The organism is Streptomyces sp. MMG1533 (assembly GCF_001279775.1).
GTDB lineage: Bacteria > Actinomycetota > Actinomycetes > Streptomycetales > Streptomycetaceae > Streptomyces.
Genome location: NZ_LGDG01000041.1, coordinates 57,672 through 171,330 on the forward strand (window position 1 = coordinate 57,672; position 113,659 = coordinate 171,330).

Annotated in this window: 104 protein-coding genes, 4 pseudogenes and 1 riboswitch (2 of these 109 only partly in view); of the genes and pseudogenes, 36 read left to right on the forward strand and 72 right to left on the reverse strand. The window is 70.7% G+C overall.

Annotated elements, in window-relative coordinates; genetic code table 11:
* Together ADK57_RS07310 and ADK57_RS07315 are read right to left on the reverse strand one after the other, a co-directional pair.
* Positions 1-745, reverse strand: partial view of a hypothetical protein gene (locus ADK57_RS07310; protein WP_053748532.1) — the 5' portion only. 674 nt of this gene lie to the left of the window's left edge; 745 of the gene's 1,419 nt are visible here — the first part of the coding sequence; its start codon is at positions 743-745; its stop codon lies beyond the left edge, outside the window.
* A 300-nt stretch (positions 746-1,045) separates the two neighbouring features.
* On the reverse strand, positions 1,046-1,438 hold the full coding sequence (locus tag ADK57_RS07315) for an ankyrin repeat domain-containing protein (RefSeq protein ID WP_053748533.1): 393 nt from the start codon (positions 1,436-1,438) through the stop codon (positions 1,046-1,048).
* A gap of 261 nt (positions 1,439-1,699) precedes the next feature.
* Here ADK57_RS07315 and ADK57_RS07320 point away from each other — a divergent pair, with 261 nt between their 5' ends.
* Entirely contained in the window at positions 1,700-1,894 is a 195-nt protein-coding gene (locus tag ADK57_RS07320) for a hypothetical protein (protein WP_053748534.1), read from the forward strand.
* A 37-nt stretch (positions 1,895-1,931) separates the two neighbouring features.
* Entirely contained in the window at positions 1,932-3,578 is a 1,647-nt protein-coding gene (locus tag ADK57_RS07325; RefSeq protein ID WP_053748535.1) for a hypothetical protein, read from the forward strand.
* A gap of 108 nt (positions 3,579-3,686) precedes the next feature.
* Here the strand turns inward: ADK57_RS07325 and ADK57_RS07330 are convergent, their stop codons facing one another.
* Positions 3,687-5,192, reverse strand: a complete 1,506-nt coding sequence (locus ADK57_RS07330; protein ID WP_053748536.1) for a PLP-dependent aminotransferase family protein — start codon at positions 5,190-5,192, stop codon at positions 3,687-3,689.
* A gap of 64 nt (positions 5,193-5,256) precedes the next feature.
* Between ADK57_RS07330 and ADK57_RS07335 the strand changes: the two genes are divergently transcribed.
* The 4 genes from ADK57_RS07335 (at position 5,257) to ADK57_RS07350 (ending at position 8,769) form a co-directional block, all read left to right on the forward strand.
* Positions 5,257-5,952, forward strand: a complete 696-nt coding sequence (locus ADK57_RS07335; protein ID WP_199830498.1) for a YczE/YyaS/YitT family protein — start codon at positions 5,257-5,259, stop codon at positions 5,950-5,952.
* Positions 5,949-6,716, forward strand: a complete 768-nt coding sequence (locus ADK57_RS07340) for a glycerophosphodiester phosphodiesterase (RefSeq protein ID WP_053748538.1) — start codon at positions 5,949-5,951, stop codon at positions 6,714-6,716. The genes ADK57_RS07335 and ADK57_RS07340 overlap by 4 nt, the downstream gene beginning before the upstream one ends.
* Before the next feature lie 55 nt (positions 6,717-6,771).
* A complete protein-coding gene (locus ADK57_RS07345) occupies positions 6,772-8,127 on the forward strand; it encodes an MFS transporter (protein WP_053748539.1) in 1,356 nt (451 codons plus the stop codon).
* 267 nt (positions 8,128-8,394) lie between these two features.
* Positions 8,395-8,769 (forward strand): RNA polymerase-binding protein RbpA, encoded by a 375-nt coding sequence (locus ADK57_RS07350; protein ID WP_003977404.1) that lies wholly within the window; start codon positions 8,395-8,397, stop codon positions 8,767-8,769.
* Between the two features lie 113 nt (positions 8,770-8,882).
* Here the strand turns inward: ADK57_RS07350 and fxsA are convergent, their stop codons facing one another.
* From fxsA to ADK57_RS07370, 4 genes are all read right to left on the reverse strand, one after another.
* Entirely contained in the window at positions 8,883-9,446 is a 564-nt protein-coding gene (fxsA, locus tag ADK57_RS07355; RefSeq protein WP_053748540.1) for an FxsA family membrane protein, read from the reverse strand.
* Between the two features lie 72 nt (positions 9,447-9,518).
* Positions 9,519-10,322 (reverse strand): polyprenol monophosphomannose synthase, encoded by an 804-nt coding sequence (locus tag ADK57_RS07360; protein ID WP_053748541.1) that lies wholly within the window; start codon positions 10,320-10,322, stop codon positions 9,519-9,521.
* A gap of 557 nt (positions 10,323-10,879) precedes the next feature.
* Positions 10,880-12,481: an amidohydrolase gene (locus tag ADK57_RS07365; RefSeq protein ID WP_053748542.1), complete on the reverse strand. Its 1,602-nt coding sequence runs from the start codon at positions 12,479-12,481 to the stop codon at positions 10,880-10,882.
* 47 nt (positions 12,482-12,528) lie between these two features.
* A complete protein-coding gene (locus ADK57_RS07370) occupies positions 12,529-12,969 on the reverse strand; it encodes an Lrp/AsnC family transcriptional regulator (RefSeq protein ID WP_053748543.1) in 441 nt (146 codons plus the stop codon).
* Positions 12,970-13,237: 268 nt separating this feature from the next.
* On the opposite strand from ADK57_RS07370, the gene ADK57_RS07375 reads away from it, so the two are divergent.
* Both ADK57_RS07375 and ADK57_RS50950 read left to right on the forward strand, forming a co-directional pair.
* Positions 13,238-13,672: a hypothetical protein gene (locus ADK57_RS07375; protein ID WP_053748544.1), complete on the forward strand. Its 435-nt coding sequence runs from the start codon at positions 13,238-13,240 to the stop codon at positions 13,670-13,672.
* A 183-nt stretch (positions 13,673-13,855) separates the two neighbouring features.
* The gene (locus ADK57_RS50950) at positions 13,856-14,116 is read left to right on the forward strand and encodes a hypothetical protein (RefSeq protein WP_078973003.1); all 261 of its coding nucleotides are present in this window, start codon (positions 13,856-13,858) and stop codon (positions 14,114-14,116) included.
* Here ADK57_RS50950 and ADK57_RS07380 read toward each other — a convergent pair.
* Positions 14,079-15,251, reverse strand: a complete 1,173-nt coding sequence (locus tag ADK57_RS07380) for an acyl-CoA dehydrogenase family protein (protein ID WP_053748545.1) — start codon at positions 15,249-15,251, stop codon at positions 14,079-14,081. The two genes, ADK57_RS50950 and ADK57_RS07380, sit on opposite strands and share 38 nt — an antisense overlap.
* A gap of 336 nt (positions 15,252-15,587) precedes the next feature.
* Between ADK57_RS07380 and ADK57_RS07385 the strand changes: the two genes are divergently transcribed.
* A complete protein-coding gene (locus ADK57_RS07385) occupies positions 15,588-16,838 on the forward strand; it encodes a glycoside hydrolase family 18 protein (protein WP_053748546.1) in 1,251 nt (416 codons plus the stop codon).
* 60 nt (positions 16,839-16,898) lie between these two features.
* On the opposite strand, the gene ADK57_RS07390 is transcribed toward ADK57_RS07385, so the two are convergent.
* From ADK57_RS07390 to ADK57_RS07395, 3 genes are all read right to left on the reverse strand, one after another.
* On the reverse strand, positions 16,899-17,561 hold the full coding sequence (locus ADK57_RS07390; RefSeq protein ID WP_053748547.1) for a TetR/AcrR family transcriptional regulator: 663 nt from the start codon (positions 17,559-17,561) through the stop codon (positions 16,899-16,901).
* 64 nt (positions 17,562-17,625) lie between these two features.
* Positions 17,626-17,766: an SCO1431 family membrane protein gene (locus tag ADK57_RS48850; RefSeq protein ID WP_107091496.1), complete on the reverse strand. Its 141-nt coding sequence runs from the start codon at positions 17,764-17,766 to the stop codon at positions 17,626-17,628.
* A 140-nt stretch (positions 17,767-17,906) separates the two neighbouring features.
* Complete coding sequence (locus ADK57_RS07395) at positions 17,907-19,274, reverse strand: peptidase C39 family protein (protein ID WP_053748548.1); 1,368 nt, start codon at positions 19,272-19,274, stop codon at positions 17,907-17,909.
* A 177-nt stretch (positions 19,275-19,451) separates the two neighbouring features.
* On the opposite strand from ADK57_RS07395, the gene ADK57_RS07400 reads away from it, so the two are divergent.
* Together ADK57_RS07400 and ADK57_RS07405 are read left to right on the forward strand one after the other, a co-directional pair.
* The gene (locus tag ADK57_RS07400) at positions 19,452-20,066 is read left to right on the forward strand and encodes a uridine kinase family protein (protein WP_420711847.1); all 615 of its coding nucleotides are present in this window, start codon (positions 19,452-19,454) and stop codon (positions 20,064-20,066) included.
* A 460-nt stretch (positions 20,067-20,526) separates the two neighbouring features.
* Positions 20,527-22,389 (forward strand): AAA family ATPase, encoded by a 1,863-nt coding sequence (locus tag ADK57_RS07405; RefSeq protein WP_053748549.1) that lies wholly within the window; start codon positions 20,527-20,529, stop codon positions 22,387-22,389.
* A 277-nt stretch (positions 22,390-22,666) separates the two neighbouring features.
* Here ADK57_RS07405 and ADK57_RS07410 read toward each other — a convergent pair whose 3' ends face one another.
* The 9 genes from ADK57_RS07410 to ADK57_RS07450 all read right to left on the reverse strand — a co-directional run bounded on the left by ADK57_RS07410 (position 22,667) and on the right by ADK57_RS07450 (position 30,023).
* Entirely contained in the window at positions 22,667-23,752 is a 1,086-nt protein-coding gene (locus ADK57_RS07410) for a hemolysin family protein (protein ID WP_053748550.1), read from the reverse strand.
* On the reverse strand, positions 23,749-25,077 hold the full coding sequence (locus ADK57_RS07415; RefSeq protein WP_053748551.1) for a hemolysin family protein: 1,329 nt from the start codon (positions 25,075-25,077) through the stop codon (positions 23,749-23,751). Before ADK57_RS07415 ends, ADK57_RS07410 begins: the two co-directional genes overlap by 4 nt.
* Before the next feature lie 225 nt (positions 25,078-25,302).
* Entirely contained in the window at positions 25,303-25,758 is a 456-nt protein-coding gene (locus ADK57_RS07420; protein WP_053748552.1) for a PH domain-containing protein, read from the reverse strand.
* A gap of 14 nt (positions 25,759-25,772) precedes the next feature.
* Positions 25,773-26,621, reverse strand: coding sequence for an ATP phosphoribosyltransferase (gene hisG, locus ADK57_RS07425; RefSeq protein ID WP_053748553.1), 849 nt, complete (start codon positions 26,619-26,621; stop codon positions 25,773-25,775).
* A gap of 53 nt (positions 26,622-26,674) precedes the next feature.
* Entirely contained in the window at positions 26,675-26,947 is a 273-nt protein-coding gene (locus ADK57_RS07430) for a phosphoribosyl-ATP diphosphatase (protein WP_020117406.1), read from the reverse strand.
* 33 nt (positions 26,948-26,980) lie between these two features.
* Positions 26,981-27,466: a 6,7-dimethyl-8-ribityllumazine synthase gene (gene ribH, locus ADK57_RS07435; protein ID WP_053748554.1), complete on the reverse strand. Its 486-nt coding sequence runs from the start codon at positions 27,464-27,466 to the stop codon at positions 26,981-26,983.
* Positions 27,467-27,487: 21 nt separating this feature from the next.
* The gene (locus ADK57_RS07440) at positions 27,488-28,777 is read right to left on the reverse strand and encodes a bifunctional 3,4-dihydroxy-2-butanone-4-phosphate synthase/GTP cyclohydrolase II (protein ID WP_053748555.1); all 1,290 of its coding nucleotides are present in this window, start codon (positions 28,775-28,777) and stop codon (positions 27,488-27,490) included.
* Entirely contained in the window at positions 28,774-29,424 is a 651-nt protein-coding gene (locus ADK57_RS07445; RefSeq protein ID WP_053748556.1) for a nicotinamide mononucleotide transporter family protein, read from the reverse strand. The genes ADK57_RS07440 and ADK57_RS07445 overlap by 4 nt, the downstream gene beginning before the upstream one ends.
* Entirely contained in the window at positions 29,421-30,023 is a 603-nt protein-coding gene (locus ADK57_RS07450) for a riboflavin synthase (RefSeq protein ID WP_053748557.1), read from the reverse strand. Before ADK57_RS07450 ends, ADK57_RS07445 begins: the two co-directional genes overlap by 4 nt.
* Positions 30,024-30,168: 145 nt before the next feature.
* Positions 30,169-30,299: riboswitch (FMN riboswitch) on the reverse strand.
* 292 nt (positions 30,300-30,591) lie between these two features.
* Here ADK57_RS07450 and ADK57_RS07455 point away from each other — a divergent pair.
* Both ADK57_RS07455 and ADK57_RS07460 read left to right on the forward strand, forming a co-directional pair.
* Positions 30,592-31,479, forward strand: a complete 888-nt coding sequence (locus tag ADK57_RS07455; RefSeq protein WP_053748558.1) for an RNA polymerase sigma-70 factor — start codon at positions 30,592-30,594, stop codon at positions 31,477-31,479.
* A 90-nt stretch (positions 31,480-31,569) separates the two neighbouring features.
* Positions 31,570-32,307, forward strand: a complete 738-nt coding sequence (locus tag ADK57_RS07460) for an SDR family oxidoreductase (RefSeq protein WP_053748559.1) — start codon at positions 31,570-31,572, stop codon at positions 32,305-32,307.
* Here ADK57_RS07460 and ADK57_RS07465 read toward each other — a convergent pair.
* Positions 32,304-33,521, reverse strand: a complete 1,218-nt coding sequence (locus ADK57_RS07465; RefSeq protein WP_053748560.1) for an ROK family transcriptional regulator — start codon at positions 33,519-33,521, stop codon at positions 32,304-32,306. The two genes, ADK57_RS07460 and ADK57_RS07465, sit on opposite strands and share 4 nt — an antisense overlap.
* Before the next feature lie 126 nt (positions 33,522-33,647).
* Between ADK57_RS07465 and ADK57_RS07470 the strand changes: the two genes are divergently transcribed.
* Positions 33,648-34,859, forward strand: coding sequence for an MFS transporter (locus ADK57_RS07470; RefSeq protein WP_053748561.1), 1,212 nt, complete (start codon positions 33,648-33,650; stop codon positions 34,857-34,859).
* Here the strand turns inward: ADK57_RS07470 and ADK57_RS07475 are convergent.
* Positions 34,819-35,294 (reverse strand): annotated as a pseudogene (locus tag ADK57_RS07475) (acyl-CoA thioesterase). The gene ADK57_RS07470 and the pseudogene ADK57_RS07475 sit on opposite strands and share 41 nt — an antisense overlap.
* Positions 35,295-35,346: 52 nt before the next feature.
* Here ADK57_RS07475 and ADK57_RS07480 point away from each other — a divergent pair.
* Together ADK57_RS07480 and ADK57_RS07485 are read left to right on the forward strand one after the other, a co-directional pair.
* A complete protein-coding gene (locus ADK57_RS07480) occupies positions 35,347-36,732 on the forward strand; it encodes a uracil-xanthine permease family protein (protein WP_053748562.1) in 1,386 nt (461 codons plus the stop codon).
* Positions 36,729-37,607, forward strand: a complete 879-nt coding sequence (locus tag ADK57_RS07485; RefSeq protein ID WP_053748563.1) for a phosphotransferase — start codon at positions 36,729-36,731, stop codon at positions 37,605-37,607. Before ADK57_RS07480 ends, ADK57_RS07485 begins: the two co-directional genes overlap by 4 nt.
* Before the next feature lie 18 nt (positions 37,608-37,625).
* On the opposite strand, the gene ADK57_RS07490 is transcribed toward ADK57_RS07485, so the two are convergent.
* Entirely contained in the window at positions 37,626-38,741 is a 1,116-nt protein-coding gene (locus ADK57_RS07490; RefSeq protein WP_053748564.1) for a glycoside hydrolase family 6 protein, read from the reverse strand.
* A gap of 182 nt (positions 38,742-38,923) precedes the next feature.
* Between ADK57_RS07490 and ADK57_RS07495 the strand changes: the two genes are divergently transcribed.
* The gene (locus ADK57_RS07495; protein ID WP_053748565.1) at positions 38,924-39,652 is read left to right on the forward strand and encodes a DUF5995 family protein; all 729 of its coding nucleotides are present in this window, start codon (positions 38,924-38,926) and stop codon (positions 39,650-39,652) included.
* A 14-nt stretch (positions 39,653-39,666) separates the two neighbouring features.
* On the opposite strand, the gene ADK57_RS07500 is transcribed toward ADK57_RS07495, so the two are convergent.
* From ADK57_RS07500 to ADK57_RS07515, 4 genes are all read right to left on the reverse strand, one after another.
* Complete coding sequence (locus ADK57_RS07500; protein WP_053748566.1) at positions 39,667-41,364, reverse strand: flavin monoamine oxidase family protein; 1,698 nt, start codon at positions 41,362-41,364, stop codon at positions 39,667-39,669.
* A gap of 50 nt (positions 41,365-41,414) precedes the next feature.
* The gene (locus ADK57_RS07505; RefSeq protein ID WP_053748567.1) at positions 41,415-42,203 is read right to left on the reverse strand and encodes a carbon-nitrogen hydrolase family protein; all 789 of its coding nucleotides are present in this window, start codon (positions 42,201-42,203) and stop codon (positions 41,415-41,417) included.
* Positions 42,204-42,382: 179 nt separating this feature from the next.
* Positions 42,383-43,579 (reverse strand): MFS transporter, encoded by a 1,197-nt coding sequence (locus ADK57_RS07510; protein ID WP_053748568.1) that lies wholly within the window; start codon positions 43,577-43,579, stop codon positions 42,383-42,385.
* Between the two features lie 146 nt (positions 43,580-43,725).
* A complete protein-coding gene (locus ADK57_RS07515; RefSeq protein WP_078973010.1) occupies positions 43,726-44,262 on the reverse strand; it encodes an ATP-binding cassette domain-containing protein in 537 nt (178 codons plus the stop codon).
* Here ADK57_RS07515 and ADK57_RS07520 point away from each other — a divergent pair.
* Positions 44,174-44,939 (forward strand): annotated as a pseudogene (locus ADK57_RS07520) (GntR family transcriptional regulator). The gene ADK57_RS07515 and the pseudogene ADK57_RS07520 sit on opposite strands and share 89 nt — an antisense overlap.
* 11 nt (positions 44,940-44,950) lie before the next feature.
* Positions 44,951-45,391 (forward strand): hypothetical protein, encoded by a 441-nt coding sequence (locus ADK57_RS07525; RefSeq protein WP_053748570.1) that lies wholly within the window; start codon positions 44,951-44,953, stop codon positions 45,389-45,391.
* 1 nt (position 45,392) lies between these two features.
* Here the strand turns inward: ADK57_RS07525 and ADK57_RS07530 are convergent, their stop codons facing one another.
* From ADK57_RS07530 to rpe, 7 genes are all read right to left on the reverse strand, one after another.
* The gene (locus ADK57_RS07530; protein ID WP_053748571.1) at positions 45,393-45,845 is read right to left on the reverse strand and encodes an Lrp/AsnC family transcriptional regulator; all 453 of its coding nucleotides are present in this window, start codon (positions 45,843-45,845) and stop codon (positions 45,393-45,395) included.
* A 10-nt stretch (positions 45,846-45,855) separates the two neighbouring features.
* Complete coding sequence (locus ADK57_RS07535; protein WP_053748572.1) at positions 45,856-47,325, reverse strand: amino acid permease; 1,470 nt, start codon at positions 47,323-47,325, stop codon at positions 45,856-45,858.
* A 236-nt stretch (positions 47,326-47,561) separates the two neighbouring features.
* Positions 47,562-48,059 carry a GNAT family N-acetyltransferase gene (locus tag ADK57_RS07540; protein WP_053748573.1) on the reverse strand — a complete coding sequence of 166 codons (498 nt, stop codon included), beginning with the start codon at positions 48,057-48,059 and terminating at the stop codon, positions 47,562-47,564.
* 86 nt (positions 48,060-48,145) lie between these two features.
* Complete coding sequence (locus tag ADK57_RS07545) at positions 48,146-49,588, reverse strand: GuaB1 family IMP dehydrogenase-related protein (protein WP_053748574.1); 1,443 nt, start codon at positions 49,586-49,588, stop codon at positions 48,146-48,148.
* Between the two features lie 131 nt (positions 49,589-49,719).
* Positions 49,720-50,034: a barstar family protein gene (locus tag ADK57_RS07550; protein WP_053748575.1), complete on the reverse strand. Its 315-nt coding sequence runs from the start codon at positions 50,032-50,034 to the stop codon at positions 49,720-49,722.
* A 105-nt stretch (positions 50,035-50,139) separates the two neighbouring features.
* Positions 50,140-51,183, reverse strand: coding sequence for a sugar-binding transcriptional regulator (locus ADK57_RS07555; protein WP_053748576.1), 1,044 nt, complete (start codon positions 51,181-51,183; stop codon positions 50,140-50,142).
* A gap of 78 nt (positions 51,184-51,261) precedes the next feature.
* Positions 51,262-51,948 (reverse strand): ribulose-phosphate 3-epimerase, encoded by a 687-nt coding sequence (gene rpe / locus ADK57_RS07560; RefSeq protein WP_053748577.1) that lies wholly within the window; start codon positions 51,946-51,948, stop codon positions 51,262-51,264.
* A 134-nt stretch (positions 51,949-52,082) separates the two neighbouring features.
* Between rpe and ADK57_RS07565 the strand changes: the two genes are divergently transcribed.
* A complete protein-coding gene (locus tag ADK57_RS07565; protein ID WP_053748578.1) occupies positions 52,083-54,254 on the forward strand; it encodes an MMPL family transporter in 2,172 nt (723 codons plus the stop codon).
* Between the two features lie 49 nt (positions 54,255-54,303).
* A complete protein-coding gene (gene argG / locus ADK57_RS07570; protein ID WP_053748579.1) occupies positions 54,304-55,749 on the forward strand; it encodes an argininosuccinate synthase in 1,446 nt (481 codons plus the stop codon).
* 62 nt (positions 55,750-55,811) lie between these two features.
* Here argG and ADK57_RS07575 read toward each other — a convergent pair whose 3' ends face one another.
* Positions 55,812-57,230 (reverse strand): RsmB/NOP family class I SAM-dependent RNA methyltransferase, encoded by a 1,419-nt coding sequence (locus ADK57_RS07575; RefSeq protein WP_053748580.1) that lies wholly within the window; start codon positions 57,228-57,230, stop codon positions 55,812-55,814.
* 62 nt (positions 57,231-57,292) lie between these two features.
* The gene (gene fmt, locus ADK57_RS07580) at positions 57,293-58,225 is read right to left on the reverse strand and encodes a methionyl-tRNA formyltransferase (protein ID WP_053748581.1); all 933 of its coding nucleotides are present in this window, start codon (positions 58,223-58,225) and stop codon (positions 57,293-57,295) included.
* 328 nt (positions 58,226-58,553) lie between these two features.
* Between fmt and ADK57_RS07585 the strand changes: the two genes are divergently transcribed.
* Positions 58,554-59,096, forward strand: a complete 543-nt coding sequence (locus tag ADK57_RS07585) for a hypothetical protein (RefSeq protein ID WP_053748582.1) — start codon at positions 58,554-58,556, stop codon at positions 59,094-59,096.
* A 156-nt stretch (positions 59,097-59,252) separates the two neighbouring features.
* On the opposite strand, the gene ADK57_RS07590 is transcribed toward ADK57_RS07585, so the two are convergent.
* The gene (locus ADK57_RS07590) at positions 59,253-61,406 is read right to left on the reverse strand and encodes a primosomal protein N' (protein ID WP_053748583.1); all 2,154 of its coding nucleotides are present in this window, start codon (positions 61,404-61,406) and stop codon (positions 59,253-59,255) included.
* A gap of 526 nt (positions 61,407-61,932) precedes the next feature.
* Here ADK57_RS07590 and ADK57_RS50955 point away from each other — a divergent pair.
* The 5 genes and pseudogenes from ADK57_RS50955 to ADK57_RS07610 form a co-directional block, all read left to right on the forward strand.
* A pseudogene (locus ADK57_RS50955) lies at positions 61,933-62,073 on the forward strand (helix-turn-helix domain-containing protein); the annotation flags it as partial.
* Between the two features lie 186 nt (positions 62,074-62,259).
* Positions 62,260-63,252: a DNA-binding protein gene (locus ADK57_RS07595; protein ID WP_234390027.1), complete on the forward strand. Its 993-nt coding sequence runs from the start codon at positions 62,260-62,262 to the stop codon at positions 63,250-63,252.
* A gap of 66 nt (positions 63,253-63,318) precedes the next feature.
* Positions 63,319-63,999: a toll/interleukin-1 receptor domain-containing protein gene (locus tag ADK57_RS07600; protein ID WP_053748584.1), complete on the forward strand. Its 681-nt coding sequence runs from the start codon at positions 63,319-63,321 to the stop codon at positions 63,997-63,999.
* Positions 63,996-65,927, forward strand: a complete 1,932-nt coding sequence (locus ADK57_RS07605) for a hypothetical protein (RefSeq protein ID WP_053748585.1) — start codon at positions 63,996-63,998, stop codon at positions 65,925-65,927. The genes ADK57_RS07600 and ADK57_RS07605 overlap by 4 nt, the downstream gene beginning before the upstream one ends.
* Before the next feature lie 21 nt (positions 65,928-65,948).
* A complete protein-coding gene (locus ADK57_RS07610) occupies positions 65,949-67,067 on the forward strand; it encodes a hypothetical protein (RefSeq protein ID WP_053748586.1) in 1,119 nt (372 codons plus the stop codon).
* 69 nt (positions 67,068-67,136) lie between these two features.
* Here ADK57_RS07610 and metK read toward each other — a convergent pair whose 3' ends face one another.
* The 13 genes from metK to pyrR form a co-directional block, all read right to left on the reverse strand.
* Positions 67,137-68,345, reverse strand: a complete 1,209-nt coding sequence (gene metK / locus ADK57_RS07615) for a methionine adenosyltransferase (protein WP_053748587.1) — start codon at positions 68,343-68,345, stop codon at positions 67,137-67,139.
* Positions 68,346-68,585: 240 nt separating this feature from the next.
* Positions 68,586-69,788 (reverse strand): bifunctional phosphopantothenoylcysteine decarboxylase/phosphopantothenate--cysteine ligase CoaBC, encoded by a 1,203-nt coding sequence (coaBC, locus tag ADK57_RS07620; RefSeq protein WP_053748588.1) that lies wholly within the window; start codon positions 69,786-69,788, stop codon positions 68,586-68,588.
* Between the two features lie 122 nt (positions 69,789-69,910).
* Positions 69,911-70,183 carry a DNA-directed RNA polymerase subunit omega gene (gene rpoZ, locus ADK57_RS07625; protein WP_003988945.1) on the reverse strand — a complete coding sequence of 91 codons (273 nt, stop codon included), beginning with the start codon at positions 70,181-70,183 and terminating at the stop codon, positions 69,911-69,913.
* 83 nt (positions 70,184-70,266) lie between these two features.
* Positions 70,267-70,824, reverse strand: coding sequence for a guanylate kinase (gmk, locus tag ADK57_RS07630; protein WP_053748589.1), 558 nt, complete (start codon positions 70,822-70,824; stop codon positions 70,267-70,269).
* Positions 70,825-70,883: 59 nt separating this feature from the next.
* On the reverse strand, positions 70,884-71,207 hold the full coding sequence (locus tag ADK57_RS07635) for an integration host factor (protein WP_003977346.1): 324 nt from the start codon (positions 71,205-71,207) through the stop codon (positions 70,884-70,886).
* A gap of 277 nt (positions 71,208-71,484) precedes the next feature.
* On the reverse strand, positions 71,485-72,327 hold the full coding sequence (pyrF, locus tag ADK57_RS07640; RefSeq protein ID WP_053748590.1) for an orotidine-5'-phosphate decarboxylase: 843 nt from the start codon (positions 72,325-72,327) through the stop codon (positions 71,485-71,487).
* On the reverse strand, positions 72,324-73,430 hold the full coding sequence (locus ADK57_RS07645) for a quinone-dependent dihydroorotate dehydrogenase (protein WP_053748591.1): 1,107 nt from the start codon (positions 73,428-73,430) through the stop codon (positions 72,324-72,326). Before ADK57_RS07645 ends, pyrF begins: the two co-directional genes overlap by 4 nt.
* A gap of 65 nt (positions 73,431-73,495) precedes the next feature.
* Positions 73,496-76,804: a carbamoyl-phosphate synthase large subunit gene (gene carB / locus ADK57_RS07650; RefSeq protein WP_053748592.1), complete on the reverse strand. Its 3,309-nt coding sequence runs from the start codon at positions 76,802-76,804 to the stop codon at positions 73,496-73,498.
* On the reverse strand, positions 76,797-77,939 hold the full coding sequence (gene carA, locus ADK57_RS07655) for a glutamine-hydrolyzing carbamoyl-phosphate synthase small subunit (protein ID WP_053748593.1): 1,143 nt from the start codon (positions 77,937-77,939) through the stop codon (positions 76,797-76,799). Before carA ends, carB begins: the two co-directional genes overlap by 8 nt.
* Positions 77,936-78,502 (reverse strand): hypothetical protein, encoded by a 567-nt coding sequence (locus ADK57_RS07660; RefSeq protein ID WP_053748594.1) that lies wholly within the window; start codon positions 78,500-78,502, stop codon positions 77,936-77,938. The genes carA and ADK57_RS07660 overlap by 4 nt, the downstream gene beginning before the upstream one ends.
* Positions 78,499-79,785 carry a dihydroorotase gene (locus ADK57_RS07665; protein WP_053748595.1) on the reverse strand — a complete coding sequence of 429 codons (1,287 nt, stop codon included), beginning with the start codon at positions 79,783-79,785 and terminating at the stop codon, positions 78,499-78,501. Before ADK57_RS07665 ends, ADK57_RS07660 begins: the two co-directional genes overlap by 4 nt.
* 5 nt (positions 79,786-79,790) lie before the next feature.
* Positions 79,791-80,768 (reverse strand): aspartate carbamoyltransferase catalytic subunit, encoded by a 978-nt coding sequence (locus ADK57_RS07670; protein WP_053748596.1) that lies wholly within the window; start codon positions 80,766-80,768, stop codon positions 79,791-79,793.
* A gap of 89 nt (positions 80,769-80,857) precedes the next feature.
* On the reverse strand, positions 80,858-81,433 hold the full coding sequence (gene pyrR / locus ADK57_RS07675) for a bifunctional pyr operon transcriptional regulator/uracil phosphoribosyltransferase PyrR (protein ID WP_053748597.1): 576 nt from the start codon (positions 81,431-81,433) through the stop codon (positions 80,858-80,860).
* 254 nt (positions 81,434-81,687) lie between these two features.
* Here pyrR and bldD point away from each other — a divergent pair, with 254 nt between their 5' ends.
* Entirely contained in the window at positions 81,688-82,191 is a 504-nt protein-coding gene (bldD, locus tag ADK57_RS07680; RefSeq protein ID WP_030038549.1) for a transcriptional regulator BldD, read from the forward strand.
* 116 nt (positions 82,192-82,307) lie between these two features.
* Here the strand turns inward: bldD and nusB are convergent, their stop codons facing one another.
* From nusB to ADK57_RS07745, 13 genes are all read right to left on the reverse strand, one after another.
* Positions 82,308-82,742, reverse strand: coding sequence for a transcription antitermination factor NusB (nusB, locus tag ADK57_RS07685; protein WP_053748598.1), 435 nt, complete (start codon positions 82,740-82,742; stop codon positions 82,308-82,310).
* Positions 82,743-82,744: 2 nt separating this feature from the next.
* Positions 82,745-83,311 carry an elongation factor P gene (efp, locus tag ADK57_RS07690; RefSeq protein ID WP_030038547.1) on the reverse strand — a complete coding sequence of 189 codons (567 nt, stop codon included), beginning with the start codon at positions 83,309-83,311 and terminating at the stop codon, positions 82,745-82,747.
* 51 nt (positions 83,312-83,362) lie between these two features.
* Positions 83,363-84,469 carry an aminopeptidase P family protein gene (locus ADK57_RS07695; RefSeq protein WP_053748599.1) on the reverse strand — a complete coding sequence of 369 codons (1,107 nt, stop codon included), beginning with the start codon at positions 84,467-84,469 and terminating at the stop codon, positions 83,363-83,365.
* A 101-nt stretch (positions 84,470-84,570) separates the two neighbouring features.
* Positions 84,571-85,422, reverse strand: coding sequence for a Pro-rich N-terminal domain-containing protein (locus ADK57_RS07700; protein WP_078973005.1), 852 nt, complete (start codon positions 85,420-85,422; stop codon positions 84,571-84,573).
* Positions 85,423-85,620: 198 nt separating this feature from the next.
* Entirely contained in the window at positions 85,621-86,712 is a 1,092-nt protein-coding gene (gene aroB, locus ADK57_RS07705) for a 3-dehydroquinate synthase (RefSeq protein WP_053748601.1), read from the reverse strand.
* Positions 86,709-87,227: a shikimate kinase gene (locus ADK57_RS07710; RefSeq protein ID WP_053748602.1), complete on the reverse strand. Its 519-nt coding sequence runs from the start codon at positions 87,225-87,227 to the stop codon at positions 86,709-86,711. Before ADK57_RS07710 ends, aroB begins: the two co-directional genes overlap by 4 nt.
* On the reverse strand, positions 87,224-88,408 hold the full coding sequence (gene aroC / locus ADK57_RS07715; protein WP_053748603.1) for a chorismate synthase: 1,185 nt from the start codon (positions 88,406-88,408) through the stop codon (positions 87,224-87,226). The genes ADK57_RS07710 and aroC overlap by 4 nt, the downstream gene beginning before the upstream one ends.
* Positions 88,409-88,781: 373 nt before the next feature.
* Positions 88,782-89,621: a shikimate dehydrogenase gene (locus tag ADK57_RS07720; RefSeq protein ID WP_053748604.1), complete on the reverse strand. Its 840-nt coding sequence runs from the start codon at positions 89,619-89,621 to the stop codon at positions 88,782-88,784.
* Complete coding sequence (gene mltG / locus ADK57_RS07725; protein ID WP_053748605.1) at positions 89,602-91,323, reverse strand: endolytic transglycosylase MltG; 1,722 nt, start codon at positions 91,321-91,323, stop codon at positions 89,602-89,604. The genes ADK57_RS07720 and mltG overlap by 20 nt, the downstream gene beginning before the upstream one ends.
* A gap of 120 nt (positions 91,324-91,443) precedes the next feature.
* Positions 91,444-91,908: a Holliday junction resolvase RuvX gene (gene ruvX / locus ADK57_RS07730; protein WP_053748606.1), complete on the reverse strand. Its 465-nt coding sequence runs from the start codon at positions 91,906-91,908 to the stop codon at positions 91,444-91,446.
* A 35-nt stretch (positions 91,909-91,943) separates the two neighbouring features.
* The gene (gene alaS, locus ADK57_RS07735; RefSeq protein WP_053748607.1) at positions 91,944-94,616 is read right to left on the reverse strand and encodes an alanine--tRNA ligase; all 2,673 of its coding nucleotides are present in this window, start codon (positions 94,614-94,616) and stop codon (positions 91,944-91,946) included.
* Positions 94,616-94,972, reverse strand: coding sequence for a hypothetical protein (locus ADK57_RS07740; RefSeq protein WP_053748608.1), 357 nt, complete (start codon positions 94,970-94,972; stop codon positions 94,616-94,618). Before ADK57_RS07740 ends, alaS begins: the two co-directional genes overlap by 1 nt.
* A gap of 9 nt (positions 94,973-94,981) precedes the next feature.
* Positions 94,982-95,422: a DUF948 domain-containing protein gene (locus ADK57_RS07745; protein WP_078973006.1), complete on the reverse strand. Its 441-nt coding sequence runs from the start codon at positions 95,420-95,422 to the stop codon at positions 94,982-94,984.
* A gap of 165 nt (positions 95,423-95,587) precedes the next feature.
* Between ADK57_RS07745 and ADK57_RS52390 the strand changes: the two are divergent.
* Positions 95,588-95,857, forward strand: a pseudogene (locus ADK57_RS52390) (regulator); the annotation flags it as partial.
* Between the two features lie 41 nt (positions 95,858-95,898).
* The gene (locus ADK57_RS50395) at positions 95,899-96,282 is read left to right on the forward strand and encodes a hypothetical protein (protein ID WP_053748611.1); all 384 of its coding nucleotides are present in this window, start codon (positions 95,899-95,901) and stop codon (positions 96,280-96,282) included.
* A gap of 25 nt (positions 96,283-96,307) precedes the next feature.
* Here the strand turns inward: ADK57_RS50395 and rpsD are convergent, their stop codons facing one another.
* From rpsD to ADK57_RS07770, 3 genes are all read right to left on the reverse strand, one after another.
* Positions 96,308-96,922 carry a 30S ribosomal protein S4 gene (gene rpsD, locus ADK57_RS07760; protein WP_053748612.1) on the reverse strand — a complete coding sequence of 205 codons (615 nt, stop codon included), beginning with the start codon at positions 96,920-96,922 and terminating at the stop codon, positions 96,308-96,310.
* A gap of 324 nt (positions 96,923-97,246) precedes the next feature.
* Positions 97,247-98,602, reverse strand: a complete 1,356-nt coding sequence (locus ADK57_RS07765; protein ID WP_053748613.1) for a replication-associated recombination protein A — start codon at positions 98,600-98,602, stop codon at positions 97,247-97,249.
* A 68-nt stretch (positions 98,603-98,670) separates the two neighbouring features.
* Positions 98,671-99,327 carry a vitamin K epoxide reductase family protein gene (locus tag ADK57_RS07770; protein ID WP_053748614.1) on the reverse strand — a complete coding sequence of 219 codons (657 nt, stop codon included), beginning with the start codon at positions 99,325-99,327 and terminating at the stop codon, positions 98,671-98,673.
* A 145-nt stretch (positions 99,328-99,472) separates the two neighbouring features.
* Here ADK57_RS07770 and ADK57_RS07775 point away from each other — a divergent pair, with 145 nt between their 5' ends.
* From ADK57_RS07775 to ADK57_RS07790, 4 genes are read left to right on the forward strand one after another with little or no spacing between them, the layout of a single operon-like run.
* Positions 99,473-100,339 (forward strand): ABC transporter ATP-binding protein, encoded by an 867-nt coding sequence (locus ADK57_RS07775; protein WP_053748615.1) that lies wholly within the window; start codon positions 99,473-99,475, stop codon positions 100,337-100,339.
* Positions 100,336-101,181 carry an ABC transporter permease gene (locus tag ADK57_RS07780; protein ID WP_053748616.1) on the forward strand — a complete coding sequence of 282 codons (846 nt, stop codon included), beginning with the start codon at positions 100,336-100,338 and terminating at the stop codon, positions 101,179-101,181. The genes ADK57_RS07775 and ADK57_RS07780 overlap by 4 nt, the downstream gene beginning before the upstream one ends.
* Positions 101,139-102,386, forward strand: coding sequence for a sensor histidine kinase (locus tag ADK57_RS07785; protein WP_107091498.1), 1,248 nt, complete (start codon positions 101,139-101,141; stop codon positions 102,384-102,386). The genes ADK57_RS07780 and ADK57_RS07785 overlap by 43 nt, the downstream gene beginning before the upstream one ends.
* Entirely contained in the window at positions 102,383-103,006 is a 624-nt protein-coding gene (locus ADK57_RS07790; RefSeq protein ID WP_053748618.1) for a response regulator, read from the forward strand. The genes ADK57_RS07785 and ADK57_RS07790 overlap by 4 nt, the downstream gene beginning before the upstream one ends.
* 150 nt (positions 103,007-103,156) lie before the next feature.
* Here the strand turns inward: ADK57_RS07790 and hisS are convergent, their stop codons facing one another.
* A complete protein-coding gene (gene hisS / locus ADK57_RS07795; RefSeq protein WP_053748619.1) occupies positions 103,157-104,419 on the reverse strand; it encodes a histidine--tRNA ligase in 1,263 nt (420 codons plus the stop codon).
* Positions 104,420-104,432: 13 nt separating this feature from the next.
* On the reverse strand, positions 104,433-105,146 hold the full coding sequence (locus tag ADK57_RS07800) for an MBL fold metallo-hydrolase (RefSeq protein ID WP_053748620.1): 714 nt from the start codon (positions 105,144-105,146) through the stop codon (positions 104,433-104,435).
* 180 nt (positions 105,147-105,326) lie between these two features.
* On the opposite strand from ADK57_RS07800, the gene ADK57_RS07805 reads away from it, so the two are divergent.
* A complete protein-coding gene (locus ADK57_RS07805; RefSeq protein ID WP_053748621.1) occupies positions 105,327-106,145 on the forward strand; it encodes a peptidylprolyl isomerase in 819 nt (272 codons plus the stop codon).
* 134 nt (positions 106,146-106,279) lie between these two features.
* Positions 106,280-107,509, forward strand: coding sequence for a DUF349 domain-containing protein (locus tag ADK57_RS07810; RefSeq protein WP_053748622.1), 1,230 nt, complete (start codon positions 106,280-106,282; stop codon positions 107,507-107,509).
* A gap of 69 nt (positions 107,510-107,578) precedes the next feature.
* On the opposite strand, the gene ADK57_RS07815 is transcribed toward ADK57_RS07810, so the two are convergent.
* The 4 genes from ADK57_RS07815 to secD form a co-directional block, all read right to left on the reverse strand.
* A complete protein-coding gene (locus ADK57_RS07815; RefSeq protein WP_053748623.1) occupies positions 107,579-110,158 on the reverse strand; it encodes a RelA/SpoT family protein in 2,580 nt (859 codons plus the stop codon).
* Between the two features lie 205 nt (positions 110,159-110,363).
* Positions 110,364-110,903: an adenine phosphoribosyltransferase gene (locus ADK57_RS07820; protein ID WP_053748624.1), complete on the reverse strand. Its 540-nt coding sequence runs from the start codon at positions 110,901-110,903 to the stop codon at positions 110,364-110,366.
* Entirely contained in the window at positions 110,900-112,024 is a 1,125-nt protein-coding gene (gene secF / locus ADK57_RS07825; RefSeq protein WP_053748625.1) for a protein translocase subunit SecF, read from the reverse strand. Before secF ends, ADK57_RS07820 begins: the two co-directional genes overlap by 4 nt.
* A gap of 1 nt (position 112,025) precedes the next feature.
* A protein-coding gene (secD, locus tag ADK57_RS07830) for a protein translocase subunit SecD (protein ID WP_053748626.1) crosses the window boundary here: on the reverse strand, positions 112,026-113,659 show its 3' portion. It continues 133 nt past the right edge of the window; the window shows 1,634 of its 1,767 coding nt (coding positions 134-1,767); its start codon lies off the right edge, out of view — the gene reads right to left on this strand; the stop codon is at positions 112,026-112,028.

The following is a 113,659-nucleotide window of genomic DNA, read 5'->3' on the forward strand; positions in this document are numbered from 1 at the left end:
CCTCGGGGCCGGCGACGGCCGTGAGGCAGCGGGCGGCGGGGACATGGAGCGCGGCGCCGCGCTCGATGCCTTGCTGGGCCCACTCGAAGACCGCCTGGACGCTCCACCCCGGACGGGGCCCGGTTGGTCGCATCTGCCGTTGCCAGCGGTCGAAACAGCCGGTCTCCTGAGCGGCACGCACGCGCGTGGCGATGGATTCGCGCGGATCGTCGGCCCACAGCCGCCAGGGCCGGGGCTCGAAGGCGTCGCGCACCGCGGCGGCCAGTTCGGCCTCGCCCTCGGCGTCGGTCGCGAAGCGCGCCAGGACGGGTGCCGCGAGGGCGCGCAGTCCGGCGTCGTCGTCGCGCAGCGCCAGTTCGTCCAGGGCCCAGGCCCAGTTGGCGCCCGAGGCGGCGTACCTGCGCAGGAGTTCGAGCGCGTCCCGCCTGCCGTACGAGGCGAGGTGGCCCAGGACGGCGAGGGCGAGCCCGGTGCGGGACTCCTCGGTGTCTAGGACGTCCTCGACGTCGAAGAGGTGCGCCTCGATCTCGTCGAGCTCGCCGTTCAGGTCGAGGTAGAGACGGGCGTAGTACAGGGAGCGGTTCTCCACCTGCCAGTCGTGGCGGGGATCGCGCAGCACACAGTGGTTCAGGGCCGCGAGCGCTTCGGCTCGCGGTGCGGTGAGCGCGTGCAGTGTGCCGTCGCCGCGGCCCCGCTGGAGCAGGCCGAGCAGCGTGCCGCTGGGCGCTATGACCGGATCGAACATGGGAAACAGCCTCACATCAAGCGTCGACGCAACCGGGATCGTGCATTACCTGGCCGCGTGACAACACGTCGGGGCGCCCGCCGTTTCCTGCTTGCTGTAAGCCATTTTCCTCTGCCTCTCGTAGGTGGCCCATGCGGACCGCATCACGGTCCGCGCGGTGCGGCATCACCTGCCCAGCCATCGCGTCCGTGAATCACGACGTCATGATGACTCGGCAGTTCCATCTACCGCGACCGAAATTTCGGCGGCCCGTTACCGCCTCCCCCGTTTTCCGTGTCCGCCCTGGTCAGGGCGGACGGATCAATGTGCGGCGAACAGTTCGAGCAGTTGTGTCTTGCCGAACATCCGGGCGGTGTCGACGGCCGACGGAGTACCCGCGGCGGGATCGGCACCCCCCTCCAGAAGAGCCCTGATGACTTCTTCCTCGCCCTTGAAGACGGCCCCGGCGAGCGGGGTCTGGCCTCGGTCGTTGACCCGGTTGCCCTCGGCGCCCCGGGCGAGGAGGGCGCGCACGGCGTCGGCATGGCCGTGATAGGCGGCAAGCATCACCAGGGAGTCTCCGCGGTCATTGGTGAGGTTGGCCGGAACGCCCGCGTCGACGTACGCCACGAGCGCCTCGGTCTGCCCCTGCCGGGCCAGATCGAAGATCTTGGTCGCCAGCTCCACGACCTCGGGGTCGGGGGCTTCAGTCATCGGCCGGTCCGCCTCTCAGTACAACCGTTCAGGTGAATCGCCAGGGTACTGGCTCGCGCGGCACATGACCCGATGTGCCGGAGGTAAAGATCACCGCAGACCCGGTCGGGCGCAAGAGCCCGGCCCAACCGGACGAAGACGACTCCGCCGCCTGGGGGAAATCGATAGAAATTCACCCAGTTGCACCTTTTATCGTATGGATACATCCTGTGATCCTGGAAGTACTCATGGTGACTGTCCCCACGAACCAGGAGAGCTCAAATGATCCTGTCCATCTCAGGCGTGGTCCTGCTCGGAATCATCGTCTTCCTCTTCTTCCGCAAGGACGGCCTCAAGGCCTCCCACGCCCTGGTCTCGGCCTTGTTCGGCTTCTATCTCGCGAGCACGGCCCTCGCTCCGAGCATCAAGGCCGGCGGCGAGAGCCTCGCGAGCCTCCTCGGCGGAATCAAGTTCTGACGCCCCTCACGTCCGTACGCACCTCCAGGAGACAGCTGTGGTCCGGCGCCCCCTCCCCCGCATCCTGAGCACAGGCAGCGCGCAGATCGCCCGGAGCCGGGAGCTGGCCCGGACGGCGGCCGACAGCGCCACCGACGTCCTCCACCCACTGATCACGATCACCCGCGGTCTGCGCCGGCTGGCCTCGGCCGGGCGGCGCAAGTGGGCCGACACCCCCAAGGACAAGCGCGGGCCGCTGCTTTTCCTGGTGGCGTCGGTGGTCCTGGTCGTGGCACTCGCGCCGTACGGCCCGCTGCTCGCCGTCATCACGCTGATGGCGGCGGCAGCCTGGCAGGGCCGCGACCGCAAGGAGTCGGAGCCCGACGGACCCGACGAGTCCCAGACCCAGCGCCTCCAGTCGCTGTACGAGGCCCTGGTGCCGTACTTCTCGACCGCCGAGGACCCGGCCCCGCTCTACGCCCACGGCGGCGAGTGGGACAAGGCCTTCCCCGCGTACGACTTCGACGGCACCGGCCGCATCACGCACCTGCTGATCCGCTACCCGGCGTACTTCACCGACGGCGAGGCCGAGTCCCGTACCCGGATCGAGCAACTGCTGCACGCCAAGTCGGGCCGGGACCGGGAGTACCACTTCGCCTGGGACGAGGAGGGCAACCAGCTCACGGTCACCGTCCTCACGCCCCTGCCCATCGACATCGCCGCTCAGCGTTTCGTCACGTCCCCCGGCGAGACGGTCCTCGGCTTCACCGACCCCACCCAGGTCCAGCGCACGCTCCCCCTCGACTACGGCGAGGAACAGCGCGACGTACCGCCGGTCGTCTGGCGCACGGGCATCCGCTCCACCGAGCCGCACCTGCTGGTCATGGGCCAGCCGGGCAGCGGCACCTCCACCCTGCTGCGGTCCATCGCCCTGCAGGCCCTCCAGTACGGCGACCTCGTGATCGTCGAGGGCGGCGGTACCGGCGAGTACGCCTGCCTGACCGGCCGGGACGGCGTCCTCGCGGTCGAGTGCGGGCTGGCCGGAGCCCTGGCGAGCCTGGAGTGGGCGGCCACGGAGACGGAGCGTCGCCTGATCGCGGTCAACCGTGCCCGCCAGGCCGGAAACCCGCCGCCCGACGACACCAAACGCCCTCTGTGGATCCTGCTGGACCGCCCGAGCGCCTTCGCCCACGTGGCAGCCGCGGACGGCCGCAAGGACCCGCAGTCCCTGCTCCAGGTCCCGCTCCGGCACGGCCGCGCGGCGAACGTGACGGTGGTCGTGGCCGACCAGTTCGACAGTGCGGACGCCCTGAGTGACGCCGTACGCCAGCACACGCGCGCGCGGGTCGTGCTCGGCCCCGCCACGTCCGACCAACTGGAAGCGGTCCTGGGCGCGCCCCCGTGCACGACCCCGGTCGCCCAGGTCCCGCCCGGCCGCGGCTACGCCCGCCTCGGCACGGGCCCGGTCCACCGACTCCAGGTCCCTTCCACCCCGGACCCGTACGACGAAGCGACGAGCGAGGCGGACCGCCAGGCGGTACTGGCCCTGCTGCCGCCGCGGACGACACCGGCGGACGGCGAGCACGTACCGGAGGCGGTGCCGACGGACACGGTGCCGGCGGATACGGTGCCGACGGAGGCCGTACAGACAAAGGCCGCGGCGGAACCCGTACAGACGGAGGCCGTGGCAGCGGAAGCTCCGTAGCTGCCGTCGGGCTGCGGTCAGTCGCGCCTCCGGATCGGCTCCCGGCCCACGGAGGGCTGCACCGCGCAGCGGCGGGTGGCGCACCCACCCCGCCCGCACCAGCCCCGTTCACGCCACAAACGTACGAGGCGCCTCCCCACCCCCGGAGCCGCCGCTCTCCACCAACCGTGCCGCCGCCGCCAACCGCACCGCCGCTTCCTCGGCCACCGCACCCCCCACGGTGAACGGCAACCGCACATACCCCTCGAAGGCCCCGTCGACCCCGAACCGCGGTCCGGACGGCACCCGCACGCCCACCCGCTCCCCCGCCTCCGCGAGCCGCGACCCGGACAGCCCGCCCGTCCGCACCCACAGCGTGAGCCCGCCCTTGGGCACCTCGAACTCCCACTCCGGCAACTCCCGCCGCACGGCGGTCACCAGCGCGTCCCGGTTGTCCCGTGCCTGATCGCGCCGCACTTCCACGGCCTTGGCCCAACCCCCCGTACTGAACAGCCAGTTCACCGCCAGCTGCTCCAGCACCGGCGTGCCCAGATCGGCGTAGGCCCGCGCGGCGACCAGGCTGCGGATCACGTCGGGAGCGGCGCGCACCCACCCGATGCGCATCCCCGCCCAGAACGCCTTGCTGGCCGATCCGACCGTGACGACCGTCGACCCGGCCGGGTCGAAGGCGCACACGGGCCTCGGCATCGCGCCCTCGACGTCCGCGTCCAGCCACAGCTCGCTCATCGTCTCGTCGGCGACCAGCACCGTCCCGGCCGACCGCGCCGCCTCCACCAGCCGTCGCCGCTGGTCCTCGTCGGCGAGCGCGCCGGTCGGGTTGTGGAAGTCGGCGACCACGTACGCGATCCGCGGCGCGGCGTCCCGCAGGACCTGCCGCCAGCGGTCCATGTCCCAGCCGGCGAGGCCCTCGGCCATCGCGACGGGCACCAGGCGGGCGCCCGCCGCCCGCATCAGCTGGAGGATGTTGGCGTACGACGGCGATTCCACGGCGATGCGCTCACCGCGTCCCGCGAACAGATGACAGATCGCGTCGATCGCGCCCATCGCGCCGGTCGTCACCATGATCTGCTCGGGCATCGTCGGGATCCCGCGCGAGGTGTACCGCTCGGCGATCATCGCGCGCAGTGCGGGCAGCCCGGCCGGATAGTCGCCGTGAGTGTGGGCGTACGGCGGCAGCTCTTCCAGGGCGCCCTGCACGGCCCGGGTCAGCCACGGTTCGGGGGCGGGGAGCGCCGCGCAGCCGAGGTCGATGATCGAGCCGAGGGCCTCGGGGGGCAGGGGTTCGAGACCGCGCGCGGGCAGCGGGTTCCCGGCCGGTACCGCCGTCCAACTGCCCGCCCCGCGCCGGGACTCCAGGAACCCCTCGGCGCGCAGAGCCTCGTACGCCGCCGCGACCGTCGTACGGCTCACGGACAGGGACAGCGCGAGCTCCCGCTCGGCGGGCAGCCTGGCGGCGACCGGCACCCGTCCCTCGAGGACCAGCAGCCGGATCCCGTCGGCGAGCGCACGGTAGGCGGGCGGGCGGCGTGTCCCCGGGCCGGCCGGGCGGTCCTGCTGGGAGTTGAGCAGCCGGGCGAGCTGCGCGGCACCCATTGCCGAGGTCCACTGCGCCATGGAAATCAGTCCACCTTCCCCGAATTGGCCATGGATGATGTTTCCACCCAAGCCACAGGGTGTCATGCGTCAGGCCACTACCACCACACAGGGGGACCTCTTGTCCACGAAGAGCCCGAGCCGTCTCGGGCGCCGCTTGATCCAGCTGTACGTCGGTCTCGCGCTGTACGGGGCGAGTTCGGCGCTCCTCGTCGAGGCGGGTCTGGGTCTGGAGCCCTGGAACGTGCTCCATCAGGGCCTGGCCGAACTCACCGGCCTGACGATCGGCGTCGTGTCGATCTTCGTCGGTGCGGCAGTGCTGCTCCTGTGGATCCCACTGCGCCAGCGCCCGGGCCTCGGCACGGTCTCCAACGTCTTCGTGGTCGGCATCGCCATGGACGGCACGCTCGCCGCCGTTCCCGCGGCACACACCCTCGCCGTACGCATTCCCCTTCTCCTGGTCGGCATCCTGCTCAACGGCGTGGCCACCGGCCTCTACATCGCCGCCCGCCTCGGACCGGGCCCGCGGGACGGGCTGATGACCGGCCTGCACCGGCGCACGGGCCGCTCGATCCGTCTGATGCGGACGGCCGTCGAGGTGGCGGTCGTCGTGACGGGCTTCGCCCTGGGCGGCACCATCGGCATCGGCACCGTGCTGTACGCGGTGTCGATCGGCCCGCTCGCCCAGTTCTTCCTGCGCATGTTCGCCGTCCCGTCGGCATCCGACGGCAGCGCGGTCGTTGCCACCGGGCAACCCCGGCAGGCGATACTTCGACCGTGACACCGCGGATACGCCATCCCTACCTCGACCACCCCGGCCCGATCGCCTTCGCCCACCGCGGCGGGGCGGCGGACGGCCTGGAGAACACCGCGCTGCAGTTCCGGCGCGCGGTCGAGGCGGGCTACCGCTACCTGGAGACCGACGTCCACGCCAGCGCGGACGGCAGGCTCGTCGCCTTCCACGACGCGACCCTGGACCGGGTGACCGACGGGGCGGGCCGGATCGCGGACCTGCCCTGGAAGGACGTACGGCACGCGCGCGTGGCGGGCAAGGAACCGGTACCCCTCTTCGAAGAGCTCCTGGAGACCTTCCCCGACGTGCGCTGGAACGTGGACGTCAAGGCGGAGCCGGCGCTGTCGCCCCTCCTGGAGCTGATCGAGCGCACGAACTCCTGGGACCGGATCTGCGTCGGCTCGTTCGCCGAGGCGCGTGTGGTCCGTGCCCAGCGGCTGGCCGGACCGCGCCTGGCGACGTCGTACGGCACCCGTGGCGTCCTCAACCTGCGGCTGCGCTCCTGGGGGCTCCCGGCAGCGGTGCGCCGCTCCGCGGTCGCCGCGCAGGTGCCCGAGATCCAGTCGGGCATCCAGGTCGTCGACCACCGTTTCCTGCGCACCGCCCATGCGCTCGGGCTGCAGGTCCACGTGTGGACGGTGAACGAGCCGGAACGGATGCACCGGCTCCTGGACCTGGGCGTCGATGGCATCATGACCGATCACATCGACACACTGCGCAAGGTCATGGAGGACCGGGGCACCTGGGTCTGACCCTTCCCGTTTCCCGGCCCGCGCACGGCACCTTCACGGGGAAGCGAGGGCACGGGTGGGCACCGACACCGTGCGGGCGGGCTCGGCGGACGAGGCCGCCGAACGGCGGCGCGAGCAGCGCGGCTGGTACTTCTACGACTGGGCCTGCTCCGTCTACTCGACGAGCGTGCTCACCGTGTTCCTGGGCCCCTATCTGACCTCGGTCGCCAAGTCGGCGGCGGACGCGGACGGCTTCGTGCATCCGCTGGGGATCCCGGTGCGCGCCGGCTCCTTCTTCGCCTACTCGGTGTCCCTGTCGGTGGTGGTGGCCGTGCTGGTGATGCCCCTGGTGGGCGCCGCCGCCGACCGTACCGGCCGCAAGAAGCCCCTTCTGGCTGCCGCTGCCTACACCGGGGCCGCGGCCACGACGGGCATGTTCTTCCTCGGCGGCGACCGCTATCTGCTCGGCGGCTTTCTGCTGGTCGTCGCCAACGCCGCGCAGTCCGTGGCGATGATGCTCTACAACTCCTACCTGCCCCAGATCGCCCCGCCCGAGGAGCGCGACGCCGTCTCCTCCCGGGGCTGGGCCTTCGGGTACGCGGCGGGCGCGCTCGTCCTGGTCGCGAACCTCGTCCTCTACACCGGCCACGAGTCCTTCGGGCTCTCGGAGGGCGCCGCGGTCCGCATCTGTCTCGCGTCCGCCGGTCTGTGGTGGGGCGCCTTCGCCCTCATCCCCCTGCGGCGGCTGCGCGACCGCCGCTCCGGCCCCAAGACCACGCGGGAGGCCACGGCTCCCGGCTTCCGCCAGCTCGCCGCCACGGTCCGCGACATGCGCCGCCACCCACTGACCCTGGCCTTCCTGCTGGCGTACCTCATCTACAACGACGGCATCCAGACCGTGATCTCCCAGGCGTCGGTCTACGGCTCCGAGGAGCTCGGGCTCGGGCAGTCGACGCTCATCGGCGCCGTGCTGCTGGTCCAGGTGCTCGCGGTGGCGGGGGCGCTGACGATGGGGCTGCTCGCCCGGATCTACGGCGCCAAACGCACGATCCTGGGCTCGCTGGTCGCCTGGACGCTGACTCTGGGCGCCGGGTACTTCCTGCCGGCCGGGGCACCCGTGTGGTTCTTCGTGCTGGCCGCCGGGATCGGCCTCGTCCTCGGCGGCAGCCAGGCGCTGTCCCGGTCGCTGTTCTCCCATCTCGTGCCGCCCGGCAAGGAGGCCGAATACTTTTCGGCGTACGAGATGAGCGACCGGGGCATGAGCTGGCTGGGCCCGCTGCTGTTCGGGATCACCTACCAGGTAACCGGAAGTTATCGGGACGCGATCATCTCGCTGGTGGCCTTCTTCGTCATCGGGTTCGTGCTGCTCGCGAGGGTTCCGGTGCGGCGGGCGATCGGCGACGCGGGCAATCCGATTCCCGAGAGGATTTAGCGTTCAACACCAAAGCGCTGTAGTGTACGCGTTTGGCCTGCCAGGCGTACCGTTACTGCGCGTCAAAGATGCCGAAACGCTGGGTGACATCTGCTAGCAGATGTGACAAACCGGGCGCTGGTGGGTACAACAAGGGGCGGCTACGACGGCGACGCATTGCCCGGGACGGGACCCGGAACGGGAATCTTTACCGCCGACCGGACGTTGACCGGATGACGACGACAGCGACACCTGTCCTGTGGGCGACAAGCCCGGGAGGCACGATTCATGAGTGAGCGAGCTCTTCGCGGCACGCGCCTCGTGGTGACCAGCTACGAGACGGACCGCGGCATCGACCTGGCCCCGCGCCAGGCCGTGGAGTACGCATGCGAGAAGGGACATCGCTTCGAGATGCCCTTCTCGGTCGAGGCGGAGATCCCGCCGGAGTGGGAGTGCAAGGTCTGCGGGGCCCAAGCACTCCTCGTGGACGGCGACGGCCCTGAGGAAAAGAAGGCCAAGCCCGCGCGTACACACTGGGACATGCTGATGGAGAGGCGCACCCGCGAGGAACTCGAAGAGGTCCTCGAGGAGCGCCTGGCTGTTCTGCGCTCCGGCGCAATGAACATCGCGGTCCATCCGCGAGACAGCCGGAAGTCGGCGTAGTCCCTTAAGGGTCTGGGCGGACATACAACAAGCACACAGCAACCGCGGGCGCCGTACGTGATCTCACGTACGGCGCCCGCGGTTTCGTGCGTGCTGCGGTGCGGCCGGACAACTCAGCGCGTCAGCGGCGGGCGCGGATCCTCGGACGCGTCCCCCGGCTCGTCCCTGACGACCTCGCCCTGGACCACCTTGCCGTCGGGGCGGTGCATGCGAGCCTGCTGGAAGGCGTCGCCCAGGCTGCCCTGGGCGGCCTCGCGGAGCTTGCGGTCGACGGTGCGCTCCGCGTAGCGGCCGAGGGCCTTCTGGACCGGCGGAATCAGCAGGAGCAGCCCCACCGCGTCGGAGATCAGGCCGGGGATCATCAGGAGCAGGCCGCCCAGCATCATCAGGCCGTTGCCGCCGCCGTTGGACGAGCCGGACGGGGCTCCGCCCCTCTGCAGCGCCTCGTTCAGATTCTGGAAGGCGCGCCGGCCCGCCCGCTTGATGACCACGGAACCGAGCACGAAGCCGCCGAGCAGCAACAGGAACACGGTGATTCCGCTCGTCGCGCCGGCGACCACGGTCAGCAGCCAGATCTCCAGCACCAGCCAGGCGGCGACACCCAGCGGCAGGAAGGTGCGCAGCCGGGAGCGCCGGGGCCGGGCGGGATACGTGGGAGTCGGAGCGCCAGTCGTCATGCATCCAGTGTGCCTGGGCCCGGCTCAGCACGGGATAAGAGGACGATCAACCAGGGCTGTGAAGTCGTACGGCTACGGCCGGGAGGGCTTGCCCCGGCCGCCGACGAACTTGCCGACCCGCTCCCCCACACCCCACGTCGTGACCCGCCACAGGGCCTCCACGAGGATGTCGCGGCTCATCTTGGAGTCGCCGTGCTCGCGCTCCACGAAGGTGATGGGCACCTCGACGACGTGATAGCCCGCCTTGACCGCGCGGCGGGCGAGGTCGACCTGGAAGCAGTAGCCCTGGGAGGCGACCTCCTCGAGGCCGAGGCCCTCGAGGGTCTCGCGGCGGAAGGCGCGGTATCCGCCGGTGATGTCACGCAGCGGCAGGTCCAGGGCCAGGCGGGAGTAGAGGCTGCCGCCGCGGGAGATGTACTCGCGGGACTTGGGCCAGTTCACCACCCGGCCACCGGGCACCCAGCGGGAACCGAGGACCAGGTCGGCACCCTTGAGGGCGGTCAGCAGGCGGGGCAGTTCCTCGGGCTGGTGGGAGCCGTCGGCGTCCATCTCGATCAGGACGCCGTAGCCCTTCTCCATGCCCCAGCGGAAGCCCGCGAGATAGGCGGCGCCGAGGCCTTCCTTGCCCTTGCGGTGCAGCACCTGGACGTGGTCGTCGTCGACGGTCAGTTCGTCGGCGAGCTTGCCCGTGCCGTCCGGGCTGTTGTCGTCGGCCACCAGCACGTGCGCCTCGGGAACGGCCTTGCGCACCCGGCCGACGATCGCCTTGATGTTCTCCGCCTCGTTGTAGGTCGGAATGATCACCAACGCCGTGCCGAGCGGACCGAACTTTCTCCCCCGGTCCTGTGCCGCGAGGGTCCCGTCGCCGTCGTTCACTGCTGCCCCTTCAAGTCCGTACGCAGAGGTCCACCATAGTGGCCGCGGCCTGCGATGACGGGACGGGCCGTAAGTATGGTGGTGTCGTTTCCACAAAAGCGGGGTAAGAGCACGCTCTTCGGGACTGTGCGTACGGGAGCGGGGGCACTGCGTGCTGCGGATGGGGGCCCGGCGCCCTTCGGGCCGACCTGGGACCCGCTGGCTGCGGGTCGACCGAAAGCCGTTGTCTACTGAGCTCCCGGGCCCCACCCGGGTCACACCTCCCCGACCGGCCGGAACCTTCCCTCGCCGTGGCGCGGACGCTGAGCCTGGCTGCCAGTGGCGGTGCCCCGGTGCGGCACACCGTCCCTGACCCAGCGGCGCGGCGGCGAGTGCGCGGACGTTCCCCGGTCGGGCGTCCGGTGGTGGACTCGGCCGAACCTACCGGCCCGCTGCCGTCGGCTGTCAACAGCCGTTCGACCTGCGGATCTTCCGTCAAAGCCCTGGTCAGCGCGGAGGATGCGCAGGTCGCGCGACGCCGTGACGACGACCGACCGGGGGTGCGCCACCCCGGTAGATCACTCGCCCGGCCGTACGAACACGGTCCGGCCGCCGACCACGGTACGCAGGCAGACGGGCAGGTCGTGGCCCGGGGTCAGGTCGGGCAGACCGGGGGTGCCGGAGCGGGGGTCGGTCGACCAGCGGGCCACTCGGTCGTCCGGGGCCTGGACGACCAGTTCGTCCGTGCGCCACACGGCGTAGTCCGCGGGTGCGCCGGGCACCAGGACACCCGCGTCGTCCCGTCCGGTCGCCCGCCAGCCTCCCCGCGTATGCGCGGTGAACGCGGCGCGTACGGAGACGCGGTGTTCGGGAGTGCGGTGGAAGGCGGCCGCGCGGACCGTGCCCCACGGGTCGAGGGGCGTGACCGGGCTGTCGGAGCCGAAGGCGAGCGGGACGCCGGCCCGGAGCAGGGCCGCGAAGGGGTTCAGGGTGCGGGCCCGGTCGGCGCCCAGCCGCTGGGCGTACATGCCGTCCTCGCCGCCCCACAGCGCGTCGAAGGCGGGCTGGACGGACGCGGTCAGGCCGAGCTCGGCGAAGGCCGCGATCGTCTCGGGGGAGAGCATCTCGGCGTGTTCGACGCGGTGGCGGGCGGCCCGGACGCGGGCGAGGCCGAGCTTCTCGGCGGCGGCGCGCACGCCCTCGACGACGGTGGCCACGGCGGCGTCGCCGATCGCGTGGAAGCCCGCCTGGAGGCCCGCCTCGGTGCACGCGGTGACGTGCGCGGCGACGGCGGCGGCGTCCAGGTAGGCGGTGCCGGCGTGCTCGGCGTCGGTGTACGGCTCGTGCAGGCAGGCGGTGTGTGAGCCGAGGGCGCCGTCCACGAACAGGTCGCCGGCCGCGCCGATCGCGCCCAGCTCGCGTGCCTTCTCGACGTTCTGCTCGGCCCAGTAGCCGACGACACGGGTGCCCGCCTGCTCGGAAGCGAGCTTCAGCAGAGCCGTGAAGTCGTCCTCGGAGGAGATCTCCGGGCCCGCGCACTCGTGGACGGTCCCGATGCCGAGGGCGGCGGCGTGGGCGAGTGCGGTGCGCTGAGCCTCGGTGCGCTGCCGCGGTGTGAGGGCGCCGAGGGCGGCGGAGCGTACGGCGTGGTGGGCGTCGGCGGTCAGCGGGGCGTCCGGAGCGTCGAGACCGGGGGCCAGGTCCACCAGGGCCGTCGTGACGACCGCGGAGTGGACGTCGATCCGGCTGAGGTACAGGGGGCGGCCGCCGGTGGCCGCGTCGAGTTCGGCGCGGGTCGGGGGGCGGCCGCCGGGCCAGCGGGCGGCGTCCCAGCCGTGGCCGAGCAGGACGCGGTCGTCCGGGCGGGTGAGGGCGAAGTCCCGTACGAGGGCGAGGGCCGCGTCCAGGGAGGGAGCGTCGGACAGGTCGAGGCCGGTCAGGGCGAGGCCCGTGGACGTGGTGTGCACGTGCGCGTCCGTGAACGCGGGGGTGACCAGGGCGCCGTCCAGGTCGATCACCTCGTCGACACCGTCCGCGAAGGCGTCGGCCGCGCCCTCCGAGCCGACCCAGGCGACTTGGCCGCGCTCCACGACCATCGCCGTCGCGAACGGGTCGGCCGGGCTGTGCACCTCGCCGCGGCGGAGGAGGACGGTGGTCGGTTCGGCGGTGCGTTCACTCATGAGGGACAGTTTCGCGCCTCGCTCGGGCCGTCCGGCACGCAGGTCGGTCAGATGCGGGGCGGCCGTGCCTCGTACGGCGTGGACAGCACCACCGTCGTCCGCGTCGACACGCCTGCCAGCGACCTGAGGCGGGCCAGCAGCTCCTCCAGTTCATGCGGGGTGGAGACCCGCACCTTGAGGATGTAGTTCTCGTCGCCGGCGACGCTGTGGCAGGCCTCGATCTCGGGGACGTCGGCGAGGCGGTCAGCGATGTCGTCGGGGGCGCTGGGGTCGAACGGCTTCACCGAGATGAACGCGGTCAGGGGCAGCCCGACGGCTTCCGGGTCGACCACCGCCGCGTAGCCGCGGATGACGCCCCGCTGTTCGAGCCGGCGCACCCGCTGGTGCACGGCCGACGTGGACAGGCCGGTGGCCTTGCCCAGGTCTGTGTAGCTCATCCGCCCGTCCTTGACGAGCAGCTGCACGATTTGTCGGTCGAGCTCCTCCATGGCGCAAGAACCTACAGTGCGGTTGATCTCATCCGATACCTGAGCGGCCCAGGTCATGTCCGGTTCGTGATGTGGCCGAGCGCGGCCTGTGAGCCGTCCGGGGGACAAAGGGGCCGCGCCGGGCACCTGCGCATGGCATGTGACGAAGACCACACCCCCCGGACAGGCTCCGTGATGGTGTCGTGATTACCGCCGAGACGGGGCGGGAAGTGCTTGCTGTGGTCGAGGCCGCAGTGCCTTCACGGCCCAGCCCGAGGGGGAGAACCAAATGCAGAGTCTTAAGCGCCCTGGTCGTACCGCACCCAAGCGGCCGCAGCTGGTCGTCGAGCCCGAGCCGGAGGGCGTCGAACCCGACGCCCTCGACGACGAACTCGACGCCTACGACACCTTCGAGATGTACCGGGTCGTCTGCCCGGACTGCGCGCAGCCAATCGCCCTGCTGGCGGACGAGGAGGTCCTGCCGGAGCACGCGCTGTGCGCCTCGCCGTGGAACCCGTTCGGCCTCACGGTCTGCGCCGGCACCGGCCGCATGGCGTCCGACGCCCGGTCGGCGGACGAGTCGGCCGAACCGCAGGAGCAGGACACGGCCCTCCTGTTGACGCTCCCTCAGGGGCTCGACTGGCGGACGCAGCCCTTCTCGCACGTCGGCGGCCCGGGCTCCCGCCCCATCCGGGTGCCCGTCATGCGCCGCCAGGCCGCCTGAGCGGCCTCGCACCGACCCCGTGACCGATCCGCACCACGGCTCGCAGGCCGCCGTGGTGCGGTTCAGTGCGCCCAGAGCCGGGAGTGGCGGTACGTCAGACAGTCACACCGCCCGGACGTCCGTGAACTCACGCCCGATTCCCGGGACCGGTGACCTGTCCGCCGGCCTTCGCGTTGGCCCGGTATGACCCCCACCTATTGGACGACCGGGCGTCAGCGTCGTGTGTTCGTTCCCGCACCGGTCCCCGCATCGGCAGAATCGGTTCCGCTCGCGCCGCCGCAGATCCAGGACCCGCCCATCTACCGCGATCTGATGCGTACTTGGGCGGACGGCGGCCGCACCTTGCCGGGGCGCCACGACCCGGAGTGGGTCAGGCTGGCGGCGCCCCAGGTGACGTCGGGTCAGTTCAGCGGGTCTCGGGACCCGCGAGATGACGGGCGATGACCATCCGCTGGATCTGGTTGGTGCCCTCGACGATCTGCAGGACCTTGGCCTCGCGCATGTACCGCTCGGCCGGGAAGTCGGCGGTGTAGCCGTACCCGCCGAGGACCTGGACGGCGTCCGTGGTCGCCTTCATCGCGGTGTCGGTGCAGTGCAGCTTGGCCATGGCCGCCTGCTTGGCGAACGGCCGGCCCGCGTCGCGCAGTCGCGCCGCCGCCAGGTAGAGCGCCCGGCCGGCCTCGATCTGGGTCGCCATGTCGGCGAGCATGAAGCGCAGGCCCTGGAAGTCGGCGATGGGCCGGCCGAACTGCTGCCGCCCGGTCGCGTACGCCACCGCCTCGTCGAGCGCCGCCTGGGCCAGGCCGATGGCGCAGGCGGCGATCCCGAGCCGCCCCGAGTCGAGCGCGGCCAGGGCGATCGCGAAGCCCTGGCCCTCGTCGCCGATGCGCCGCTCGTCGGGGACGCGGACCCCGTCGAAGTGGACCTGGGCGGTCGGCGAGCCCTTCATGCCCATCTTCTTCTCCGGCGCCGCGCCGCTCAGGCCCACCGCGTCACCGGGCACCAGGAAGGCCGTGATCCCGCGCGGGCCCTCCTCGCCCGTACGTGCCATGACCGTATAGAAGTCGGCGATTCCGCCGTGCGTGATCCACGCCTTGGTTCCGGTGATCACCCAGTCCTCGCCGTCGCGCACCGCCTTCGTGCGCAGTGAGGCCGCGTCCGAGCCGGAGGCCGGTTCCGACAGGCAGTACGCGCCGAGCAGACCGCCGCCGAGCATCGCGGGCAGGTGCTCGACCTGCTGCTCCTTGGTGCCGTAGGCGGCGAGCGCGTAGGAGGCCAGGGTGTGCACGCTGACGCCGAGGCCGACGGTGAGACGGGCCGCGGCGAGCTCCTCGAGGACCTGGAGGTAGACCTCGTAGGGCTGGTCGCCGCCGCCGTGCTCGGACTCGTACGGCAGGCCGAGCAGTCCGGACTCGGAGAGCAGGGTGAAGACCTCGCGCGGGAAGCGTCCGGCGTCCTCCTCCTCGGCCGCCTTCGGGGCGATCTCGCGCTGCGCGATGTCGCGGACGAGCGAGATCAGATCCCGTGCCTCGTCCGTGGGCAGTTGCCGGTCCACCGGCTGCGGGGCGCGGTCGGGCATGGCGACGCTCTCCTCCCTGTCGGGCGCTGGCGGACAAGCCCGTTGTGGGGGCCGCTCCGCCGGGTCTCACTGGGTGCCTGCCGATGCTCGCACTCCCGGGTCGCGGAAGCTGCTGACCAGCGGCTGTGCGCTGTGAGTATGCCCGATCGGAGGCACTCCGTCACCAGTTAACGACCGCTTACTTCAAGAAGTTCCCGGCCCATCCGCCACGCCGGGACATTGGTACGAACCATTGACTCAGTGGTCTAGTCCTCTTACCGTTTCGGTCCAACGCTTCCCCGCGTTCATGCCAATCGGCGTGCGATCCCCTCCCTGTCCCCTGCGAGGAGACACCCGATGCACACCCCGCTCCACCCCCGCGCCCGCTTCCGGGCCCTTCTGTCCGCCTCGTGCTGCGCCGCCCTCGGCGCCGCACTGCTCGCCGGTGCGGGCTCCGCCACCGCCACCGAGCCCGGCCCCGTCGAGGCCACCGCGTCCGGCACGGCCGGCTCAAAGGTTGTCGGCTACTTCACCGACTGGGGCATCTACGGCCGCCAGTACTACGTGAAGAACATCGAGACCTCCGGCTCCGCGGACAAGCTCACCCACATCAACTACGCCTTCGGCAACGTCACCGACGGCAAGTGCGCCCTCGGCGACTCCTGGGCGGACACCGACAAGCCGTTCACCGCCGAGGAGTCCGTGGACGGTGTCGCCGACACCGCGGATCAGCCGCTGAGCGGCAACTTCAACCAGCTGCGCAAGCTGAAGAAGCTCCACCCCGACCTCAAGATCATCTGGTCGTTCGGCGGCTGGAGCTGGTCGGGCGGATTCGGCGAGGCGGCCAAGGATCCGGCGGCCTTCGCCCAGTCCTGCTACGACCTGGTCGAGAACTCGAAGTGGGCGGACGTCTTCGACGGCATCGACATCGACTGGGAGTACCCGGGCGCCTGCGGTCTGACCTGCGACACCAGCGACCGGGAGGCGTTCCGGGACGTGATGGCCGCGCTGCGCGCCAAGTTCGGCAAGCGGCAGTTGATCACCGCGGCGATCACCGCCGACGCCACACCCGGCGGCAAGATCGACGCGGCGGACTACGCGGGCGCGGCACGGTACGTCGACTGGTACAACCCCATGACGTACGACTACTTCGGCGCCTGGGCCGCCACCGGCCCGACGGCGCCGCACTCGCCGCTGACGTCCTACCCGGGCATTCCGCAGGAGGGCTACAACACCGCCGCCACCATCGCCAAGCTCAAGAGCCTGGGCATCCCGTCCTCGAAGCTGCTGCTCGGCATCGGCTTCTACGGGCGCGGCTGGACCGGCGTCACACAGGCGACGCCGGGCGGCACGGCCACCGGCCCGGCGGCGGGCACGTACGAGGACGGCAACGAGGACTACAAGGTGCTGAAGACCACGTGCCCGCCGACCGGGACCGTGGGCGGCACCGCGTACGCCAAGTGCGGCAGCGACTGGTGGAGTTACGACACCCCGAAGACGATCAAGGGAAAGATGAAGTACAAGGACGCGCAGCGCCTGGGCGGCACGTTCTTCTGGGAGCTGAGCGGGGACACCGCGGACGGTGAGCTGATCAGAGCGATCAACTAGCGGAGCCCACGGGAGACTTGGGGCGGAGGACCACGAGCCTCCGCCCCGAGTCGCGTACCGTCAGCCGTCGTCGCGGCGGGCCGGCTCCGGGGCCGGGTACGCGGGGTCCATCTCCTCGATGGCCCGCATCGAACCGCCGAGCGTCTTCACCAGGAGTTCGCGCATCGTGTCGCGGGACAGGCTGGGGCGGTCGATCCAGTCGAGGGCGGCACCCTCGACGCTGCACAGCCAGGCGAGCAGGCCCATGCGGGGCAGCGGCGCGATGTCGGTGCGGCCGTACGCCCCTTCGGCGATGGTGGCGACGATCGCCTCGCGCACCCCGTCCCGGATGGCGTGCACCTCGGCGTCGAAGCCGACGCCGCCGCTGACGATCGTGCGGTAGGCGGCCTGGTTGTGCTCGGCGTAGCGCAGATAGCTGTCGATGGTGCGGTGGACCCGGTCCACCGGCTCCAGTTCGAGGCCGCTCGCCGCGTAGGTGACCAGGTCGGCGACGGAGTCCTGGATGATCGCCAGGTAGTAGCCGCGCTTGGACTGGAAGTAGTAGTAGATCAGCCCCTTGGCGACATGCGCCTGCCGGGCGATGTCGTCCATCGAGAGTGCGTCGTACGACGTGTCGGCGAACAACTTCCGCCCGATGGCGATGAGTTCGGCACGACGTGCGACCGAGCGCTCGGTGCCGCGCGCCCGGGGACGGGCGGCGTCGCGCTGTTGACTGATATTCAATTTCGACCCTGGTCTCAACGGGCGGCGGGACACCCGCAGTATGTCAGGTCGGGTATGCGTCAGGTCACAGCAGGCCGAGCTGGGTGACGAGCATCGCGATCACCACGACGAGGGTCCAGCCCATGACGTGCTCGACGATCTTCGAGCCGTCTTCGCGGGGGCCGCCGGTACGGGCGCGGGCGGCGGTGGCCGAGTGTGCAGTCATGGCTTCTCGCTGATGTCGGACGTACGGGTGGACTCCCCCCACCGATCTGTCCACCTTGCCACTCGGAACGGCTTTTGCGGCCGAGAGCTTGGTCACACGCGAACGGCCCCCGGTGCGCCGGGGGCCGTTCGCACGTCGGTTCAGCGCACTCCCACCGCCGCCAGTGCTTTGCGCTGGCGCGGGGTCGGCACGGCCGGGAAGTACAGGTAGCAGACGCCGCCGGTGCCGGAGACGACCTTGCCGGCGGCGTTGTACCGCTTGGTCCGGAGCCAGATGTTCTCCCACTCGCGCCGCTTGTAGACGCGCCGCACCGCCTCGTTGTCCGGCGAGGCCGGGTCGTTGGCGATCACGTCGCCGGTGGCCGTGAAGCCGATCACGGTCATCAGGTGGCCGGAGGTGCCGTAACCCGCCCCCGTGAGCTCCTCCTTGAGGAAGGACTGGGACGTTATGGCCGGGATGCCGGCGGCGATCAGCGTCTCCAGGTCGGTGAGGGAGCCGAGCCGGGTGACCACGCCCTGGAGGCCCTTGAAGGTGGCCGCGTAGGCGGCGTTGAACGGCCAGTTGCCGCAGCCCGCGTACTGGTAGTCGTAGGTGTACCGGGCCGCGTGGCAGACCTGCGGGTCGGCGAACGCGGGGTCGACCCAGGCCAGCTGCGCGTCCGAGAGCCGGCCGCCCCAGTACTCGATGATCATCTGCGAGGAGGTGGGGCTGCACCAGGCCTCGCCGCCGTTGTCGTACTCGGGGTACTGGCCGGCGTGGATCTCCTGCGAGTAGCGCGGGACGGTCAGTTCCTGGGCGAGACCGGGGACGGAGGCCGGGACGGTGAAGCGGTCGGGGACGTCGGAACCCATGGCACCGAGCCGCCAGACCGTGGGCGTGACCTTCGCGCCGGGCTTGCGGTGGAGGGTGAGCCTGAGGCGGTACGACACCAGGCGCAGGCCCGTGGCCGGGTCGTCGATCGCGAAGGTGTCCGTCCAGATGCTGCTCTTGTCGTCGCTCTGGTCGTCGACCGAGGTCCGCCTGATGTCCTGGTCGCCCGCCGCCCAGCGGCCCATCACGTACCAGGGGGTGTCCGTGCCGTCGGAGTACGTGCCCTTCAGTTCGACCTGGATCCAGGTGCCGGCCGGGGTGTGGGCGTTCCAGGAGGCGATCACCTCCGTGGCGGGGACGGCGAGGTCGTGGACGGGGGACGTCCAGGTCCCGTACTCCCAGGCGGCGGTCTTGCCGGTGTGCGGGTCGGTGTAGTCGGCGGTGCCCGCGGGGGTGCCGATCGCGACGCCCGGGCGGGCGCCCGCGACGGCCCGGGTGCCCTTGGCGGTGCCGCCGCGCCAGTGGGCGTACGTGGTCCAGAAGCGGTTGTCGACCGGGCGGGCCGGGGCACGGTCGGCTGTGTCGGTCACGGTTCTGCTCGCGGTGTCGGCGGACGCCGGGCCCGCGCTGCCGGCCACGGCGGCGGCGACCGCGGCTGCGAGGACGGTTCTGCGGGACGGCTGTTCGGCTCTGCTCATGGGTGGAATGACCCCCAGGTGTCCGAGTCGGGGCAGGTCCAATGCACTTGCGTGCGCCAACTATGGAACAGGCAGCATGCTCCTGCCAGCACTTCGGGCCATGCCACGCCCGGCAATATTGGTCTCCTCCACTGGCGTGACCTGGCCGACTTAGACTGCACGGAGGAAACCTGCTCCCTGCTCCCCCGAGGAACGGCCATCCGCGACCTCGCCTCCCGGCTCCGCCGGCTGCCCCCCTCCTGCGGCCCGGTCCGCCTGATCGGCGTCGACGGGCACGCCGGCTCCGGGAAGTCCACGTTCGCCGGGAAGTTGGCCCGGGAGCTGGGCGGCGCGCCGGTGCTGCGCCTCGACGACATCGCCAGCCACGAGGAGCTGTTCGACTGGACCGGACGGCTGCTGGCCCAGGTGATCGTGCCGTTCGGCCGCGGCGAGAGTGCGCAGTACACGCCGTACGACTGGCATGCCCGCCGCTTCGGACCGCCGCACCCGCTGCCGCCCGCCCCGGTGGTCCTCGTCGAGGGCGTCGGGGCGGGCCGCCGGGCACTGCGCCCGTATCTGGCGCGCCTGCTGTGGATGGAGCTGCCCCGCGAGGAGGCATGGGCGCGTGGGCGGTCTCGGGACGGTGAGGAGCAGCGGGAGTTCTGGGCCGGGTGGGTCCGGGCGGAACAACGGCACTTCGCCGAGGATCCCTCGCGGCCCTTCGCCGACCTCCTGGTACGGCAGTGCCGGGAGGGGTACGAGGTGTTTCCGGGGCCTGCCGGGAACGTTGGACCGGACCAGAGCATCACGTAGAGTGACGGACCGTCCGCAATGTGCTGACCTCGTGAAGAGCCTTGTGGGAGAACTTCCCGGAGTGCTTCAACTCGGCTTGACCGACGGGCCGTACAGGTCTTACGTTCTCAATGTGCGGCCCATCGCAGCCGCCCGCAGTCGCGAAGCCCCCGGTTGTTCCCCCGTGATCGGGGGCTTCGTTCTGCCCTCTCCCCGTTTTTCGGGCGCCGCGAGGCACGTTTCGCTCACCCTCGGTCACCACGCGTGAGTGCGCCCCTCCGCTCCCACCTCGCCAAACGGCCTGTGCGGCACCCTTCGGCGGGCGACACCTGCGCAGGTACGATGCCCTCGGTGCGACCTACGGACGGCTGCTCTGCGCACCGTTGCAACTCCGGTCCGCGGCACAGCTGTTGGACCAAGGCGGTCGACGGGCACCGGCCCGCCGGCCAACCAAACGGGGGCACGGTTTGTGGGGGACGTGATGGACTTCGGCACGCAGGGCCCCGAGGCCCCGGCCGACCTTGCCTGGCTGCGAGGGGTGGACGCCTACACTATGGGCGCCTATCCGCAGGCGGAGGAGGAGTTCCGCACCGCGGTGCGGATCGATCCCGGGATGGCCGACGGGTGGCTCGGACTGCACGCGCTGCGTGTGGACACGACGACCGCGCTGCTGAGGATGTTCCGGCACCGCGACCGCTTCGGCGAACAACGCGCCCGGCATCGGCGCACCCTCAACTCCTGGTACTGGCTGGGCTGGTGGGTGCAGCCGGTGCTGGAGAGCCCGCGCGACCTGCTTCTCGCCCACGCCTCCCACTGGCTGGACGGCCGGCACGTCCCGGAACTCGACCGGGCCCTGGCGGGCCTGCCGCCGGTGGACGCCGACCACCAGGTCCGCTTCCTGCACTCCTGCCGCGCCTATCTCGTCAAGGACTGGGAACAGCTGGTCCGGCACACCGACCCGCTGATCAACGACCCCATGCTGGGCATCGAGGCGGGCCTGTTCGGAGGTATGGCCCGGGTCCGCCTGGAGATGTACGGACAGGCCGAACCACTGCTGTCGGCGGCCCTGATGCGCTGCCGCAGCGAGCAGCCGCAGCGCAAGGAACTGCGCTACTGGCTGGCGCGGGCCCACGAGGGCACGGGCCGCAGCGCAGCCGCACTGCCCCTCTACCGGGCCGTGCACCGCGTCGACCCGGCCTTCATGGACACCTCGGCCCGGCTCGCCGCGATCGCCGAGGGCGACGGGTACGACGACTCCACCGACCTCGCCGCGATCACGCTCACCGGGGCGGGGCAGGACGTCCTGGACGGCCCCGACGGGCTCGATCCTCTCTTCGGCACGGAGGGTCGCGACCTGAAGCTCACGGAGCCCGACCTGCCGCCCTCCGGTCCGCTGCCGTCTGCGACCGACCCGGCGGTGCGCGAGAAGTCCGTACCCTCACCGTCGCTGCCCGCCGGGCCGACGGATCCCGCGCTACTGGAGGCGGCGCTCGCCGAGCTTGAGCGCATGGTGGGCCTGGAACCGGTGAAGCGCCAGGTCAAGGCGTTGTCCGCACAGTTGAACATGGCCCGGCTGCGTGCCGGGCAGGGGCTGCCGGTCCAGCCGCCGAAGCGGCACTTCGTCTTCTCGGGTCCCTCCGGCACGGGCAAGACCACGGTGGCCCGCATCCTCGGCCGCGTCTTCTACGCCCTCGGGCTCCTCGGCGGCGACCATCTCGTGGAGGCCCAGCGGGCGGACCTGGTGGGCGAGTACCTCGGCCAGACCGCCGTGAAGGCCAACGAACTCATCGACTCCGCGCTCGGCGGTGTGCTGTTCGTCGACGAGGCGTACTCGCTCTCCAACTCCGGTTACGGCAAGGGCGACGCGTACGGCGACGAGGCACTCCAGGTGCTGCTGAAGCGGGCCGAGGACAACCGCGACCACCTCGTGGTGATCCTGGCCGGCTATCCGGAGGGCATGGACCGTCTGCTGGCCGCCAACCCCGGGCTGTCGTCCCGCTTCACGACCCGCGTCGACTTTCCGTCCTACCGGCCGCTCGAACTCACCTCGATCGGCGAGGTGTTGGCCACGGAGAACGGTGACGTGTGGGACGAGGAGGCGCTCGACGAGCTGCGATCGATAGCCGGGCATGTGGTCGACCAGGGGTGGATCGACGAGCTGGGCAACGGACGGTTCCTGCGCACGCTGTACGAGAAGAGCTGCGCGTACCGGGATCTGCGGCTGTCGACGTATCCGGGGCTGCTGACGCGGGACGACCTGTCGACGCTGCGGTTGCCGGACCTGATGCAGGCGTACGGAGAGGTGCTGTCGGGGCGGGGGCCGCAGGACCCGTCGGCGATGTGACGGATGTTGGGCGGGTGCCCGGTGCTGGTGCGGGCGGGGGCGGTTCGCGCGGCCCGGCGCTGACGGGGTGCCGCTGCGCCCACCCGTGCCGCCCCAGCAGCACAGCTGCCCGCAGCTCCAGACGTTGCCGGGAGGGCGCCGCCCCAGCAGCACGACTGCCCGCAGCTCCGCACCTTGCCAGGTGGGCGCCGCCCCAGCGGCACGACTGCCCGCAGCTCCGCACCTTGCCAGGTGGGCGCCGCCCCAGCGGCACAGCTGCCCGCAGCGGCGGCGTGGCTCAGCTCGCCAGTGCCTCCTCCGGCTCCCCGCTCACCCGAGGCTCCGCAACCCGTACCTCCGGCACCTCCCGGTGCGCCGGGTCCCGTACCTCGCCGACCAGCAGCTCCAGTACGTCCTCCAGCGCGACGAGCCCCAGCACCTTGCCGGACGCGTCCGCCACCTGGGCGAGGTGTGTCGCAGCCCGGCGCATCACCGTGAGCGCGTCGTCGAGGGGCAGTTCGGAGCGCAGGGTCGTCATCGGGCGCCACACCTGCTGCGGCACCGCCCGCTCGGAGTCCTCCAGGTCGAGTACGTCCTTCACGTGCAGGTAGCCCATGAAGGCGCCGTTCTCCGCCGCGACGGGGAAGCGGGAGTAGCCGGTGTGGCCGGTGAGTTCGACGATCTGGCCCGGGGTGACCGAGGGGCTGACCGTCACCAGCGACTCGCGCCTCAGGAGCACGTCCGTGACCGGGCGGGAGCCCAGTTCCAGGGCGTCCTCCAGGCGTTCCTGCTCCTCGGGGTCGAGCAGGCCGGCCTGGCCGGAGTCCTCCACCAGGCGGTTGAGCTGTTCGCTGGTGAAGACGGCCTCGACCTCGTCCTTGGGCTCGACGCCGAAGAGCCGCAGGATGCCCCCGGCGCAGGCACCGAGGCCCACGGTGATCGGCTTGCACAGGCGGGCAAAGGCGACCAGACCGGGGCTGAGCCACAGCGCGACCTTCTCCGGGGCCGCCATCGCTAGGTTCTTCGGGACCATCTCGCCGATGACGAGATGGAAGAAGATCACCGCGGCGAGCGCGATGACATAGCCGAGCGGGTGGATCATGCCGTGCGGCAGGTGGATCCACTCGAACACCGGCTCCAGCAGGCGTGCGACCGTCGGTTCGGCGACCGCGCCCAGGGTCAGGGAGCAGACGGTGATGCCGAACTGGGCGGCCGCCATCATCTGCGGCAGCCGCTCCAGGCCGTACAGGACCTGACGGGCGCGGGCGGTGCCGAGCGGTTCGACCTGGCTGCGGCGCACGGAGACGAGCGCGAACTCGGCACCGACGAAGAAGCCGTTGAGGAGCACGAGCAGCGCGGCGAACAGGAGTTGGAGCACGCTCATCGGGCCGCCTCCAGCACGACGGGGGCCGTCCGCACCAGGCGGACCCGCTCGGCGCGGTAGTGCCCGACCTGGCGCACCGACAGCCGCCAGCCGGGCAGTTCGGCCCGGTCGCCGACGGCCGGGATGCGGCCGAGGAGGTCGGCCACCAGGCCGGCGACGGTCTCGTACGGACCCTCGGGCACCTCCAGGCCTATGCGCAGGAGGATGTCGACACGGCAGCTGCCGTCGGCCTCCCAGGCGGGCCTGCCGTCCTCCGGCGGGGCGGCGGCGAGTTCGGGCAGGTCGTGCCCGTCGTGCTCGTCGCGCACTTCGCCGACGATCTCCTCGACGATGTCCTCCAGCGTGACGACGCCGGCCGTGCCGCCGTACTCGTCGACGACGACGGCGATGGGCTGCTCGCTGCGCAACTGCGCGAGCAGGGGCCGTACGGGCAGCGTCTCGGGCACGAGCAGCGCCGGGCGCGCGATGCTCACCACCGGGGTGCGCAGGCGGTCGTACGCGGGCACGGCCAGCGCGTCCTTGAGGTGCACCATGCCGACGATCTCGTCGATCTTCTCGCGGTAGACGGGGAAGCGGGACAGCCCGGTGGCACGGGTCAGGTTGACCACGTCCTCGGCGGTCGCCGACGACTGCAGGGCGCTGACCTTCACGCGCGGGGTCATCACGTGCTGCGCGGTCAGCTCGGCCAGCGACAGCGTCCGTACGAAGAGGTCGGCGGTGTCCTGCTCCAGGGCGCCGGCCTGCGCGGAGTGCCGGGCCAGGGAGACGAGTTCGCCGGGGGTGCGGGCGGAGGCCAGCTCCTCGGTGGGCTCGATGCCCATCGCGCGGACGAGCCGGTTGGCGACCGCGTTCAGGGCGGCGATCACCGGGTGGAACAGCCGGGCGAAGGCGTGCTGCGGGCCGGCGACGAAGCGCGCGACCTGCATCGGCCTGGACACCGCCCAGTTCTTGGGCACCAGTTCGCCGATCACCATCTGCACGGCCGAGGCCAGCAGCATGCCGACGACCACGGCGACACCGGAGACGGCTCCCGCGGGGATACCGGTCGCGGTGATGGGGCCGTGCAGCAGCTCCGCGAGCGCCGGTTCGGCGAGCATGCCGACGACGAGGGAGGTGATGGTGATGCCGAGCTGGGTGCCGGAGAGCTGGAAGGACAGCTCCTTGAGGGACTCGACGACCGTACGGGCCCGTCGGTCGCCCTCGGCGGCGGCCTTCTCGGCGTCCGTCGCCTCGACCGTGACCAGGCCGAACTCGGCCGCCACGAAGAATCCGTTGGCGAGAATCAGCAGGAAAGCCGCTCCGAGGAGCAGCAGTGGGGTGGTCATGATGCCGCCGCCTGCGCGTACGCGCGGACCGGGTCCGCGGTATGTCGGCAGGGGGCGGCGCAGGTACTACAGGACGATCCGTCCATCGCCGGAGAGGGTCACTCCTCGCGTAGCAGGAACCCCTGTGCACCGGGCGGCGCGCAGGGGTGGAGGCGCAGCGAAAAACGCCTCCGCCAACAGATTAATCAAGACATGGGCCCGTGCGGCAGGGTGGACCGCCCTGAGTCAGCCCTGATCTTCCTCGGGACGGGCTGTGGAGCGGGCCTCGGCGAGCGCCCGCAGCGTGCGCGCGTCGGCGATGGCACGCTGCTTGGCGATGCCCGGCTGGATGCCCAGCGCGGGCAGGCTGGTGCCGTCGCTGAGGTTGAGGAAGACCCATGGGTCGCCGGGGCGGAGGTTCACCTGAATGATCTCGGCCCAGTCCAGACGGCGTTTGCCGGCGATGTTCACGACGGTGACACCGGATTCGTCGGCGACGACCTTCGGCCGCGACAGCAGGATCAGCACGCCGAACAGGAGCGCCCCGGTGAAGACGAAGCTGAGGCGCTCGCCGGCGCTGAGCTGCTCCAGCAGCATCGCGACCGTCGTGATGACCACGAAGATCGCGACGCCGGCGGTCAGCAGGACGGCACGGGTGCGTCCCGGCCGGAACGTGACGGGGAGAGCGGGCAGTTCGGACATTCTGGCTGCGCCCCTCAGAGACGGCAGGCGTGGATGGCCGTCGTCAGGATGGCCCGGGCGCCGATGTCGTACAGGTCGTCCATGATCCGCTGGGCTTCCTTGGCGGGGACCATCGCACGGACGGCGACCCAGCCCTCGTTGTGCAGCGGGGAGACGGTCGGGGACTCCAGGCCCGGCGTCAGCGCGACGGCCTTCTCGAGCTGTTCGACGCGGCAGTCGTAGTCCATCATCACGTACGTCCGGGCCACCAGGACGCCCTGGAGGCGGCGCAGGAACTGCTGGACCTTGGGCTCTTCGACCTCGGCTCCGACGCGGCGGATGACGACGGCCTCCGACTTCATGATCGGGTCGCCGAAGACTTCGAGGCCCGCGTTGCGCAGCGAGGTGCCGGTCTCCACGACGTCCGCGATGACTTCGGCGACGCCCAGTTCGATCGCGGTCTCGACGGCGCCGTCGAGGTGGACGACCGAGGCGTCGATGCCGTTGTCGGCGAGGTGCTTGGCGACGATGCCCTCGTACGAGGTGGCCACCGTCTTGCCGGCGAGGTCCGCGATGCCGGCCGCCGTGCCGGGCTTGCCGGCGAAGCGGAAGGTGGAGCGGGCGAAGCCGAGCGGGAGGATCGCCTCCGCGCTGGCGCCGGAGTCGATCAGCAGGTCGCGGCCGGTGATGCCGATGTCGAGCTTGCCGGAGGAGACGTAGATCGCGATGTCGCGGGGGCGGAGGTAGAAGAACTCGACCTCGTTCTCCGGGTCGACGATCCGCAGTTCCTTGGACTCACGGCGCTGCTGGTAGCCGGCCTCATGCAGCATCTCCGCCGCAGGTCCTGACAGGGAACCCTTGTTGGGGACGGCGATGCGCAGCATGAGGTCGGCTTCCTTCGTTCGTGCGTGGGTGATGTGCGGGTGGGTGGCGCGGCTCAGAGGTGGGCGTAGACGTCGTCCAGGGAGATCCCGCGGGCGACCATCATCACCTGGACGTGGTACAGCAGCTGCGAGATCTCCTCGGCAGCCGCCTCCTTGCCCTCGTACTCGGCGGCCATCCAGACTTCGGCGGCCTCCTCGACGACCTTCTTGCCGATGGCATGGACGCCCTTGCCGACCAGCTCTGCGGTGCGGGAAGTGGCGGGGTCGCCGTTTGCGGCCTTGTGCTGGAGCTCGGTGAAGAGCTCCTCGAACGTCTTATTGGACATGGTGGCGCCCACTTTACGCGTGTGCCGGCCGAGCTAACGCCACGGTTCAGATACTGAGCGGAGGGTGGCCGCGGTCGCCACCGCCGCGGTCACCGCCTCGTGTCCCTTGTCCTCGTTGGAGCCCTCGATGCCGGCCCGGTCCAGGGCCTGCTCCTCGGTGTCGCAGGTGAGGACGCCGAAGCCGATGGGGACGCCGGTGTCGACCGAGACCTGGGTGAGGCCCTGGGTGACTCCCTGGCACACGTACTCGAAGTGGGGGGTGCCGCCGCGGATCACGACGCCGAGGGCGACGATCGCGTCGTATCCGCGGCCCGCGAGGACCTTCGCGACGACCGGGAGCTCCCAGCTGCCGGGGACCCTCAGCAGCGTCGGCTCGTCGATCCCCAGGTCGTGCAGGGCGCGCAGCGCGCCGTCCACCAGACCGTCCATCACCTTCTCGTGCCACTGTGCCGCGATGACGGCGACCCGCAGGTCTCCGACGCCTCGTACGGACAGTTCCGGTGCACCCTTGCCGCTCACGTCTCTCCTTGGTGTTCTGTCTTACTGGTTGCCGCAGGTGGACACGGGGGTCGTGTCCAGCCAGGGCAGGTCGTGCCCCATCCGGTCCCGCTTGGTGCGCAGGTAGCGGAGGTTGTGCTCGCCCGCCTGTACCGGCATCGGCTCGCGGCCGTTGACCTTGAGGCCGTGGCGGACGAGCGCGTCGGTCTTGTCGGGGTTGTTGGTCATCAGGCGCAGGCTGTGGACGCCGAGGTCCTCCAGGATCTGTGCGCCGGCGCCGTAGTCCCGGGCGTCGGCGGGCAGGCCAAGCTCCAGGTTGGCGTCGAGGGTGTCGTGGCCCTGCTCCTGCAGTTCGTAGGCGCGCAGCTTGGACAGCAGGCCGATGCCGCGCCCTTCGTGGCCGCGGAGGTAGACCACCACTCCCCTGCCCTCGGTCTGGATGCGCTCCAGGGAGGCGTCCAGCTGGGGGCCGCAGTCGCAGCGCGCGGAGCCGAAGACGTCGCCGGTGAGGCACTCGGAGTGGACGCGGACGAGGACGTCCTCGCCGTCGCCGATGTCTCCGTGCACCAGGGCGACGTGTTCGACGCCGTCGACGGTGGAGCGGTAGCCGTACGCCGTGAAGGTGCCGTGGACGGTGGGCAGGCGGGTCTCGGCCTCGCGTCGGACGGTGGGTTCGGAGCTGCGGCGGTAGGCGATCAGGTCCTCGATGGAGATGATCGTCAGGCCGTGCTTGCGGGCGAAGGGGATCAGCTCGGGCAGGCGCAGCATGCGGCCGTCCTCGCCGGCGATCTCGACGATCGCGCCGGCCGGGCGCAGGCCCGCGAGGCGGGCGAGGTCGACGGCGGCCTCGGTGTGGCCGTTGCGGACGAGCACGCCGCCGGGCTTGGCGCGGAGGGGGAAGACGTGTCCGGGGCGGACGAGGTCCGAGGGCTCCGCCGTACCGCCGGCGAGCAGCTGGAGCGTGGTGGCGCGGTCGGAGGCCGAGATGCCGGTGCTCACGCCGTGAGCCGCGGAGGCGTCCACGGAGACTGTGAACGCGGTTTTCATCGACTCGGTGTTGTCGTCGACCATCTGCGGGAGCCGGAGCCGCTCCAGTTCGTCGCCCTCCATCGGGGCGCAGATCAGGCCGCGGCACTCGCTCATCATGAAGGCGACGATCTCGGGGGTCGCCTTCTCGGCGGCGACGACGAGGTCGCCCTCGTTCTCGCGGTCCTCGTCGTCGACGACCACGATCGGGCGGCCGGCCGCGATGTCCGCGATGGCCTGCTCGATCGGGTCGAGCGAGAAGTCCTCGAAACCGTCGGTGCTGTACAGGATGGGTGCGGCGCTCATGCCGGCGCTCCTTCCAGAGCGGGCTGCGGGCCCTTGCGGGAGCGCAGCCACCAGTCGCGCATGCCCCACAGGACGAGCGCGCCGTAGATGACGTAGACGAAGCCGGAGAAGGCGTAGCCGTTGGCGAAGTTCAGCGGGACGCCGACCAGGTCGACCAGCAGCCAGGCGAACCAGAACTCGACCATGCCGCGGGCCTGGGCGTACATGGCGACGATGGTGCCGACGAAGATGTAGGCGTCCGGCCAGGGGTCCCAGGACAGGGTCGGGTAGGCCTTGAAGAGGAGGGCCACGCCGACCGTGCCCACGGCGGCGGCACCGGCCATCGCCGCGCGCTCGCGCCAGGTGGCGAACCGCGGGGTGATGTGGCCGTCGCCACCGTCTTCGGCCCGGTCCTTGCGGCGGTTCCACTGCCACCAGCCGTACACGGCGACGACCATGACGACGGTCTGCTTGCCGGCGCTGCCGGTCAGGTGGCCGAAGAAGGCCCCGAAGAGGATCAGGCCGGACAGGAACTGGACGGGCCAGCTCCATATGGACCGGCGCCAGCCCAGGGCGAGGGCGGCCAGGCCGAAGATGTTGCCGACCATGTCCGACCACAGGATGTGCTGGTCGAAGAGGACGAAGGCCTCGGAGTTCAGCCAGTTCACCGGGTGGCCCCCTGACTGGTCATCAGCCGCTCGACGTACTTGGCGATGACGTCGACCTCGAGGTTGACCGGGTCGCCGGGCTGCTTCAGGCCGAGCGTGGTCAGGTCGAGGGTGGTGGGGATGAGACTGACGGTGAAGTGGTCGGGGCCGGCGTCGACGACGGTGAGGCTGATGCCGTCGACCGTGATGGAGCCCTTCTCGACGACGTAGCGCGTGAGGTCCGCGGGGAGGGAGATCTTCACGATCTCCCAGTTCTCGGACGGCTTGCGCTCCAGCACGCGGCCGGTGCCGTCGACGTGGCCCTGCACGATGTGGCCGCCGAGGCGGGCACCGAGTGCCATGGGGCGTTCGAGGTTGACGCGGGAGCCGGCGGCGAGGACGCCGAGGCTTGAGCGGTTCAGGGTCTCGGCCATCACGTCGGCCGTGAACTCGTCGCCCTCGTGGTCGACGACGGTCAGACAGACGCCGTTGACGGCGATGGAGTCGCCGTGCTTCGCACCCTCGGTGACGACGGGGCCGCGCAGCCTGAAGCGGGAGGCGTCGCCGAGGTTCTCGACGGCGGTGACCTCACCCAGCTCTTCGACGATTCCGGTGAACACTTCCCGGGTCCTCCTGCCTCTTCGGGCACGGACTCCGGGGCTGTCGATGACGACAGAATGAACGAGCAGGGACACCGGGGGCGACGCCGGACAGGGCTCGCCTCATGGACGAACCGGTACGGCGGCGCGCACGAATGCCCGCCCGCCGCGCACTGCCTCCCATCCGGACTTTAACCGTCGGTCCAGGAATTTCACCTGGTCAACCGGCCGCTGGAAGCGACCGGGTCGCGGACTGTAACCGCCGGTTCGGACTTTCACCGACCCCGGAGTGCGCTGCTTCTGGTACAGGGCCAGTGTGCCACGCCCGGTCGGCGTCCAGACGGGCGAGGGGTGTGGGGTGGCTCACAGGCCGCGCCGATGGACTTCCGGGCCGGGCCGTCGGGCCCCCAATTCCCGCACGCACTGCGGGCCTTGACCGTGGTCCACAAGTCTTGACGCAATGGTCTAGTCCTTTTTAGGGTCGCCTTGCGTGGACACCCGCACAGACGGGCCCGGCGGCGGTGACGACGGCCCTTGCCCGCCGCCGGGTCTCCCGCTCCCCGCGGGGCCCGTCTGGCAGGCTGAACCCATGACCAGCGCGCCCGCCGACGAGTTCGAACGTCACCGTCCCCGGCTGTTCGGCCTGGCCTACCGCATGCTGGGCTCCGCCGAGGAGGCCGAGGACACCGTCCAGGACGCGTATCTGCGCTTCGGCAGGGCCGACCGCACGGAGATCGAACACCCCGCGGCCTGGCTCGCCAAGGTCGTCACCAATCTCTGCCTCAACCGGCTGACCTCCGCCCGGGCACGGCGCGAGCAGTACGTGGGGACCTGGCTGCCGGAGCCGGTCGCCACTTCGGACGGGACGCTCGGCCCGCTGGAGTCGGCCGAACAGCGGGACGCCGTGTCCATGGCGATGCTGCTCCTGCTGGAGCGGCTGACGCCGGCCGAGCGGGCCGTGTACGTGCTCCGGGAGGCGTTCGGATACGGGCACCGGGAGATCGCCGGCGTACTGGACCTGACCGAGGCCAACTCCCGTCAGCTGTACCGGAGGGCGGCGCGGCGGGTGAGCGAGCCCCGGCCCCGATTCGACCCCGGACCCGAGCGGCGGGAACAGCTCGTCGCGGCCTTCGTCGCGGCGGCCAGGGAAGGTGATCTGGCCGGCCTGGAGAAGCTGCTCGCGGCCGATGCGACCTGGTGGAGCGACGGCGGCGGCAAGGTCAGTACGGCCCGGCGGCCGATCGAGGGCAGGGAGAAGGTCGTCCGGTTCACGGTGGGCGCTTTCGAGCGGTTCGCGACGGGCTTGGAGTTCACGGTGGCCGAGGTCAACGGCGCCGCCGCGCTGGCCGCCTGGTCGGGAGACACGCTTGTCGCGGTGGCCGCGTTCGAGGTGCACGACGAGCTGATCGCGCAGGTGCGGGCCGTGCTGAACCCGGACAAGCTGGACTTCGTACGACGTCAGCTCACGCGGCCGTAGCGTTCTGTCACATCGAGCAGGGCTACCCGGTCTCAGCTGACGAGGGACGCTCCACCCGGGAGCGTCCGGCGTCCGAAGGGGCTGAACCGCATGACCACGATCCTGGTGACCGGCGGTACCGGAACACTCGGCCGGCTCGTGACCGAGCGGCTGCGCGCGGACGGACACGAGGTACGGGTGCTGAGCCGGCACGCCCAGCCGTACGCCGTCGATCTGCGCGAGGGCGGCGCCGGGCTGGACGCGGCCGTCGCGGGCGTGGACACGATCGTGCACTGCGCGACCACACCGCGAGGTGACGAGCAGGCGGCCCGGCACCTGATCGGGGCGGCGCGGCGGGCGGGTGTGGGCCACCTGGTCTACATCTCGATCGTCGGGGTGGACCGGGTGCCGTTCGGCTACTACAAGACCAAGCTCGCAGTGGAGAAGCAGATCGAGGAGTCGGGGCTCGGCTGGACCGTACTGCGGACGACCCAGTTCCACGATCTGCTCGTGCGGCTGTTCCGGATCCTGGCCAAGGCGCCGGTGATGCTGCTGCCCGCGGGAGTCCCGGACCAGCCGATCGAGGTGGCCGAAGTGGCTGACCGGATGGCCGAGTTGGCGGCGGGAGCGCCCGCGGGGCGGGTCGCGGACATGGGCGGACCCGAGGTGCGGTCGTTCGACTCGCTGGCCCGGGCGTACCTGAAGGCGACGGGGCGGAAGCGGGCGGTGGTGAACGTGCCGCTGGCGGGCAGGACGTACCGCGAGTTCCGGGCGGGCGGCCATCTGACGCCGGAACGGGCCGTGGGGAAGGGGTCGTTCGAGGACTATCTGGCTGCCCGGAGGGGCTAGCCCGCCCCCCGGGGCGCGAACAACTCGTCCTGCGCCCGGTCCCGTGCCGTGAGCAGCGCCCCGCGCAGCACCGCGCCGCCGCCGAGGGTGCTGGGCCGCACCTGTGTGGGCAGGGGGGACAGTCGGGCGAGACGGTCCTGGACCCGGAGCGCCAGGGCGTCGCCGCCCGCACGGCCGATCTCTCCGGCCAGCACCACGCAGCCGGGGTCCAGTACGGCGACGACGGCGGCGGCGCCGAGGGCGACGCGGTCGGCGAGGGCGTCGAGGAAGCGGGCGGGGGCCTCGGTGCGGGACCCGCGGTGCGCGCGGTCCACCGCCGCTTCCACCGCCGCGCGGACGAGCGCCGCCGCCTGCGGCTCGTTCGCCGCGGCCGTGGCCGTCACCCCGTGCTCCGCCGCCAGGTCGGCGATCGCGCCGGCGCCCGCGAGGGAGTGGAAGCCTCCGTCGCAGCCGGTCGCCGACGGCAGTCCCGTCGTCCCCGGCACCGGCAGGAAGCCGATCTCCCCCGCGCCGCCGGAGGCTCCCCGGCGAAGGGTGCCGTCGAGGACGAGCGCGGCACCGATGCCGATGCCGAGCCAGAGCAGGGCGAAGGTGTCCCGGTCGCGGGCGGCGCCGTCGCGCTGTTCGGCGAGGGCGGCGAGGTTGGTCTCGTTCTCGACGCTGACCCGGGTCCGGGGGAAGCGCTCCTGAAGCGCGGCCACCAGTTGCCGGTGCCATTCGGGCAGGCCCGAGGAGTCGCGGAGGTCGCCGCTCGCCGGGTCGATCAGGCCGGGTGCGCCGATGCCGAGGGTGTGCAGCCGGTCCGCGCCGGCTTCCTTCGCCACCCGCTCGACCAGGGTGACCGCCTGGTCCACCGCGGGCCCGGTGCCCGTGTCGTCGCCGATCGGCACGGACGCCTCGGCGAGCACGCTGCCGAGGAGGTCGGAGACGAGGACCGCGACGCCCTCGGTACGGATGTCGAGGGCCGCCAGATGGGCGCGGTCGGCGACGATCCCGTACAGCTTCGCGTTCGGCCCGCGCCGCTGCTCGCCCGACTCCCCGACCACCGAGATCAGGCCGGAGGCGGTGAGGCGTTCGACGAGGTCGGCGACGCTCGGCCGGGACAGGCCGGTGAGCTGCTTCAACTGCCCTGCCGTCAACGGGCCCTCCTGCTGGAGCAGACGCAGGGCGAGTCTGTCGTTGATGGCCCGGGCGGTGCTCGAGGATGCGGGCATGCCGGGATCCTTCCAGATCGGCGAGGCCGGACAGCGGGGGCTGATTGTCCCGCTATCTATCAGGCAGGGTTCCTGATAGTTTACGGCGTCGCGAGCGCGGACCGAAAACCCGGGAGGGGCCCGAGAATGAGTGAAGTGGTCTTCGACCAAGTCGAGGTGAAGCGGGCCCGGTACGCCGTGGCCGCTGTGTTCGCCGTGCACGGGGCCGTGACCGGCTCGTTCGCGACACGTGTGCCGTGGATCCAGGACCATGCGTCGGTGAGTGCGGGACAGCTCGGCTTCGCCCTGGCCTTCACGGCGTTCGGCGCCTCGTGCTCGATGCCGCTGGCCGGCCGGATCACCCACCGCTTCGGCAGCCGGGCGGCCCTGCGCGGGCTGCTCTCACTGTGGACACTGGCGCTGGTCCTGCCGTCGCTCGCGCCGAACCTGTACACGCTGTGCCTGGCGATGTTCGCCTACGGCGCCACTGCCGGCATGGCCGACGTCGCCATGAACGCGCTGGGCGTCGAGGTCGAGCGACTGCTCGGCAAGTCGATCATGTCCGGCCTGCACGGCATGTGGAGCGCGGGTGCGCTGATCGGCTCGGCGGCCGGCACACTCGCCGCGCACCTCGGTGCGGACGCGCGCCTGCACTTCGCGCTGGCGGCGGCCGCCCTCACCGTGCTCGGGGTCCTGGCCTGCCGCTGGGTGCTCGACCTGCAGCCCGCCGAGGACGAGGAGCCGCCGCCGAGGTTCGCACTGCCGCCCAGGTCGGCGCTGCTGATCGGCGCGGTCGGTTTCTGCGCGGTGTTCGCGGAGGGGGCGAGCCTGGACTGGTCCGCGGTCTATCTGCGCGACCGGATGGACACCTCGGCGGGGCTCGCCGCCGCCTGCACGACCGGGTTCATGCTCACCATGGCGCTGGCACGACTCGTGGGCGACGCGGTCGTGAACCGCTTCGGCTCGGTCCGTACCGTGCGCGTCGGCGGTGTCCTCGCCGCCGCGGGAGGGCTGCTCATCGTCGTCGCGGACCATCCGGCCGTGGCGATGGGCGGGTTCGCGCTGATGGGTCTCGGTATCGCCGTCGTCGTACCGCTGTGCTTCGCCGCGGCGGGCCGCAGCGGGCCGAACCCCAGCCTCGCCATCGCCGGCGTCGCGACCATCACGTACACCTCGGGCCTGATCGCACCGAGCGCGATCGGCGGAATCGCCCAGGCGACCAGCCTGATGGTGTCGTTCGGTCTGGTGACGGTGCTGGCGTGCGGGCTCGTGGTCTTCGCGGGCGTGCTGCGCGCGGGCGACCGCGACCGGCCGAAGGTCAGCCGGCGGCCCGCAGCAGTTCCCGACCCGCGGCCCTGAACCCGTCGCTCCACGGCGCTGGACGCAGGGTCCCCGCGTCCAGCCGCACCTGCACCCGGGTGCCCCGCGCGTACGTCGTGGCACCGTCCGCCGAGCAGAACCGGAAGCCGTACGTCAGACGGGTGCTGCCGAGGCGTTCCAGCCGGAGGTGGACGGCGCACGTGCCGGTCCGGGTGAACGGGGCCTCGTAGCCGGTCAGCAGCTCCTTGACCACGTTGCAGGCGACCCCGGCGCTCGCCCGGGCGCCGTCGAAGCGGAGGCCGTGCTCCTGCCGGAACCCGGTCCAGGCCCGCTCGACCAGCAGAGGGCAGCGGGCGTTGTGCAGCATGCCGAGCACGTCGAGGTCGTCGAGGTCGTCGAGGTCGTCGAAGTGGACCGTGACCGGCTCAGCCGGCCGTACGTCAGGGCGGGGGCGATCGGGGCTTCGGCGGTCACGTGAGAATGGTCCCGGCATCGCACCCGCACGCGACGAAAGCGAAACCGCACCATGGATCTTGGCGTCCGCTGGAAACTGCACGGCGACGGACACACGCCGGCGCCCGGAGCGGTGGTCCGCCCCGACGAACGGCTCTCCTGGCCGCGCACGGTCGGGCTCGGCGCCCAGCACGTGGTGGCCATGTTCGGGGCGTCCTTCGTGGCCCCGGTCCTGATGGGCCTGGACCCGAACCTCGCCATCATGATGTCCGGCGTCGCGACCGTGATCTTCCTGCTCGCCACCCGGGGCCGGGTGCCCAGCTACCTGGGCTGCTCGCTGTCCTTCGTGGGCGTCGCCGCGGTCATCCGGGCCGACGGCGGTACGAGCGCCACGGTGACCGGCGCGGTCCTCGTCGTCGGCATCGCGCTCTTCCTGGTGGGTGTCGCCGTCCAGCGCTTCGGGGCGCGGATCATCCACGCCGCGATGCCGCCGATCGTCACCGGCGCGGTGGTGATGCTGATCGGCTTCAACCTGGCGCCCGTCACGGCCTCGACGTACTGGCCGCAGGACCAGTGGACGGCCCTGCTGGTCATGCTGTTCACCGGTCTGGCCGTCGTCTGCCTGCGGGGCTTCTGGTCACGGATCGCGATCTTCCTCGGCCTGGTCTTCGGCTACGGCATCTCCTGGGCCTTCGACCGGATCTTCGGGCGGATCCACTCGGTGGACGCGAGCGGCAAGCTCACCGACCACTGGCGGCTCGACCTCTCCGCCGTCGGCCAGGCCGACTGGGCCGGGCTGCCGACCTTCCACGGGCCGTCCTTCCAGTGGTCCGCGATCCTGGTCGCGCTGCCCGTCGTCATCGCCCTGGTCGCCGAGAACGCCGGGCACGTCAAAGCGGTCGGCGAGATGACCGGCGACCGGCTGGACGACAAGCTCGGTACGGCGATCTCCGCCGACGGCATCGGCTCCGTGCTGTCCACCGCGGTCGGCGGCCCGCCCAACACCACCTACTCCGAGAACATCGGCGTGATGGCCGCGACCCGCGTCTACTCCACGGCCGCCTACTGGGCCGCCGCCGGCTTCGCCCTCCTCTTCGGCCTGTGCCCGAAGTTCGGCGCGGTCGTGGCCGCGATCCCCGGCGGCGTCCTCGGTGGGATCACCGTCATCCTGTACGGCATGATCGGCCTTCTGGGCGCCCAGATCTGGATCAACGCCGACGTGGACCTGCGCAACCCGCTCAACCTGGTACCGGCCGCCGCGGGCATCATCATCGGCGTCGGCGACGTCACCATGGAGTTCACCGACACCTTCTCCCTCAGCGGCATCGCCCTCGGCACACTGGTCGTCATCACCGGCTACCACGCGCTGCGCGCGTTCGCGCCGGCCCACCTCAAGACGCAGGAGCCGTTGCTCGACGAGGGGACTTCGACGTACGACGAGAAGGCCGGACAGCCGTGAGTCCCGCCCTGTCGCCCGACGACGCCCGCCGCCTGCACGAGCTGCTGGGAGCACGTCCGATGCACGCCCGGCGGCTCACCGAGCGCGGGTACTCCAACGTCCACCGCCGGCTGGTGAGCCTGGACAACGGTCGGTCGGTGTTCGTGAAACGTGCGGCCGACGCGCAGACGGCGAGGTGGTTGCGGGACGAACACCGCGCCTATGCGGAACTCGGGGGTGCTTTCATGCCCCGGCTGCTCGGCTGGGCCGACGGGGAGCACCCGATGCTCGTCCTGGAGGATCTGTCGGGCTGTCACTGGCCGCCCCCCTGGTCGGCACGGCAGGTCCGCGCCGTGCTCGACGCGCTCGCGGAACTCGCCGCGAGCCGTCCCTTCCCGGGCCTGGGCAAGGTCACCGAGACCGTGCACGCGCAGAGCGGCTGGGCGGAGGTGGCCCGCGACCCCGCCCCCTTCCTCGCCCTCGGCCTGTGCTCTCCAGGCTGGCTCGACCGGGCGCTCCCGGCACTCCTGGACGCCTCCGGCGACGCCACGTGTCTGGACGGCGATGCGGTGCTCCACCTCGACGTGCGCAGCGACAACCTCTGCTTCCGGGACGGCCGGGCGCTCCTGGTGGACTGGAACCTCGCGGCCGTCGGCAACGCTCGGTACGACATCGCCTTCTGGCTGCCCAGCCTGCACGCCGAAGGAGGACCGCCGCCGGACTCGGTCGCCTCGGTCCCGCCCGAACTCGTCGCGCCGGTCGCCGGGTTCTTCGCCTGCCGCGCCGGGCTTCCGGTCGTCCCGGCGGCGCCACGGGTCCGGGACGTCCAGCTCAGCCAGCTGAGGACGGCGCTGCCGTGGTGCGCACGGGTGCTCGGGCTGCCGTTGCCCGGATGACCCGCCCGGGCCCCTTCGTCAGCGCGCCAACTCGTAGGCGTACGAAGGCGTGAACGTCCCCGGTGCCCCCTTGCACCCGTCCGACTCCCCGGGCAGCTTCACCCACAGGTAGCCGTCGATCCGCGCCTCCCCGGTGTTCAGCGTCGGCGTGCGGCCGAGCTTGCGGCCGGACGGGTCGCACCACTCGCCGTCGGCCGGAGCGCCGTTGCCGTTGCGGCTGGTGTCGATGACGGCGCCGAGCCCCGACGGGCCGCCGAGGGCGTCGAGGACCTGCCGGTCGTAGGCGATCTCGTCGTCCGTGCGGTGGAAGTTGGAGACGTTGCTGAAGATGCCGTCGGAGGAGGCGGCCGAGGCGGCGCCGGCCTGCCGCAGCCAGCCCGCCTGTTTCGCGGCGGCGTTCCAGCCGGAGTGGCCGGCGTCGTAGTAGACCCGGGCCTTGGGGTCGGCGGCCTTGAGGACGCGGCCCGCGCGGGCCAACGAGGCGAAGCGGCGGGCGCGTTCGCCCGACGAGAGGCACTCGGTCTGGGCGACCGAGTCGGGCTCCAGGATCACGATGACCTCGCCGGACCCCAGCCCGGCGGCGAAGGCGTCGATCCAGTCGTCGTAGGCGTCGAGGTCGGGCGCCCCGCCCTGCGAGGCGCCTCCGCAGTCGCGGCCGGGGATGGCGTACGGCACGACGACGGGCACCCGGCCCTGCGTGCTGCCTCCGGAGGTGACCGCGCGGACCCGCGAGGTGATGGTCGACGGCGTGAAGTCGGCGAACCAGACGGCCGCGGGCTGGTCGGCTATGCGGGACGCGATGACCGCGTGGCGCGGGTCGGCGCCGTGGGCGTGCACCCAGTCGAGCACCTGGGACTCGGGGTAGCGGTAGAGCCGGGTGGAGGCGGCGGGGGACTGCCGCTTCTCCGTCTTCGTCGGGGACGGCGAGGGACTCGCCTTCTTCTTCGGGGAGGGCGAGGCGGAAGCGCTCGCGCTGGGTGAGGCGGAGGGCGTCGGGACGGCGGGCAGGGGCGCCAGGTACGGCGAGCTGGTCACCTCGGGCCTCGCCTCGTCGGCGTCACGCCGGTCGTCGAGGGCGGACAGCATCCCGGTCGCGGTGCCTATCGCGACCACCACGGAGGCAGCCGCGGCCATGACGCCACGCCGCGCGGACCGCCTGCGCTCGGCCCGGCGTGCGGCCAGACGCTGCGCACGTGAGCCTGACACGGTGCAGCTCCCCCCTGTTGCTCTCCCCCACGGCGGGCGCGTTCCCCCGTTCTGGGGAAGCGTCGGGCCCGCCGGTACCCGGGCCAGCCTAAAGCTGCGACTCTGCCCCCATGGTGCAATGCGAACAAGTCACCACCCCCGTCGAGCCGGTAGCCCCTCCCGTCGACCCGGTCACCACTCCGGTCGACGGGATCATCTCCCGAATGCGCGCGCTCGACGCGACCCTGCCGGCGCGCGACGGCCTCGCGGTCTTCAACCGCGTCTACCTCGCCGTCACCGAGGCGGTCGATCAGCGCATCGACAGCGGCCGGTTCGGGGACGCGCGGGCCGCGATCACGCTGGACGTGCGGTTCGCGGAGCGCTACCTGGACGCCGTCGAGGCGGTGGCCGCCGAGCGGCGCCCGCCGGCCTGCTGGCGGCCTCTGTTCCAGATGCGCCGCCATCCCGGAGTACGACCATTGCAGTTCGCGCTCGCGGGCATCAATGCGCACATCGGGCACGACCTGGCGCTCGCCGTCGTGGACACCTGTCGTACGCTCGGCTGCGAACCCGCCGATGTGGAGGACGAGTTCGACCGCGTGGGCGATCTCCTCGTCTCGCTGGAGGAGCGCATCCGCGAAGAGCTGATGCCGGGCCCCGACCTCCTCCAGATCGCCGACCCGCTCACCCATCTGCTCGGCTCGTGGAGCCTGGAGCGCGCCCGGGAGGCGACGTGGACCGCGGCGCGGGCCCTGTGGGTGCTGCGCCGACTGCCCGACGTCGCCGAGGAGTTCACCGAACGTCTGGACGCGGCGGTGGGCCTGGCGGGACGCATGCTGCTCACGCCCCTGCCGGACTGACCGGCCGCAAAGGCTCAGTCCTCCGGGAGTTCCACGGGCGCGATCTCGTCGTACACGTCCCCCGGTCCGGGGTTCGTCGCGTCGGTCGTCCCGCCGAAGTGGTGCATGACGCCCCAGACCGCGTTCAGCGCGGTCTGGACGGCGCCCTCGGCCCAGCCGGCCGTCCAGGAGACGTCGTCGCCGGCGAGGAAGATGCCGCGCTTGTCCTCGGGCAGCCGGTCCTGCATGAAGTGGGTGAACAGGCGCCGCTGGTAGCGGTAGTGGCCGGGCAGGTTGGCCTTGAACGCGCCCATGAAGTAGGGCTCGTTCTCCCAGGAGACCGTCACCGGGTTGCCGATGACGTGCTTCCTGATGTCGACCTTCGGGTAGATCTCGCCGAGTGACTTCAGCATGACCTCCATCCGCTCGTTCGCGGACAGCGGCAGCCACTTCAGGCTGTCGTCGCACCAGGTGTAGGAGAGGCAGATGACGGCGGGCTTGTCCGGACCGTCGTCCAGCAGATAGGTCCCGCGCGTCATCCGGTCGGTGAGGGTCATCGACATGACGTCCCGGCCGGTCTGCTCGTCCTTGTCCAGCCAGAAGGGCCGGTCGACGGGGACGAAGAGCTTGGACGACTCCATGTAGTGCGTCCGCTCGATCGCCGTCCAGTGGTCGATCGGGAAGAGCGAGTCGTCGCAGGCGATCTTCGACAGCAGCATCCAGGACTGGGCGGTGAAGACCGCCGCCTGGAAGGTGCGGATGTCGCCGCCCGCGTCCGTCACGGTGATCCGGTTGCCCGCGGTGCGGTGCAGCCGGGTCACGGCCGGCCGCGGTTCGCCGCCTTCGTGCAGGCTCGCCAGCGAGGTGCCGTGGGGCCAGTGGACGATCTTCTCCGGCTCGCGCTCCCACAGGCGCAGGGGCAGTTGCTGGGAGCCGCCGACGATGCCGCGGTGGTGGTCGTCGGCCTCGGTGTAGACGACGCGGAGGATTTCGAGGATGGAGTTGGGGAAGTCCGTGTCCCAGCCGCCCGTCCCGAAGCCGACCTGGCCGAAGATCTCGCGGTGCCGGAAGGACTTGAAGGCGTCCGAGTCGCAGAGGAAGCCGTAGAAGGTCTGGTTGTCGAGCCTCTCGACGAGCTTCGCCCAGATCTCCCGGATCCGCGGCACGTCCCGCTCGCGCAGGGCCCGGTTCATGTCGGAGAAGTCGGCGCCCTCTTCGAGGCACGCGCTCCAGGCGGCCGCGACGTCCCGGTAGACCTGGGGCAGGTCGTCGACCGTCTCGGCGTAGTGCGACTCGCCCTTGAGGTCGACGACGGTCGAAGGGGTCGTCTCCGCGAGGGGGTTGGGGAAGGGCCGGGTCGTAAGGCCCACCAGGTCGATGTAGTGCTGGAGGGCCGTGGAGGACGGCGGGAAGCGCATCGCGCCCATCTCTGCGGTGAGCGACGGGTCGCAGCCGTCGAAGCCGACCGTCCGCAGCCGGCCGCCGATCCGGTCGGCCTCGTAGACGACGGGCTTGAGGCCCATCTTCATCAGCTCGTACGCGGCCACGATGCCGGACAGCCCGCCGCCGACGACCGCGACCTCGGTGCCGTGCTCGGTCGCGGGTATCTGGCCGAGCCCCGCCGGATGGGCGAGGAAGTCGTCGTACGCGTACGGGAAGTCCGGGCCGAACATGGTGATCGGCGGCTGCTGCTCGTCTGCGTGCTCGACGGCGTTGGGCACGGTGGACGTCATGGGGTACGGACTCCTTGCACGAAAGGAACTCGGGGGAAACTCAGAGGGTTTCAGACCAGGGACCCGTAGAGACCGGGGCGCCGGTCCTGCAGATACGGGTTCGCCTCGCGGGACGCGGCGAGGAACGCGGGGTCGACGTCGGCGAGCAGCAGCTCGTCGCCGCGCCCGGCGCGGGTGCGGGCGACTCCGTCGGGCCCGGCGAGGGTGGAGAGTCCGACGAAGTCGAACTCCCCTTCCTGGCCCACCCGGTTGACGTACGCCACGTACATCTGGTTCTCGAAGGCCCGCACCGGCACCACCGACTCGGCGACGAACTGGAACGGGTGCATCTGCGCGGTCGGCACGAGGAGGAGATCGGTGCCGGCGAGGGCGTGGGCGCGGACGTTCTCCGGGAACTCGACGTCGTAGCAGATCATCAGGCCGACCCGCAGACCGTCGAGCTCGGCCTGTACGACGGTCTCGTCGCCCGGCGTGAAGTGGTCGCGCTCGAAGCAGCCGAAGAGGTGGGTCTTGCGGTAGTTGGCGAGGCGGGCGCCGTCGGCGGAGATCAGCTGGGCGGAGTTGTACACCACGTCCGCGGCCCGCTCGGGGTAGCCGTAGGCGATCGCGAGGCCGTGCCCGGAGGCGATCTCGGCGACCGCGTCCGCGGCCTCGCCGTCGGCGGGCTCGGCGAGGCGGCCGATGTCGTCGCCGATCGCGTACCCGGTGAGGAACATCTCCGGCGCGGCCAGCAGCGCGGCGCCCGAGGCGGCGGCCCGGCCCGCGGCCTCGTCGAGGACCTTGAGGTTCTCGACGCTCGAGCCGGGGCGGCCGGAGCTCTGGAGCAGGGCGGTGCGCATGCGTGTTCCTCACCGGGCGGAAGAGTGGTTGTGGGAGCCATGTAGACGGTACGGGCGGCGGGCTCGGGCGGACAAGAAGGAGCCGTTGCGCGTCGGTGAGCGGTTCGTTGCGTGCGCCGGGTGTACGGCGGCGATTCGTTGCGCTCACCGTGCCGCCCTCCGTACGAGCACGGCCCCGGCTACCTCAGTGCCGGTCGCGCCCTGGCCGCCAGCACCAGCGCCGTCACCAGGTACGGCACCGCGAGCACCGCGAACACGGTGCCGTGCGAGGCCCGCGTGCCGAGCGTCGCGTACACACCGAACACGGCGACCGTGGCGAGTTCGGTGCCCAGGCCCGCGACCGAGGTCAGGGTGGCCCGGCCGGCGCTGTCGATCCGGTGCTGGAGCCGCACGTCGGCGAGTACCTCCGCCAACTGGAAGCCGCCGAAGGCAAGGGCCACCAGGACGATGCCGGCCGGAGTCCGGGCCACGGCCCCCGCGGCGAGGGCGAGCGCGGCGCCCGCGAGCAGCACGGCGAGGCCCCTCGTACCCAGGCGTTCGGCCGCTCCGGCCAGCAGGCTTCCGGCGGTGACGCCCGTCCAGATCAGCAGGACCAGCCAGGGCACCGTCTCGTCCGCCACGCCGAGGTCGCGGATCAGGAGCGGCGTGTACTCGTCGAGCGCGCCCCACACCGCGGCGACGGCCGGCACGAGCAGGAGGGCGCCCCGCACGGACCGGTCCTTGCGGGCTTCGGCGAGTCCGGCCCGCAGGGTGGTCGCCCAGCCGCCGTCCCCGGCCGCCGCCGGCACCCGGTGTTCCGGGAACCGTGTCGCCGTGGCCGCGGTCAGCAGGCAGGCCAGGACGCTCGCCGCCCCCACGAGGGGGTATCCGCCCAGCGCGAGGACGGGTCCGGCGAGGCCCATCGACGCCATCGTTGCCAGCAGCCGCGCCGCCCGGGCCCGGCCCATGACGCGCGCGTACCGGTCGGCGGCGCCGAGCCGGTCCAGTTCGTCGTAGACCAGGGCCTCCTGCGCGCCGGAGCCGAGCGCTCCCCCGGCGCCCCACAGGACGAAGCCGAGGGCAAAGGCCCCGTACGAAGGGACGATCACCCACAGGGCGAAGCCGACGGCGGTGAGCAGCGGGCCGATCCAGAGCAGCGTGCGCCGGGACACGGCGTCGGCCCAGGCGCCGGAGGGGACCTCCAGCAGCACGGCGGTGAGCGACCAGAGGGCGAAGAGGGAGGAGATCTGCCACAGGGACAGACCGGTGTCGGCGAACAGCAGCGCGTACACCGGGTAGAGCAGCACGAGGTCGTCGAGGAACGCGTAGCCGTACAGCGTGGCCGTGAGCCGTCGCACACCGGTGGTGTCGGGCACACGCGCAGGTGAGAGTGTCATGAGGCCTTCCCGCAGGGACGAATCGGACGCCGGAGGTACGGCGTCCGAGGCGGCCCTCGGGAGGCACGGCTGGTGGATCAATGTCGCCAGGTCATGGAACCGATGTTAGACGGGCTCCGCCCCGCCGCCCAGCGAAAATATGATGATCACGGCCGCGTGGTCGGACGGCCGGTCGTTGTCCTCGACGTAGGCAGTGGCACGCTCACCGCGGCTCCGGCGCCGAGCGCGGCGGCCTCGTGCGCGGGCAGGTCGGCCTTCACTCCCGTGCCGTCGGCGAGCCGCACGGTGACCCGGGTGGCCCCGCCGAGGAACGCGGTGGCGACCACGCGGGCGTCCCCGGCGTCGTCGGCCCGTACGCCCATCGCCTCGGGCCGCACCAGCACGTCGACCCCGGCCACCGCCGGCGCCGGCCGTCGACCGGCAGCGCGTCGAGATGCGGGACGAGTTCGCGGCGGCCTGCTGGACGGCCGGAAGACCGTCCCGGCGTCGCGGTGGTGGGCCGGGACGCGGGTGATGTCCTCGCCGTCGACCAGCACCTCGCCCGAGTAGGGGTGTTCGAACCCGGCGAGCACGCTCGGCGCGGTGGTCGTGCCGCTGCCGGACGGGCCGAGCAGGGCGAGGAGTTCACCCGGCCGGACGGTCGCCGACGAACTGCGCCGGTCGATCGACCGGGAGGCGTACACCGTCGGGAGCCTGCTGCCCGCGGAGGCCGAACTCGCGGTCCGCTACGGCGTCTTGCGCGGCACGGGGCGTCAGGCCGTCGCGGCGCTCACCACCGAGGGGCTCATCGGCTCGCGCCAGGGCGCCCACCGCGTGGTCCCGGCCGGCCGTCGCAGCCAAAGCTTCGCCGAGCTGCGCCGCTTCGCCCAGTGGGCCCGCACGATGGACCGCGAGGCGACCGGCCGGGTGGTCGGGGCAGGAGTACCGTCCGGCGACCGCCGAGGACGCCGTACGCCTCCAACTGCGCGAGCGGGTCCCGGTGTTGCACGTCCTGCGGCTGCGCGGCCCGGACGGCGAGCCGGGCCTCCTGGAGCGGACCGTGTACGCCGACCGGATCGCCCCCGCCGGTGAGCCGATCGAGCCGGACCGGCCCTCGGTCACCCGACGCCTCCCCGACGACACCGGCCCGGCCTTCGCCTACGGTGAGCACGTCATCGACGCGGTGGCGGCGGGCGCCCGGGACGCCGAGCTGCCGGGCATCCGCCGGACGAGTCCGCTGCTGCGGGTCCGCCGGGTGACGACGACGCGGGAAGGGCGCCCGGTGGAGTGGTCGGACGACCGCTGTCGCTCGGACGCCGTGAGCTTCAGCGTGCACAACTCGATAGGGAACAACGCCCTGGCCCCGAAGACGGCCGACTGAAGGAGACCCTCATGGAGATCGCCGCCCTGCCGCACGTCGACGAACACACCACCGTGATCGCGGCGGAGGCCGACGCCGTCTGGCGCGGCCTCGGCGACGTCCTGGACCGCTCCTCCCTCGGGCCCGGGTACGCGCGCCTCGTGGGCTGCGCGGACCGTACGGCGTCCGGGCCCCGGCCGCTGGCCGAGGGCTCGACATTGCCCGGCTTCCGGGTGGCCTCGGCGGACCGGGGCCGGGAGCTGGTCCTCGTCGGCCGCCACTACTTCTCGACGTACGCCCTGGTCTTCCGCCTCGACGAGGCGGGCCCGGGCCGCACCCTGCTGCGGGCCGAGACCCGGGCCAGGTTCCCCGGCCCGGGCGGCGCTCTCTACCGGCTGCTGGTCATCGCCTCGGGCGGGCACGCCGTACTCACCGGCCGCCTGCTGTCGGCGATCCGCCGCCGGGCGGAATAGGTCAGGTCGGAGAGCCGGACGAGAACCGGCGCAGCAGCGGCGACAGCACCAGAACGGACTTCGTCCGCTCCACGAACGGCTCCCCCGCGATCCGCTCCAGCACCCGCTCGAAGTGGCGCATGTCGGAGGCGAAGACCTGGACGACCGCGTCCGCCTCGCCGGTGACGGTCGACGCGGCCACGATCTCCTGGTAGCGCTCCAGGCCCCGCTGGATGGTCTCCGGCGAGGTGTTGGACCGGCAGTAGATCTCGACGAAGCCCTCGGTCTCCCAACCGAGGGCCGCCGGGTCGACCCGGACGGTGAATCCGGTGATGGCTCCGGTGGCACGCAGCCGGTCCACGCGCCGTTTCACGGCGGGCGCGGACAGGCCGACCAGTTGCCCGATGTCCGCGAAGGAGCGGCGGGCGTCCTCGGCGAGGGCGTGCACGATGCGTTCGTCGAGATCGTTCAGCACTGCGGGTGGTTCACTTCGCTTCAGATGTGGCAAGACGGGAGCGGCGATGGCCGTACACGAAGTAGAACACGAGCCCGACGGCCATCCAGACTCCGAAGACCACCCAGGTGACGGTCGAGAGGCTGCCCATCATCCAGATGCAGAGGCCGAGGCCCAGCGCGGGCAGGACCGGTGACAGCGGCACCCGGAAGGTGCGGGGCATGTCGGGACGGGTCCGGCGCAGCACCACGACGGCGATGTTGACCAGCCCGAAGGCGAAGAGGGTGCCGATGCTGGTGGCGTCGGCGAGCTGGCCGAGCGGAATGGCCGCGGCCAGGACCCCGCAGAACAGGGACACGATCAGGGTGTTGGCGCGGGGCGCCCCGCTCTTCGGGTGGACGCGGCCGAACACCTTGGGCATCAGCCCGTCCCGGGACATCGCGAAGAGGATGCGGGTCTGGCCGTAGAGGACGGTCAGGACGACGCTCGCGATGGCGACGACCGCGCAGAACGCCAGCAGCGTTCCCCAGAAGGTCTGTCCGGTGACCTCGCGCATGATCTGGGCGAGCGCGGCCTCGGAGTCGGTGAACCGCTGCCAGGGCTTCGCACCGACGGCGACGGCGGCGACGAGGACGTACAGCGCGGTCACGATGACGAGGGACAGCATGATCGCGCGGGGCAGGTCGCGCTGCGCGTTCTTCGCCTCCTCGCCGGCGGTGGAGGCCGCGTCGAAGCCGATGTACGAGAAGAAGAGCGTCGCCCCGGCCGCGCTCACGCCGGCCATGCCGAGCGGCATGAAGTTCTCGTAGTTGCCGGAGCGGAAGCCCTGGATGCCGATCGCGCAGAACAGCACCAGCGCGGCGATCTTCACGACGACCATGACGGTGTTGGCGCGGGCGGACTCCCGGGCACCGCCCAGCAGGAACGCCATCGCCAGCAGGACGACGATCAGCGCCGGCAGGTTGAAGACGCCGCCGTCGCCGGGCGGGGCGGACAGTGCGGCCGGGATGGTGACGCCGATGGTGCCGTCGAGCAGCTCGTTCAGGTACTCGCCCCAGCCGACGGCGACGGCGGCGACCGAGACGCCGTACTCAAGGACCAGGCACCAGCCGCATATCCAGGCGACCAGTTCGCCCATGGTCGCGTACGCGTACGAGTACGAGGATCCGGAGACCGGGATGGTGCCTGCCAGTTCGGCGTAGGACAGGGCCGAGAAGAGCGCGGTGAGTCCCGCGATCACGAAGGAGAGGGTGACGGCCGGGCCCGCCTTGGGGACGGCCTCGCCGAGGACGACGAAGATTCCGGTGCCGAGGGTGGCACCGATGCTGATCATGGTCAGCTGCCACAGCCCGAGGGAGCGTCGCAGGCTGCCTCCCTCACCCTGGCCGCCCTCCGCGACCAGGCGTTCCACCGGCTTGCGACGCATGAGACGCGCACCGAGGCCCGGGGACGAGGGCCCGTTCTGACTGCGCTGTTGCGGGGGTGCGCCTTGGTCGAGCACGCGCTGACTCCTTTGTCGCTGCCACTGAGGGCGGCGGGGACCTGCGGCACCCCTGCGCGAGCAGGAACCCACCGAGCGGGGTCCCCGCCACGCCACGTACAGCGCATGACCCTATGAGCCAGGGCATCGCGGTCGTAATGCGGCAACCTTGCGCATCTCCGCAAGTTCGTTGCGTTCATCGCGAACGGGCGGGCGTTCGTTGCGCGGCGGCCGTCATGCGTTGCGTGAGACCCAGGTCAGCGCCCTGACGGCAGTTCCTTGACGAGGAAGGTGCACGGGTCGACGCACTCGCGGGTCGTACCGTCGTGGTCCTCGTACGAGTACCGGTCGAGGTAGTCGAGGAGGGGGCGGTAGCCGAGCCGGTCGTAGAGAGCGGCCGCGCGCGGGTTGTCCCTCCCGACGCCGATGCCGACGACCGTCAGACCCCGCCCCCGGGCCAGGTCCTCGGCGGCACGGATCAGCGCGGTGCCGATGCCGCGCGAGCGAAGTCCTTCCGGCCGGACGCCCAGCCCGCCGATCTCGGGACAGTCCACCGTGACTTCGGGCGCGGCGCAGCCGAGCCACCGCATCTCCGTGTGCCCGACGGGCCGCCCGTCCTGCCAGGCGGCGAGGTACGTGCACTCTCCCGCCTCCTGCCGCGCGAACCGGCGGGCATGGAACGAGGTGGCGCCGGGCGAGCCCAGGTACCGGTCGAGCAGCGCCACGTCGGCGGCCCCGCAGACGGTGATCTCCATGCACCCGACAGTACGGACCGGGCATGCGGACGGCCCCCGATTTTCCCCACGAGCGGGACAACGGGGGCCGTACGGAAGGGAGTTGCTCAGACCCAGCTGGCGTGCAGCGGCTTGCCCTCCGCGTAACCGGCGGCGCTCTGGATGCCGACGACGGCCTTCTCGGCGAACTCCTCCAGGGATCCGGCACCGGCGTAGGTGCAGGAGGAGCGGACGCCCGCGATGATCGAGTCGATCAGGTCCTCGACGCCCGGGCGGGCCGGGTCGAGGAACATGCGGGAGGTGGAGATGCCCTCCTCGAACAGCGCCTTGCGGGCGCGGTCGTACGCCGACTCCTCCGACGTCCGGTTGGCCACGGCACGCGCGGAGGCCATGCCGAAGGACTCCTTGTAGAAGCGCCCGTCGGCGTCCTGCTGGAGGTCGCCGGGAGACTCGTAGGTGCCGGCGAACCAGGACCCGATCATCACGTTGGACGCACCGGCCGCGAGCGCCATGGCGACGTCGCGCGGGTGGCGGACACCGCCGTCGGCCCACACGTGCTTGCCGTACTTCTTCGCCTCCGCCGCGCACTCCATGACGGCGGAGAACTGCGGTCGGCCCACGCCGGTCATCATGCGGGTGGTGCACATGGCGCCGGGTCCCACACCCACCTTGATGATGTCCGCGCCCGCCTCGACGAGGTCGCGCACACCCTCCGCGGCGACGATGTTGCCCGCGACGATCGGCACGTGCGGGTCGAGGCCGCGCACCAGCTTGATCGTGCTGATCATCGACTCCTGGTGACCGTGCGCCGTGTCGATGACGAGCGTGTCGACTCCCGCGTCCAGCAGTTGCTTGGCCTTGGCCGCGGCATCGCCGTTGATTCCGACGGCGGCGGCGATGCGCAGCCTGCCGTTCGCGTCGACGGCGGGCGTGTAGAGCGTGGCGCGCAGGGCGCCCTTGCGGGTGAGGATGCCGGCGAGGCGGCCGTCCTTGTCGACGGCGGGGGCGTAGCGGCGGTTGGCGTGGTCCAGCCGGTTGAAGGCCTCGCGCGGGTCGATGTCCGCGTCGAGCAGCAGCAGGTCCTTGGACATGACCACTTCGAGCTGGGTGAAGCGGTCGACGCCGGTCAGGTCCCGGTCGGTGACCACACCGATGGGCCGCTCGTCCTCGTCGACGACCACACCGGCGTTGTGCGCGCGCTTGGGCAGCAGGGACAGCGCATCGGCGACGGTCTGGTGCGGGGCCAGCACGATCGGCGTGTCCAGGACGTGGTGACGGCTCTTCACCCAGGAGACGACCTCGGTGACGACCTCGATCGGGATGTCCTGCGGGATGACCACCAGTCCGCCACGACGGGCCATCGTCTCGGCCATGCGGCGCCCGGCGATGGCGGTCATGTTGGCGACGACCAGCGGGATGGTGGTGCCCGTGCCGTCCGGGGAGCTGAGGTCCACGCCCTGCCGCGAGCCGACCGCGCTGCGGCTCGGGACCATGAACACGTCGTCGTACGTCAGGTCGTACGGGGGCTGGATGTCGTTGAGGAAACGCACGTGCTGCACATCCCAGTCGATCAGAGGTGGCCCCCGGACAGGTCAGCCAGGGGGAAGAGCACGTACTTCATTGTCCCATGGCGACCGGAATGCGATACACGGGCGGATCGTCCAGGCAGGTCAGAGGGGCCTTAGGAGGAATCTCCAAGGGCGAGCGTCACGGTCAGTGCCTGCGTCCGGTCCGCCGCCCCGGAGAACACCTCCTGAGCGATCTGCCACTCCTCGGGGAGGGCCTTCGCGTACGGCTCCCAGTTTCGTACGACGATCAGCAGTCCCCTCTCGACGGCGTCCTCGGGCCAGACGGTGTGGTCCGAGAGGCTGTCGGCCAGCGCGTCCCAGTTGCGGCCGAACCAGTCGGGCAGCCCCAGGGCCCGGGCGCAGCGGTCCATGAGACCCGCCTTGTCGGTGACCCCGTCGAGGTCGAGCGTGACCACGTGTTCCGTCATCTCTGTACCGCCCTGGAGGAGTTGTGGTGATCGTCGGTGTAGTGGACCACAAAGGGGGCGGCCATGGCGGCGTACCGCCACGACCGCCCCCCTTCGGACGCTTCGTCAGATCCCGTCCGGGTCCGACCGGTTGAGCGCCGGCTTCGGCGTCGGTCCCGCCGTCATCAGGTAGTCCGCGGCCGACGTGTCCGTCACCAGGCTGGTGACGAGCCCGGACCGCAGCACCGCGTCGATCGCGCCCGCCTTGCGCTGCCCCCCGGCGATGGCGACGACCTCCGGGATACGGCGCAGTTGGTCGGCCTTGACGGTGATGCACCGCTCGCCCAGGTCCCGTCCGACCCGGCGGCCCTCGGCGTCGAAGAGGTGCGCGGACATCTCGGCGGCGACACCGAGCGAGGCGTAGTGCGAGACCTCCTCGTCGCTGAGCATGTCGTGCACCGTCGAGATGCCCGGCTCCCAGGAGCCGATGGAGACACAGGCGACCGTGACCTTGTCGAAGTACTCGAAGGCCCGGGCGATCCCGGTCTGGTTGCGCAGCGCCGCCGCGGTCGCCGCGTCCGGCAGCAGCATCGGCGCGTAGATGGGGTGGGCGTCGCCTCCCGACACCTGGGCGGCGCGCCGCACCGCCTCCACCGAGCCACGCTCGGCGGTCCCCGCGTCGTACACGCCCGTCAACTGGACCACCGTGCACGGCGGCAGCCGGTCCAGCGCCGCCGCCATGTGGATGGTGGACCGGCCCCAGGCCAGTCCCAGCACATCACCTTCGTTCACGAGCTCGCCGAGCAGGTCGGCGGCCACTTCCCCCAGGTTCTCGGGATCGGGCGAATCCTCGGCCTCGGCCGGGGACTCGACCACCACTGCGTGCCTGAGGCCGTACCGGGCACGGAGCGCGTCCGAGCGCTCGGCGTCCAGTTCGGCCGGCACGCGGATCTCGATGCGTACGAGATCCCGTTCGAGAGCGGTTTCCAGCACCCGGGCCACCTTGAAGCGGCTGACGCCGAACTCCTCCGCGATCTGGATCTTGGACTTGCCCTCGAGGTAGAAGCGGCGGGCCATGGCCGCCGCCTGCACCAGCTCAGCGGGTCCCATCCGCATGGCTGACCGGCCCGCCGACATACCCGACACGGCGATCTCCTCACTGCTGTTCACATTCTGGATTCGCCGTTCATCCTTGCAGATCCGGCGCACTTGATCAGCCCTGATGAGAGCCGTTCACGTTCCCTTGGTTCAGTGGTCGCACGCCCAGCTCGCCTTGGCAGTCGCCCCCTCAGCCTGCGTGCGCAATGCACGTACCGCCTCGGCCGGGTCCGATGCCCCGTAGACCGCCGAGCCGGCGACGAAGACGTCGGCGCCCGCGTCCGCGCAGCGCTCGATGGTGGCGGCCGAGACGCCGCCGTCGACCTGAAGCCACAGCTCAAGACCGTGCTTGCTGATCAACTCGCGAGTGCGGCGAATCTTCGGGAGCATGATGTCGAGAAACGCCTGTCCCCCGAAACCCGGCTCCACCGTCATGATCAGCAGCATGTCGAGCTCGGGGAGCAGATCCTCGTACGGCTCGATGGGCGTCGCGGGCTTCAGCGCCATGGAGGCGCGGGCTCCCTTGGCGCGGATCTCCCGGGCGAGCCGGACCGGAGCGGCGGCCGCCTCGACGTGGAAGGTGACGGAACCGGCCCCCGCCTCTACGTACTGGGGCGCCCACCGATCGGGGGCCTCGATCATCAGATGACAGTCCAGCGGAGTGTCCGTCGCACGGGCCAACGACTCTACGACCGGTACACCGAGCGTGAGGTTCGGGACGAAATGGTTGTCCATGACGTCGACGTGAAGCCAGTCGGCTCCTTCGACCGCCTTCGCCTCGTCCGCAAGGCGGGCGAAGTCGGCGGACAGGATGCTGGGATTGATCTGCGCGGCCATGCCCCAAGACTGCCACGTCCGGGCACTGATGTTCGCGCCGGTCCGGACCTAAGCCGTTCATCGGATGTTGCGCGGGGGCCGTGCGTGCCATGCTGGGCCGCCGGTCTGGTCGACATGGGGCTGCGGGGGTGGCCATGACGGAGATCCAGGAACAGAAGCAGGCTCAGCGAGGCATCGCGCATCTGGTGTGCGGGCGGCGTGCCAAGTGGCTGGTGCTGCTGCTGTGGCTGGTGGTGCTGTTCCTGACGGCGCCCTTCGCCCAGAAACTCACCGACGCCCAGGACAACGACGCGGCCTCCTGGCTGCCCGGCTCCGCCGAATCGACCCAAGTCCTGGAGATCTCCGAGGACTTCAGGCCCGAGCAGATCCCCGCGATCGTCGTGTTCGCCCGCGAGGACGGCCTGACCGCCCAGGACCGGGCGCAGATCACCGAGGACACGGCCGAACTCAAACAGCTGACCGACCACGGCATCCGCGGCGACGAGACCCGGGGTCCGGTCTACGACCGGCAGACCGACCCCCGCGCCGCCCAGATCCTCGTGCCGATCACCATGGACGAGAAGGGCTGGGAGCGGATCGGGCCCGCGGTCGACTCCATCCGCGACATCGTCGGCGAGGGCGGAGACGGGCTCGCCGTGCACATCACCGGCCCGGGCGGCACGTCCGCCGACTTCTCCGAGGCCTTCGAGGGCATCGACTCGACGCTGCTGATCTCGGCGATGAGCGTGGTCATCGTGATGCTGCTCCTCACCTACCGCAGCCCCACACTCATCCTGGTCCCGCTGCTCTCGGTGATCGCCGCCCTGTTCACCGCGCAGGCGCTGATCTACTTCCTGGCGGAACACGCGGGCCTCACGGTCAACGGCCAGAGCGCGGGCATCCTGACGGTGCTCGTGTTCGGCGCGGGGACGGACTATGCCCTGCTGCTGGTCGCCCGCTACCGGGAAGAGCTGCGCCGGCACGAGGACCGGCACGAGGCGATGGCGCTGGCACTGCACCGCGCGGGCCCGGCGGTGCTCGCCTCCGGCGCCACCGTCGCCCTGAGCATGCTGGTGCTGCTGGCCGCCGAGATGAACTCGACCCGCGGCCTCGGTCCGGTCGCCGCGATCGGCGTCGCGGTCGCCCTGCTGGCGATGATGACGCTGTTCCCCGCCCTGTTGGTGATCTTCGGCCGCTGGATCTTCTGGCCGGTGATCCCGCACCTCGGCACGCCGAACCCGGCCGACCGGGGCGTCTGGGCCCGCATGGGCCGCCGTATCGCCGTCCGTCCCCGCATGGTCTGGGGCGTCACCGCGGCGGTGCTGGCGATCTGCTCGCTCGGCCTGATCCAGCTGCGCGCCGAGGGCATCGACAACGCCGACGCGTTCACCGGGAAACCGGACTCGATCGTCGGCCAGGAGGTCTCGGCACGCTACTTCCCGGCGGGCAGCGGCGATCCCCTGGTCATCGTCAGCAACCAGGCGCAGGCGCAGCAGGTCGGCGAGGCGGTCGCCGCCACCCGGGGAGTCGTCCCCGAGTCGCTCGGTCTGCCGCCGGGCACCAAACCGTCCTTCGAGGGCAAGGTGCTGTTCGAGGCCACCATGACCGACCCGGCCGACAGCGAGGACGCGAAACAGACCGTGGAGCGGGTCCGGGACGCCGTGCACGCGGTGCCGGACGCCGACGCCCAGGTGGGCGGCGGTACGGCAGCCCTGCTGGACATGGACAAGGCGACCACGCACGACAACATTCTGATCATCCCGCTGGTGCTGGCCGTCGTCCTGCTGATCCTGTGTGTGCTGCTGCGTGCGCTGATCGCCCCGCTGCTGCTGATCGGGACGGTCATCCTGTCGTTCACGGCGGCCCTCGGCATCAGTGCGCTCGCCTTCCGGTACCTCTTCGACTACGCGGGCGAAACGACGGACTTCCCGCTGTTCGTGTTCGTCTTCCTGGTCGCTCTGGGCATCGACTACAACATCTTCCTGACCACCCGTATCCGTGAGGAGGCCACCCGCCAGGGCACGCGCAAGGGCGTGCTGACAGGCCTGGCCGCGACCGGTGCGGTCATCACCTCTGCGGGCCTGGTCCTCGCGGGCACCTTCGCCGCCCTCGCCACCCTGCCGATGGTCGCCTTCGCCGAACTCGGCTTCGCGGTGGCCCTGGGCGTTCTGATCGACACGTTCATCGTGCGGTCGGTGCTGGTCACATCCCTGTTCCTGGACATCGGCCCGAAGGTGTGGTGGCCGCACCGGCTGGCGCGTGAGGACGGGGGCGCGGCGGCGGTGACCGAGACGGAGAAGGTGAGCCAGTCCGGCCCGACAACATAGGGCCCGATCCCCCTTTGCATGATCATGCGAGATTATGCATACTCTTCCTATGTCTAAGGTCCTCACCTCCCTTCCCGCCGGCGAGCGCGTCGGCATCGCCTTCTCGGGCGGCCTCGACACCTCGGTCGCGGTCGCGTGGATGCGCGACAAGGGTGCCGTCCCGTGCACCTACACCGCCGACATCGGCCAGTACGACGAGCCCGACATCGCCTCGGTGCCCGGCCGTGCGAAGACCTACGGTGCCGAGATCGCGCGCCTGGTCGACTGCCGTGCGGCGCTGGTCGAGGAGGGCCTGGCCGCGCTCACCTGCGGGGCGTTCCACATCCGCTCGGGCGGGCGTGCCTACTTCAACACCACGCCCCTCGGCCGCGCCGTCACGGGCACCCTCCTGGTCCGGGCGATGCTCGAGGACAACGTCCAGATCTGGGGCGACGGCTCCACCTTCAAGGGCAACGACATCGAGCGGTTCTACCGCTACGGCCTGCTCGCCAACCCGCACCTGCGGATCTACAAGCCCTGGCTGGACGCGGACTTCGTGACCGAGCTCGGCGGCCGCAAGGAAATGTCGGAGTGGCTGCTCGCCCACGGCCTGCCCTACCGGGACAGCACGGAGAAGGCGTACTCCACCGACGCCAACATCTGGGGCGCCACCCACGAGGCCAAGACCCTGGAGCACCTGGACACCGGGGTGGAGACCGTGCAGCCGATCATGGGCGTACGGTTCTGGGACCCCGAGGTCGAGATCGTCACCGAGGACGTGACGATCGGCTTCGACCAGGGCCGCCCGGTCACGATCAACGGCAAGGAGTTCGCCTCCCCCGTCGACCTGGTGATGGAGGCCAACGCCATCGGTGGCCGTCACGGCATGGGCATGTCGGACCAGATCGAGAACCGGATCATCGAGGCCAAGAGCCGCGGCATCTACGAGGCGCCCGGCATGGCCCTGCTGCACGCGGCCTACGAGCGCCTGGTCAACGCGATCCACAACGAGGACACCCTCGCCCAGTACCACAACGAGGGACGGCGCCTGGGCCGGCTGATGTACGAGGGCCGCTGGCTGGACCCGCAGGCGCTGATGGTGCGCGAGTCGCTGCAGCGCTGGGTCGGCACCGCCGTCACCGGCGAGGTGACGCTGCGGCTGCGGCGCGGCGAGGACTACTCGCTCCTCGACACCACGGGCCCGGCGTTCAGCTACCACCCGGACAAGCTGTCCATGGAGCGCACCGAGGACTCGGCGTTCGGCCCGGTGGACCGGATCGGCCAGCTCACCATGCGCAACCTCGACATCGCCGACTCGCGCGCCAAGCTGGAGCAGTACGCCGGGCTCGGTCTGATCGGCACCGCGGACACCGCCATCGGTGCCGCCCAGGCGGCCGCGACCGGGCTGATCGGCACCATGCCCGAGGGGGGCGCCGAGGCCATCGCCTCCCGCGGCGAGGCCTCCGGTGACGAGGAGATGCTGGACCGCGCCGCGATGGAGTCCGGCACGGACTGACCCGCGGCACGAACGCAGAAGGCCGGCTCGGTGTCGAGCCGGCCTTCTGCGTCACCCGGCCGTCAGCCGGTCCTCCGAATCAGCGCCAGATACATGGCGTCGGTCCCGTGCCGATGCGGCCACAGCTGTACGTCGGGGCCGTCGCCGAGATCCGGCACGCCGGGCAGCAGGGGCCGTGCGTCGACGAGTTCGGCCTCGGGGCGCTGCTTGAGCACGTCGGCGACGACGGCCCGGGTCTCGGCGAGATGCGGCGAGCAGGTGGCGTAGCCGACGATCCCGCCGACCCGCACGGAGTCGAGCGCGGTGTGCAGCAGGCCGCGCTGCAGCGGCGCGAACCCGTCGAGGTCCTCGGGGCGTCTGCGCCACCGGGCCTCGGGTCGCCGCCGCAGGGCCCCGAGCCCGGTGCACGGCACGTCCATCAGCACCCGGTCGAAGGAGCCGGGCCGCCACGGCGGCCGGGTCCCGTCGGCGGCGATGACCTGATAGGGCCCCGGGTTCCCGTCGAGGGCCTTGGCGACGAGCCCGGCCCGGTGCGGCTGCTTCTCGGAGGCGAGCAGGAAGGCCCCGCGCTCGGCGGCGAGGGCGGCCAGCAGCGCGGCCTTGCCGCCGGGCCCGGCACACCCGTCGAGCCACTTCTCGTCCCGCCCTTCGAGGGGCGCGTCGGCGAGGGCCAGCGCGACGAGCTGACTGCCCTCGTCCTGCACGCCCGCCCGGCCTTCCCGTACGGCCTCGATGGCACCGGGCTCGCCGCCCTCGGTCAGCCGCACGGCGTACGGCGACCATCGCCCGGCCACCGCGGCCTCCTCCCGGAGCAGCTCATCGGTGGTGGACCGGCCGGGCCGGGCGACGAGGGTCACCTCGGGCCGCTCGTTGTCGGCCTCCAGCAGTTCCTCGATCGCGGCGCGCCCGCCGCCGAGCGAGTCCCAGAGCGCGGAGACGACCCAGCGGGGATGCGAGTGCACCACGGCGAGGTGGTCCTCGGGGTCCTCGTCGTAGGGCGGAGCGACCTTCGCGATCCACCCGTCGAGGTCGTCCTGCGCGACCTTCCGCAGCACGGCGTTGACGAACTTGGCCCGCCCGTCGCCCAGCACGACCCGGGCGAGCTCGACGGAGGCGGAGACGGCGGCATGGGTCGGGATGCGCGTTCCGAGCAGCTGGTGGACGCCGAGGCTGAGCACGTCGAGCACCGGCGGGTCGACCTCACGCAGCGGCCGGTCCACACAGGTGGAGATGACGGCGTCGTACGTCCCCTGCCGCCGCAGTGTCCCGTACACCAGCTCGGTCGCGAGGGCCGCGTCCCGCCCGTCGAAGTCGCCCTTCTCCCGCGCCTTCCGCAGCAGCGGCGGCAGGACGAGGTTGGCGTACGCGTCGCGCTCGTCCACGGCCCGCAGCGCCTCGAAGGCGAGGATGCGGACGGGATCCTTCTGGGGCCGACGGTAGGGCTTGCCGGCGGGGCGGGGCCGACGGGGCTGGTCGCTCACGAAAAAGGTGCTCCGGGTTCAGAGGTGGATACGCACCAAGCGTAAGTCCGCGGCCCCCCGCTTCAGGCGCCGAGGGTCTCGCCGTCGCCGATGCGCACCCCGCGCGCCCAGTCGGCGGCCTTCATCGGCTTCTTGCCCTGGGCCTGCACCCACAGCAGCTCGACGGCGTACGACCCCGTGCCGACATGGACGTCGTTCTTGCCGACGGACAGCGCACCGGGGGCCAGGTCGGTCCGCTCGGGCACGGTCCGGATCTGAATGAGCTTGAGCCGCTCGCCCCGGAAGGTGGTCCAGGCGCCGGGCGCCGGCGTGCATCCGCGCACCACCCGGTCCACCCGCAGTGCCGGGGTCGCCCAGTCCACCTGGGCGTCCTCGACGGTGATCTTCGGCGCGAGGGTGATGCCCTCGGCCGGCTGCGGTACGGCCTTCAGCGTGCCGTCCTCGATCCCGTCCATCGTCGCGGCGAGCAGCCCGGAGCCCGCGAAGGCGAGCCGGGTCAACAGGTCGCCGCTGGTGTCGGTGGGCCGGATCTCCTCGGTGACCGTCCCGTAGACGGGCCCGGAGTCGAGCCCTTCTTCGATCAGGAAGGTGGAAGCTCCGGTGATCTCGTCCCCCGCCATGACGGCGTGCTGCACGGGCGCCGCCCCGCGCCAGGCGGGCAGCAGCGAGAAGTGCAGGTTGACCCAGCCGTGGGCGGGGATGTCGAGGGCGACGCGGGGCAGCAGCGCGCCGTAGGCGACGACGGGGCAGCAGTCCGGTGCGATCTCGCGCAGCCGCTCGAGAAACTCCGGATCCCGGGGCCTGACGGGCTTCAGTACCTCGATCCCGGCGTCCTCGGCCCGCTCGGCGACGGGAGACGCGACCAGCCTCCGCCCACGACCGGCCGGCGCGTCGGGCCGCGTGACGACAGCGGCCACCTCGTGCCGCCCGGAGGCGAGCAGAGCGTCCAGAGCGGGAACGGCGACCTCGGGGGTGCCGGCGAAGACGAGCTTCATGGGTGGGTTCGGGCCTCTCGGGCGGGGGGCGGATGCGGGCAGCGCCCAAGTCTATGACCCCGTACGGAGCAGCCGCCGACAGCGAGCAGCCCCCGCCGGAGAGGTCCACTTTTCGTCCAACTGGAAACGGGTGGTGCGAGGGTGGGAGACCAAGTCGGGGCCGAAGGCCGAGGCGTAAACCTCCCACCTCCCGGCGCACGCAAAAGCTCACACGCCCCCGATGCGTGACCAGCGGAGCGCAGACGCGTTGGTCAAGACAGAGTTGACCACAACGGGCCCCACATCGGGCGGCCCGATCCTTTTCATCGCCGGTTCGAGAGGCTTGTTCATGGCCGACCACGCAACCCACGACGCCCAGGCTCGGGCCAGCCTGCACTTGCTGGTGCGGGACATCGAGCGGGTCCGCCGGCAGGTGGACGCACTGCGCACACTCACCGCCCAGTTGGGCAACGTCTACCGCCCGCGCCGCTCCGGCCCCTCCACGGGCTTCGTCGTCTACGGACGCGCCCCCGCCCCGACGGTCCGTCTCGCCCAGGAACTGCGGGACAGTGTCGAGACCTTGGTCACGGCCGCCGTGGACTTCGACCGCTCACTCGGCTTCTCGTGGGACGCGGTGGGTTCCGCCCTCGGAGTCACCAAGCAGGCCGTGCACCGCCGTTACGGCGCCCGCCGCGCCGCGGCCCAGGCGGCGACCGAACCCGAGCGGACCACGGACCCCGCGGCATCCCACACGGTCAACGTGGGCTCCGGCATCTCCCCCGTGCCCACGGTCCCCGCCGCGCGTTCGATGCCGACCCAGCCCACGGCGGGCAGCCCTTCCCTCCGCGACGAGGCCAGGCCGAACGCCTTCCCCGCCCCCCGCAACGGCTGAGGGCTGACGGCTGACGGCTGACGGCTGACGGCTGACGGCTGACGGCTGACGGCTGACGGCCAGCACATCCACCTCTGCCCTCCCGGCGCATCCGGGAGGGCAGCCGCGTGTCCCCGGGCCCGGCCGCTCGGCGAAACACCCCTGTTGGCGGCCACCTCAGCCGATGTCAGGCGGATCGATCCGCACCCGAACCGCCGCTTCCCCGCCCCCACGCGCCATCCGCGCCGCCTGCGCCGCCTTCAGCGCGGCCGCCAGTGCCGCGCCCGTCCCCGGCGGCACCCGGATCAGCACCCGCTCCCAGTGCTCCCCGGGAGGCGGCGCCCCCACTCGTCGCGGGCGCCCGGCGGTCGTCACCGGCACCGGAACGGGCCCCAGCACCTCCGCCTCCGGGGGCAGTTCCACCGCCCCCATGAAATCGGCGAGCGCCTGCGCGGGCGCCGACACGGCCGCCATGCGCGACACCGGCGGAAATCCCAGTTCGGACCGCTCGGAGAGCTCCCGCACCGCATGGCCGACGGGGTCCCACCGCACCAGGGCCTGCACGGGCCGCAGCGTGGGCTCGGCGACGATCACGACCGTGCCCCCCGCACCCTGCGGCCGTACCAGCGACGCCGCCCCGATCCACCGCCGCAACGCGTCCTCACCGGCCCGCAGATCGGGCCGCCCGAGCATGGCCCAGCCGTCCAGCAGCAGCGCGGCCGCGTACCCGCCCTCGGCGACGGGCTCGGCCCCCGGTGTGCTCACCACCAAGGCGGGCGCGGACGCCACGGTGTCCAGCACCTGCTCACGCCCGGAGGTCCGCACCGGCACGGCAGGGAACGCCCGCCCGAGCTCCTCCGCGGTCCGCCGCGCTCCCACGACCTGCGCTCGCAACCGGAACGCACCGCACTCCGGACAGTGCCAGCCACCTTCGTCGCGCCCGCACCAACCACACCGCAGCGCGGCCCCGGACTCCTGCGCCTCCAGGGGCCCGGCGCAGTGCCGACAGCGCGCGGGCGCCCGGCAGTTGGCGCACGCCATCCGCGGTACGTAACCCCGCCGGGGAACCTGCACGAGCACCGGTCCGTGGCGCAGCCCCTCTCTGACGACCTGCCAGGCGAGGGTGGGCAGCCGGGCGGCGCGAGCGGCCTCGTCCCGCGCGAGATCGCCATCACCGACGGTCCGGACGAGCGGAGCGGTGGCCCTCACCTGCTCCCGCCCGGCGACGAGCGGCCGGGCCCAGCCACTCTCCACGAGCTGTGCCGCCTCGACGGTGCAACTCCAACTCCCCAGCAGAAAGCCGCACTTGTCCTGTGCGGCTCGCAGCAAGAGCACCTCTCGCGCATGAGGCTGGGGCGCGTGCTGCTCACTGTGGCTGTCGTCGCCGTCGTCCCAGACGGCGACCAGTCCGAGATCCTGGACGGGGGCGAACATGGCGGCCCGCGTCCCGACGACCGCCCGCACGGAGCCCCGCCGCACGGCCAGCCACTCCCGATACCGCTTCTCGGGGCCGGCGTCGGCGGTCAGCACGGCATGCCTCCCCTCCCCCAGCAACGCCGTCAGCGCGGCGTCGACCCGCGCGACCGCCCGCCCGTCCGGCAGCACGACCAGCGCACCGCGCCCGCAGGCCAGCGTCGCCGCCACGGCCCGCGCCAGCTCCTCGCTCCACTCCGGCCCTGGCAACGCGCTCCACACGGCCCTCGGTGCACCCCCGGAAGCCAGCGCCTCGAGAAACGCGGCCCCGTGCTCGTACCTCCCCCAGGACCCGGCCTCGGGCGCACTCGGCGGTGGCAGCGGCGCGGGCGAGGGCCGCTGCTCGGCCCGCGCACTGCGCGGCGGCACGGCAAGCTGCAGCACGTCGGCAAGACTCCCGGCGTACCGATCGGCCACAGCCCGAGCCAGCCCGAGCAACTCTTCACTCAGCACCGGCTCCGGCGACACCACCTGGGCCAGCGCGGCAAGTGGCCCGGAGTAGTCCGACTCGGGGAGCCGCTCGACGAGAAACCCGCCGATCAGCCCCCCACCCTCACGCCGCCCGTCCCGCACCCGATGCCGCCCGGCCCCGAACCGCACCCGCACCCGCACGCCCGGCTGCGCCTCGGCGTCCAGTTCCTCCGGCACGGCGTAATCGAAGTACCGATCAAGGTGCAACACACCCTTGTCGACGAGCACCCGAGCAACGGGCAGTTCCTTGGCCAGCGCGGCCCCCCGCCAGGTCCGGGGCTTCGCCCGCGGCGCCTTCGCCTTCCGCACACTCTCCCGAATGAGCGCAAGCTGCTCGGGCGGCGCCCCCTCGGCCCCACCGTCCACCGACCCGTTCTCGCTGCTCACACCTGCATTCTTACCAAACCCCACTGACAACCGACGGCGCCCGAGATCTCCGACGGCAACGGCACACACTCTGCCTTGGACCACTCGGCCACACCACCGGGACCACACCCCGGCCGGCGGCGGGATTCGAACCCGCGGTGACCTGCCGGCCCCGAAGTATCCGTCACCTTCGCACCGGACGCCCCGGCGTCGAACCTCCCGAGATCAAAAGCGGCAGCGGGACGCAAAGCTCAGCTTCACAGCGCACCTTGGGCACACTCCACAGAAGTACCCGCGACCATCGCACCGGGAGATCACCACCCTACGAATCCACAAGCCCAATCGGCCAGCCATTTCCGCCCGCCTTCCGGCCGTCACCGGGCCTCTCGGGCATGCACCGGCCCCTTGGCCAGGTAGAAGATCCGGTGTCCGAAGTGGAAACGGGAAACTCCGCCGACCGTCTTGCCCGGACCACCTCGCCCGGCCGACGCTGTCACGGGTCGCAGGCATCCAACGGTATCGGCGGGCATCGGCACGAGGGGGGCACATGCTGTACGAAAGGCCGACGTTCGGCGTCGAACTACGCCGATTACGCATATCCGCCGGGCTCACGCTCACGGAGTTCGCCTCGTCAGTGCACTACAGCAAGGGCCAACTCAGCAAGATCGAGACCGGACAAAAGCGTCCGACTCCGGAATTCGCCCGCTTGTGCGACGCGGCACTCGACGCGGACGGCGCCCTTTCCGATCTCGCACCGGGCACTCTGGTCGCCTCCCGCCCCAGTCCGTCCGACGAACCGGCAGGAGCAACCATGCGACGCGGTACAGCCGCCCATAATCCGCCCGGCCGGTCAGCACCCACCCGGCGACAGCTCATGGCAGTGGGCGCCGTGTCGGTCCTGAGTGCCACCGCCACGGCCGGGCCACCTGCTTCCGCACAGCCCCTGCACCCGGACACCGGCTGTCCAGACCCCGGCCCCGATCTCCTGTCGGTGTCCCGGGACCTCTTCGACCAGTACCGCCGGCTGGGACAGCTCTCCCCGCCAGGCGCGCTGCTCCCCGTACTTGCCGAGCAGACGCGGGCCCTCGGTGACCTGGCAGCACGCTGTGGGGCTCGTACCCGACCGGGATTGCTCAACTTGTCCGCGCGTTATGCCGAGTTCGTCGGCTGGATGGCTCAGGAGGCAGGGGACGACGCGGCCGCCCTCGGTTGGACCGACGACGCCGTACGGCTCGCAGAAGAGGCCGGGGACCCGGACCTCGCCGCGTACGCGCTCACTCGGCGCGCGCTGATCAGCTACTACCGAGGCGATGCAGCCGACGCGATCTCGCTCGCATCGGCTGCCTGCTCGCCGCGGCTTCCGGTGCGCATCCGCGGACTGGCGGCCCAGCACGTCGGCCAGGCTCACGCACTGGCGGGCGACCGCGCCGCATGCCTGCGTCACCTCGATCAGGCGCGCACGCTGCTGGACGCCGACCGGCCGGACCCCGCGACGCCACAGCTGGGCACGACCCACCTCGTCGACCCGATCACCATGATCACCGGATGGTGCCTGGTCGACCTGGGCCGCCCTCGGGAGGCCGCGGCCGTACTCGACGAGGCCTGCACCCGGCTGCCGGCCCACGCCTTGCGCACCCGGGCACGCTACGGCATCCGCAGGGCCCTGGCGCACGCCCGCAGCGGCGAGGTCGATCACGCCTGCGCCCTCATCCGTGATCTCATTCCCGCAGTGCAGACCGCCGACTCGGCAACGATCCGCCTCGACGTACGTCGACTCGCCCGCACCCTCGCCCGCTTCCGGAACAGTCAGGCCGTGGCCGACCTGTCCCCCGTTCTCACGGCCGCCTTGCACCCGCACGGTGGCTGACACGCGGACCACCACCGCTCTGGCATTCCCGACCACGCACCCGTCACGACTTGGGGAGACTTCGCCGTGCCCGAAATCTTCATCAACTACCGCACCGACGACGGGGACCACCTCGCCGCCACGTTGGACGAGGCCCTGCGCAATCGCTTCGGAGTCGACGCGGTCTTCCGCGACGGGCGGTCGATCCGGCCGGGGTCCGAGTACCCTCACGAGCTGTTGACCCAGCTTCGCCGCAGTCGCGCCGTGCTCGTCGTCATCGGGCCTGGCTGGGCAGCGGCCCCCGGGCTGCGTCGCGAGGACGACTGGGTCCGACGGGAGATCACCGAGGCGCACGCCTGTCGCATCCCCATCATCCCGATTCTCGGCGGCGCCAACGTCGCGTGGCTGCGCAAAGACGAGTTGCCGTCCGCGCTGTCCTGGCTGTCCGAATACCAGTCACTGCGGTACGTCCCGTACGACTCGAGCACGGATCTGGTCCGGATAGGCGACGAACTGGCCCTATTGATACCAGAGTTGACGGACCAACGACGGCAAAACCCTTCCTCCGCCCCGGAGGCCGGCCCGGGCAACTCCGTCTCCGGGGGTGACCAGGGCACGCTGGTGCAAGGCCGTGACTTCAGCGGGGACATCGCCGGGGCCATCTACAAGAACAACACCGGCCCGTTCCACACGGGTTCGGGCGACCAGCACACCCATCACCACACAGGCTCCCTGCGGTTTACGGGCGATGAGGATCGTCGGCGGTGAGCCCCACGTTCGACAACAAGTTCGACGGCTGGCAGAACACGTTTCACACCGGAAGCGGGCCGCAGCACGTGTACTACCAGCACTACGGCGGCGGAAGGGACAGCCCTGAGTCCCGCTCGCGGCCTCTCGCCTCCGACTTCCTCGCAGGCCTCAAACGACGCTTCGCCCACCCGGAGGGATTCGACCACGCCCGGCAGATCCTGGACGACACCCACACGGTCCTCATCGACGGTGAGCCGGGCGGCGGCAGGAACGCGGCTGCACGCATGCTGCTGTACGAGTACCAGCCGCTGCGGAACAGCCTCCACGAAGTGCTGGCGGAGGACGACGCCGGGAACGTACAGCTCGATCCGCTCCCGGCAGGGGAGGCGGAAGGCCTGTTGCTCGACCTGTCGGAGGCCGACGGGGAGAGCTGGAAGACGATTCATGACAGCCTGCCGAGCTTCCATGCCGCCGTATGCAAGAACGGCTCACGTCTCGCGGTCGTACTGCCGAACCCGCTCCCCGAGACCCTGCACTCGGACCTGGCCCCGCTCCGCGCGGTCATCGGCCGTCCGTCCTTCCACCAGGTCCTGCTCGGTGCCTTGCGCGAAGCCGGGCTGCGCGACACCCACGAACTGGAAGACCTGCCGGACGAAGTCGAGCGCTTCCTAGGTCACCGGCCGCCCCTGGACCACGTCGCCCACCTCGCGTGGCTCATCCGGACCGAAGCCGGTGCGGGTCGGTCGGACAGGTTCGACGACTGGTGCCGCACGGCGGTGGCGGCGCTCACCCGGCGCCCAGAGGACGTGGCCCAACGAGTCGTCGCTTTGCAGGACGGCCGGCTCAGGGCCCTGTTGCTGGCCACGGCCATGCTCCAGGGCGCTCGCTCGGACGCCGTGTACGAAGCGTGCGAGTCGCTGCTCTCGTCGGTGCGGCACCCGGCGGACGACCGACCGCTGCTCGAACGTGAGGACCTGTCCTCCCGCTTTGCCGAGATCAAGGCGACTCCCGACGCGCACGGCCGCGTGTCGTTCGCGGAGATGGACTACGACATCGCCATCCGCACCCACTTCTGGAACAACATGCCGGGTCTCCGCAGCCGCCTGGGTGACTGGGTCGGCCAGACCCTCGGCCTGGCGTCGCTGGCACCTGGGGACCGGCTTGTGCTGGCCGAGCGGTACGCCGAGCAATCGCTGCGCATCAGCGGTCCCGGCGACCTTCTGAGGCGCGCGCGGGACTGGGCCGACCAAGGCGGTCTCCTGGCACGTCCGGCGGCGGCACGGGCACTCTCTTACGGAGCACTTCATCGGGACCACGGCCGGAGGGTCCGCAAGGAGCTGTACGACTGGGCGGTCTTCCCCGCACTGTCGGACGCACGGGCCGATGTCCTCCTCGCCGTCTGTTCCGGAGGAATCGCGTTGCGGTACCCGGAGCAGGCCATGGTGCGGCTGCACCATATGAGCCGACATCACAGCCGGGGCCGGGCGGCCCAGTCGCGCCTGATCAGGCTGGTCCTGCCCGACCATCGGCTGCACCGCCGGATGCTGGAACGTCTGGCACGCGAGTTGGGCAAATCCCGGGACGCGGACATCCGCCTGTTCGCCGCTCTGGCATCGCCTCGCCATCTGACCCTGCTGCGCGACGGGGCGAGCACCGCTCTGCTCGACGAACGAGGGGTACAAGAGCAACTCACTATGTGCTGGGCGGCCTTGTTCGAGTCAGTCCCGCTGGCCGAATGGCACGACCTGCCCGACGAGTGGCTGTCGGCCGCTGGGCACACGATCCCGCAGCACCGCGATCAACTGATCGACGTCCTGGTACGCGCCTGCCGCGGCAGGCCCCTCGACCTGGGTCGCCTTTACCAGTTGGCCCATCCCCACCGGGTGGCCCGGCTCGTCCAGCAGAAGATCGACGCCGTCCAATGCCTCCACGGAAACCGCCCCTGACCGTCCCCCGGGAGACGACTGATGCACTCCGGTCACAAGGCCATGACGGGCTTCGTCGCCGTCATCCTCGCGCTGCTGATCACGATCGTCGGACTGACGACCCGGTGGCCGCTGTGGGCGTGGCCCCTCTCGGTCGCCGCCCTCGTCGTCTACGTGGCGGTCTCACTCGCCCGCGAGGGCCGGCACAGGCCGGTGATCCCGTCCGAGCGGCAGCTCGAACCCGACCTGCCCATCGCTCCGGTCGAGCGCTGGGAGTGCGTCGTCCGGGACATCGCACTGCCTTCGCTGTCCGAGGACTACGACTTCCTGTTCTCCGCCACCATCCGCTGGCTGCCGCAGGACGCCCCCTCGAACGCGCCCACCGTCAACGCCGGCGGGCTGGCGGTGGACGCAGTGCTGGAGCGCGCTCGCCAAGTCACCCAAATCTCCTCACCTCACCGCAGCTCCCTCGTCCAGCACCGGCTGAACGGCGAACTGGCGACCATGCTGCCCGACGCGAACGGCCGCGTCATCGCGATGGCGGAGAGCGTGCAGCTGAGACTGGAGGAAGCGGACCGCGAGCGTCTGGAGAAGCTGGCCACAGTACGCAAGGACGAGGCGGTGTGGGAGCACGAGCGCAAGTGGGAGCAGAACAAGCGCGCCTACCTGGGCGACGACGTGCTCAGGACGCCGGGCAGCGCGGTGGTGTGGTGGCTGGCGAAGAACGACGATCGGATCGACAAGACGGTCTCAGACATCGGGCTGCTGGCGGAACTCGCGTCGGCCGCACACGACCAGCCTGTGCCCGCCGATTTCCACCGCTTCGTCCCCGGCCTTTCCGTGGAATCGGCGACGGACGTGGCGCAGGAGCCGCAGCCCGAATCGGTTATGACGGCACCCCGCACACCCGACGAGTACGCGGACTTGCTCCTGGAATTCGTCGGCCTCCCTGAAGCGGACCCGCGTCATCTGCTCTTCCTCAAGCGAGTCGCGGACGACGCCGAGGCAGCGGGGCAGTCGGAGATGGCCCAGGCGCTACGGCGTCGTCTCGACCGCTTCTGGACCGGTAGCACGCCGTCGGGCGAGTCGTACGCCTCTGAGCCGCCGGACGAGGAGAACCCCAAGGCCGAGCCGCCCGATCTGGACGACTACAGCCTTTGATCCGCACAACGGGACGGGCCCGGTTCTCTCGAACACGAGAGAACCGGGCCCGCTGAAGAGCCTGGGGAACTACAGCCCCGCAGCCTTCCGCAGCGCGTCCACCCGGTCCGTCTTCTCCCAGGTGAACTCCGGAAGCTCGCGGCCGAAGTGGCCGTACGCCGCCGTCTGGGCGTAGATCGGGCGGAGCAGGTCGAGGTCGCGGATGATGGCGGCCGGGCGGAGGTCGAAGACCTCGTCGATCGCCTTCTCGATCCGCTCGGTGTCGACCTTGGCGGTGCCGAATGTCTCCACGAACAGGCCGACCGGCTCGGCCTTGCCGATCGCGTACGCGACCTGCACCTCGCAGCGGGTGGCCAGGCCCGCGGCGACGACGTTCTTGGCGACCCAGCGCATCGCGTACGCCGCGGAGCGGTCGACCTTGGACGGGTCCTTGCCGGAGAAGGCACCGCCGCCGTGGCGGGCCATGCCGCCGTACGTGTCGATGATGATCTTGCGGCCGGTCAGGCCGGCGTCGCCCATCGGGCCGCCGATCTCGAAGCGGCCGGTCGGGTTCACCAGGAGGCGGTAGTTCTCGGTGTCCAGCTTGATGCCCTCGTCGAGCAGCGCCTTCAGCTCCGGCTCCACGACGAACTCGCGGATGTCGGGCGCCAGCAGCGACTCCAGGTCGATGTCCGACGCATGCTGCGAGGAGACCACGACCGTGTCGAGGCGGACGGCCTTGTCGCCGTCGTACTCGATGGTGACCTGCGTCTTGCCGTCCGGGCGCAGGTAGGGGATGGTGCCGTTCTTGCGGACCTCGGACAGGCGGCTGGACAGACGGTGCGCCAGGAAGATCGGCAGCGGCATCAGGGTGGGGGTCTCGTCGGTCGCGTAACCGAACATCAGGCCCTGGTCGCCCGCGCCCTGGCGGTCCAGCTCGTCCTCGTCGCCCTCGACCCGGGACTCGTAGGCGGTGTCGACGCCCTGCGCGATGTCCGGGGACTGCGCGCCGATGGACACCGAGACGCCGCAGGAGGCGCCGTCGAAGCCCTTCTTCGAGGAGTCGTAGCCGATCTCCAGGATCTTGTCGCGCACCAGCTGCGCGATGGGTGCGTAGGCCTTGGTGGTGACCTCGCCGGCCACGTGCACCAGGCCGGTCGTGATCAGCGTCTCGACGGCGACCCGGGAGGTCGGGTCCTCCTTCAGGAGCGCGTCGAGAATGGTGTCGCTGATCTGGTCAGCGATCTTGTCGGGGTGGCCCTCGGTAACGGACTCCGAGGTGAACAGGCGACGGGACACAACGCTCCCTGGGGTTGCAGCGGCTGCTGGCTGATCATTGGCGGACGGGACGGGGGCTGCGCCCGGCGTCGTCCGAGAACAGTTTATCGGTCGCACTCGGCCACCCACCCCCCTGTCTCGCCTCTCGGGAGTGCTGTGACCTGCGGCACGGTGCATTCTGCCCAATCCCGAGCGGGCTTGGCCAGGGGCGCCACGCCCAAATCTACGAGGCCTCGGCGATCCTTGAGCCGGAAGAAACACTCAGTTCAGGCGTTCGGCCACCAAGTCCCACACGGTTTCGGCCAGGGCTTCCTTCGGACCGTACGGGACCGGGGTCTCGCTGTCGTCCGCGCCCAGAACCACGGCCTCGTTCTCCTCTGAGCCGAACGTCTTGCGCTCCCCCACCTCGTTCACCACGAGGAGGTCGCAGCCCTTGCGGCGCAGCTTCGTACGGCCGTTGGCCAGCACGTCGTCCGTCTCGGCGGCGAAGCCGACGACCACCTGACCCGGGCGGGCGCGATCGGCCGAGATCTCCGCGAGGATGTCCGGATTCCGTACGAGCACTATGGGATCCGGGTCCTGGCCGTCCTTCTTCTTGATCTTCCCGGCCGCGTACGTCTCCGGCCGGAAGTCGGCCACCGCGGCGGCCATGACGACCGCGTCGGCGTCCGCGGCGGCCTTCAGCACCGCTTCGCGCAGCTGTACGGCCGTCCCGACCGGGACGACGTCCACGCCCGCCGGGTCGGGCAGGCCGGTGTTCGCCGCGACCAGCGTGACCCGGGCGCCCCGGGCGGCGGCGGTGCGGGCGAGGGCGTAGCCCTGCTTGCCGGAGGAGCGATTGCCGAGGAAGCGGACCGGGTCGAGGGGCTCGCGGGTGCCTCCGGCGCTGACGACCACGTGTCGGCCGACGAGGTCCGGTTCCGTCACTCCCCTGGCCAGCACACGACGGCAGACCTCGAAGATCTCGGCGGGGTCGGGCAGCCTGCCCTTGCCCGTGTCGACACCGGTGAGGCGGCCGACGGCCGGCTCGATGACCACGGCGCCCCGGCGGCGCAGTGCCGCCACGTTCTCCTGGGTGGCCGGGTGCTCCCACATCTCGGTGTGCATGGCGGGCGCGAAGACGACCGGGCAGCGGGCCGTGAGCAGGGTGTTGGTGAGGAGGTCGTCGGCCAGGCCGTGGGCGGCCTTGGCGAGCATGTCCGCGGTGGCCGGCGCGACGACCACCAGGTCGGCGTGCTGACCGATGCGGACGTGCGGCACCTCGTGGACGTCGTCCCAGACCTCGGTCGAGACCGGGTTGCCGGAGAGCGCGGACCAGGTGGCGGCGCCGACGAAGTGCAGGGCGGAGGCGGTCGGCACGACCCGGACGTCGTGCCCGGACTCGGTCAGTCTGCGCAGCAGCTCGCAGGCCTTGTAGGCGGCAATGCCACCGCTGACGCCCAGAACGACCTTCGGCTTGTCCACCGTCTCTCCCCGCACCTCGGAACGTGTGCGCCGCGGCTCCCGGCGCACACCCCCATCACACACCACAGGCCCGGCAGTCGCGCTGCCGGGCCTGTGGAAAAGTCAACTGCAAACCGAAAATACTACTGCGCCGGGCCCTCGACGGCCTCGGACGTCAGCAGACCCGCGTTGATCTCGCGCAGGGCGATCGACAGCGGCTTCTCGTGGACGTGGGTGTCCACGAGCGGACCGACGTACTCGAGGAGGCCCTCGCCGAGCTGCGAGTAGTACGCGTTGATCTGGCGGGCCCGCTTGGCCGCGTAGATCACGAGGCTGTACTTCGAGTCCGTGGCCTCGAGAAGCTCGTCGATCGGCGGGTTGATGATGCCCTCGGGCGCGGAGATGGAAGAGGACACGCTCTACCTTCCGATGGATGGGAAAAGATCGGTCGTGATCACATCAGTCGTGACGACATGACTCGTGATGACATGAATCGTGATCACACAACATCCATCAAGGCTAGCAGCTCACGCGCTACATCCTCGACGGAGGTGTTGACCAGGGTCACGTCGAACTCCGGCTCGGCCGCCAGTTCGATCTTCGCCGCCTCCAGGCGGCGCTCGATCACCTCGGGCGGCTCGGTGCCCCGTCCGGTGAGTCTGCGCACGAGCTCCTCCCAGGAGGGAGGAGCCAGAAACACCAGCTGGGCGTCCTTCATGGACTCGCGGACCTGCCGGGCACCCTGGAGGTCGATCTCCAGGAGTACGGGTTCACCCGCCTCCAGGCGCTCCAGCACGGCCGCACGCGGCGTGCCGTAGCGGTTGCCGGCGAACTCGGCCCACTCCAGCAGCTCACCGTTGGCGATCAGCTTGTCCATCTCCTCGTCGGTGACGAAGAAGTACTGGACTCCGTGCTTCTCGCCGGGGCGGGGCTTGCGGGTCGTCGCCGACACCGAGAGCCATACCTCGGGGTGTTCCTTGCGCATATGGACGACGACCGTGCTCTTGCCGACCCCGGAGGGGCCGGAGAGCACGGTCAGCCGCGGACGTTCACTCATGCAGCGATTATTCCAGCAATCCCGGAGTGCCCGGGACTCCCTTCCCGGAGTACCCGGGATCAGGAGCCGGTGCTGCCGAACTCACGCTCCAGGGAGGCGATCTGGTTGGAACCGAGGCCGCGCACACGGCGGCTCTCGGAGATGCCGAGTCGCTCCATGATCTGCTTGGCGCGGACCTTGCCCACGCCAGGCAGGGACTCAAGCAGCGCGGAGACCTTCATCTTGCCGATGACGTCGTTCTCCTGGCCCTGCTTGATGACCTCGTGCAGGGAGGCGCCGGAGTGCTTGAGTCGATTCTTGACCTCGGCCCGCTCCCGGCGAGCCGCGGCGGCCTTTTCGAGCGCGGCTGCGCGCTGTTCAGGGGTAAGGGGCGGAAGAGCCACGCCTACGTCACCTCGGATGTCGAACTGTCGGATACGGACCGGTGAGGAACCTAGTCGCCCCACACCTGGGGAGCTACGAGCAACACGCTTGCCCGTTCACTCTCGTCGGAGACTAGCGGCCAAGTGCGCCAGAGTCAGCGAGAACAGCGGAAAAGTCCTGGTCAGCCTCCGTCAGGCCAGACATTTCAGACATACTGCCCCGGATTTGAGAATGTATTCAGACTCAAGTCGACTTCGAACCACTCATCGGATGACTCGAGCGAGTGGGACGAGGGCCTCAGGCGGCAGCCACCGCGGCCCGGATCTCCTCCGCGAAGCGGTCAGCGGCGTCACGCAGAGCGACCACGTCGGGACCGTGGCGCAACACACCCCGGCTGACGTTCGGCACGACGTTGCGCACGGCTGTGCCGAAAACGCCGGGGAGGTCGGCCGGAGTCGCCCCCTGGGCACCGATTCCGGGCGCCAGCAGCGGACCGTTGATGTCCAGGTCGTACGACGACAGGTCGCCGAGCGTGGCGCCCACGACGGCCCCGAAGGACCCCAGGGGCCCCTCTCCCGCGTTCTCGACGGCCAGATGGGCCAGCATCGTCGCTCCGACGTTACGGCCGTCCGCACGGACGGCGTGCTGGACCTCGCCGCCCTCGGGGTTGGAGGTCAGCGCCAGCACGAAGAGACCGGTGCCGTTCTCCCGCGCCAGCTCCACGGCCGGCTCGAGCGAGCCGTAGCCGAGGTACGGCGAGACGGTCAGCGCGTCGGAGAAGAGCGGGGCGTCCTTGTGGAGGAAGGACTCGGCGTACGCGGCCATGGTCGAGCCGATGTCGCCGCGCTTGGCGTCCATCACGACCAGCGCGCCGGCCTGCCGCGCCTCGGCGACCGACTTCTCCAGGACGGCCACGCCCCGCGACCCGAAGCGCTCGAAGAAGGCACTCTGCGGCTTGAGCACGGCGACCCGGTCGGCCATCGCCTCGACGACCGTACGGCTGAACCGCTCCAGGCCCGCCACGTCGTCGTTCAGACCCCACTCGGTGAGCAGGGAGGCGTGCGGGTCGATACCGACGCAGAGCGGGCCGCGCTCGTCCATCGCCCGGCTCAGGCGTGCGCCGAAGGGCTCCAGAGTCATGCCGTCTTCCTTACGTCGGCGCCGACCGCGTCGGCAAGGGTGGCGTAGGGGCTCATACGAAGGCGCGCGGCGAGTCCCTTGTGGATGGCGCGGCCCCAGAAGGGACCCTCGTAGATGAAGGCGCTGTATCCCTGGACCAGCGTGGCGCCGGCCAGGATGCGCTGCCAGGCGTCCTCGGCGTTCTCGATGCCGCCGACGCCCACGAGGGTGATCCGGTCGCCCACGCGCGCGTAGAGGCGGCGCAGCACCTCCAGGGAGCGGGTCTTCAGGGGCGCGCCGGACAGGCCGCCGGTCTCCTTCACCAGGCCGGGTTCCGACTTCAGGCCGAGGTCCTCGCGCGCGATGGTGGTGTTGGTGGCGATGATCCCGTCCAGGCCGAGCTCCACGGCCAGGTCGGCGACCGCGTCGACGTCCTCGTCGGCCAGATCCGGTGCGATCTTCACCAGGAGCGGAACGCGGCGCGAGGTCACCGTACGGTCGGCGGCCTCACGGACGGCGCTCAGCAGGGGACGCAGATGGTCGACCGCCTGCAGGTTGCGCAGACCCGGCGTGTTCGGCGACGACACGTTGACGACCAGGTAGTCGGCGTACGGCGCGAGGCGCTCGGTCGACTTCACGTAGTCGAGGACGGCCTCCTCCTCCGGGACGACCTTGGTCTTGCCGATGTTGACGCCGACGACCGTCCTGAAGACGGGTGTACGCGAGGCCAGGCGGGCGGCGACGGCCAGCGAGCCCTCGTTGTTGAAGCCCATGCGGTTGATCAGCGCGCGGTCCTTCACGAGCCGGAACAGCCGCTTCTTGGGGTTGCCGGGCTGCGGCTCCCCGGTGACCGTGCCGATCTCGACGTGGTCGAAGCCGAGCATCGACATGCCGTCGATGGCGACCGCGTTCTTGTCGAAGCCGGCTGCGAGCCCGAAGGGGCCGTGCATCCGCAGCCCGAAGGCCTCCGTGCGCAGCTCCCTGTGGCGGGGCGCGAGGGCGGCGGCGACGAACGTACGCAGTACGGGGATCCCGACGGCGAGCCGGATCCAACGGAAGGCCAGGTAGTGGGCCTTCTCGGGGTCCATCCGGGTGAAGACCAGACGGAAGAAGAGCTTGTACATCGCGAGAGTCCTCTGGGGTCCTCATGAAGAGGGGGACACCGTTTCCGGTGTCCCCCTCAGGGCTGCTAGTCGCGGGCCGCGGTCAGGTGTTCCGCGTGTTCCTGGAGCGAACGGACGCCCACGTCACCGTGGTTGAGGGCGTCGATGCCCTGGACGGCCGCCGCGAGCGCCTGGACGGTCGTCAGACACGGCACGGACCGCGCCACGGCCGCCGTACGGATCTCGTAGCCGTCGAGGCGGCCGCCGGTGCCGTACGGCGTGTTGACGATGAGGTCGACCTCGCCGTCGTGGATGAGCTGGACGATGGTCCTCTCGCCGTTCGGGCCGGTGCCCTCGGACTGCTTGCGCACGACGACGGCGTTGATGCCGTTGCGCTTGAGGACCTCGGCGGTGCCGGAGGTGGCGAGCAACTCGAAGCCGTGGGCCACCAGTTCACGCGCCGGGAAGATCATCGAGCGCTTGTCGCGGTTGGCGACCGAGATGAAGGCGCGGCCCTTGGTGGGCAGCGGGCCGTACGCGCCGGCCTGCGACTTGGCGTACGCCGTGCCGAAGACGGAGTCGATGCCCATGACTTCGCCGGTGGAGCGCATCTCCGGGCCGAGGACCGTGTCGACGCCCCGTCCGTGGATGTCGCGGAAGCGCGACCACGGCATGACGGCCTCCTTGACGGAGATCGGCGCGTCGAGCGGGAGTTCGCCGCCGTCACCGGTCGCCGGGAGCAGTCCTTCCGCGCGCAGTTCGGCGACGGTCGCGCCCAGGGAGATCCGGGCGGCGGCCTTCGCCAGCGGTACCGCGGTCGCCTTCGAGGTGAAGGGGACGGTGCGGGAGGCACGCGGGTTGGCCTCCAGGACGTAGAGGATGTCGCCCGCCATCGCGAACTGGATGTTGATCAGGCCGCGCACTCCGACGCCCTTGGCGATGGCCTCCGTCGAGGCCCGCAGGCGCTTGATGTCGAAGCCGCCCAGCGTGATCGGGGGCAGGGCGCACGCCGAGTCGCCGGAGTGGATGCCGGCCTCCTCGATGTGCTCCATGACGCCGCCGAGGTAGAGCTCCTCACCGTCGTACAGGGCGTCGACGTCGATCTCGATCGCGTCGTCGAGGAAGCGGTCGACCAGGACCGGCCGGGAGGGGCTGATCTCGGTCGACTCGGCGATGTAGGACGACAGCCGGGTCTCGTCGTACACGATCTCCATGCCGCGCCCGCCGAGGACGTACGACGGCCGTACGAGGACCGGGTAGCCGATCTCGTCGGCGATGGCCTTGGCCTCGGCGAAGGTGGTGGCGGTGCCGTGCTTGGGGGCCGGGAGGCCTGCCTCGGCGAGCACGCGGCCGAAGGCGCCGCGGTCCTCGGCGGCATGGATGGCCTCGGGGGACGTGCCGACGACCGGCACGCCGTTGTCCTTCAGCGCCTGCGACAGGCCCAGCGGGGTCTGGCCGCCGAGCTGCACGATCACGCCCGCGATCGGGCCGGCGAGCGACTCGGCGTGGACGATCTCCAGCACGTCTTCCAGCGTCAGCGGCTCGAAGTACAGGCGGTCGGAGGTGTCGTAGTCCGTGGAGACGGTCTCCGGGTTGCAGTTGACCATCACGGTCTCGTACCCGGCGTCGCTCAGCGCGAAGGAGGCGTGGACGCAGGAGTAGTCGAACTCGATGCCCTGGCCGATGCGGTTGGGGCCGGAGCCCAGGATGATGACGGCCGGTTTCTCGCGGGGCGCGACCTCGCTCTCCTCGTCGTAGGAGGAGTAGAAGTACGGGGTCTTCGCGGCGAACTCGGCGGCGCAGGTGTCGACCGTCTTGTACACCGGGCGCACGCCCAGCGCGTGCCGCACCTCGCGCACGACGTCCTCGCGCAGGCCCCGGATCTCGCCGATCTGCTGGTCGGAGAAGCCGTGCCGCTTGGCCTCGGCGAGCAGCTCGGCGTCCAGGCGCTCGGCGGCGGAGAGCTCGTCCGCGATCTCCTTGATCAGGAACAGCTGGTCCACGAACCAGGGGTCGATCTTCGTGTACTCGAAGACCTCCTCGGGAGTGGCACCGGCGCGGATCGCCTGCATGACCGTGTTGATCCGGCCGTCGGTCGGGCGGACCGAAGCCTCCAGGAGCTCCTTCTTGTCGCCCGTCTCGCCGACGAAGGTGAACTGCGAGCCCTTCTTCTCCAGCGAGCGCAGCGCCTTCTGGAAGGCCTCGGTGAAGTTGCGGCCGATCGCCATGGCCTCGCCGACCGACTTCATGGTCGTGGTCAGCGTGGAGTCGGCGCTCGGGAACTTCTCGAAGGCGAAGCGCGGGGCCTTCACGACCACGTAGTCGAGGGTCGGCTCGAAGGAGGCCGGCGTCTTCTCCGTGATGTCGTTCGGGATCTCGTCGAGGGTGTAGCCGACGGCCAGCTTGGCGGCGATCTTGGCGATCGGGAAGCCGGTGGCCTTCGACGCGAGGGCCGAGGAGCGCGACACACGCGGGTTCATCTCGATGACGATGATGCGGCCGTCGACGGGGTTGACCGCGAACTGGATGTTGCAGCCGCCGGTGTCGACGCCGACCTCGCGGATGATCGCGATGCCGATGTCGCGCAGGCGCTGGTACTCGCGGTCGGTCAGCGTCATCGCGGGCGCGACGGTGATCGAGTCGCCGGTGTGGACGCCCATCGGGTCGAAGTTCTCGATGGAGCAGACGACCACGACGTTGTCGTTCTTGTCGCGCATGAGCTCCAGCTCGTACTCCTTCCAGCCGAGGATGGACTCCTCCAGGAGCACCTCGGTGGTGGGAGACAGGGTGAGGCCCTGGCCGGCGATCCGGCGCAGCTCCTCCTCGTTGTGCGCGAAGCCGGAGCCGGCGCCGCCCATGGTGAAGGAGGGCCGGACGACGACGGGGTAGCCGCCGAGCGTCTCGACGCCCCCGAGCACGTCGTCCATGGAGTGGCAGATGACCGACCGGGCGGACTCGCCGTGCCCGATCTTCCCGCGGACGGCCTCGACGACGTCCTTGAAGAGGTCGCGGTCCTCGCCCTTGTTGATCGCCTCGACGTTGGCGCCGATCAGCTCGACACCGTACTTCTCCAGCACTCCCTGCTCGTGCATGGAGATCGCGGTGTTGAGGGCGGTCTGGCCACCGAGCGTCGGCAGCAGCGCGTCCGGCCGCTCCTTGGCGATGATCTTCTCGACGAACTCCGGGGTGATCGGCTCCACGTAGGTGGCGTCGGCGATCTCCGGGTCGGTCATGATCGTCGCCGGGTTGGAGTTGACCAGGATGACCCGGAGCCCCTCGGCGCGCAGGATGCGGCACGCCTGGGTGCCGGAGTAGTCGAACTCGGCGGCCTGGCCGATGACGATCGGGCCGGAGCCGATGACCAGGACGGACTGGATATCGGTGCGCTTAGGCACGCTGGCCCTCCATCAGGGATACGAAGCGGTCGAACAGGTAGGCGGCGTCGTGCGGGCCGGCTGCCGCTTCGGGGTGGTACTGGACGCTGAAGGCGGGGCGGTCGAGGAGCTGCAGCCCCTCCACCACGTTGTCGTTGAGGCACACGTGGGAGACCTCGGCGCGGCCGTAGGGGGTCTCGGCGGCCCCGTCGAGCGGGGCGTCGACCGCGAAGCCGTGGTTGTGCGCGGTGACCTCGACCTTGCCGGTCGTACGGTCCTGCACCGGCTGGTTGATGCCGCGGTGGCCGTACTTCAGCTTGTAGGTGCCGAAGCCCAGCGCCCGCCCCAGGATCTGGTTGCCGAAGCAGATGCCGAACAACGGCGTGCCGCGCTCGAGGACCGCCTGCATGACGGAGACGGGATGGTCGGCGGTGGCCGGGTCGCCGGGCCCGTTGGAGAAGAACACACCGTCGGGCTGGACGGCGTACACCTCCTCGATGCTCGCCGTGGCGGGCAGCACGTGCACCTCGATGCCGCGCTCGGCCATGCGGTGCGGGGTCATGCCCTTGATGCCGAGGTCGACGGCGGCGACGGTGAACTTCTTCTCACCGATCGCCGGGACGACGTACGTCTCCTTGGTGGCGACCTCCGCGGAGAGGTTCGCGCCCTTCATCTCGGGCGCCTGCCGCACCTCGGCGAGCATGGTGCCGTCGTCGGGCAGCGCGTTGCCGGAGAAGATGCCGACGCGCATGGCGCCGCGCTCCCGCAGGTGGCGCGTCAGCGCGCGCGTGTCGATGCCGGAGATCCCGACGACACCCTGCGTGCGCAGTTCCTCGTCGAGCGAGCGGCGGGAGCGCCAGTTGGACGGCACGCGCGCGGGGTCGCGCACCACGTATCCGGCGACCCAGATCCGCTTGGACTCGGGGTCCTCGTCGTTGACGCCCGTGTTGCCGACGTGCGGGGCGGTCATCACGACGACCTGGCGGTGGTACGACGGGTCGGTGAGCGTCTCCTGGTAACCGGTCATGCCGGTGGAGAAGACGGCTTCCCCGAAGGTCACCCCCACGGCCCCGTAGGCGCGGCCGCGGAAGATCCGGCCGTCCTCCAGGACGAGTACCGCGGGAGTCTTGGCGGCTCCCCTTGTGGAGGTCGTCATCGTGCGCCTTCCGTTTCCGTCTTGTTGATCATGGAGTTGATGGCCTCGACCCATTCGTTGTGCTCGGCCGCGCGCTCGGAGCGGAAACCGGAGTCGATCAGCCGCTCGCCGTGCGCCCAGGTCACGACCAGCAGCCCGCCCTCGGTCAGCACCTTGCCGGCGATGCCCTTGTCCAGCCGGGCCTCGCGCAGCGCCTCGACGGGGACGAAGAAGTCGGTCGCTCCCGGGCGTACGACGTCCAGCCCCGCGTCCGTCAGCGTGAGCTCGACCCGGCTGCGAGTGCCCAGACCGTGCGCCACGATGCGGTCGAGCCACTGCCCGGCCGTGGTGGAGCCGTGGTAGCGGCCACTCATCGCCAGTCTGGCCGCACCCGGCTCGGAAGGCGCGGTGTGGAGCTCGGGCAGGTCGCCCTGGAGCGTGCCGCGCCACTTCCAGCCCTCGCGCATCAGCCAGTAGACGAGCGCGACGAAGAGGGCGAGTCCGACGAGCCAGCCGATGCGGGCCGCCCAGTCGGTGACCTGAGCCGATTCCTTCTCGGCGGCCAGCAGAATTACAGGTGTCACGTGAGCTTCCCGTCGACGAGCGTGGCCTTGCCCCGGAGCCACGTGTGCGTGACACGGCCCGGCAGCTCGCGACCCTCGTACGGGGTGTTGCGGCTGCGCGAGGCGAAGCCCGCGGGGTCCACGGACCCACGGTATTCCGTGTCGACGAGCGTGAGGTTGGCGGGCTCACCTGCCGAGACGGGCCGCCCGTGCCCCTTGGCCTGCCCGATCTGCGCGGGCTTGACGGACATTCGGTCGGCGACCTGCGCCCAGTCGAGCAGCCCGGTGTCGACCATCGTCTCCTGGACCACCGACAGCGCGGTCTCCAGACCGACCATGCCCATGGCGGCCGCGGCCCACTCGCAGTCCTTGTCCTCGTGCGGGTGGGGGGCGTGGTCGGTGGCCACGATGTCGATCGTGCCGTCGGCGAGCGCCTCGCGCAGGGCGAGCACGTCCCGCTCGGTGCGCAGCGGCGGGTTGACCTTGAAGACCGGGTTGTACGTCCGTACCAGCTCGTCGGTGAGGAGGAGGTGGTGCGGGGTGACCTCGGCGGTGACGTCGATGCCGCGGGACTTGGCCCAGCGGACGATCTCCACCGACCCGGCGGTCGACAGATGGCAGATGTGGACGCGGGAACCGACGTGCTCGGCGAGCAGGACGTCCCGCGCGATGACCGATTCTTCGGCCACCGCGGGCCAGCCCCCGAGCCCCAGCTCGGCGGAGACGACGCCCTCGTTCATCTGGGCGCCCTCGGTCAGCCGCGGCTCCTGCGCGTGCTGGGCGACGACCCCGCCGAAGGCCTTCACGTACTCCAGCGCCCGGCGCATGATCACGGCGTCGTCGACGCACTTGCCGTCGTCGGAGAAGACGGTGACGCCGGCGGCCGACTCGTGCATGGCGCCCAGCTCGGCGAGCTTCCTGCCCTCCAGGCCGACGGTGACGGCACCGATGGGCTGTACATCGCAGTAGCCGTGTTCCTGGCCGAGCCGGTAGACCTGCTCGACCACACCGGCGGTGTCGGCGACCGGGAAGGTGTTGGCCATGGCGAACACGGCGGTGTACCCGCCGGAGGCGGCCGCCCGTGTGCCGGTCAGCACGGTCTCGGAGTCCTCGCGGCCCGGCTCGCGCAGATGGGTGTGCAGGTCGACCAGGCCCGGCAGCAGCACCTTGCCGTCGGCCTCGACGACCTCGGCGCCCTCGGCGGTGAGGCCGCTGCCGACCGCCTCGATCAGCGCACCGTTGATCAGGACGTCCTGCGGCTCGCCGCCGAGCACCTTCGCACCACGGATCAGGATCTTGCTCATCTGTCTTACTTCTCCTCGATACGGGTGTGGGAGACGGCGGGTTCGTTTCCACCGAGCAGCAGATACAGAACGGCCATTCGGGTGGAGACTCCGTTGGCGACCTGCTCGACGACGGTGCAGCGGTCGGAGTCGGCGACCTCGGCGGTGATCTCCATGCCGCGGACCATCGGCCCGGGGTGCATCACGATGGCGTGCTCGGGCATCCGCGCCATGCGCTCGCCGTCGAGGCCGTAGCGCCGCGCGTACTCACGCTCCGTGGGGAAGAATGCGGCGTTCATCCGCTCGCGCTGGACGCGCAGCATCATCACCGCGTCGGACTTGGGAAGCGTGCTGTCCAGGTCGTACGAGATCTCGCAGGGCCAGGTCTCGACACCGACCGGCACCAGGGTGGGCGGGGCGACGAGGGTGACCTCGGCTCCGAGGGTGTGCAGCAGATCGACGTTGGAGCGGGCGACCCGGCTGTGCAGGATGTCGCCGACGATCGTGATCCGCTTGCCGGCGAGGTCCTGCCCGATCCCGGCGTCCCGGCCGACGAGCCGGCGGCGCATGGTGAAGGCGTCCAGCAGGGCCTGGGTGGGGTGCTGGTGGGTGCCGTCACCGGCGTTGATGACGGCCGCGTCGATCCAGCCCGAGTTGGCGAGGCGGTACGGCGCTCCGGAGGCACCGTGCCGGATCACCACGGCGTCCACACCCATGGCTTCGAGGGTCTGGGCGGTGTCCTTCAGGGACTCGCCCTTGGACACGCTCGACCCCTTGGCGGAGAAGTTGATGACGTCCGCGGACAGCCGCTTCTCGGCGGCCTCGAAGGAGATCCGGGTCCGGGTGGAGTCCTCGAAGAAGAGGTTGACTACGGTACGGCCGCGCAGGGTCGGCAGTTTCTTGATCGGCCGGTCGGCGACCCGGGCCATCTCCTCGGCGGTGTCGAGGATCAGGACGGCGTCGTCGCGGGTGAGGTCGGCGGCCGAGATGAGATGACGCTGCATCTGTCAGGCTCCGTAAGGCAGTTCAGGGTCGGGGAGATTCCGGACAGGCGGGAGCAGGGCGTACGGCGGTGCCGTACGCCGGAGTGCTACTACTGCTGCTGCTCGCCCGGGGCGGCCGGCTTCACACCGAGCAGCACGGTGTCGCGACCGTCCTCCTCGGCGAGCTGGACCTTGACCGTCTCCCGCAGCGACGTGGGGAGGTTCTTGCCGACGTAGTCGGCGCGGATGGGCAGTTCGCGGTGGCCTCTGTCGACGAGGACCGCCAGCTGCACCGCGCGGGGGCGCCCGATGTCGTTCAGGGCGTCGAGGGCGGCTCGGATGGTGCGGCCGGAGAAGAGCACGTCGTCGACGAGGACGACCAGTCTGCCGTCGATGCCGTCACCGGGGATGTCGGTGCGGGCCAGCGCACGCGGCGGGTGCATGCGCAGGTCGTCGCGGTACATGGTGATGTCGAGGGAGCCGACCGGGATCTTGCGGTCGGTGATCTCTTCGAGCTTGGCGGCGAGCCGCTGGGCGAGGAAGACGCCCCGCGTCGGAATGCCGAGGAGCACCACGTCGTCGGCGCCCTTGGCGCGCTCGACGATCTCGTGGGCGATGCGGGTCAGTACCCGCGCGATGTCAGGGCCTTCGAGTACCGGCCTTGCATCGGACGCTTGAGTGTCCATAGAAAACGGACCTCCTTCTCCGCCTCACGGGACGGATCTTAAAGGACGTCGGATTTGCGCCACCCACGGTAGCAGGCCGCGGCAACGCCCCTGATCACCCCCTTGGCCCAACCGGCCTCGGATACCACGGAAGAGTCGGTGCGGACCATTCGGCTTGACGCAGCAGAGTAACGCTGCGTAACCTCACAGTGAGTTACCAGCCGCGCGGCATGGAAACCAAGCCAGTCGCGTCGACACAGTGTCCGGGGAGCTATATGTCCAGCGAATACGCCAAACAGCTCGGGGCCAAGCTCCGGGCCATCCGCACCCAGCAGGGCCTTTCCCTCCACGGTGTCGAGGAGAAGTCCCAGGGTCGTTGGAAGGCCGTCGTGGTCGGTTCGTACGAGCGTGGCGACCGCGCCGTGACCGTGCAGCGCCTTGCCGAGCTGGCGGATTTCTACGGCGTTCCGGTGCAGGAGCTGCTGCCGGGCACCACTCCGGGCGGTGCGGCCGAGCCGCCGCCGAAGCTGGTCCTCGACCTGGAGCGGCTGGCCCACGTCCCGGCCGAGAAGGCGGGACCCCTTCAGCGGTATGCCGCCACGATCCAGTCCCAGCGCGGTGACTACAACGGCAAGGTGCTCTCGATCCGTCAGGACGACCTGCGCACACTCGCCGTCATCTACGACCAGTCGCCCTCCGTCCTCACGGAGCAGCTGATCAGCTGGGGCGTCCTGGACGCGGACGCGCGCCGCGCGGTGGCCTCCCACGAGGAGAGCTGACCCGCTCCCCGCTTCAGCAGAAACGTGCCGCCGGGGTGAACGCCAGAGGGCCCGCAGCGTCACTGCTGCGGGCCCTCTGGCAATGCGTACTCTGCGCCGGTCTCTGCTGGTGCCTCTTATGCCTCGTCGCGGCGCAGCGAGGGCTTGAGGTCCTTGAGCCGGCCGAGCAGGCCGTTCACGAACGAGGGCGACTCGTCCGTGGAGAACTCCTTCGCCAGCTGCACCATCTCGTCGAGCACGACGGCGTCCGGCGTCTCGTCCGCCCAGATCAGCTCGTACGCGCCGAGGCGCAGGATGTTGCGGTCGACGACGGGCATCCTGTCGAGCGTCCAGCCGACCGAGTACTGGGCGATCAGCTCGTCGATGCGCGTCGCGTGCTCCGCGTACCCCTCGACCAACTGCATCGTGTACTCGCTCACCGGCGGCTGCCGGGTGTCGCCCCGGGAGAGCCGGATCCAGTCCGCGAGGACCGTCAGGACGTCCGCGTTGCGCTGGTCACCCTCGAAGAGGATCTGGAAGGCGCGCTTGCGGGCCGTGTTGCGGGCAGCCACGGTTAGCTGTTCACCCGGCCGAGGTAGTCGCTCGTGCGGGTGTCGACCTTGATCTTCTCACCGGTGGTGATGAAGAGCGGGACGTTGATCTGGTGACCGGTCTCCAGGATGGCGGGCTTTGTGCCACCGGTGGAGCGGTCGCCCTGGACGCCCGGCTCGGTCTCCTGGATGACGAGCTCGACGGCGGCGGGCAGCTCGACGAAGAGCACCTCGCCCTCGTGCTGCGCGACGGTGGCGGTGAAGCCCTCGATCAGGAAGTTGGCGGCGTCGCCGACAGCCTTGCGGTCGACCATGAGCTGGTCGTAGGTCTCCATGTCCATGAAGACGAAGTACTCGCCGTCCATGTAGGAGAACTGCATGTCGCGCTTGTCAATCGTGGCCGTCTCGACCTTGACGCCGGCGTTGAACGTCTTGTCGACGACCTTGCCGGAAAGCACGTTCTTCAGCTTGGTGCGCACGAAGGCCGGGCCCTTGCCGGGCTTGACGTGCTGGAACTCGACGACGGACCACAGCTGGCCTCCGTCGAGCTTGAGCACCAGGCCGTTCTTGAGGTCGTTCGTGGAAGCCACGGTTGCGGAATCTCCTGGACTGACGTGGACGACCCCGGCGCACGCACCTGTCTAGAGGGCGAGCAGCTCCTTGGTCGTGATGGTGAGTAGCTCTGGGCCGCCGTCCGCCTCGGGGCGGACGACGAGCGTGTCATCGATCCGGACACCGCCCCGGCCCGGGAGGTGGACCCCCGGTTCGACGGTGACCGGCACGCAAGCGTCCAGTTTACCCATGGCCGCGGGAGCCAACTGCGGGTCCTCGTCGATTTCGAGTCCCACACCATGTCCCGTCAGCGCCGGAAGACCCTCCGCGTACCCCGCGGAGTCCAGTACCTGGCGGGCTGCGCGGTCCACGTCACGACAGGCGGCGCCGGGTGCGAGGCCCTCCCGGCCGGCTCGCTGAGCGGCGAAGACGAGGTCGTACAGCTCGATCTGCCAGTCCGCGGGGGACGTACCGATGACGAAGGTACGGCCGATCTCACACCGGTAGCCGCGGTAGGTCGCGCCGAGGCAGACGGAGAGGAAGTCGCCCTCCTCGACCCTCCGGTCGGTGGGACGGTGGCCGCGTCTGCCGGAGTTCGGGCCGGTGCCGACGGAAGTCGCGAAGGCGGGACCGTCGGCGCCGTGGTCGACGAGGCGCCGCTCCAGTTCGAGGGCGAGGTGGCGCTCGGTGCGGCCGACGAGGATGGACTCGAGCAGTTCGCCGAGGGCCTGGTCGGCGATTTCGGCGCCGATCCTGAGGCAGGAGATCTCCTCCTCGTCCTTGACCACACGCAGCTGCTCGACCCCGCCGCCCAGGTCCGCGAGGCGCAGCCGGGGCACGACCGAGCGGATGGCGCGGTGCCGGGCGACGGTCAGGTGATGCTCCTCGACGGCGAGGGACTCGCCGCCCTGCGCCGCCGCGAGGTCGGCGGCGGCCACGGCGGGATCGCCGCCGGGTCCGGGCAGCCTCTGCACCCGCAGCGCCTCGTCGGGCCGGCCCTCCGCAGGGCGGTCGTCCGGCGGGCCGGGACACAGCAGCAGGTCCTCGGTCCTGCCGAGCAGCAGGACGGCTCCGTGCGGGGCGGTGCCTGCGAGGTAGCGGACGTTGGCGGGGCGGGAGACGAGTGCTGCCGCGCTGCCGGCCGCGTGACAGCGGTCCCGGACTCGGGTTCGGCGTGCTGCGTACACCTCTGACATGACACGAGCGTAGGAGGAGTATCCGAATTGTGCCGGTTGGGAGGGTGCCGTTCGGGGGACGGGGGTGCCCGGGTGTGGTGTTCGGGTTCAGTCCCGTACGGCTACCAGCTCGGTGGGCTCGCTATCGACCTTGCCAGGACGTCGTCCAGGACCTGGGCCGTCTGCGGTACGTCCATCTGGGAGTTGTCGATGATCGGCAGGCCTGAGCCGTACCAGCCCGCCATGCGGCCGTGGATGCGGGCGACCTCCTCGTCGGTGAGGCGGCGGTTTCCGGAGCGTTCGGCGTTGCGCTCCAGGACGATCTCCAGGCCGGGGAGGAGGACGACCGGCAGCAGACCGGGGCCGACGTGGCGCTTCCAGCCGCCGAGGCCGACGACCGGGCGGTCGGGGAAGACGGCGTCGTCGAGGATGCAGGAGATGCCGTTGGCGAGGAAGTTGCGGGCGGCGAAGCCGCAGGTGCGGCGGGCTAGGCGGTACTGGGCCTCGGAGTGGTCGTTCCACCCGGACTGCGGGTCGGCGAAGCCCGAGCGGACCCATTCGCGTACGTCGTCGAGGCTGATGTGGGCGGTGGGGACCCGGCGGTGGTCCGCCCAGTACTTGGCGACGCTCGTCTTCCCGGCGCCGGCCGGGCCGATGAGCAGGACCGCGAGGGTCGTGGCGGCCGGGTCGGCGGCGGCCGTGGCGGGCGGAGCGCTCGGCATGGCGACAGGGCCGCCGGGGGGCAGCGGCACATGGCCTGTGGTGTCGGGCGCCGAGGGGACCGGGGCGTGCTGCGGTGCCGGCGGTACCGGCACCGCGGGCGCGCCGGTGAAGCCCGGAGCGGGAGCGGGCGGTGGGGGCACGGGAGCGGAACCCTGGTGTGCGCCCGGGTGGTGCGGACCCGGGTGGTGTGCGGCCGGTCCGTGCCCCGGCTGGTGGGGCGGCGGCAGCGGAGAACCCACTGCGTGCTGCATCCGGTGCCACTCCGTCTCGTACAGGCAATGGGTGCTGACAGCGCGGGTGACTCCCGCCCTCCCACACAGCCTAAAGGGCGTGGGAGGTACCCCCATCCGAACGGTACCGCCCCCGGCCGTCGTTTGGTGAAACGGCCGGGGGCGGTCCGAAGTGCCCGGTCCCGCAAGGCGAATCGGGCGGAAGGCGTACCCGAGGACTTACTCGCCCACTTCGCCGTACGCGGCGAGGAGAACGGCCGGGTCGGGGCCCTCCAGGACGGTGGGCTTGGCCAGACCGTCCAGGACGATGAAGCGCAGCAGGTCCCCGCGGGACTTCTTGTCGACCTTCATGGCCTCCAGCAGCTTGGGCCACTGGTCGTAGCGGTAGTGCAGGGGCAGGCCGACGGATTCCAGGACCGTGCGGTGGCGGTCGGCCGTGGCGTCGTCCAACCGGCCCGCGAGACGGCCGAGTTCGGCGGCGAAGTGCATGCCGACCGAGACCGCGGCACCGTGGCGCCACTTGTAGCGCTCGTTCTTCTCGATGGCGTGCGCGAGTGTGTGGCCGTAGTTGAGGATCTCCCTGAGGCCCGACTCCTTCAGGTCGGAGGAGACGACCTCGGCCTTGACCCGGATGGACCGCTCGATGAGCTCCGCGGTGTGCGGGCCCGCCGGAGTGCGCGCGGCCTCGGGGTCGGACTCGATGAGTTCGAGAATCGCCGGGTCGGCGATGAAGCCGGCCTTGATGATCTCGGCGAGCCCGGAGACGTAGTCGTTGACCGGCAGGGAGTCGAGGGCGGCCAGGTCACACAGCACGCCCGCCGGCGGGTGGAAGGCGCCGACGAGGTTCTTGCCCTCGGCGGTGTTGATGCCGGTCTTGCCGCCGACGGCCGCGTCCACCATGGCGAGCACGGTGGTCGGGATGGCGATCCAGCGCACCCCGCGCAGCCAGGTCGCGGCGACGAACCCGGCGAGGTCGGTGGTCGCGCCGCCGCCGACACCGACGACGACGTCCGTGCGGGTGAAGCCGGACTGGCCGAGCGCCTTCCAGCAGTAGGCGGCGACCTCGGCGGTCTTCGCCTCCTCGGCGTTCGGCACCTGGATGGCGACGGCCTCGTAGCCCTGCCCGGCCAGGTCGGCGCGGAGCGCCTCACCGGTCTCGGCCAGCGCCTCGGGGTGGACGATCGCGACGCGCTTGGCCCTGTCGCCGATCAACCCGGCGAGCTCGCCCAGGAGTTGCCGGCCCACCAGGACCTCGTACGGCTCGCTGCCCGCGGTGCCGCCGACCTGGATCCGGGTGACTGCCTCGCTCATGCTTCCTTCAACTCCAGTGCGTCCAGGGCGGCTTGGGTGACCTCTTCGGGCGTACGGCCGTCCGTGGACACGACGGCCGTGGCGATCGACTCGTACAGGTGCCGCCGCGCCTCCATCAGCTCGCGCCACTGCTTGCGCGGATTGACCGCGAGCAGCGGCCTGGCCGCGTTCAGACCGGTGCGCCTGACCGCTTCCTCGACGTCCATGGAGAGGTAGACGACGCGCTGCCCGGCGAGCAGCGCCCGCGTGTCCTCGTCCAGGATGGCGCCGCCGCCCAGCGCGAGGACGCCGTCGTGGTCGGCGAGTGCCGTGTGCACCGCCCGCTTCTCGATCGCGCGGAAGGCCGACTCGCCCTCGTCGACGAAGATCTCGGCGATGCTACGGCCCTGTTCGGCGACGATGTCGTCGTCGGTGTCCCGGTAGCCGACGCCGAGCCGCTCGGCGAGCAGCTGCCCGACCGTGGACTTGCCGACGCCCATCGGGCCGACCAGGACGACCAGTGGCTCGGCGCTCATCGGACCGGCAGGTTGTCGAGGTAGGACCGCACGTTGCGGCGGGTCTCGGCCACGCTGTCGCCGCCGAACTTCTCCGCGACGGCGTCCGCGAGGACCAGCGCGACCATCGCCTCCGCGACGATGCCGGCGGCCGGCACCGCGCACACGTCCGAGCGCTGGTGGTGGGCCTGCGCGGCCTCGCCGGTGGCCACGTCGACCGTCTGCAGCGCCCTCGGCACGGTCGCGATCGGCTTCATCGCCGCCCGCACCCGCAGCAGCTCACCGGTGGTCAGACCGCCCTCGGTACCGCCGGATCGGCCGGTGGCCCGCTTGATGCCCTCATCGGTGGCGAGGATCTCGTCGTGCGCCTGGGAGCCCGGCACCCGCGCCAGGTCGAAGCCGTCGCCGACCTCGACGCCCTTGATCGCCTGGATGCCCATCAGCGCGGCGGCCAGCCGGGCGTCCAGCCTGCGGTCCCAGTGCACGTGAGAGCCCAGGCCCACGGGTACGCCGTACGCCAGCACCTCGACCACACCCCCCAGGGTGTCGCCGTCCTTGTGGGCCTGGTCGATCTCCGCGACCATCGCCTTCGACGCGTCCGCGTCCAGGCAGCGCACCGGGTCGGCGTCCAGCTTCTCGACGTCCGAAGGCTTGGGGTACACGCCGTAGGGCGCCTTCGCGGCGGCCAGCTCGACGACGTGCGAGACGATCTCGATCCCGGCCGTCTCCTTCAGGTACGACCGGGCCACCGCGCCCAGCGCCACCCGGGCCGCCGTCTCACGGGCGGAGGCACGCTCCAGGATCGGCCGCGCCTCGTCGAAGCCGTACTTCTGCATGCCGGCGAGGTCGGCGTGGCCGGGGCGCGGACGGGTCAGCGGGGCGTTGCGGGCCAGGCCCGCCAGGATCTCGGGGTCGATGGGGTCGGCCGCCATGACCTGCTCCCACTTCGGCCACTCGGTGTTGCCCACCATGACCGCGACCGGCGAGCCCAGGGTGAGCCCGTGCCGCACACCGCCGAGGAACGTGACCTCGTCACGCTCGAACTTCATGCGCGCACCGCGTCCATAACCGAGCCGGCGCCGGGCCAGGTGGTCCGCCACCATCTCCGTGGTGATCGGCACGCCGGCGGGAAGGCCCTCCAGCGTCGCGACGAGTGCGGGACCGTGGGACTCCCCCGCGGTCAGCCAGCGCAACCTGCTCAACGGTGCTCCTCAGTGCTCGCGCCCTGGTACTGCCCTTCGTACGCGCGTCCTCGCGTACGGCGACGGCTCGACCAGGTGCGCGGCCCTGGCCCGCCACCCCCGATCCTCCCACGTCCGGGCTCCGGAACTGGCCGCCGGTCCACAGGGCGGACGGGACAAGGACCGCACCGCAGTGGCATCGACTCGCTCCGAGCCGTTCTCCTGTCGCCGGCGCGGAGGGTACGAGCCCGGGCAGTCGGCCTCCCGCGCCCGCCCGCAATGCGCCGCCGCCTGCACGGGTCGGCCGGCGCGCACCGCACGCCGGTAAGCGATCTCGCGCTTGATCCGCACGCCCCGGTGCGCGACAGCGGAGAGCGCTGTCAGCGAGAGGACCCTAGCGAGCGGCGAGCGCGTGTTCGCCCGCTTTTCGCATGGCGTCCAGCGGGGCGGGGGCGCGTCCCGTCATCTGCTCGACCTGCAGTACCGCCTGGTGCACCAGCAGGTCGAGTCCGCTGACCACGGCCCCGCCGTACGCGGACCAGCGGGCGGCGAGCTCGGTCGGCCACGGGTCGTAGAGCACGTCGAAGAGGGTGGCGGGCCGTTCCGGCAGGGCCGAGGACAGCGCGTCGGTCGTACCGGCCGGCGTGGTCGCGATGACGAGGGGTGCGCGCAGGGCCTGTTCGGCGTCCGCCCAGTCCGCCGTACGGACCTCGACGTCCAGCCGCTCGCCCCACTGCCGCATCTCGGCCGCCCGGGCCTCGCTGCGGACGTAGGCGACGACCTCGCCGGTGCAGATCCGGGCCAGCGCGGCGAGCGCGGAGGAGGCGGTGGCGCCGGCGCCGAGGATCGCGGCGGAGTCGACCTGTTCGATGCCGTGTTCGCGCAGCGCGGCGATCATGCCGGGGATGTCGGTGTTGTCACCGACCCGGCGGCCGTCCTCGGTGAACACGACCGTGTTGACCGCCCCGACCGAGTCCGCCGTCTCACTGATCTCGTCGAGCAACGGGATGACGGCCCGCTTGAGCGGCATGGTCACCGAGAGTCCGGCCCACTCCGGCCCGAGTTCGGCGAAGAACCCGGGCAGGGCGGCCTCGTCGAGCTCGAACCGGTCGTACGACCAGTTCGCGAGTCCCAGTTCCGCGTACGCGGCGCGGTGCAGCACCGGCGAGAGGGAGTGGGCGATGGGCTTGCCGAGCACCGCGGCCCGGCGGGCGTCAGCTGCCCGTGCTGGCATCGAACTTTTCCTTGAGCTTGAGGAATTCGGCGTGCGTCTTGGCGAACTCGGTCTTGCTCACACCGTCGGTCGCCACGAAGTAGTACCAGCCGTCATCCGTCGGATTCAGCGTCGCCTTGATCGCATCGTCGCCCGGATTTCCGATCGGGCCGGGCGGCAGACCCTTTTGGGTGTACGTGTTGTACGGGTCCTGGTTGCTGTTGATCTCCGACTCGCTGATGTTGATGTTCGATTCGTTCTTCAGGTAATTGAAGGTCGAGTCGAACTGCAACAACCCATACGTCTCGGGGTTCGCGAGGTCGAGGCGGTTGTAGACCACCTCTGCCATCTTCCGGTAGTCATCCTCGGTCTTGCCCTCCGCCTGGACGAGGCTCGCGACCGTGATGACCTGCAGCGGGTTGTCCAGCTTCAGCGCCTTGGCCTTGGCAGACAGGTCGTACGCCTCGTACTTCTCGACGGCCTGGCTCACCATCTCCTTCAGGACCGTCTCGGGCTTCATGCCCTTGGCCGCGGGATAGGTGCCCGGGTAGAGGAAGCCCTCCAGCGGGTCCTTTATGTCCTTGTCGCTGTTCGCCCAGCTCGGCAGTCCGAGGCTCTTGTACTGCTTCTCGGCAACCTTCCTGGTGGTGCCGGACGACAATTCGAGCTGCTCGTCGATCGTCTTGTAGACGTTGAGATTGCGCTCGCCCGGCTTGACCAGCACGTTGTTCTGGCTCTTGGGGTCGAGCATCATCTCGACGGCGCTCTCGGCGGACATCTGCGTCTTCAGCAGATAGGCGCCCGCCTGGATCGTCTTCCCCTTGGGGTTCTCCCCCTGCGCGGAGACGAAGGCATCGACGCTCTTGACGACGCCGGCTTCCTTCAGCCGACGGCCGATCTCGTAGCCGCCCGCGCCTTTGGGAATCTCGACGGTCACGGTCTCTTTCGTGCCGTCGCCCGCGTAGTCCGGAGCCGTGCCGAAACGATCCTTGTAGAACTGGTAGCCGAAATACCCGACCCCGCCCAGTCCTCCGCCGAACACCAGCAGGACCACCAGACAGGCGCACCCGCTGCGGCGCTTCTTGGGCTTGCCGCCACGGCCCCTGCGGTCGCCGCGGGAGCCCTTCGGGTCGTCCGCGTCGTACGCGTCGTCCTCGTCGTCGTCAACGCCGGAGAAGAACGCGTGTTCGCCCTGATCGGGGCCGGGATCCCAGTCGGTCTGCCGCGGTTCGGGTTCAGCGCCCCGACGGACGGGCGGCTCCGGCGGGGGGTAGGCGTCCGGAGTGCCGTAGAAGTCGGGCTGCTGCTCCCCGCCGTACGCCATGCTCTGTTGCTGCCCGTACGGGTCCGACGGGTCGGTGTACTGGACGTGCGTGTGCGTGCCGGTGCCCCAGGCGCCGTTGTCGTACTGCTGCTGGGGCTGGGGCGCGTACTGCTGCTGGTCGTACTGCTGCTGCCCGTACTGCCGGTCGTACTGCTGCTCGCCGTACTGCTGCTGGTAGTGCTGCTGCTGCGCCTGACCGTATGCGGCCTGCTGGCCGTCGCCCCAGCCTCCATTGTCGTACTGCGGCTGCTGCGGCTGCTCTGGATGGTGCTGCGGCTGGCCGCCGTAGGGGGACTGTCGGCCCGTGTGGGCCTGCTGTCCGCCCCATCCGCCGTCCCCGTACAACGGGTCCTCCGGATGCCACGGTTCGGAGCCTTCGCCCCGGCCATACTCAGTCATCGATCCCCTAGAGCCGCGAGGCGGCGGTCACCTTGTTACGGCTCGGCTCCCGTTCCGCCTCTCTTTGTGCGGTGGCTGTTCGAACACCTCCGCATCGCGCGGAACGTTACCGTATCGCGATCAGATGACCACTTCGACGCCTTCGCCGGGTGCTTTACCTGACACCCGTTCCGATTCCAGGGCCTGTTGAAGGATGATCACGGCCGCTGCCTGGTCAATGACCGATCTGCCCTTTTTCGACTTCACGCCGGAAGCGCGCAGTCCCTGGCTGGCCGTCACCGTCGTCATCCGCTCGTCCACGAGCCGGACCGGGACGGGAGCGATCCCCCGGGCGAACTCCTGGGCGAAGCCGCGGACCTTGACCGCGGCCGGCCCCTCGCCCCCCTTGAGGGAGCGGGGGAGGCCGACGACGACCTCGATCGGTTCGTACTCCTCGACCAGTTGCCGGAGACGACGGTGAGCTGCGGGAAGGTCCCGGCCGGGGACCGTCTCCACCGGGGTGGCGAGGATCCCGTCGGGGTCGCACGAGGCGACCCCGATGCGGGCGTCCCCGACGTCGATCGCGAGTCGACGGCCGCGGCGCATGCCCCGGCCGTCGCCACTCGCCTCAGCTTCGGCGCTCACTTGGCCGTTTCCGCCACGAGCCGCTCGACGGCGTCGACGGCCTCGCCGACGGCAGCCGGGTTCTGGCCGCCGCCCTGGGCGACGTCCGGCTTGCCGCCACCGCCGCCGCCGAGGGTCTTGGCGGCCGTACGGACCAGGTCGCCGGCCTTGAGGCCGCGCTCGCGGGCGGCCTCGTTGGTGGCGATGACGGTCAGCGGCTTGCCGTTGTTGACCGCGAACAGGGCGACCACGGCGGCCCGCCCGCCCTGGATGCGGCCGCGCACGTCGAGGACCAGCCTGCGCAGGTCGTCGGGGGTCGTGCCGTCCGGGACCTGGCCGGTGACGACGGCGACCCCGCGCACGTCCTTGGCGGACTCGACGAGACCGGCGGCGGCCTGGAGCACCTTCTCGGCGCGGAACTTCTCGATCTCCTTCTCGGCGTCCTTCAGCTTGCCGAGCATGGCGGAGACCTTCTCCGGGAGCTCCTCCGGACGCCCCTTGATCAGCTCCTGGAGCTGGGCGACGACCGTGTGCTCACGGGCGAGGAAGTTGTAGGCGTCGACACCGACCAGGGCCTCGATCCGGCGCACTCCCGAGCCGATCGACGACTCGCCGAGCAGCTTCACCAGGCCCAGCTGGGCGGTGTTGTGCACGTGCGTGCCGCCGCACAGCTCCTTGGAGAAGTCGCCGATGGTGACGACACGGACGCGCTCGCCGTACTTCTCGCCGAACTCGGCGATGGCGCCCTGCTTCTTGGCCTCGTCGAGGCTCAGGATCTCGGCGTGCACATCGAGGTCGCGGGCGAGCACCTCGTTGATCTTCTGCTCCACGTCGGTCATCACGGCCGTGGGAACGGCGGACGGCGAACCGAAGTCGAAGCGGAAGCGGCCGGGCTGGTTCTCGGAACCGGCCTGGGCGGCCGTCGGGCCGAGGGCGTCGCGCAGGGCCTGGTGGGTCAGGTGGGTGGCCGAGTGGGCGCGGGCGATGGCCGTGCGGCGACGGGAGTCGATCGAGGCCTGGGCCTTGGAACCGACGGTGACCTCGCCGACCTGGACGACGCCCTTGTGGACGTACACCCCAGGGACCGGCTTCTGGCAGTCACGGATCTCGATGACGGCACCGGTGTCGACCTTGATGCGGCCGGTGTCGCCGATCTGGCCGCCGCCCTCGGCGTAGAACGGGGTGCGGTCCAGGACGATCTCGACCTCGTCGCCCTCGGTGGCGGCCGGGGAGGAGGCGCCGTCGACGAGGATGCCGACGATCGTGGACTCGCTCTCGGTGTCCGCGTAGCCGAGGAAGTCGGTCTCGCCGGCCTTGTCGGCGATCTCGCGGTAGGCGCCGACGCCGGCATGGCCGGTCTTCTTGGCCTGGGCGTCGGCCTTGGCGCGCTCCCGCTGCTCCTTCATCAGGCGGCGGAAACCGTCCTCGTCCACGGACAGCCCCTGCTCGGCGGCCATCTCCAGGGTGAGGTCGATCGGGAAGCCCCAGGTGTCGTGGAGCAGGAAGGCCTTGTCGCCGGCGAGGATCTTGCCGCCGGAGGCCTTGGTGTCGGTGACGGCGGTGTCGAGGATGTTGGTGCCGGCCTTCAGCGTCTTGAGGAAGGCGTTCTCCTCGGCGACGGCGACCTTCTCGATGCGCTCGCGGTCGGTGACGAGCTCCGGGTACTGCTGGCCCATCATCTCGATGACCGTGTCGATCAGGTCCTTGACGACCGGACCGGTGGCGCCGAGCAGACGCATGTTGCGGATGGCCCGGCGCATGATGCGGCGCAGGACGTAGCCGCGGCCCTCGTTGCCGGGGGTCACGCCGTCGCCGATGAGCATCACGGACGTGCGCATGTGGTCGGTGACCACGCGCAGGGAGACGTCGGAGTCGTGCGAGTCGCCGTACTCGACACCGGTCAGCTCGGTGGCCTTCTTGATGACGGCCATGGAGGTGTCGATCTCGTACATGTTCTGCACACCCTGCAGAATCATGGCGAGCCGCTCCATGCCGAGGCCCGTGTCGATGTTCTTGCTGGGCAGGTCGCCGAGGATCTCGAAGTTGTCCTTGCCGATGCCCTCACCGCGCTCGTACTGCATGAAGACGAGGTTCCAGATCTCCACGTACCGCTCGTCGTTGACGGCGGGGCCGCCCTCGACGCCGAACTCGGGGCCGCGGTCGTAGTTGATCTCGGAACAGGGGCCGCACGGGCCGGGAACGCCCATGGACCAGTAGTTGTCCTTCATGCCGAGGCGCTGGATGCGTTCCTTGGGCACGCCGACGATCTCGTGCCAGATGCGCTCGGCCTCGTCGTCGTCCTTGTAGACGGTGATCCAGAGCTTCTCCGGCTCCAGGCCGTAACCACCCTTGTCCTGGGGCGTGGTGAGCAGCTCCCAGGCGTACTTGATGGCGCCTTCCTTGAAGTAGTCGCCGAAGGAGAAGTTGCCGCACATCTGGAAGAAGGTGCCGTGCCGCGTGGTCTTGCCGACCTCTTCGATGTCGGGCGTGCGCACGCACTTCTGCACGCTGGTGGCGCGGCTGAAGGGCGGCTTGACCTCACCCAGGAAGTAGGGCTTGAAGGGCACCATGCCGGCCGGGACGAGGAGCAGAGTCGGGTCGTCCGCGATGAGCGACGCCGAAGGGACGACGGTGTGCCCGCGCTCCTCGAAGAAGCTCAACCAGCGGCGACGAATCTCGGCCGACTCCATCAGTGGTCCTCATTCCGGTTGTACGAGTACGTGGTCCTGTCGCTGTCGACGGACTTCGGGTTGTTGCGGTTCTCGATGGCGGCGTACCGCCGGGGTGCGGGGAGTTCGTGCTCGACGGAGGCGTTCAGCCCGAGCGCGTCGCCGAGTTCCTCCTCGCGCTGGGCCATGTTGTCGCGGACGTCCAGCGCGAAGCCCACCGCGCGGTCCTTGATGCGGTGACCTGCCTCGAGCGCCTTGTTCGCCGCGGTCGCGGCCAGGTTCTCGGGGGTCAGCTGCTTCAGCTTGCGGTTGACCTTGGTGGTGGCCCACACACCGGCGGCGACGCCCGAGGTGAACCAGAAGGTACGGCGGAACATCGCTGGCTCTCAGTCCTTCTTTTTGCGGAGGTCTCGCTTGTCCCGCCGAGAGACCGTGCGGCCCACGATCACGGTACGCCGGGGTGCCTTGACGGGCACGTCGTCCTTGCGTCCGCCGAGGGCCCGGCGCACGCCGTAGCCGAAGGCGGCGACCTTCACGAGGGGGCCGCCGAAGGTGGAGGCGACGGTGGTCGACAGCGCCGAAGCGTTCGACGTGACCTCCTGGACGTCCGACGCGATCGCGTCGACCCGCTCGATCTGGGTCTGCGCGGAGCGCACCGCCGTGGAGGCCTCGGCCAGCAGCGGGACGGCCTGGTCGGTCACGTCCGCCACGAGCTTGGTGGTCGCCCTGAGCGTCTGGGCCAGCCTCGCCAGCGCGACGGCGAGGAAGGAGACCAGGATCGCCCAGAAAACGGCCACCAGGATCCCGGCCACCTCTCCACCGGACACTGTTGTGCACCCGCTCCCTGAAACGTGCCTGCATATCGAAAAAGTCGTACGGCGAGCCTATCGCGCCGGGGGTCCGGCTCCGAACCGGATTACCGCCCGCGCACAGCCGAGTTGCGCGGAGCGATTGTACGGAATGAACACGGTTCAGTACGCTCCGTGTTCCACGTGCAGCCTCAGCCCGGCGGCACTTCGGTGAACGGCAACCTGCCTCTGGAGCTCGACGCGTTCGCGGGCCGGGTCGGCCGAACTGTCCGGGCTGACGCGGGACCTAGGCTCCTCGCGGCTCCTGACGGTCACGGGTGTGGGCGGGGAGGACAAGGACACCTCACAGGGCGCCGACTCCTGCTGGTCCTCGACGGGTTCGAGCACCTGGTGGACGCGTGCGCCGAGCCGGTGACCGAGCTGCTGCGCCGGACGCAGGGCCTGCGGGTTCTCCGGCCGGAGCCACGAACTGTGCACGCCCTAGGAGCGGTTGGTTGCTCGGTGGGTCTGCGCTGTTCGGTCAGGCGTACTTCCACGCGCCGAACGAACTGTGCGAGGCGCTCGCCCGGGAGGAACCGGGCGACGTGCGGTACGAGGAGGGCTTACGGAGGGATGCGCGGCGCAGCCGGGCGGCGTGGGTCGTCCGGGCGCTGGGGCGCTGGCGGGAGCGGTCGTCTCTCGATACGGCGCCGACGCCGCGCGGGCCGGTGCGGCGGGCGGCGGCGGCCCTGGATCTCGATCTGGACCTGGTCCTGGTCCTGGTCCTGGTCCTGGTCCTGGTCCTGGTCCTGGTCCTGGTCCTGGTCCTGGACAAGCGTCGGGCATGCACAAACCCGCCGCCTCGCCCACCCGGAAGGGCGGGGAGACGGCGGGCTTAGAGGTGGTGCTACTGCCTGCTGGTGATCAGCGGGCGTAGTACTCGACGACGAGCTGCTCGTCGCAGATCACCGGGATCTCCTTGCGGTTCGGCTCGCGGTCCAGGCGGAAGGCCAGGGCGCGGAGGTTCACCTGGAGGTAGCGCGGGGTCTCGCCGTCGGGGGCGAAACCACCCTCACGGGCGATCGAGAACAGGGTCTTCTCGCGGCTGCGCTCGCGGACCATCACGACGTCGTCGGGCTTGACGCGGAAGGACGGCTTGTCGACCTTCTGGCCGTTGACCTCGATGTGGCCGTGGACGACCATCTGGCGGGCCTGGTAGATCGTGCGGGCGATGCCCGAACGCAGGACCAGCGCGTCGAGACGGCGCTCGAGCTCGATCACCAGGGCCTCACCGGTCTTGCCCTGGGTCTTGGCGGCACGCTCGTAGGCGCGGACGAGCTGGCGCTCGGACACGTCGTACTGCGCGCGCAGGCGCTGCTTCTCGAGCAGACGGACCTTGTAGTCCGAGTTCTGCTTGCGGCCACGGCCGTGCTCACCCGGCGGGTAGGGGCGGGCCTCGAAGTACTTGACGGCCTTCGGGGTCAGCGCGATACCGAGGGCACGCGACTTCTTGACCTTGGGGCGGGACTGGTTCGGCATGAACCAAACACCTCGTGTTTCTGATGCGAATACGGCTTCACCAGGGTTAGGGGAGGTCGCAATCCGCAGCCGGGGAAACCCTCCTCGTCCTGACGGACGGGGCGGGCAGCCGCTCCCTGGTCTGGGCACAACGTGCAGCACGCGAGTGGCCCACCGACCTCTCCCGGGAATCCGGGTGGTGGTGGGCTGCCCGCGACACCGTTCGACGGTGCGCGACGCTCCTGGAGATCCTGGCGAACCAGGCCTCCGGCTGGATGTCCCGTTCTGGTGAACCGGCCTGGGCCGGACACGGGACGCAGCACTTCTGGCGATTCTACAGGGTGTTCAGGACCGCTTGCGACCGAGGTGCTTCCTGGTCCACTCCACCGCGTCCGCGTAGCGGGCCTCGGCGCCGTGCCGGGTGGGGGTGTAGTACTCGCGGCCCTCAATCGCGTCCGGGGCGTACTGCTGGGAGGCGATGCCCTCGGGCAGGTCGTGCGGATACACGTACCCCTGCGCGTGGCCGAGCTTGGCGGCGCCCTTGTAGTGCCCGTCGCGCAGATGTGGGGGCACCGGTCCGGCCAGCCCTTTTCGTACGTCGTCCAGGGCGGCGCCGATCGCGGTGGTCGCGGCGTTGGACTTGGGGGCCAGGGCGAGGGCGATGGTGGCGTGGCTGAGGGTGAGGGCGGCCTCGGGAAAGCCGATCATGGCGACGGCCTGGGCGGCGGCGACCGCGATCGCCAAGGCGTTCGGATCCGCGAGTCCGATGTCCTCGCTGGCGGAGATCATCAGGCGCCGGGCGATGAAGCGGGGGTCCTCGCCGGCCTCGATCATGCGGGCGAGGTAGTGCAGGGCCGCGTCGACGTCGGAGCCGCGGATGGACTTGATGAGGGCGCTGGCCACGTCGTAGTGCTGGTCGCCGTCCCGGTCGTACTTCACGGCCGCCCGGTCGACGGTCTCCTCCAGCGTCTGGAGGCCGACCTCCGTCTCGCCTTTGTCGAGTGCGGCCCCGGCGGCGGCCTCCAGGGCGGTCAGGGCACGGCGGGCGTCGCCGCCGGCGATGCGCAGCAGGTGGTTCTCGGTGTCCTCGGGGAGGGTGACGGCGTCCTTGAGTCCACGCTCGTCACTCACCGCACGGCGGACGAGATCGCGCAGGTCGTCGTCGGTGAGGGGTTCGAGGGTGAGCAGGAGGGAGCGGGACAGCAGCGGGGAGATGATCGAGAAGTACGGGTTCTCGGTGGTTGCCGCGATCAGGGTCACCCAGCGGTTCTCGACGGCCGGGAGCAGGGAGTCCTGCTGGGCCTTGCTGAAGCGGTGGATCTCGTCGAGGAAGAGGACGGTCTCCTTGCCGTAGCCGCCGGTGGCGCGGCGGGCTCCGTCGATGACCGCGCGGACCTCCTTGACGCCGGCGGTGATCGCGGACAGCTCCACGAAACGCTTGTTGGTGGCCTTGGAGACGACGTACGCCAGGGTGGTCTTGCCGGTGCCGGGCGGGCCCCAGAGGATCACCGAGGAGGGTCCGGCGGGGCCGCCCGCGCCCTCGCCGACCAGTCGCCGCAGAGGCGAGCCCGGCTTCAGCAGGTGCTGCTGACCCACCACCTCGTCGAGGGTGCGCGGGCGCATCCGGACCGCCAGGGGGCTGCTGGACGGGTCCTTCTCCTGGCGTTCTTCTGCTGCGGCGGTGAACAGGTCGGGCTCCACGCTGAAAACCCTATGTCACACCACTGACAATCCACTCCGGGCCGTCGAACGGCCCGGAGTCCGGACGGTCAGCTGGTCCAGAAGTCCCACCAGCGGGTCAGGATCAGCATGCCGATGATGCCGATGTGCAGGACCGGCATGACCCAGGTGAACTCGCCGAAGAAGCTCTTCAGCCAGCGCGGGGCGGGCAGGAAGCCGTTGCGGATGTTGAACGACGTCACGTACCAGAACATGATGATCGTGGCGACCCAGGCCAGGGAGCACCACAGGCACAGCGCGTTGATCCGGTACAGCGACTGGAACATCAGCCAGGCGCAGAAGCCGACGCCGAAGAGGGTGCCGGCGTTGAAGGTGAGCCAGTACCAGCGCGGGAAGCGGGCCCTGGCCAGCAGGCTCACGCCGACGCCGATCACGATGCCGTAGCAGACGAGGCCGAGCATCGGGTTGGGGAAGCCGAAGACCGAGGCCTGGTCGCTCTCCATGACGCTGCCGCAGGAGACGACGGGGTTCAGACTGCAGCCGGGCGTGAAGGACGTGCCCTCGACCTTGGCCTCGAGCAGCTTGAACTTGTCGACCGTGATGACCCACGCCGCGAGCAGACCCGCCGCGCCGGTGATCACCAGCAGCAGGGCGAACGCTCGGCTGCCGCCCACCGACCGCGGTGCGGCCTCGGCGCGCTCCGGCTCGCGTTCGGTGGAGACGTCTTTGACTGTCGTCTTGCTCATCACGCCGATTCCGTCACTTGAGATGTGGACCTTCCGCGGACAGGGCTCATTCTGCCGTACTGAGACGCGTGTCCACCGTTCGGTGGACATAAGGAAGTACGTGCGGTCGTCCCGGAGCGTTCGGTTCCGGACGAGGCTCGACCGCATGACAGCACACGCGAACGAACTCGCGGTGGACGTACGGGGGCTGCGCAAGCAGTACGGCGACGTGACCGCGGTCGACGGCATCGATCTCCGTATCCGCAGGGGAGAGGTCTTCGGCCTGCTGGGACCCAACGGGGCGGGCAAGAGCACGACGGTGGAGATCCTCCAGGGCAACCGCTCGCGGGACGCGGGCGAGGTGGCCGTCCTGGGTGCGGATCCGGCGCACGGCACGCGCGCGTGGCGCTCACGTGTCGGAATCGTCTGGCAGGACGAATCCGCGCCCGCGGAGTTGACGGTCCGCGAGACCGTGCGGCACTTCGCCCGCTACTACCCGAGGCCGCGCGACCCGGAGGAGGTCATCGGCCTGGTGGGCCTGGAGGCCAAGGCGGGCAGCCGGATCAAGGCGCTCTCCGGCGGGCAGCGTCGGCGGCTCGATGTGGCCCTCGGAGTGATCGGCGGTCCCGAGCTGCTGCTCCTGGACGAGCCCACGACCGGTTTCGACCCGGCGGCCCGCCGCCAGTTCTGGGACCTGATCCGCAAGCTGTCCGCCGAGGGCACGACCATCGTGCTGACCACGCACTACCTGGAGGAGGCGGAGGCCCTCGCGGACCGGCTGGCGATCGTCGCCCAGGGCCAGGTCGTCGCCGAGGGCGATCCGGCCGGGCTGCGGGAGCGGCACGGAACCGGCGCCACCGTCGAGTGGACCGAGCCGGACGGCGCCCCGCGCGCGGAGCGCACGGACACGCCGACCAGGACGGTCGCCGCGCTCATGCACCGCTTCGACGGTGAGATCCCGGGGCTGCGGGTGAGCCGCCCCACGCTGGAGGACGTCTACCTCCGGCTGACCGGACAGGAGGACGCACGATGACCACGACCGCCGTACGACCACACTCGGACGCCGTTGCCGAAAGGCTGCCCGGTATCTGGGGCCTCGGCCTGCAGCGGGGCGTCCTGGAGCTCCGGCAGTTCTTCCGGCAGCGCGACCAGGTGGTGTTCACCTTCGCCTTCCCGGTGGTGTTCCTGTTCCTGTTCGCGTCGATCTTCCGCGACGACGTGCAGGACGCCGGCATCACCGCCTCGCAGCTGTACGTCCCGGCGATGATGGCCGCCGGCATCATGTCGACGAGTTTCCAGTCCCTCGGCATCTCGATCGCGATCGAGCGGGACGAGAAGGTGCTGCGCCGACTGCGCGGCACTCCGATGCCTCCGGCGGCGTACTTCCTCGGCAAGATCTGGCTGGTTCTGGTCACGGGTCTGCTGGAGACGGTGATCCTGCTGCTCGTCGGCACGGCCTTCTACGACATCGATCTGCCCTCGGACGCGGGCCGGTGGTTCGACTTCGCCTGGATCTTCGTGCTCGGGTTGACCGCGTGCGCGCTGCTGGGCATCGCGATCAGCTCGGTCCCCAAGACCGGAAAGAGCGCGACCTCCGTGGTCGTACTCCCGTTCCTGGTCCTGCAGTTCATCTCCGGGGTGTACATCGCGATCGACACCATCCCCGGCTGGATGCTGAACATCGGCGCGCTGTTCCCGCTGAAGTGGATGTGCCAGGGCCTGCGCGGGGTGTTCCTGCCGGAGTCGGCACAGGTCCTGGAACAGGCCGGGGGCTGGGAGTTCGGGCGGATCGCCCTGGTGCTGGGGGCGTGGTGCGTCGGAGGATTGCTGCTGTGTCTGCTGACCTTCCGGTGGAAGAACCGGCGCGAGGGGTGACCGGTCCCGACGACGTCGTCGGCGCCTACACCTGGGCGCGGTCGTTCCGGATCTGGGACGTCTACTTCGCGCTGATCTGGCTGGCCACCCTGGTGTTCGTGCTCGGCGCGGGGCAACCGGGGTGGCCGGTCCGCGTCACCGCTGCGGCGCTGCTCGTCCCTCTGATCCCCCTGTTCGTGTGGGTGGGGCGACCCATCCTGCGGGGCGATCCGCCCGAGGAACGGCACGCCCTCGGCTACCTCGTGGCGGCGATGGCACTCTTCCTGCCGTCGGCGATCCTCGTGGGCGAGACCCGGCTGATGACGTTCGCGCTGGTCCCCCAGTGCTTCATGTCGTTGCGGTTGCGGCGGGCGCTGATGGCGGTGGCCGTCATCAATCTCGCGCCCGTCGTCGGCTGGGCCCTGCTGTGGTGGCCGAGCGACCAGGACGTGTTCTTCAACGGGCTGTTCGCCGTGGTCACCCTCGTCTTCTCGCTGGCCGTCGGCACCTGGATCATCCGGATCATCGAGCAGAGCCAGGAGCGGGCCGAGCTGATCGCCGAGCTGGACGCGAGCCGCCACGAGATCTCCCGGCTGTCGGCCGCGCACGGAGCCCTCGCCGAGCGGGAGCGGATGGCCCGGGAGATCCACGACACGCTCGCGCAGGGCTTCACCAGCCTGCTGATGCTGACCCAGGCCGTCGAGGCGGAGCTCGACCACGACGTGTCCCAGGCCCGCAGTCATCTGGCGCTGATGGACGAGACGGCCCGGCTGAACCTCGCCGAGGCCCGCGCCCTGGTCGCCGGGGGCGCGCCCGCCGACCTGGCCGGGGCCTCCCTGCCGGACGCGCTGCGCAGGCTGGCCGCCCGCCACGAGGCGGCGGTGCAGGTGACCGGCCCCGTACGTCCCCTCCCCGCCGTCCCCGAGGTGGTCGCCCTGCGCGCCTGCCAGGAGGCGCTCGCCAACACCCGTAAGCACGCCGGGAGTTCGGCGGTGGTCACCGTCACGGTTGCCTACGCCGACGAAACGCTCACCGTGTCCGTACGCGACGACGGCTGCGGCTTCGACGCGTCCGCCGTCGGCCCCGGTGTCGGCGGCTACGGGCTGGCGGGGTTGCGGGCCCGGGCCACCGAGGTCGGCGGGACGGCGCAGGTGCGCAGCGCCCCCGGCGACGGCACGACGGTGACCGTGCACCTGCCCGTCCCTCCCCCGAGGAGTTCATCGTGATCCGGATCATCCTGGCCGACGACCATCCCGTCGTACGGGAGGGACTGCGGGCGATGCTGAGCGCGGAACCGGACCTGGAGGTGGTCGCCGACGCGTCCAGCGGGCCGCAGGCGGAGGCGCTGGCCGCCGAGTTGCGGCCCGACATCGTGCTGATGGACCTGCGGATGCCGGGCGGTGGGGGCGTGGACTCCATCGTGCGGATGAGCGAGGCCGGGCTGCCGTGCCGGGTGATCGTCCTCACGACCTACGAGACGGACCGGGACATCCTGCGGGCGGTGGAGGCCGGGGCGGCGGGCTATCTGCTGAAGGATCTGCCGCGGGGAGAACTCGCGGAGTCCGTACGGGCCGCCGCGCGGGGCGAGACCGTGTTGGCGCCGTCGGTGGCCGCCCGGCTGGTGGACCAGCTGCGGACGAGGCCGGAGCGGCCGCGGTTGTCGGAGCGCGAGACGGCGGTCCTGCGGTTGGTGGCGGAGGGCTGCACCAACGCGGAGATCGGGCGCCGGTTGTTCATCGGCGAGTCGACGGTGAAGACCCACCTGCTGCGCGCCTTCGGGAAGTTGGGGGTGGACGACAGAACAGCAGCGGTGACCAGCGCCATGCGGCACGGCTTGCTGGACTGAGGCCGTCCACCACCAGCCCGTCCGGCGTTCGAGGACAAGGCCGGACAAGGCCCCTTCAGGGCCGAAGGGGGTCTGGGGCGCAGCCCCCAGGGATGGGACCGGAAGGGGGCGGCGGGGGCGAAGAAACACCCCGCGCGCACCCCCGCTCCCTCACCCCAGCCTCGACTCCAGCTCCGCCACGATCTCGTTCACCCCGACCGCCGCCTGCTCACCGGACTCCATGTCCTTCAGCTGGACGACACCCTCGGCAAGGTCACGCTCACCGGCGACGATCGTGTACCGGGCACCACTGCGGTTGGCGTTCTTCATGGCGCCCTTGAGCCCCTTGGCGCCGTAGGAGAAGTCGGCCGCGATCCCCACCTTCCGCAGCTCGGTGACCTTGGCGAACAGGATCCGACGGGCCTCCTCGCCGAGCGGAACGGCGAACACACTGGTGGCGGCGGGGAGTTCGAGCTCGACACCCTCCGCCTCCAGCGCCAGCACCGTACGGTCGACGCCCAGCGCCCACCCGACGGACGGCAGCGCGGGACCGCCGATCATCTCCGACAGACCGTCGTACCGGCCGCCGCCACCCACCGCGGACTGGGAGCCCAGACCGTCGTGGACGAACTCGAAGGTCGTACGGGTGTAGTAGTCCAGTCCGCGCACCAGCTTCGGGTCGTCCTCGAAGGAGACGCCCGCCGCGGTGATCAGATCGCGCACCTCCTCGTGGTACGCCTTGCAGGCGTCGCAGAGGTAATCGCGCAGGAGCGGTGCGTCGGTCAGCTGCTTCTGGACGTCGGGACGCTTGTCGTCCAGGACGCGCAGCGGGTTGATGTCCGCGCGGCGCAGCGTCTCCTCGTCGAGGTCGAGGCCGTGCAGGAAGTCCTGCAGAGCGGCCCGGTACACCGGACGGCACTCCTTGTCGCCCAGGCTGTTCAGCAGGATCCGGAAGGTGCGCAGGCCCAGCGAGCGGTACGCCTGGTCGGCCAGGATGATCAGCTCGGCGTCCAGCGCCGGGTCCTCCGCACCGATCGCTTCGGCGCCGACCTGCGAGAAGTGGCGGTAACGGCCCTTCTGGGGACGCTCGTAGCGGTAGTACGAGCCGGAGTACCAGAGCTTGACCGGGAGGTTGCCCGTCTTGTGCAGATTGGCCTCAAGAGCGGCACGCAGCACGGAAGCGGTGCCCTCGGGGCGCAGGGCCAGCTTGTCGCCGCCCTTGGTCTCGAAGGCGTACATCTCCTTGGTCACGATGTCGGTGGACTCACCGACGCCGCGCGCGAACAGCTCGACGTTCTCGAAGCCGGGCGTCTCGATGTAGCCGTACCCGGAGTTGCGCAGCGGTGCGGCGATGGCCTCGCGGACGGCGAGGAACTTGGCGCTGTCCGGCGGGATCAGGTCGTACGTGCCCTTGGGGGCCTTGAAGGTGCTCACGGAAGGTCTCTCGTCACATTCCTCGTCGGGGAGGGGTGTTCGAACCCTCTCCCTGGCCGGCAGCCACCTGCCGCAAGTACGGGTTGGTGGCGCGCTCCTGGCCGATGGTCGTCTGGGGGCCGTGGCCCGACAGCACCACGGTCGAGTCGTCGAGCGGCAGGCACACGCGGGCCAGCGAGTCGAGCATCTCGTCCATGTCACCGCCGGGCAGGTCGGTGCGTCCGATGGAGCCGGCGAAGAGCAGATCGCCCGAGAAGAAGACCGACGGGATCTCCGCGGTCTCGGGCATCCGGAAGGTCACCGACCCCTTGGTATGGCCGGGCGCGTGCGCGACGGACAGCTCCATGCCCGCCAGCTCCAGCTTCGCGCCGTCGGTCAGCTCCTTGACGTCGTCCGGCTCCCCCACGGTCAGCTCGCCCATCAGCTGCGTCCCGATGGAACGGCCGAGACCCATCGACGGGTCGGTCATCATGTACCGGTCCTCGGGGTGGATCCACGCCGGTACACCGTGTGCGCCGCACACCGGGACGACCGAGGCCACATGGTCGATGTGGCCGTGTGTGAGGACGACGGCGACGGGCTTGAGCCGATGCTTCTTCAGCGTCTCTTCGACTCCCTGGGCGGCCTGGTGGCCGGGGTCGATGATCACGCACTCCTCACCGGCGGCGGGGGCGACGAGATAACAGTTCGTCCCCCAGGCCCCGGCGGGGAACCCGGCAATGAGCACGATCGTCCTTCGTTTGTGTCGATACGGGTGGGCTGCTCGGCGACTGCGCCTGTGGTCAGAGCCTACCGGCGCTCCCGATTCCTCAGCGAACCCATATACGGTACGGGGCACACGCAGGCGGTCGGCTCACAAGACGCACGCGTCCCAGCAGGCGTACGAGACGCATGAGGAGAGAACCCGGTGGTCACCCAGGAACAGCGGAAGCGGCAGCTCGCGCGGGAGAAGTTCTTGCGGCAGCAGCAGCGGCGGACGGCCGCGCGACGCAAGGCGCGCATGCGCAACTCGGTGATCGCGTCGGTGCTCGGCGTGGTCGTGATCGGCAGCGTCGCGCTGTACACGACCGGCGCCCTCAAGGACGACGACAAGACCAACGCCAGCTCCGAGACGACCCCGAGCGCGGCGGCGACCAGCAAGGCGCCGGACCCGTGCGAGAAGGCCGCCGCCGGCAAGGTCAAGACGGCGACCTGGAAGAAGGAGCCGGCGATCACCATCGACAAGTCGGCGAAGTACACGATGAAGCTGGCGACGACGTGCGGTGACATAGACATCGCGCTGAAGACCTCGGCGGCCCCGCACACCGTGAACTCGTTCAACTTCCTCGCCGGCAAGGGCTACTTCGACCACACCAAGTGCCACCGGCTCACCACCAGCGGCATCTACGTGCTGCAGTGCGGCGACCCGACCGGCTCCGGCAGCGGCAGTCCCGGCTACACGATCCCGGACGAGAACCTGAAGGACAAAAGCCTGAAGGACAACATCTACCCGGCGGGCACGATCGCGATGGCGAACACCGGCCAGGCGCACACCGGCGGCAGCCAGTTCTTCCTCGTCTACCAGGACAGCCAGTTGCCGCCCAGCTACACACCGTTCGGTACGGTTTCCGAGGCCGGCATGAAGGTCCTGAAGAAGATCGCCGCCGCCGGCGAGAGCACCGGAGCGGGCGACGGAGCACCGAACGCAACGGTCGTCATCAACAAGGCAACCGTCACCAAATCCTGACCGCCAACTGCGAAATTTCGGTCGCGCGGGATGCGGACAGGCAACCCGCCGGTCGCCTATGTTGGCCGTGACGAAACTGTGGACGATGCTCGGGGGCGCTGAGGCCCTCGCAGGCATCATGTGGAGGAGGCGCTGTGAGCAGCGACCCGTGGGGCCGCGTCGACGAGACGGGGACCGTGTATGTGCGTACGGCCGACGGCGAGCAGGTCGTCGGTTCCTGGCAGGCCGGCTCCCCTGACGAGGCGCTGGCCTACTTCGAGCGCAAGTACGAGGGCCTGGTTGTCGAGATCGGCCTCCTCGAGAAGCGAGTGAAGACCACCGACCTGTCGGCGAAGGACGCGCAGACCGCGATCGACCACATTCGGGAACAGGTCGACGCCCACCACGCGGTCGGCGATCTGGACGCCCTGCGGGTCCGGCTGGACAAGCTCGTGGAGACCGTCGAGAAGCGTCGTGAGGAGCGCAAGCAGCAGCGCGCCAAGCAGTCCGACGAGGCGCGGCACGCCAAGGAGGCGCTGGTCACCGAGGCGGAGGAGCTGGCGCAGTCGGACCAGTGGCGGGCGGCCGGTGAGCGCCTGCGTGCCCTGGTGGACACCTGGAAGGGTCTGCCGCGCCTGGACCGCAAGTCGGACGACGAGTTGTGGCACCGCTTCTCGCACGCGCGCTCGGCGTTCTCCAAGCGTCGCAAGGCGCACTTCGCGTCGCTGGACGCGCAGCGCGAGGAGGCCCGCAGGACCAAGGAGCGCCTGGTCGGAGAGGCCGAGGCGCTGTCCGGTTCGACGGACTGGGGTCCCACGGCCGCGCGCTACCGCGATCTGATGGCCGAGTGGAAGGCCGCCGGGCGCGCCCAGCGCGAGCACGAGGACGACCTGTGGAACCGCTTCCGCGGCGCCCAGGACGTGTTCTTCGCCGCCCGCAGCTCGGTCTTCGCCGAGCGGGACGCCGAGCAGTCCGAGAACCTGAAGCTGAAGGAGGAGCTGGCCGAGGAGGCCGAGAAGCTCCTGCCGATCGGTGACCTCAAGAGCGCTCGTGCCGCCTTCCGCACGATCAACGAGCGCTGGGAGGCCATCGGCCACGTCCCGCGCGACGCGCGGCCGAAGGTCGAGGGCCGGATGCACGCGGTCGAGCGGGCCCTCCAGGAGGCCGAGGAGACCGAGTGGCGCCGGACGAACCCGGAGGCACGCGCGCGTGCCGAGGGTCTGACCGGGCAGCTTCAGGCGGCGGTCGACAAGCTGAAGGGCCAGATCGAGCAGGCGCGGGCCCAGGGCAACAACGCCAGGGCCGACAAGCTCGAGAAGGAGCTGGCGGGCCGCGAGGCCCTGCTGGAGCAGGCTCTGAAGGGTCTGCAGGAGTTCGGCGGCTGAGGCTTTACTGATCCACGCAGAGGGGCTCCCGTACCTTGCCGGTACGGGAGCCCCTCTGCGTATGCGGTGCTACCTGCTGCGCGCCGACGTCACCCGGTACACGTCGTACACGCCCTCGACTCCCCTGACCGCCTTCAGGACGTGCCCGAGGTGCTTCGGGTCGCCCATCTCGAAGGTGAAGCGGGAGGTCGCCACTCGGTCGCGGGAGGTCTGGACGGCCGCGGAGAGGATGTTGACGTGCTGGTCGGACAGGACTCGCGTGACGTCCGACAGGAGTCGGGAGCGGTCCAGGGCCTCCACCTGGATGGCGACCAGGAAGACCGAGGACTGGGTGGGCGCCCACTCGACCTCGAGGATGCGCTCGGGCTCGCGGGAGAGTGACTCCACGTTCACACAGTCACTGCGGTGAACCGATACGCCACTACCGCGCGTGACGAAACCGATGATCGGGTCGCCGGGGACCGGGGTACAACAGCGGGCCAGCTTGACCCACACGTCGTCGACACCCTTGACCACGACACCCGGGTCGTTGCTGCTGCGCCGCTTGCGGCTGCGGCCACGGGACGGCGGTACCGACTCGTCGATCTCCTCGGTGGCCGCCTCCTCCCCGCCGAGCGCCTGGACGAGCTTCTGCACGACGTTCTGCGCGGAGACATGCCCCTCGCCGATCGCCGCGTACAGCGCGGAGATGTCCGGGTAGCGCATCTCGTGGGCGAGCGTCACGAGCGAGTCGCCGGTCAGGATGCGCTGGATCGGCAGGTTCTGTTTGCGCATCGCGCGGACGATGGCGTCCTTGCCCTGCTCGATCGCCTCGTCGCGCCGCTCCTTGGAGAACCACGCCCGGATCTTGTTGCGGGCGCGCGGCGACTTCACGAAGTTCAGCCAGTCCCGGGACGGTCCGGCCCCGGCCGCCTTGGACGTGAAGACCTCCACCAGGTCGCCGTTGTCCAGGGTCGATTCGAGCGGTACGAGGCGTCCGTTGACTCGGGCCCCTATGGTGCGGTGGCCCACCTCGGTGTGCACCGCGTACGAGAAGTCCACGGGGGTGGCTCCGGCCGGCAGCGCTATCACGTCACCCTTCGGAGTGAAGACGAAGACCTCGTTGCGTGACAGGTCGAAGCGCAGGGATTCGAGGAACTCGCCGGGGTCCTCGGTCTCCTTCTGCCAGTCGAGGAGCTGGCGCAGCCACGCCATGTCGTTGAGGTGGTCGTCCTTGCCGGTGGTCCTCGGCTGGTCCGAACGCACCTTGGAGGTGCCGGCGACGGCCTCCTGCTTGTACTTCCAGTGGGCGGCGATGCCGTACTCGGCGCGGCGGTGCATGTCGAACGTACGGATCTGGAGTTCCACCGGCTTGCCGTTGGGCCCGATGACCGTCGTGTGCAGCGACTGGTACATGTTGAACTTGGGCATCGCGATGTAGTCCTTGAACCGGCCGGGGACCGGGTTCCATCGCGCGTGCACGGTGCCGAGAGCGGCGTAGCAGTCCCTGACCGTGTCCACCAGGACGCGGATGCCCACCAGGTCGTAGATCTCCGCGAAGTCCCGGCCGCGGACGATCATCTTCTGGTAGACGCTGTAGTAGTGCTTCGGGCGGCCGGTGACGGTCGCCTTGATACGGGCGGCGCGCAGGTCGGCCTGGACCTCGTCGGTCACTATGGCCAGGTACTCGTCACGCTTCGGTGCCCGCTCGGCAACCAGCCGTACGATCTCGTCGTACATCTTGGGGTAGAGGATCGCGAAGGCGAGGTCCTCCAGCTCCCACTTGATGGTGTTCATGCCCAGCCGGTGGGCCAGCGGCGCGTAGATCTCGAGGGTCTCGCGCGCCTTCTTCTCCTGCTTCTCGCGCTTGAGGTAGCGCATGGTGCGCATGTTGTGCAGGCGGTCGGCGAGCTTGATGACCAGGACGCGCGGGTCCTTGGCCATCGCCACGACCATCTTGCGCACGGTCTCGGCCTGCGCGGCCTCGCCGAACTTGACCTTGTCCAGCTTGGTGACGCCGTCGACGAGCAGGGCGACCGAGTCGCCGAAGTCTCGGCGGAGCTGGTCGAGGCCGTACTCGGTGTCCTCGACGGTGTCGTGCAGGAGCCCGGCCATCAGGGTGGCGGGGTCCATGCCGAGCTCGGCGAGGATCGTGGTCACCGCGAGCGGGTGCGTGATGTACGGGTCGCCGCTCTTGCGCTTCTGGCCGCGGTGCCAGCGCTCGGCGACCTGGTAGGCCTTCTCGATCTGCCGGAGCGTCGCCGTCTCGATCTTCGGGTCGTTGCTGCGCACTATCCGCAGCAGCGGCTCCAGGACCGGGTTGTACGGGTTGGAGCGCTGGACACCGAGACGGGCGAGCCGGGCGCGGACACGGTTGGAGGAGCCGGTGCGGGCAGGCTGGCCTGCGGTGGGGCGCACCGCGGGCGAGTTCGTGGGCTGCTGGGGCGACGGGGGTCCCCCCGCTCGGGCGGCGTCGGGGGTGGGCGACGGCGGGACCGGCTTGGGGCGCGCCTGCTCGGCCGACTTGTCGACGGGCGCCGACTGGGCGTGCTCGACCGGCCCGCGGGGGTCGTTCTTCGCCTGGCCCGCGTCGGTCGGCGCGGGCTTCGCCGCGGGCCCCGAGGCGGACTCGGGCTTGGCGGCGGTCAGGTGTTGGGCCTCGTCTGGCAAGAGGACTCCTCGTGCGCGATCCGGGTCCCCCGGTCAGGCTCCGGAGACCCCATGGTAGCGAGCCTGCGCCCCAGGATCGCCTTCAGGCCGATGTGAGGGCCGTCTACCCGTGAAACGCGAGAGGCGGGCGCCGGATTCCTCCGGGCCCGCCACTGCGGTGTCCTGCGGGTGGCACACGCCTTGCGCAGGGGTTCTGTACAGGTGCTCAGACCTTGAGCAGCGCCTCCAGCGGGGCGCCGGCGAGGACCGGCTCCAGGCGGCCGCGGCCGCCCAGGAAGCCGAGCTCCATCAGGACGGCGAGGCCCGCGACCTCGGCGCCCGCCCGGCGGATGAGCTGGATCGAGGCCTCGGCGGTGCCGCCGGTGGCGAGGACGTCGTCGACGACCAGAACACGGTCGGCCGCGGTCAGGTCCTCGGCGTGCACCTCGATCTCCGCCGAGCCGTACTCCAGGTCGTACGCCTGGCTGAGGGTCGCTCCGGGGAGCTTGCCCGCCTTGCGCACGGGGATGAACCCGAGGCCGGCGCGGACGGCGACAGGGGCGCCGAGGATGAAGCCGCGGGCCTCCAGGCCGACGATCTTCGTGGCGCCGGCGTCCGCGGCGATTGCGGCGAGGGCGTCGGTGAGCGCGGTGAACGCCGCCGGGTCCGCCAGGAGCGGGGTGATGTCCTTGAACATCACGCCCGGCTCCGGGTAGTCCGCCACGTCACGGATCCGGCTGAGCAGCAGCTCCTCGATGCCGGTCATCGGCGCTTCCCCGACGGACGGCCACGGCCCCGGCTGCGGGACGGGGGCTGGTTGCGCGGGCCGACGACCGCGGGAGTCGCGTCGTCGTCCTCGGGCTCGTCGTCGAACGCCGCATCGGTGACCGGGGCATCCAGGGACTCGCCCGTGGCGGCCGCCTGCGCCCGCTTGGCGAGCACGCGCTTCCTGAGGGCCTTCATCTGCGGCTCGCGCTCCTTGAGGTCGGCGACGAGCGGCGTGGCGATGAAGATCGAGGAGTACGCACCGGCCGCGAGGCCGACGAACAGCGACAGCGAGATGTCGTTCAGCATGCCGGCGCCGAGGACACCGCCACCGATGAACAGCAGGCCCGCCACCGGCAGCAGCGCCACCACGGTGGTGTTGATGGAACGGACCAGAGTGCTGTTGATCGACCGGTTGGCGATGTCGCTGTACGTCCAGCGGGTCTGCTTGGTGATGTCCTTGGTCTGCTCCTTGAGACTGTCGAAGACGACGACCGTGTCGTAGAGCGAGTAACCGAGGATGGTCAGCAGACCGATCACCGTGCCCGGCGTGACCTCGAAGCCGACGAGGGCGTAGATGCCGACGGTGATGGTGATGTCGTGGATCAGCGCGACGAACGCGGCGACCGCCATCCGCCACTCGAAGGCGATCGCCAGATAGATCACGACCAGCACCAGGAAGATGCCGAGGCCCTGCCAGGCCTTGTCGGCGACCTGGTCACCCCAGCTGGGGCCGACCAGGTCGGCGTTGATCTGCTCGCTGTCGAGCTTCAGGTCCTCGGCGAGCACCTTCTTGATCTGGTTGGACTTGTCGGTGTCGATGCCCGCCAGCTGGATGCGCAGGGTGCCGTCGCCGAGCTTCTGGACGATCGCGTCGTGGCCGGAGGCCTCTTCCGCGTACGTCTCGGCCTGCGACACCGAGACGCTCGTGTTCTTCGGGGTGGTGAAGACGGCACCGCCCTGGAACTCGATGCCCATGTTCAGGCCGCGCACCGCCAGGCCGACGATGGCCGTGATGGTGATCAGGATCGAGAGGCCGTACCAGATCTTGCGGTTGCCGACGAAGTCGTAGCCGACCTCGCCACGGTGCAGTCGGGCGCCGAGGTTGCCGAGCTTCGACATCTCACGCCTCCTTCGGGTCGACAGGGCCTGCGGCAGTGTGCGAGGGACGGCGGGTGCGGCGCAGCGGGGGCTTGGCGCCCAGTCGCTTCGGGTCGAGGCCGGACCAGCTGTGGCCGCTGGAGAAGAACTTGCTGCGCGCGAGGATCGTCAGCAGCGGCTTGGTGAACAGGAAGACGACCACCACGTCGAGCACGGTGGTCAGGCCGAGCGTGAACGCGAAGCCCTGGACCTTGCCGACGGTGACGATGAAGAGCACCGCGGCGGCGAGGAACGACACGAAGTCGGAGACCAGGATGGTGCGCCGGGCACGAGGCCAGGCGCGTTCCACGGCGGGGCGCAGCGTGCGACCCTCTCGGATCTCGTCCCGGACCCGTTCGAAGTACACGATGAACGAGTCCGCTGTGATACCGATCGCGACGATCGCACCGCAGACGGCCGGGAGGTTCAGCGCGAAGCCGATGGCCGGGCCGAGCAGCGCCATGATCACGTAGGTGAGGGCCGCGGAGACCAGCAGCGAGGCGACGGCGATGAGCGCCAGGCCGCGGTAGTACGCCACCAGGTAGAGGACGACCAGGGCGAGGCCGATCGCGCCGGCGATCAGACCGGCCTTCAGCTGCTCACCGCCGAGCGCGGCGGTCACCGTGGTGACGCTGTCCTCCTTGAAGGTCAGCGGCAGGGCGCCGTAGGACAGCATGTTGGAGAGGCTCTGGGCCGACTCCTGGTTGAAGTTGCCGGAGATCTCCGCGTTGCCGCCGGTCAGCGCCTGGCTGACGGACGGGTCGGAGACGACCTCGCCGTCCAGGACGATGGCGAACTGGTTCTGCGGGGGCTGGTTCTGGGCCAGCTTGCCGGTGATGTCGCCGAACTTCTTGGCGCCGCCGGACGTGAACTTCATGGTGACGGTCCAGCCGGCGCCGGTCGTCGTGTTGAGGACGGCCTTTGCCTCGTCCACGTCGGTGCCGTCGACCTCGGCCGGGCCCAGGACGTACTTCTGCCACTGACCCTGCGAGTTCTGGCCGCAGGCCACGGTGGAGTCGGTGGGCTTGGCGCCGTCACCGGCCTTGGCTCGGGCCTTCGCGTCGGTGCAGTCGAGGGCGGTGTACTGGGCCTCGAGCTTGGCGGCCGCCGCGCTGGCGTCGCCGCTGCTCGCGGACGGGGAGGCGGAGGCACTCGCGGAGGCCGAGGCGCTCGTCGACGGCGTGGGGTCGGCCTTCAGGGCGTCGGTGACCGCGCGGCCCTGCGAGGTGGAGGTCGCCGACGGGGTGGTGGAACTGGAGGGAGACGACGACGAGGTCGCCTTGTCCGTGGCCTTGTCGGTGCTCGACGCGCTCGGCGACGGGCTGGCCGTCGCGGCGGCGCCCGAGACCTCGGTGGCGAGGACCGGTCGGAAGTACAGCTTGGCGGTGGTGCCGACCTGCTTCTGGGCCTCCTCGGAGTTCGTACCCTTGGGGATGTTGACGATGATGTTCTTGTCGCCCTGGGTCTGAACCTCGGCCTCCGAGACGCCAAGACCATTGACACGGCGGTTCATGATGTCGACCGCGGTGTCCATGTTGGTCTTGTTGATCGCGGATTCCTGGCCGGCCTCCGGGACCGCCCGGAGCGTGATGCTCGTACCACCGGCAAGGTCGATGC

Excerpts from the sequence above, each read along its gene's own strand:
- ADK57_RS07315 (WP_053748533.1), bottom strand. The coding sequence starts at position 1,438 with ATGACTGAAGCCCCCGACCCCGAGGTCGTGGAGCTGGCGACCAAGATC.
- ADK57_RS07320 (WP_053748534.1), top strand. The coding sequence starts at position 1,700 with ATGATCCTGTCCATCTCAGGCGTGGTCCTGCTCGGAATCATCGTCTTC.
- ADK57_RS07330 (WP_053748536.1), bottom strand. The coding sequence starts at position 5,192 with ATGGCGCAGTGGACCTCGGCAATGGGTGCCGCGCAGCTCGCCCGGCTG.
- ADK57_RS07335 (WP_199830498.1), top strand. The coding sequence starts at position 5,257 with ATGCGTCAGGCCACTACCACCACACAGGGGGACCTCTTGTCCACGAAG.
- ADK57_RS07350 (WP_003977404.1), top strand. The coding sequence starts at position 8,395 with ATGAGTGAGCGAGCTCTTCGCGGCACGCGCCTCGTGGTGACCAGCTAC.
- fxsA (WP_053748540.1), bottom strand. The coding sequence starts at position 9,446 with ATGACGACTGGCGCTCCGACTCCCACGTATCCCGCCCGGCCCCGGCGC.
- ADK57_RS07365 (WP_053748542.1), bottom strand. The coding sequence starts at position 12,481 with ATGAGTGAACGCACCGCCGAACCGACCACCGTCCTCCTCCGCCGCGGC.
- ADK57_RS07370 (WP_053748543.1), bottom strand. The coding sequence starts at position 12,969 with ATGGAGGAGCTCGACCGACAAATCGTGCAGCTGCTCGTCAAGGACGGG.
- ADK57_RS07375 (WP_053748544.1), top strand. The coding sequence starts at position 13,238 with ATGCAGAGTCTTAAGCGCCCTGGTCGTACCGCACCCAAGCGGCCGCAG.
- ADK57_RS50950 (WP_078973003.1), top strand. The coding sequence starts at position 13,856 with ATGACCCCCACCTATTGGACGACCGGGCGTCAGCGTCGTGTGTTCGTT.
- ADK57_RS07380 (WP_053748545.1), bottom strand. The coding sequence starts at position 15,251 with ATGCCCGACCGCGCCCCGCAGCCGGTGGACCGGCAACTGCCCACGGAC.
- ADK57_RS07385 (WP_053748546.1), top strand. The coding sequence starts at position 15,588 with ATGCACACCCCGCTCCACCCCCGCGCCCGCTTCCGGGCCCTTCTGTCC.
- ADK57_RS48850 (WP_107091496.1), bottom strand. The coding sequence starts at position 17,766 with ATGACTGCACACTCGGCCACCGCCGCCCGCGCCCGTACCGGCGGCCCC.
- ADK57_RS07395 (WP_053748548.1), bottom strand. The coding sequence starts at position 19,274 with ATGAGCAGAGCCGAACAGCCGTCCCGCAGAACCGTCCTCGCAGCCGCG.
- ADK57_RS07405 (WP_053748549.1), top strand. The coding sequence starts at position 20,527 with ATGGACTTCGGCACGCAGGGCCCCGAGGCCCCGGCCGACCTTGCCTGG.
- ADK57_RS07410 (WP_053748550.1), bottom strand. The coding sequence starts at position 23,752 with ATGAGCGTGCTCCAACTCCTGTTCGCCGCGCTGCTCGTGCTCCTCAAC.
- ADK57_RS07415 (WP_053748551.1), bottom strand. The coding sequence starts at position 25,077 with ATGACCACCCCACTGCTGCTCCTCGGAGCGGCTTTCCTGCTGATTCTC.
- ADK57_RS07420 (WP_053748552.1), bottom strand. The coding sequence starts at position 25,758 with ATGTCCGAACTGCCCGCTCTCCCCGTCACGTTCCGGCCGGGACGCACC.
- hisG (WP_053748553.1), bottom strand. The coding sequence starts at position 26,621 with ATGCTGCGCATCGCCGTCCCCAACAAGGGTTCCCTGTCAGGACCTGCG.
- ADK57_RS07430 (WP_020117406.1), bottom strand. The coding sequence starts at position 26,947 with ATGTCCAATAAGACGTTCGAGGAGCTCTTCACCGAGCTCCAGCACAAG.
- ADK57_RS07440 (WP_053748555.1), bottom strand. The coding sequence starts at position 28,777 with ATGAGCGCCGCACCCATCCTGTACAGCACCGACGGTTTCGAGGACTTC.
- ADK57_RS07455 (WP_053748558.1), top strand. The coding sequence starts at position 30,592 with ATGACCAGCGCGCCCGCCGACGAGTTCGAACGTCACCGTCCCCGGCTG.
- ADK57_RS07460 (WP_053748559.1), top strand. The coding sequence starts at position 31,570 with ATGACCACGATCCTGGTGACCGGCGGTACCGGAACACTCGGCCGGCTC.
- ADK57_RS07465 (WP_053748560.1), bottom strand. The coding sequence starts at position 33,521 with ATGCCCGCATCCTCGAGCACCGCCCGGGCCATCAACGACAGACTCGCC.
- ADK57_RS07470 (WP_053748561.1), top strand. The coding sequence starts at position 33,648 with ATGAGTGAAGTGGTCTTCGACCAAGTCGAGGTGAAGCGGGCCCGGTAC.
- ADK57_RS07480 (WP_053748562.1), top strand. The coding sequence starts at position 35,347 with ATGGATCTTGGCGTCCGCTGGAAACTGCACGGCGACGGACACACGCCG.
- ADK57_RS07490 (WP_053748564.1), bottom strand. The coding sequence starts at position 38,741 with ATGGCCGCGGCTGCCTCCGTGGTGGTCGCGATAGGCACCGCGACCGGG.
- ADK57_RS07495 (WP_053748565.1), top strand. The coding sequence starts at position 38,924 with ATGGTGCAATGCGAACAAGTCACCACCCCCGTCGAGCCGGTAGCCCCT.
- ADK57_RS07500 (WP_053748566.1), bottom strand. The coding sequence starts at position 41,364 with ATGACGTCCACCGTGCCCAACGCCGTCGAGCACGCAGACGAGCAGCAG.
- ADK57_RS07505 (WP_053748567.1), bottom strand. The coding sequence starts at position 42,203 with ATGCGCACCGCCCTGCTCCAGAGCTCCGGCCGCCCCGGCTCGAGCGTC.
- ADK57_RS07510 (WP_053748568.1), bottom strand. The coding sequence starts at position 43,579 with ATGACACTCTCACCTGCGCGTGTGCCCGACACCACCGGTGTGCGACGG.
- ADK57_RS07525 (WP_053748570.1), top strand. The coding sequence starts at position 44,951 with ATGGAGATCGCCGCCCTGCCGCACGTCGACGAACACACCACCGTGATC.
- ADK57_RS07540 (WP_053748573.1), bottom strand. The coding sequence starts at position 48,059 with ATGGAGATCACCGTCTGCGGGGCCGCCGACGTGGCGCTGCTCGACCGG.
- ADK57_RS07550 (WP_053748575.1), bottom strand. The coding sequence starts at position 50,034 with ATGACGGAACACGTGGTCACGCTCGACCTCGACGGGGTCACCGACAAG.
- rpe (WP_053748577.1), bottom strand. The coding sequence starts at position 51,948 with ATGGCCGCGCAGATCAATCCCAGCATCCTGTCCGCCGACTTCGCCCGC.
- ADK57_RS07565 (WP_053748578.1), top strand. The coding sequence starts at position 52,083 with ATGACGGAGATCCAGGAACAGAAGCAGGCTCAGCGAGGCATCGCGCAT.
- argG (WP_053748579.1), top strand. The coding sequence starts at position 54,304 with ATGTCTAAGGTCCTCACCTCCCTTCCCGCCGGCGAGCGCGTCGGCATC.
- fmt (WP_053748581.1), bottom strand. The coding sequence starts at position 58,225 with ATGAAGCTCGTCTTCGCCGGCACCCCCGAGGTCGCCGTTCCCGCTCTG.
- ADK57_RS07585 (WP_053748582.1), top strand. The coding sequence starts at position 58,554 with ATGGCCGACCACGCAACCCACGACGCCCAGGCTCGGGCCAGCCTGCAC.
- ADK57_RS07595 (WP_234390027.1), top strand. The coding sequence starts at position 62,260 with ATGGCAGTGGGCGCCGTGTCGGTCCTGAGTGCCACCGCCACGGCCGGG.
- ADK57_RS07610 (WP_053748586.1), top strand. The coding sequence starts at position 65,949 with ATGCACTCCGGTCACAAGGCCATGACGGGCTTCGTCGCCGTCATCCTC.
- gmk (WP_053748589.1), bottom strand. The coding sequence starts at position 70,824 with ATGAGTGAACGTCCGCGGCTGACCGTGCTCTCCGGCCCCTCCGGGGTC.
- pyrF (WP_053748590.1), bottom strand. The coding sequence starts at position 72,327 with ATGACTCTGGAGCCCTTCGGCGCACGCCTGAGCCGGGCGATGGACGAG.
- ADK57_RS07645 (WP_053748591.1), bottom strand. The coding sequence starts at position 73,430 with ATGTACAAGCTCTTCTTCCGTCTGGTCTTCACCCGGATGGACCCCGAG.
- carA (WP_053748593.1), bottom strand. The coding sequence starts at position 77,939 with ATGACGACCTCCACAAGGGGAGCCGCCAAGACTCCCGCGGTACTCGTC.
- ADK57_RS07665 (WP_053748595.1), bottom strand. The coding sequence starts at position 79,785 with ATGAGCAAGATCCTGATCCGTGGTGCGAAGGTGCTCGGCGGCGAGCCG.
- ADK57_RS07670 (WP_053748596.1), bottom strand. The coding sequence starts at position 80,768 with ATGCAGCGTCATCTCATCTCGGCCGCCGACCTCACCCGCGACGACGCC.
- pyrR (WP_053748597.1), bottom strand. The coding sequence starts at position 81,433 with ATGGACACTCAAGCGTCCGATGCAAGGCCGGTACTCGAAGGCCCTGAC.
- bldD (WP_030038549.1), top strand. The coding sequence starts at position 81,688 with ATGTCCAGCGAATACGCCAAACAGCTCGGGGCCAAGCTCCGGGCCATC.
- ADK57_RS07695 (WP_053748599.1), bottom strand. The coding sequence starts at position 84,469 with ATGTCAGAGGTGTACGCAGCACGCCGAACCCGAGTCCGGGACCGCTGT.
- ADK57_RS07700 (WP_078973005.1), bottom strand. The coding sequence starts at position 85,422 with ATGCAGCACGCAGTGGGTTCTCCGCTGCCGCCGCCCCACCAGCCGGGG.
- aroB (WP_053748601.1), bottom strand. The coding sequence starts at position 86,712 with ATGAGCGAGGCAGTCACCCGGATCCAGGTCGGCGGCACCGCGGGCAGC.
- ADK57_RS07710 (WP_053748602.1), bottom strand. The coding sequence starts at position 87,227 with ATGAGCGCCGAGCCACTGGTCGTCCTGGTCGGCCCGATGGGCGTCGGC.
- ADK57_RS07720 (WP_053748604.1), bottom strand. The coding sequence starts at position 89,621 with ATGCCAGCACGGGCAGCTGACGCCCGCCGGGCCGCGGTGCTCGGCAAG.
- mltG (WP_053748605.1), bottom strand. The coding sequence starts at position 91,323 with ATGACTGAGTATGGCCGGGGCGAAGGCTCCGAACCGTGGCATCCGGAG.
- ruvX (WP_053748606.1), bottom strand. The coding sequence starts at position 91,908 with ATGCGCCGCGGCCGTCGACTCGCGATCGACGTCGGGGACGCCCGCATC.
- alaS (WP_053748607.1), bottom strand. The coding sequence starts at position 94,616 with ATGGAGTCGGCCGAGATTCGTCGCCGCTGGTTGAGCTTCTTCGAGGAG.
- ADK57_RS07740 (WP_053748608.1), bottom strand. The coding sequence starts at position 94,972 with ATGTTCCGCCGTACCTTCTGGTTCACCTCGGGCGTCGCCGCCGGTGTG.
- rpsD (WP_053748612.1), bottom strand. The coding sequence starts at position 96,922 with ATGCCGAACCAGTCCCGCCCCAAGGTCAAGAAGTCGCGTGCCCTCGGT.
- ADK57_RS07770 (WP_053748614.1), bottom strand. The coding sequence starts at position 99,327 with ATGAGCAAGACGACAGTCAAAGACGTCTCCACCGAACGCGAGCCGGAG.
- ADK57_RS07775 (WP_053748615.1), top strand. The coding sequence starts at position 99,473 with ATGACAGCACACGCGAACGAACTCGCGGTGGACGTACGGGGGCTGCGC.
- ADK57_RS07780 (WP_053748616.1), top strand. The coding sequence starts at position 100,336 with ATGACCACGACCGCCGTACGACCACACTCGGACGCCGTTGCCGAAAGG.
- ADK57_RS07820 (WP_053748624.1), bottom strand. The coding sequence starts at position 110,903 with ATGACCGGCATCGAGGAGCTGCTGCTCAGCCGGATCCGTGACGTGGCG.
- secF (WP_053748625.1), bottom strand. The coding sequence starts at position 112,024 with ATGTCGAAGCTCGGCAACCTCGGCGCCCGACTGCACCGTGGCGAGGTC.